Below are 115,343 nucleotides of genomic sequence, written 5' to 3'. Positions count from 1 at the left end.
GTGACGTAATTGGGAGAGCGTTCGATATAATCGGCCAAATCGGTCAGACGAATCGACTTGTCGCAATTATTGACGATATAGTTCTGGAGCTGGCTGATGAAATACTGCTTCTTGATGGAAGCGGAAGTGTGCTGAGGCTCTTCCGCGTTCTTGAGGATCAGCCCGATCAATTCCAGCAATATCCCCTGACAGATCATATGATGTCCGGGGGAAGGGTCGGACCATTGCTGCAACAGCATAGAGCAGCGTTGTTTGAAATAGTCGAAGTTGCGCATATGACATTTAAAATAATCGCTGGTGGAAAACAAGGCGGTCAGTGATTGATCCGGCTTTGCCTCAGAGCTGAAATGGACGGAATACTTCTGATGCTTATGCTGGCCGTTTACGTTGAATCCCACGGCTTCTCCTGAAGGAATGTACAGCACATCGCCTTTAATCAGGCTGATTTCCGTTCCGTTCAGCCAATAGGTTGCCAGGCCGCTTGTGACAAAGATCATCGTCTGATGCGGGGCTTCCTTCTTGGCAAGCTGCAAATGTTTGATTCGATCGTCATAGACAACAGATTTCAGCGTTAGCATACATTCGTGAATTGTTTCCAACAGAAGCCCTCCTATCAACTCATGTAGCCTTCACCAAGCCAGGCGCCTTGTACAACCAATTTTTTCTGCAACTCGCTCACATTGATCTGCCTTGAATAGATGCGATTCTCGTTGGCCATGCTGGCGGCAGTCCCGGCCGCTTGACCCATGGCGAAACAGTTGGGCATAACGCGAAGCGAGCTTTGTACGATTCGATCTGATGAAGCGGCACGGCCGGGCACCCAGAGATTCGTAATCCCCATCGGAAGAAGACAGCGGTAAGGAACGCCATGCGATTCACCGGCCGGAAGCTGCCTAATCGTCGTCTGATCTTGGCTTGTTGTCAAATGAATGTCGATAAAATAAGCATTGCGGGCAATATCATCCTCGAAGCTAGTCATATTCAAAAAATCACTCGCCAGCAGCACATAATCGCCTATAATTCTCCGGGTTTCACGTATCCCGATTTGCTCGCCTGAGCTGATCAAGTGTGCCTGCTCAAAACCGGGAACATATTTCCGCAAAAAAACAAGCTGCGTTTGCACCGTTTTTCTACCTTCAATCGCTCCACGCGTCAAATCTTCCGCTTTCGTACCGTCAATGCCGAATACATGACCGAAATTGAGGCCGGCAACGTGATTGGACAACCATGCGATTCCTGAAGCCTCCTTTCTTCCAGGTGGCAGATCCCCGCGTTCTTGTGCAAGTCTAACGGCTTTGTGCAACTGACCGGTATCCCCATGTTCCCGCAAGTACGTCTCAAATTTGGATTTATCCACATTGGCCACCAGGTAACACATCGTACCGGGCTGCAGTTCGCCTTGCTCGCCGCCTTTTTGAAACGGCGCACCTGCCATAAAGGCCACATCTGCGTCTCCTGTTGCATCGATCACATAACTGCAGGACACGATGGATCTTCCTGACTTGTTGACAATGACGATCCCTTCAATGCGGTCTTTTTCCTCGTTCATGATCACCTGACTGACGAAAGTATGGTAAATGATTCTGCAACCGCTTTCCAGAATAATATCATCATAGACCAATTTTAAAACCTCCGGATCGATAGGAACCCAGTCCAGCTGATCTTGGTACCATTCTCTATATTGCGTGCTGCATCGCTGCTTCATTTTCTCTAGAATTTCCATCCCGATACCACGTATGACCGGTTTCTTTTTATCCGTATACGGACAGAATGCGGGAACGAGTGAGACGGTAGCCATTCCGCCCATATATCCGCGCTGCTCCAGCAGCAATGTCTTCGCGCCATTCCGCGCCGCGGCAACAGCTGCTGCGACACCAGCGGCCCCGCCACCAACGACCACGACATCCACCACATAGGACACAGCTAGCGTCTCCTCAGGAAGTTTTTTTTGCTTCATTTTGCAACCCGCCCCTTTCAATATTCATTGACAGCTTTATTATAAACAACTTGACAACTTGCGTTTAGTTGTCATTTAATTGGCATTAAGAAGGAGTGACAACATGCGAAAAAAAAGGACAGTCACCATACAGGAGTTGGCTGAGCAATTGGGGCTGAGCCGTAATACCGTCTCTAAAGCGCTTCACGGGCAACCCGGCATGTCTTTGGAAACAAGGGAAGCCGTGCTGAAGCTGGCCGAAGAGAAGGGGTATCGTACGAGAGAGCAGAAAGAAAATGCGCTGCTGGACGGAACGGGATTGCTCCATAAGGGCATGCGCCGTTTTCTCTTTATCGTCGCTTCCGACAGGGGGTTCTTGGAGGAAACGCATCAGTTTGTTCTTCAAGGCATACATGATTGCTTTGATCCGCTTCAGTATCGGATCGATGTCGTATTTATCCCGGAACATAACAGGCCTGAATTGTTTTGGGAAGACTGGCTGGAGGAGCATGCGCTGCTGCATGCGGACGGAATATTCATTTCGCATATGATGCCGGAGGAGCTTGAAGCGAAGCTGCTGCAAATCAGTGTACCTAAAATTTTGATCAATTTTCCGCCGACCGGAGCCAAAGTCGACAGTGTAATATGGGATGTGCAGGATGCTGTCCGGCAAGCGGTCCGTTACTTGTTGAATCAAGGGCATCGGAATATCTTATATGTGGGAGATGCGCCTCATCACCTCGGCTATCGCGGGTATCGCTTGCGCTGGATTGCTTTCCAGGAAGAAATGGCGCAGGTCGGCATTGCTGTCGATAGCTCGCAGCATGTCACGAATAGTATGATGGATCGTGAGCGATGGCTGCAATCGTGGAAGAAATGCATCACGATGCAGAAGCCAACAGCCATTCTGAATACGATCGACTATGAGTTGGGGTGGATTTATTACGCATGCAGAGAGTTCGGGATCCGAATCCCGCAGGATTGCTCGCTTGTCAGCATTTTATATGAGGAAAACAGCTTTATTCCAGATGTTTCCCATCCGCTTCTTCCCGTACGTGCCACCGGCCATCGGGCCGCGGAGCGGATGATATGGCGCATTGCCAATCCAAATCACATCTATGAACATATTCGTCTGCAAATTCAATTCATAGAAGGTAAGACAGTCCATCCGATTATCAATTCACGCAAAGAGGGCTCTGTTAACACTTGATAACAGAGCCCCTTGGCCATACTGCTTGTTCCTTAGTCCACCGTTCCGCATCGCACTAACCAGCCTCGCAAAAAGTAAGTGTCGGCATGCCAGGTTGCCCCCTGGTTGTTTTGAGTCGCCAGGCGCTGATAGGCTGTCTCCGCCATTTCCTTGATCGGCTGTGCATAAGCGGTCATCTTGAAGTCCGCCATTTCCGCCATATAATCCACTGTAGCCAGCGGAATGTGGGCAAGATTGTGCGCCTGCAAATACCGCGCTGCCGTCAAGCCTACGCCGCCATTATTGCAGACGATCCCGACCGGCTCACCCTCTGCGAGTGCCAGTGAATCGAGCAGGCCGGCAATCTCGGCTTCGGCATCGCCCTGCCACTTGATCCGGCGGACGATGCCCCGCTCGCCGCAAGTATCGACAAACCCTTGCTCCCGCAGCCGCCCACTCGACAGCGTCAGACCATCGTAGCCGATATAAACGAGGTTGCCGGCAAATTGCTCCATCATATCCTCGCATAGCGTCTTTACCGCATGATAATGGTCCACGCATACAATATCGGCATGATCTGTTTCGAAGTATTGGTCAAAAAAGACAAAATTCATCCCGACTGTTTGCAGCCTGCCAAGCAGTGCGAAATCGATATCGTCCGTCTGCGGCCAAATGACGACATTGCGGATACCTTTCTGGATGAAGCGCAAAAACAGCCGTTCGGAGTGAAACGCCTTGCCTTCATAATCCTGCTTAAAAAGCATGAGCGACCCGTTTCTTTCCGCTGCCTGCTCAAAATGCTCCATAAACACAGCGAAAAAAGGATCGTGCACAGCGGCGACCAGCGCAATCAAATCCATGCTGCCGGCATAGCCGCCCTTGCGCGCCTTCACTACCGTTCCTTGGCGCGGCACGCCCTCCAGCAGCCCTTCCCGTTTCAGCTCGTCCAGCGCTTTTCTGACTGTGACCCGGCTCAGCCCTGTCTGCTCGCATAATTCCTGTTCCGTAGCCAGCACCCCGCCGATGGGATACTCGCCTTGGACGATTTTTTTGATGATGTCGTCTTTTAAGCTGTCATACAGGGACATGCCTATCACCTTTCCTACTAAAGTTCATGTCCCCATTAGAACATAGATCCGGCGTTCTTTTCAACCATTCAATGCCTCATGAGTGCAAGGGGGCAAGGCGTAAAAGTGAATGCCCCAGGCACAAGATGCTGTGCGTAAGACGCGCGCTGCAATTATCGCACACTCGGATCATGTTGAAAGAAATCGGGCGCCAGACGGGCAAATTTCTCTCTAGGTACTGCGCGCTGGCGATTCAGGCCCGGCAGATCGGAGCCTTTCATGATGTGGATCCAATCCTCATCATGGGGCGTCCGCCTTACATTCGTACCGGAGTAACGGATCGTCAATCCGATCCTCCAGCGATCGGAACGATTGGCCGGGGAGCCGTGAACCGCGTTGTCGTCGTGCAGCGAAATCTCGCCCGCCTTTAAGCAGAGAGACTTGGCTTGGGAGACGTCGAAAGTGCCTTCCTCCAATTCCAACGTCAGCACGGAATCGTCATTGCTCTTTTTGTGCCGGATCAGCCCGGCCCGGTGAGTACCCGGGATAACCTGCATCGCCCCATTCTCTTCATCCACATCTGTAAATGCCAGCCAAACCGTAACGGTATTATGCGGACGCAGCGGCCAGTAGTACGCATCCTGATGCCAGGCTACTGTATCACTGGAATATGGCTCCTTGCCGAAAAATTGTGTCCCCCACATAAAAAAGTCTGGTCCTAGTATATCTTCCACATACGCCAATATTTGTGGATGAGCGGCAATATCGTAGATCCATCTGCTCTCCATATGCCAATCGCGAATATGAATCATTTTCTCGTTTGGCTGCAGCAATTTTTCCAGCTCTCGCAATTCCTCACGTAATTCGGCGATCTCTTCTGTGGAAAAAACAGCCGGAATATTCAGTACATAGCCCTTCTCGCGATAACTTGTAATTTGCTCCTTAGTCAGCCGGTGCAACGTCATGACAACGCACTCCTTTGTTCATATTGTATTATAGATTAATACAATTAGATTCTATTGCAGCTTTTTTATACTGTCAACAGCTAATTTGCTGCGACAATCCGCCTGAAAATCATACAGGTTAACTGATAGGCCGCAACAGTTCCGTTCTTAGGGATCGATTCTGCAACGGCATCGGTGGTTGGCCACCCGCCGCTGTCGCTGGAAACGTACATTGTTGCCGCCATCGGACAACAGCTCTTGTTTATTTCAAGCCTATACATACGATCGCGAGCAGCCAGAGCTCATGCGTCTCCCGGTGTCGCAAAAGCTCGCGGGCTATTCCTTAACCGCGCCTATCACGATCCCTTTAACGAAATAGCGCTGCAGGAACGGATACACAAGCAGGATGGGCAGGGCGCCGATAAAAATTTGCGATGCGCGGACGGTGCGCTGCGACAGATTGGCCAGCATCTCCGGATCAAGCTTGGTCATGTCGGCCTGCACGATAATGGTCTGCATAAAGCTGGCCAGCGGCAATTTTTCGGCATCTTTAATGTAGATCAAGCCGTCAAAATAAGCATTCCAGTGGCCGACCATAATAAACAGCGAAATCGTGGCCAGAGCCGGCAGCGAGATCGGCAAATAAATGGTGGCGAACGTCCGGAAGTGGCCGGCGCCGTCGATGCTGGCGGCTTCCTCCAGTTCTTTCGGAATGGCGCGGAAGAAGTTGAGCAGCAATATTATGTTATAGACCGCCACCATGCCCGGAAGGATGAGCGCGAGCAGCGTATTCATTAATCCAAGCTTGAGTATGAGCAGATAGCCGGGAATCAAGCCGCCGGTGAAGAGCATCGTGATGACGAAATACCATAAGTAAATATTACGCGCCCGGAACGTCTGCGCTTCTTTGGATAAGGCATAGGCGGCAAGCGTATTGACAAGCAGCGCCAGCGCCGTCCCCAGAACCGTTCGTTCTACAGACACCCACAGCGAAGAGAGAAAATTGGTGTTGGCAAAAGTTTTGGTATAGGCTTCAAACGTAAAGCCGATCGGCCAAAAGGTGACAAGCCCGGCGTTAGCCGGGGCTGCTGCGCTGAGCGATACCATCAGCAGATGAAGCAGCGGCAGTAGACATAACACGGAAAGGATGGACAAGAGGACGTAATTAAAAACGCTGAAAATCCGGTATGGCACAGTTTTATGATACATCGTTGGTTGCCCCCTAACTAAAAGATCCGATAGCCGGCAAATCTGTAGGCCAGCCGGTACGAGATGATGATTAAAATCAGACTGATCATTGCTTTGAACAAACTGACGGCTGTGGCAAAGCTGAATTGGCCGCTAAGCAGCCCTTCCCGGTAAACGAACGTATCGATAATGTCGCCCTGCTGATAAATGAGCGGATTATACAGGTTGAACACCTGGTCGAAGTTGGCATTCAGCACATTGCCCAGCGCGAGGGTAGCTACGACAATCGTAATCGGAATGAGAGACGGAATCGTAATATGCATCGTTTGCTTCCAGCGACTGGCCCCGTCCACCTCAGCCGCTTCATAGAGTGCCGGGTTAATGGCGGCAAGCGCTGCGAGAAAAATAATCGTATTGAAGCCGAACTCTTTCCAGACGTCGCTAATAATGATCGTGAAGCGGAACCAATTGCCGTCGCCTAGGAAAAAGATGGGTTTTATTCCGAATATCTCTACAAGAAACTGATTAACCAGACCTGTTTGGGCCAGCAAGTCAATCAAAATGCCGGAAAGTGTTACCCAAGATAAAAAATGGGGCAAATAGACGAGTGTTTGAATCGAACGTTTAAAGCCCATATGGCGCACTTCATTTAGCAAAATAGCAAAAATGAACGGAATGACCAAATTCATAACGATTTTGGAGCAGGCAAAAAACAAGGTGTTCCATGTGATTTGCAAAAAGTACTCATTTTCAAACATGTACCGGAAATGCTTTAGACCAACCCACGGTGAGCCGGTAATGCCGAGTGCGGCTTTGTAATCCTGAAAGGCCATCACTATGCCGCCCATTGGCAAATAGGAAAAAATGAAGACTAAAATAACGGCCGGAAGCAGCATGAAATGCAAAATCCATGGTTGCTTGTAGCGTCTTTTTCCTTTTGCTTGTTCTGTTGTATATGCGCTCATCGCTCTCTCCCGTTCCATAACAATTTATTTGTACAGTCGAGTAATCTCTGTTATATATAGTATCAAGCGCCTTGCTCAGCAAACTATATGACAATGTTAGGATTGGATATGGTTTTGTTAGGGAGCATGCTTGGAAGGAAGGGACCGATGATGCTCAGCATAATCAAGACAGGCCTATTTCGCATCAAAGACAGAATCAACCGCAGATGGAGCTTGTTTGCCAAGTGGAACGGCTTGCTGCTGCTTTTGTTTATCCCGATTATGGCAACTTATTCATATTCGAATGACGTCGCTTTCAACGTAGTAAGCAAGGAACTGCAGCTGTCGAATGCGAAGCAGCTGGCCTTTTTGTCCAGCCAGATCGATTCGCGGATTACGGGGATGATGGATTTTGCCATCTCTTTTTCCAAGGATCCCAATGTGCAAAAGTTTAACGGACTGACCATTTGGGACGAACGTTACGACCGGATGCAGACCCGCTATATTGTGCAGGAGAAGATGGCGCTGCAATCGGGCATGATGAACATTTGGCCGGTTAAGTATGCGGTTTATTCTCAGCAAAATCGCGAGGTCATTACCAGCGCGAACGATCTGGTCGCTTATGAAGAAGCGTATTTGAAACGCAATGTTCGTGAAGGGTGGAACTACAGCAATAGCATCATGAGTGGCGGGCAAGGGAAAGCATTCCATTGGTTTTACACCGATTCGCTTGTCAGGCAAGGCGAGCTGAGCGGCAGCAATTTGGTCGTTGAAGCCAGCTTCAGCCCGGACAATATTAGAAATATGCTGGATTCGTACAAATCCGGAGGGAAGGGCGATCCTTTATTTTACCGCAAAGGGGAGCAGCCGATATTAAACAGCAGCGCGGATGAAAAGGTGACAGCGGAGCTGGTGGATTATTTAAATAAGCAAAGCCTTGCGGAGACGACGCAGCAGGTCGTTAAGCTGGGGAAAAAGGATTTTGTCGTCAGCTCGATCGTTTCGCCTCATCTGGGCTGGCATTTGGTGGACGTCATTCCGCTGGAAGAGGTGCTGGAGCCGATTTCGTTCAGCCGCAATTTGTTTTATCTTACGATGGTCTTGCTGTTTGCGGTCGGCATTTCCTTTTCGATCCTGCTTTACCGCAATGTACAGCGGCCGATTCGCCGGCTGATCGGCGGCTTGCAGCGTGTGCAGCGGGGGGATTATTCTGTCCGGATCGATTCGAACGGGCATAACGAATTTTCTTATCTGTTTTATCGTTTTAATGATATGTCCCGGCAAATTCAGGATTTGATTGAAAATGTGTTAAGCGAGAAGCTGCGGGCGCGCGAGGCGACGCTCAAACAGCTGCAGGCGCAAATTAATCCCCATTTTCTCTATAACTGTCTTGGCTTTATTATCAATATGGCGCAAATGAAGGATGAACAGGCCGTTGTCTCGATGGCGTACAATTTAAGCGCGTATTATCGCTATACGACACGGATGGAGCGGGAGACGGCGACCTTGCAGGAGGAGATCAAGCTGATCGTCAATTATTTGGATATCCAGAAGCTGCGCATTGGCCGGATTCATTATGAAATCCAGCTTCCAGAGGAAATGCTCGCTCAGCAAGTACCGCGTCTGCTGCTGCAGCCCGTTGTAGAAAATGCCGTAATTCACGGGGTTGGCCGCTCTTACACGTCCGGTGAAATCCGCATTGCAGGCGAGATTGCGGATGGTTATTGCAAGGTGTATATTGACGATGACGGCCCGGGGATGAGTCCGGAGCAGCTTGAAGCACTGAATCAGAAAATGCTGGAACCGCTGCAGGAGGAAATGGGCTGCGGGCTTTGGAATACCAATCAGCGGCTCTATCATCTATTTGGAGGCAAGTCCGCAATGCGCTTTACGCGTTCCCCGCTAGGAGGATTTCGTACGGAGATGACCTGGAGGATGGGCGTTTTTGATGAATCTTTGCGCGAAAATAAGAGGGAGTGAGCAAAGGGATGCAAATGATCGTTGTGGATGATGAGGCGCATTGGGTGGATAATCTGTCGATGAATAAACCTTGGTATAAGCTGGGGATCGAACAGGTGCATCGAGCGTATTCGGCCAGAGAGGCACTCCAAATTGTCGAGGCTTATCCGATCGACATTGTCATTTCGGATATTTTGATGCCGGAGATGACAGGACTGGAATTGATCGAACAAATCCGCAGCAGGGACAAAAAAATAAAATGTATTATTTTGTCCGGCCATTCCGATTTTGAGTTTGCCAAAAAGGCGGTTCAGCATCAGGCGGTAGATTATTTGCTGAAGCCGCCTTCAGATGAGGAGCTGTTTGCTGCTGTCGGGGCGGCAATTGCGCAGCTTCATGCGGATTGGGACAATATCAGCTCATTGGAGCGGACGCAGTATACGCTGCGGGAAAATTTGCCGCTCCTGCGCGGTCAATTGCTGCTTGAAGCTTTGCATGGACATCGTTTGTCTGAGGAGGAATGGACGCGGAGGCTCGGCAGCTGCGAGCTGCCGTTTCATGAAGGCGACAGCGCGCTGCTGCTTGTGCGAATGGAGGATGGTTTCGGAGAGTATGCGGGGAAAGATCAGCAGTTGCTCGAATATGCCATTATGAATATTGCCGAGGAGATCGCCTGCGATCATTTTTATGTATGGGGGGTAAAGGAGGAGCATGGCTATTTGGCTGTCCTGCTGCAGTCGAAGGGCGCTGCGGAAAAGCTGATTAAAACCGATCAAGAAGCGCTGGTCGAGAAGCTGGCCATGCAGTTGGAACATAAAGTGAAGCAATTTTTGAAAGGCTCGCTGTCAGTCGTTATGACGGAGCTGTTTCATTTTCCAGCAGAATTGCCGGCAAGCTATCAGCGGGCTGCCGCCTATTTTCGCCAAATTGTTGGGGATGAGCGGGAATTTGTGATGCGTGTAGGCGATCTTGAACAGCCCCATGGTTCACTTGAAATATTATATATGCCGCCGGCCCTCGGCAGCCTGTTGGAATCAGGGCGCTGGGAAGCGGCCGAAGAAAAAGTGGTGGCTGTATGCGCTGAGCTGGATCGCCATTGGTCGGAGTCATGGGAGCACTGTGCCGAGGCAGGCTTCATTTTTACCGCTGCTTTCACGCATCTGGCTCATCGCAACGGACATACATTGACGGCTATTTTGGGCGAGGATATGGAGCAGCTGCAGAGCGGGGACGCGCTGACCTCAATTGCCAAATTGCGTAAATGGTCGCTGACGGTTTTGGGCAAACTGAAAGAAAATATCTCCACAGAAGTGAAAGATATGCGTTCTTCCTACGTGAGCAAAATACAGGCTTATGCGGAGGCCAATCTGCACCAGGACGTTTCCTTGCGCGCATTGGCGGATCATGTCAATTTGCATCCTACCCATTTGTCCAAAATTTATAAGATCGAGACGGGCGAAGGCATCAGCGATTTTGTTTTCCGGCTGCGGATGGAGCGGGCGTCGCATTTGCTGAAAGCTACGGAAAAGAAAATCTATGAGATCAGCACGGAAATCGGCTATTTGGACCCGGCTTATTTTATTAAAGTGTTCAAACGGCAGTATGGCGTAACGCCGCAGGAATTCCGGGATCATCAGTGAATAGCATGACAGAGTCTTATCGAAACTAATAAAATCCTATAGATGATTCCCCTGATCAGTTGGTAAAGTAACCTTGTAAGCAATCATCTTCAGCAGGGGGAGAGAGTCAGTGATGAAAGGAAAACAAATGCTGCTCGCAATTGCAGCGCTGATGATCGTGGCGGCAGGATGCAGCGGTAAAGGGAGCGATAGCGGAAATAATATTGGCGGTGCTGCTGCGCCTCAGACGGATACGGCAGCGGCGAATGCGGCTGACGAAGCCTTTGCCAAAGGCAAATACGATCCGCCGATTGAAATAAGTACGGTGCTGATGCCGAAGAAATATACGAATGGAGACACGAAAGAAAACAACGTGCATGACCGCTGGATGCAGGAGCAATTCGGGATCAAATATAACGGTACCTGGTATCCGGCAAACGATAGCCAATATCATCAGAAACTCCAGCTTGCCATTACTTCGGGCGAGAAGCTGCCGGATTTCGTGCCTGTGCCGACAAACCCGGTGCTGACTAACCAATTGATCGATTCCGGACAATTTATGCCGATCGATGAGCTCTTCGATAAATACGCGAACAAAATTTTGAAAGATCACGCGGCCGAGCATCCGGAGCTGTGGTATCCGTTCACAAGAGACGGCAAAAAGTATAACTTGCCGGTTCTCGAATATACCGACAACGACGATACGCTGCTGTGGCTGCGGGAAGATTGGATGGAAAAGCTGAATTTGCAGGCTCCCAAGACGATTGCCGACCTTGAAGTGATTATGGACAAATTCAAAAATGAAAACCCGGACGGCTTGCCGCCGGAAAAAGTGTTCCCGCTGGCGATTTCTTTGAAAAACAATACGAACACATGGATGGGCTCACTGGACTGGCTGTTTGGCGCATACGGCACGATCCAGGAGCAATGGAATAAAGACGCGGACGGCAATCTGGAGTACGGATCGATTCATTCGGGCGCCAAAGCGGCGCTCGCCAAGCTGAATGAGTGGATGGATAAAGGTTATATTCATACAGATTCCGCACTTTGGGATGAAGGCAAATCGGCTGAGAGCTGGACGAAAGGGACGGCCGGTATTTTGCCTGGCGCGAACTGGGTTCCGGACTGGCCGGCGCCGGACTTGCTGAAAAATGTGAAAGGCGCAAAAATTAAAGCTTATCCTGTACCTGCCGGTCCGGACGGCCTGATGGGCACCAAATGGCAAAACTCCGGCGTCAACAGCAGTATTATGATCAACAAGGATGCGAAGCATCCGGAAGCGATTTTCATCTATTACAACTATATGCTGGACAATCTGGCGAACCCGGCAGCGGGCAGCAAATATGAATATGGCTTCGCTCAAGGCTATGACTGGGATATCATAGACGGAAAGCCGACCAGCGATAAAGATAAAATCAAAGATTTCAACAACAGCTTCCCATTCATTACCGGCCCGGCCCGCATTCCGGATCTGTACATGAAATCGCTGGTGAAGCTGGCTGACGGCCACAATCCGGAGACGCCTTATGAAAAGCAGATGGCCGAGTTCCGTAAGCCGGAAAACTGGGCGGCGGCGAAGGTTGTCATGTCGCAGATGGACATTCGCAAGCAAAACTATTTTACCGGAGCGGCGACGCCGACGATGATTTCGAAATGGAATTTGCTCCGCCAATCCGAGATGGAGACGTTCAACAAAATCATTTACGGCAAATTGCCGATCGATGCCTTTGACCAATTTGTAGCCAGCTGGAAATCCAACGGCGGCGACCAAATTACGAAAGAAGTCAATGATTGGTACAAGTCAGTATCGAAATAAAAAGATGTCTGTCCGCTAAGACCGGGCCAAGGTGCAAGATTTTGCTCCCTGGTCCGTTTTTTTGTGCTTGTTCTACTAAATTCCTATCGCATATCTACCGATAAATAAATTGGAGATGAAAATACACGAATTTATCCCTATGGACATTTGGATTAGAGGGTCGAAAGACGCGTTTGCAATGTCGAAAGAAATCGAAAAGAAAGAGGTGTCTCCATTTACCTGACAGCAACTGAAGATGAATACGACACATGGAGGATAAGACTATGAATTGGTACAGGAACTTGAAGACATCGGTAAAGTTAATTTCTGCATTTATCGTCATTGCGATTATTGTAGCACTTGTCGGGATTTATTCGATTATTAACTTAAGCATGGTAGACAATCTGAACAGCAATATGTATAACAACAATCTGTTATCGATCCAGCGGCTGGCGGACGGGCTGAACAGTTACCAAAATATGCGGGTAGCGATCCGGGACATTGGGCTTTCTACTACGAAGGCGGAGAAGGATAAGCTGGAGGCAGACATCAAAGTATATTTGAAGGAAGTACAGGATAAGGTTGATATGTACCGGGATATCGCATATACGCAGCCGGAAAAAGATGAGCTTAAGGTGTATGACTCGGTGCTGCCGCCTTATACGAAGCTGCTTGATCAAGCGCTGCTGTTAGCAAAACAGGATGATAAAGCAGCCTATTTTAATTTTCAAAAAAATGAGTTAGTTCCGGCAGGGAGCAAGGTAAGGGAGTCGTTAAGCAGACTGATTGATATAAATGTGAGCATCGCTGACCAGTCGAATAAAGAGTCGGAAGAGGCGTATGTGGACGGACGCAACACTACGATTGTCATTGTTGTGATTGCATTTGCTCTCAGCATTCTGCTGGGGTATGCCATCGCCCGTTCCATATCGAAACCGCTGACGAAGATGGTTGCATTAGTCGCCAAGGTGGCGAGCGGCGATCTGCGCGAGAAGGCGGAAGTTAACAGCAAGGACGAGATTGGGAAGCTGGCGTTAGCGATCAATCAGATGATTGAAAGTCTGCATCAAATGATCGGCGAGGTTGTCCTTTCCTCACAAAATGTGGCCTCGGCATCGGAGCAAATCTCGGCAAGCACAGAGGAAATTGCCGGCAGCAGCTCCAACCAGGCGCACGCGGCTCAGAATATAACGGAATTGTTTAAGGAACTGAGCATAGCAATCAATTCTGTCGCGATCAGTGCCGAGCAGGCTGCCGAACTGTCCAACTTGACCGTGAAAACCGCACATGAAGGCGAACAAGTGGTGCAAACATCTGTAGAAGGAATGGAAGCCGTCAACCGAATGATGGCCCGTCTGGAGGAGGATTCCTTAAAGATTGGCGACATCATCGAAGTGATTGGCGATATTGCGGATCAAACGAACCTGCTTGCGTTAAATGCTGCGATTGAAGCGGCCAGAGCAGGCGATCAGGGCAGGGGTTTTGCGGTCGTAGCTGATGAGGTGCGCAAACTTGCGGAGCGAAGCGGTGAGGCGACGAAGGAGATATCGGCAATTATAAAAGTGATACAAGCCAATACGAAACAAAGTGTAGATGCCGTCACTGATAGCGTAGCCCAATCGTCGCAAACCGGGGTGGCATTCCAAAACATCATTCGGATGGTCAATGATTCGGCCGGCAAAGTCAATGAAATCGCGGCGGCCTGCGAGGAGGAAGCGGCCCAAGCGGCAGAGGTGATGCAATCGGTAGAAGCGATATCCGCCTCGAGCGAGGAAGCGGCCGCCGCCTCGGAAGAAACGGCTGCAACCTCCCAGTCGCTCGCCCAGCTGGCTGACGGACTCCATTCTTCGGTCGCTACGTTCAAAATATAATATGGAAGTGATTCTATGGGGACATTACAGCAGGAGCAGTACATAGAAATGACGGTTGGCGAAGAATTGTATGCGGTCAGAATCGAAGAAATTCATGAAATTATAAAAATGCAGACCGTTACGGAAATCCCTCATTGCAAATCATATGTGAAGGGCGTCATTAACTTAAGAGGAAAGGTTGTTCCTGTTATCAGCTTTCGCCACATGTTTGGCCTGCCTGAGCAGCCGGACACGAAGGCGACGCGTATCGTCGTGGTGAAGCATCGGGAAGAGTCCGTCGGAATTATCGTCGATCAGGTGAATAAAGTGACGACCTTTCCGGATATTCAACCGCCGCCCGATCATGTTGGAGGCGTGAGCGGAGCGAATTTCACCGGGATCGGACTTCACGGACAAAAGCTGGTCGGGATTTTGAAGCTGGATGAAGTGCTGCTTCGCGACTAAGGGAGAGGCGGTTGCTTAATGGAAGATCTATCAGCCTACCGGGGAGCCTTTATCGAAGAATTGGTGGATCAGCTAGAGCGTATGGAGCAGGATTTGCTTCATTTGGAGAGGGATGCTTCGGAAGAAACGATTCAATCGATTTTTCGTTCGGCTCATACGATCAAAGGCTCTTCGGCTGTTATGGGATTTGATGAGATGAAAGGTTTGACGCATGAGGTCGAGCATTTGCTGGACATGGTAAGAAGCAACAAGCTGGAGGTAGGCTCGCCGCTGATCAACTTATTGTTCCAAGCATTGGATATGCTGAAAACATTGCGGGACGAATATATGAACAGCGCGCCCTATTCGGATATTTCCAATTTGCTGCATGAGCTGCAATATTATAAAAAAACGGCGAAGATGCCGGTGGCTATGAAAAGCTTGCCGGAGCCGTCTCTGGAGCAATCGCTGCGGTTAAAAGAAGCGGTGGAGACGGGGCTGCAGCTGATGAAGCTGCAGCTGAGGCTAAGCGACGACTGTTTGATGAAAGCCGCCCGTTTTCAATTAATCGTTCAAGAACTGGAAGCAAAATATGGCGTCATTATTATATCCGATCCGCCTGTCAGCTTTGAGCTGCGGGACGATGAAACGTACGCCGAACCGGTCTTTTTAATGAGCACTTCCCTCGAAATGAACGAGGTGCAGGAGCAAGCCGCACTTCTCACAGATGTCAAGAGCGCCCGCGCCGAGGCTTATAAGCCGCCCGTACAGGCTCCTGCGCGCAGTTCAAGCGAGAAAGGCTCAGCCGAAAAGCTGAAGCAAGGGCCGCAAACGATACGGGTCAGCGTGGAGCGTTTGGAGCATCTGATGAATCTGGTCGGTGAGCTGATTATCGACCAGACCTCGCTTGTGCAGTTGAAGCAGTCGGCCTCCCGGCATGACGTTCACGAGGAATTTCTCGAAAAACTGAGCGATATTGCCGATCATATGTCAACGATTGTGGATGAGCTGCAGGAAAGCGTGATGAAAGCGCGCATGCTGCCGATCGAGCATTTGTTCAACCGTTTCCCGCGGATGGTAAGAGATCTTTCGCAAAAGCTGAACAAAGAGATCGAGCTGGTGCTTGAGGGAATGGAGACAGAGCTTGACCGGACGATTATTGAAGAAGTCAGCGATCCGCTCATTCACTTGATCCGCAATGCGGTCGATCATGGCATTGAGCCGGCAGAGGTGCGGATCAGTCAAGGGAAAAGAGCGGCAGGCCGCGTCCGGTTAAATTCGTACCATGAGGATAATCAGGTTGTCATTACGGTCGAGGATGACGGGGCGGGAATTATACCCGATAAGATCAAGGCATCGGCCTTGCGCAAAGGAATCATTACAGAGGGCGAAGCGGAACGGCTGTCCGATACGAGCGCGATCTATTTAATTTTCCGGCCCGGTTTTTCCACTGCCGGAACGGTGAGCGAAGTATCCGGACGGGGCGTAGGCATGGATATTGTACGCAACCAGATCGAGGGGCTTAACGGGATGATCGACATCCAATCCTCTCCGGGCAAGGGCACCTGCTTTACAGTGCGCATTCCGTTGACGCTGGCCATTATTACCGGATTAATGGTCAAGGTAAGCGGCCGCGATTTTGTGATACCGATGAATAATGTCATTGAGATTGTGCGCGTTCCGGTTGAAGAAGTTCAGACCGTACATGGAGAGTCAGTTATTGTTATACGGGATAAGGTCATTCCGCTTGTCTGGCTGCACGATGTACTGCAATATGCCAGGGGGGATGGCGCTGGCAGGTTCATCCCGATCGTAGTCGTAGGCTCGGCGGAGAAGCGGCTGGCCTTGGCCGTAGACGAACTGCTGGGCAATCAGGAAATCGTCATCAAAACATTAGGCGCTTTCCTCGGAAAAACTCCTTTTATCGCGGGGGCTACCATTCTCGGCAGCGGGCGGGTCGCACTTATTTTGGAAATTGCCTACTTGATGCAGAAAATGAAAAAAGCTGCAATGTAAAGAAAATGAAGATCATGGAAACGGACAGCTTCTGCTTAAGCAGGGGCTGTTTGGTTTTTAAGAGAGTCGGTAAAGTCGTATTGCTTCGCTTTGTTATGAAGCATAATCCGTTTTGAATGTCAACAAGAATTTGTACTGCCCAATTAATCCCCATATATGGATAATCTTTGTTACAATTAGTTAACAATGTTTCGTTCTACAATAGAAGGGGATGAAAGCTATGCCGCACGAAGTGAATCGTACATCTGCCATACCGCCTTATATCGATTTGCGGGCGGAGTTTGCATTTCGATCGTTATTTGGTCAATTGGATTGCGAAAAGGTACTCGTTGGTTTTCTGAATGCATTGCTTGGATCGGGCGGAAGGGATATGGATAAAGCCGACCGTTCCGGGGCAATTACGAAGGTTATAATGTTGAATAGCGATATGGGACAGCCGTCTATGCATGAGCCGGGCCCGTTGCTGGAGGTGATGGCTGAGACAGAGGACGGCAAATTTGTGCAAATCGAGCTGCTGCTTGCCTTTGATCCTGACTTGGCCAGGCGCCGGCTTCATAATTGGAGCTTCAGGTATACGACACAAATCTTAAGGGGGCAGCTTGGCTCCGGATTGAAGCGAACGGTTCCGATTTTAATCACTTTTGCCGATTTGCTGCCAAGCATGAGGCGCTATCATAGTACGTTTGGGTTTTATGACCGTTCGGTGCAGGATGCGATGCCGGATCAGGTGGAAATTCATGTCTTCGAATTGGCGAAATTGCTGAAGCGGGCAGCAGCAGGTGAACTGGAGCGGTGGCTGGAACCGGAGTGCCGGTGGCTGCTGCTGCTCGGAGTCGTCCAGGGAGGGGCGGTGCAGACTGACCTATTGCAGCAATTGCGAGAGAACGCGGTGAGCAGAGAGGATGAGCTGCTCGATGCTTTTGAGCGGTGGGAGGATTTAAGCCGTGATCCGCAGATGTGGGAACAATATGAGCGTTGGCACGAGGCGATGATGGAGAATGCAGTCTACAAAGCTGAGGTAGAAAGTGTGCGGCGGGCGCAGGCGGCAAGCATGCCGGAAACGGAGAGTGGGCTCATCACCGCAACCCTGCAAAACGCCGAGCAGTGGCAAGCTGAGAACAAGCTGTTGAAGGAGCGGCTGCTGGCAACGGGGCACAAGCTGCTGGCAAGTGGCGTGATGTTGGATGAGGTTGTGGAGCTGACCGGAATCCCGGCTGAACGACTGAGCCGTTAGGGGGCGTACCTGAGCGAGCAGGTTGTGAAATAGAGAACCGCCAGGGGGGAGCAGACTGACCTGTTAAAAGAACTGGAGGAGATCGCGATGGAAAAGGATCCGGATTTGCTGAAAGCTTTCGAGCAATGGGAGAACATGAGCCGGGATCCGAAAGTGTGGGTAAAGTATTGGCACAAAGCGATGATGGATGACGCTGCATACAAGGCAGAAATGGAGAAGCTTCTGGCTGCAACAGCTGACCTGCAAACACAGAAGGTTACTCTGGAGAGAGAAATTACTGTACTAGAAACGCGAAAGGTTACTCTTGAGAAAGAAAACACTGCACTTGAGAAAGAAAAATCTGTGCTCGAGAAAGAAAAGTCAGTCCTTGAGAAAGACAAGGCTGCTATGGAAGACGGACTGCTTGAGTTAGGCCGCAAGCTGCTCACTGGTGGCATGGATATAGATGCAGTATTGGAGCTGATGGGACTGTCTGCGGAACAATTAAAAAAATGATTGGAGTATAGCGCCTCTCTTTGCATCCCTCGGTTTGGAACAACAAGGGCAAAGAGAGGTTGTTTTAGTTTTTTTTCTAAATATTGTTGCTTTTGTAATAAGGTCAGATTAATCAACTCTCGATTTAAAACAAAGTAGTCGAGACAAACTCAATCCCCAACGTGCTTGGCGAACATCGCAAAGGACAGAAAAATATACGCTTGAAAGCAAATAAACTAATAAATAAACAAAATATTAATATTTGAAGCGCTTACAACAATAGGTAGGATATAAGTATACAATCATTAGCCCACAAAAGAAGGCGGGAGGGCAGATGAAAAGAAAAGTAGTCGTGATCGATGATAAGTCAGCAGTCCGCAATATGATTGTCCGTACGTTGGATTGGGAGAAGCTGAATTGCGAGGTGGCGGGTCAGGCGAATAACGGCTCAGAGGGGCAGCGGATGATTACACATATTTCCCCAGATATTCTCATTACAGATATCCGTTTGCCCGGTCGAAACGGTTTTGAGCTGGCCGACTGGATGAAGAATCATCTCCCACGCGCGAAAACTATTCTTACGGCGGATTATCGCAATTTTGAATATGCACGGCAAGCGATCAGTCTTAAAGTGCATGCCTATGTGATCAAGCCGCTTCAAAAGGAAGAGCTGTATCAAGCTGTTCATAGCGCCATTAAAGAGCTGCAGCCATGCGAGAACCATGCAAGCCCGGAGGAATCATCCAAACCCGCGTGTGCAGTGAACGCACAAGCCGTATCCCCCCACGTGCAACTGGATGGCAATGGCCCCATCATGCAGGATTTGGAACGTTTTTCCCTTATTCTGGATTGTTCATCGGAAATGGATCTGCAGCAAAACCTCTCCAGCTTTTTGACCCGTCTTTATGAATACAGCAATGGATTTCCAGCCGTATGGCGGGGAATGGTCGGCAAGGCGGCGATTGCCGTTGTCGAGCATTATTACAAATCGACCCGTGATGAGTATGGATTAGGCCGTTCGATTTATCAGCTGCTTTGCGAGATCGATCAACTGAACGATTTGGAGGAAGCGGGAATATTTTTGACTCGGCTGATCAGCGATATGCAGCAAAAGCTGGCTAGTGACGGCAGGTCATACAGCCCGATCGTGAAGCAAATTATTGATTATATTAATGGGCAGTACAATCGCAATATTAATCTTGCTTCAGTCGCCGATTATTTTGGCGTTAGTCAGAGCTATGTCAGCCGTACGATTTACGCAGCGACAGGGGTGCATTTTACAGATTTGGTGTCGCGTACAAGGATCGAGGTAGCAAAGCAGCTGCTCAAAAATGCGAAATATAAGGTCAATGAAGTGGGAGATATGGTTGGGTTCTCGAATTATTCTTACTTTTATCAGGTGTTTAAGCGAGTAGAAGGGATTTCACCAAAGGAATTTAAAAACCAACAGGTATGAGCATAGGCCATCACTAGCGCATGGAAGGAGTCAAATGGAATGGCTAACGCCCAACTCGAAAAAAATGACATTGAACAATTGATCGAAAAAATTGTAGCGCGGATGAAGCACTTGGATATTGCGATAGAGGAGGATACGCCTGCCAGCATTATTTCGATGGATATTTGGGATTGGTCACAGGGGGTAGGATTATTCTCGCTCTATCAATACTACACGGAAAGCGGGCGCGAGGACATTCTCTCCTATATCGAAGAATGGTTTGAGAAGCAGTTTGCAAGGGGATTGCCGGGAAAAAATGTGAATACGATGTGTCCGCTGCTGACGCTCAGCTACCTTTATGAATTGAAAAATAATGCAGAATATTTGGCCATTTGCGAGGAATGGGCCAGCTATGCAGCGGCTGAAATGCCAAGAACTCCAGAATTTGGGATTACACATGTGACGGTTGATAATGACAACACAGGCGAACTGTGGTCGGATACGCTTTATATGACGGTTCTATTTTTAGGACGTATGGGCGTGCTGCTGCAGCGGGACGATTACGTGCAGGAGAGCATCCGGCAGCTGCTCGTTCATCTGAAATACTTGACTGATAAAGAAACAGGCTTGTTCTATCATGGGTGGACATTTCTGGAGCAGCACAATTTTGCCGGCGCCCTCTGGGGACGGGGCAACGCGTGGTACTTGGCGGGGCTGGTCGATTATTTGGATATCGTCAAATTGCCGTTAGGTGTAGAGATGTTCCTGCTTTCATCCTTGGAGCGTCAGGTGCAGAAGCTGTCGGTGCTGCAGGCGGAGAGCGGAATGTGGAACACGCTGCTGGACGACCCGAGCTCCTATGAGGAAACGTCGGCGACGGCAGGGATTGGATACGGGATTTTAAAGGCCGTACGCAAAGGCTACTTGAGCGAGGATTATGCCGAGGTAGGGTTAAAGGCGCTTCATGCCGTAATGGGGAAAATCGATGAGACGGGTGCGGTGCATGGCGTATCGTACGGAACGCGGATGGGGAGGACGCTGGAATTTTATAAAAATATTCCGCAATGCCCTATGCCGTACGGGCAATCGATGGCCTTATTGTTTCTAGTAGAAAGCTTGCATCTATTTCCTGCCAGTACAGTTGTCACCAGCTAGGCAGTGACCGGTTAAACGGCAATATCGCTTGCATCTTTACAAGAAAGTAGTGGTGAAATGGAAGCATACCCAGTGACGACAGTGCCGGATGAGGCGCCCGCTTCAGCCCCGGCTCCGAAGCGTAAACGTCCTTTGTGGCGCGAGCTGCGCAAAAACTACGACCTTTATTTATACCTTGTCCCCGGATTTTTTTACTTTGTCATTTTTTGCTACATTCCGATGTTTGGCATCATCATTGCCTTCAAACAGTACAATATTTTTCAAGGCATCTTGGAAAGTCCCTGGAACGGGCTGGAAAACTTTTATGAAGCTTTTCGGATGCCGGCTTTTTCCAACATGATAAAAAATACGTTAGTGCTCAATATTCTCGGCTTGCTGATCGGGTTTCCGGCTCCCATTATTTTGGCGATCATGCTGAACGAGTTGCGGGCTAAAGTGTTCAAGCGCATTAGTCAGTCGCTGTTATATTTGCCGCACTTTATGTCCTGGATCGTGCTTGGCGGCATTGTGTATCAAATTTTATCGCCGAAATATGGCATTGTGAATGAGATCTTGCAATGGTTTGGCCTGCCTAGTGTTTATTTTATGATCGATAAAGGCTGGTGGATTGCTGTTTATGTGTTATCCGGCATCTGGCAGGGAGCAGGCTGGGGCACCATTTTGTATTTAGCTACGATGACGACGATTGATCCGGCATTGTATGAGGCTGCCGTTATTGACGGCGCAGGCCGCTGGAAGCGGATCAAGCATATTACGATTCCCGGCATCATGCCGACGATGGCGGTGTTGCTCATTTTTGCGATTGGCGGCATGGTGTCGATCGGCTTTGAGCATCCGTTCGCGCTGGCAAACCCGGTCGTTAATGATGTGTCTACTGTGCTAAGTATTGGGATTTACGAGCTTGGCATTATGCGGGGCGCTTATTCGATTACGACAGCGATCGGTCTGGCCCAATCTCTCGTAAACTTGGTCCTGCTGCTTAGTGCGAACTACGCCGTGAGGAAGATGGGGCATGACGGTCTCTGGTAAGCGATACGAAATGATCAGGAGGAAGCGCAATGCAGGGAAAACAATTGAAAAAGTCTTCAGGCCGTTTGTTCGGAATGATGTCCGGCTGGGACATTGCCTTTCATATAACGAACTATACCTTAATCGCCCTGTTTACATTCGTCTGCTTATTCCCATTTCTGAACGCTGTGGCGAATGCATTCAGCAGCAATGAAGCGATCCAGATGGGGAAAGTCGTGCTGTGGCCGGTCGGCTTTCAATGGGATGCGGCTATAGCGGTAATCAATGATGCGGCCATTATTCGCTCGTTATGGGTTACGGTCTATATTACTGTCGTCGGAACCGCGCTAAATATGTTGTTTACGATTATGACCGCCTATCCGTTGTCGCGGACCGATCTGTGGGGACGCAAATATTTTATGAATTTTATGATTATTACGATGCTGTTTAGCGGCGGGATGGTGCCGGGATACCTGCTGGTAAGAGAGCTGGGCTTGATCAACTCTCTATGGGCGCTGATGCTGCCGGGCTTGATTAGCGCCTTTAATGTCATCATTATGAAGACGTTTTTTCAAAATATTCCGTCCGAGCTGCGGGATGCAGCAATTATTGACGGCTGCGGCAATACGCGCTACGTGCTGAAGATTGCGCTGCCGCTGTCAACGGCTTCGCTAGCTACATTAAGCTTGTTTTATGCAGTTGGACATTGGAACACCTATATGTCGGCGATTCTCTACTTGAATGATCCGGCGCTCTACACGCTGCAGGTGAAGCTGCGCAACATTTTGCTGCTGTCCCAAATGGATACTTCACTCGAGACGATGCAGTTCACCCATAAATTAAATGTCGTTGAGGAATCGTTGAAATCGGCGGTTATCGTTTTCGCAACGCTGCCCATTCTGCTCGTTTACCCGTTTTTGCAGCGTTATTTTGTCAAAGGCGCGCTGCTTGGGTCGGTTAAAGGTTAGTCTTCACTTAGGCAAGCAGGAAAAGCGCAAATAAAGATAGGGTCGCTTTGCGCCGGACCAATTTATATAAGAGGAGATGAAAGGGAATGCGAGTATTGCGTTCAGGGCTTATGGGGGTAATAGCGGTCATACTGGTGACGTCCTTGTTCCTTGCTGCTTGTTCCAGCTCCAATAGCGGCGATGGCCAGAAGCCGCCGGCAGACACAAACAACGGAAAGAAGAAGGAAGAGGGCGCGCCGCCCAAAGAAGAGGACAAAACAGAGCCGGCAGAAATAACGAAAATTCGCGTTACTTTATGGGATCGGGGCATTACACCGCCTGATGCTGCCCCGATGAAGGACAATGTCATCTTGAAATACATTAATGAACAAATGGCGCCATTAGGTGTAGAAGTAGAGTTCGCGCAAATTCCCCGGGCGGAGGAGTCCGAGAAGCTGCAAGTTTGGATGGCATCAGGTGACGCGCCTGACATTATCCTCACCTACGATATTGGTATTATGAACCGGTTTGCCGAGCAAGGCGGCCTGCGCGAGCTTGACGATCTGCTTGACAAGTTTGGCCCGGACATCAAAAAGAATAATGCTATAGCATTAGAGCAGGCTGGTACGTATAAAGGAGTCCGCTATGCCATTCCGGCTCTGCGCGGTAATCCGTATACCGGATCGAATATGTCCATTCGCAAAGACTGGCTGGATAAATTAAACATGAAAGTGCCGACTACGCTTGATGAGCTGACAGAGGTTTTGCGAGCTTTTAAAGAAAAGGATCCGGGCGGTATAGGAAAAAATAATGTTGTACCGTTCGGCTTGCCGGCATTGACCGGTTCGGGGCAGTCTGCTTTCCTGTATGGAACGATGGCGGGAATGGGCATTTATTCTCAAGGGCCGTTCACAGAATCCAACTACTGGCAGGCGGGCAATTATGTCGATGGCAAGTTTACACCGTCTGTCCTCATGCCTGAGGGCAAGGAATATTTCCGTTGGATGAATCAGCTGTTCAAGGAAGGATTAATTTCGCCAGAGTTTGCTACGGATGCGAATTCGCAACGGTTTAAACAGGATTTCAGCAATGGCTACATCGGGTTCTTCGATGCGAACAATCCGCCGGCTGCGCAAAATCTCGAAGCGCGCAAAGGAGCGCCGCAAGTAACGTACGTAACGGTTGATCCATTCATTGATCAGCATGGCAAGCAGTTTTTCAACAAGGTTGCCGATTACGGCATGATGATTATGATTCCGAAGTTCACATCGGACAAAAAAGCGGAAGCGGCTATAAAATATTTGAACTGGATGGTACAGCCAGATGTGCTGATAACATTGAACAGAGGCATTGAAGGACTGCATTGGGAGAATAAGGATGGCGTCGCTTCCTTGCTGGATAAGGATGTAAGAGCGAAGGATTTGTGGATTTTGGGCTATGGTGATCTGGAAATTATGCAGCAAGGGCTGAAGGTGACGGAAGATCTTGAAAAAATTAAACAGGAAAATGCATCGCATCCTGATCTGCAGACACCTGAGAAGCTGCAAGAACATGCAGAATTGACAGTGGCCTTCTATGACATGGTCCGGAAATACGGCAAGGTAGGGCCGACCTTCACTGTGCCGCGCCCGGTCAATGATCGGCTTGGCGCTAATCTTGGCAAATTCCTCGGTGAGGCTGTATCGAAAGTGATCATTGCCGATGACTTCGAAAAAGCATATGATCAGCTTCTTTCCGGCTGGAAGGGCAATGGCGGCGATGAGTGGCTCGAAGAGGCGAATAAGGTGCTGCAGGAAATGGGCTATACACCGGCAAGCTTTTAAGCAAGTCAGCATAGGCAGGTTGGAGGAGTTAGCGACTCCTCGCCTGCCTATTTTTTTATTTCTTATTGACAAGAATATTGTATTAGTCACATAATACAGTTGTGGATCGGAAGGTGACGGAGCAGTGTTGAATTTTCAAGAATTGCGGCTGAATACGAGAGACCCTGTCTATATACAGATTGTCCAGTTTGTGAAGCGTCAGATCTTATTAAAGATCGTGAGGTCGGGCGACAGGATGCCATCTCGCAGGGAGATTGCCGCACAGCTGAACATTAACCCGAATACCGCCCAGAAAGCATTCAAGCTCATGGAGGATGAAGGGTTTGTGCATACGGCAGGCACGCAGGGCAGTGCCGTATATGTAGATGAGGCCATTCTGGCACGGATCGAGGAAGAGCTGACCCGCGAGATGGTGACAGCCTTTATCCATTCTGCGAAGGATGTCAATCTGTCATTCAAAAGAGTAGTCGATCTGATCAGTGAGCTTTGGGATCAGTAGTAGTCGAATGTACTAAGGGGATCATACAATGGAGGCGGGGCTATGAAGCGGTTATATCAATTATTGCAGGTTGAGTTCTCATCCTGGGCACTGGCGGTGCTGCTGCTGTCCTGCGGCGTAATCATGACACCGTGCCTATTTGTTTATACGGCGCTGCGGGATTATAACGAATTTACGATTCATCAGCGGTTTGAGGATTTATTTCTTTCCGCCGGCGGGAGTGCAGTTTTTATTTTGTATTTGCTGGTGCTGCTCTTATTTTTCGCTAAAACGGTCTACGGCGATTATTGGGGGAGCAAAGGCGTGTATACCTTACTTACGCTGCCAATCAAGCGGATGTATGTGTATACCAGTAAGTTGATTGCACTATGCATCAGTATGCTGGTGCTGATTGCTGCCCAACTGCTGGGTATTGCCCTCAGCTATTCCGTCTATGCCTCGAAAGTAGCCAGCTACGGCGATGGACGATTCGTTACAGAGAACGGATTGTTTCTGGCGTTTGTCCGCTCCAGATTTTTCCGTTTGCTTCTGCCGCCGACCTGGCCGGAGTGGCTGTTTTCACTCACATTGCTGGTGGTATTAGCGAGCGGCTGTTATTATGTTGTGCTCTGTGAGCGTGCCAAGCGTTTCTGGGCGATCGTGCCTTTTATTGCCGCGATCTGGCTGATGATCCGCGCTATTAATGCGCGTTTGGATATTCCTTATGGCGATTCGCTTGCTGCGCAGTATTGGCATGTAAGCTTGCTGCTGGGCTGTACGGTGTGGTTTATCGGCTATGGCATAAGATTAGTGAAGCGCGGAGCTATTGTGTAAATGCAGGCGCACAGCGTTAAAGGAGGAGGGAAAGCATGCGGACGGGATGGAGGAAGCTGCTGCCGGCGGCTGCGGCCTTGGCGGCGGTACTTACAATTAGCATTATGAGCTGGCAGGTATATGGAGCGAAGGAACAGGGGCGGTTCGAGTTGAAGGATGTAAGCGGAGACCGTGCGGCCTTGAACGATGTCATTATACGGGGATTAGTTGGGGACAGCTATTACCGGACTGTTTTTCAGATCGAGCGGGGGGAAGTGACGACGGCAAGTGAAATTTATGCCCGGCCTTCCCTTTTAGCTGGAAGCAGTATTATTCCCGGCGGAGAAAAACGGATCGGTTCGCGCTATTATTCGATCTTCGGACATGGCAGCTTTGAAGTTCGTTACAATGAGAGGAAGCAGGGAATGATTACAGGCTCCGGCAAGCTGGATGTTATGTTCCCGGAGCTTATTTATCCTGAAGGTGAAGGAGAGGGCAGCCTGTCATCCGGTTCGCCGACTGCATCAGGCGGCGGTCAGGCGGATGCCACGGAATTTCATGCCACCTATACCAATGGGCTGGAGTACGGGCTGGCAGAAATCGGAGATAAACTGTATTTCACCGTACCGACGACAAAGGAGTACAAGGGTGAAAATAGCATCTACGCCCTTTCATTCGATGGAGGGGCGAGCAAGCGTCTGGTGGCGATTGATTTGTCCGGGGGACAAACCGAGGTGCTGGGGCTCGAGGCTGTCGGCAATCGGCTGGTGCTTATTCGTACAGAAGGAACACAATTGCTCGTAAGCGCTTATGATCCTGCCAGCGGCAAGCGTGTAGGGGAAGCGGCGGTGCCGGATTTCTTAGCGGGCCGTGATGCGGATAGCAGGACGGATGCTGGGACGAAGGGCGGCAATCATTCTGAAAACTATGAAGCCTTCGCAGATGACGAGCGGATGACGCTGGAACTCAGCTTTCGTCGCAGCGGCGATGACAATGTGAAGAACGGTCATGTGCCAAGGACAATCATTAGCCTGGATCTTAGCGATGGCGTGCAGCTGGACGGCGATTTGCGGGTCACTTTCCGGGATGGGGAGCAAAGCCCGACATTTGACTCTTCTTATATGACGCATAAGGATGACCGGCTGTATATTGTGCGTATCGTGCGGAGTGTCGAAAATGACGAAAGATCTTATGATCTCACCTGGCCACGGCATTTCTGGATTGATGTTTACCAGGCGGGAAAGTCCGTGTATCGCGGCGAGCTGCTGACGGATGTAAATGATGATTTAATCGGAGCCATTAATTATGAAATGACGCACAGCGGCTTTACCTATGATGAACGGGTCATTCGCACCTTTCGGGAATTGAGCATCAAGCTGCGCAACAATTAAAGAGGAGGGGTCGGCGATGATAGAACTGCAATATGTAGAAAAGCGTTATCGCCCTGCTAATCGGGTGGCGCTGTATATCGATCATTTAACGATTCCGACAGGCGAGATCGTAGGTGTGCTGGGCAGCAACGGCAGCGGCAAGACGACTTTGCTGAAGGCGATAATGGGCATCGGCGAATTGTCTAACGGTACAGTGCTGATCGATGGGCGTGCGGTGGGCGAGCAGTATGAGCGGCTGGCGTTTATGACCGAAGAGGGCAGCTACTGGCCAAGTATGACAGCAGAGGAATACTGCAAATTTTTAGCGGATTTTTTCCCGCGATTTAATACAGAGCGTTACGAACGCTTGCTGCGCTTTTGGTCGCTTCCCTCCAAACGTAAAATAAGGAGCTTCTCAAGAGGCGAAAAAGCAAAGCTGGAGCTTTGTGCCGGCTATGCCAAATGTGCCGATTATATGCTGCTGGATGAGCCGTTTTTGGGCAAGGATAAATTTGCTCGCCTTGATTTTTTGAAATTGCTTGTCGGCAGTATGGAGGGGAAGGAAACCATTTTGCTGTCTACCCATATCATCGATGAGATCGACAATGTGATCGATCGGGCGATTATTTTGCATGAAGGCCGTCTTAAGGACGATATTTATATTGATGATCTGCGCAGCCAAGGGAAGGACTTGACAGAGCTTATGGCGCAAGCAATCGGTTACAATGCGGGCGGGTATAGACAAGTGCTTGATTAAAGGCGTAATATAGAGGGCATCGCACAGCTTTATAAGGAGTTGCCCGGATGAAATCATTATCGAAATTGCAAACTGTACTGCTGATCGGTTTTCTTGTCCTTGTATGGGGAATCAATTGGCCGTTGTCCAAATATGCCCTCACTTATGTGCCGCCAATCTTATTCTCAGGCATCCGTACACTGCTTGGCGCGCTGCTGCTGCTTATTGTCGCGCTGCCCCGCATTCGACAATTGCGCTGGCGGCAAAGCTGGCCCGTATATGCCGTGACGGCAGCGGTCAATATTACATTGTATTACGGCTTGCAAACAATCGGTCTCGGATACTTGCCATCAGGATTATTTTCGGCGATCGTATTTATTCAGCCGGTGCTGGTCGGGATTTTCTCCTGGCTATGGCTGGGCGAATCGATGAATGCTTTGAAGATAACGGGACTGCTGCTCGGCTTTGCCGGTGTCGGAACGATCTGTGTCGGTTCCAGCGGAATGACAGGGCATATTTCGGTGACAGGCATTTTGCTGGCGCTGGGTTCAGCTCTGAGCTGGGCGGCGGGGACGGTCTATGTGAAGAAAAAAGCGCAGCATGTCGATCCAATCTGGATGGTCACCATGCAATTGCTGTTGGGCGGTATCTTCATGTCCGGGGCAGGCTCGTTGATGGAGCGCTGGTCGGAAATTGACTGGGAGCCGGCCTTTATTGGCTCGCTGCTGTTTATATCCATCTTCGTCATCGCTATCGGCTGGCTTGTATTTTACAAGTTGATTGATTCCGGTGAAGCGAGCAAGGTAGCGTCTTACACCTTTATGATTCCGATCGTTGCAATTATTTCCGGAACGCTGTTTTTGCATGAACAGCTTACTTATTCGCTACTCATCGGCATTGCGCTAATTGTAATCAGCATCTATTTTGTCAACCGGCAGCCACGCCGCCGGGCGGCAGCTGGCAACTAATCACACCTTGATAAGGCGCTCCCAGTTCAGTACTGTGAAGCGCCTTTGTTCTTACGATTTCAACCCCTCGATATACCATTCCCCAAGCAGCTCATGCATCGTATAGCTGTCTGCTGCAAGCTGCTGTCGAACCTGCTCGGCGGCTTGCTCCGGTGTCCAGTCATACAAAACCTCGATCTCCTTGGCAAACAACCGCTTCTCCTGCTTGAGCACCGCGGCCAGCGGCGGTACTGGCTTGGCTGCCGGCTTTGAGTCGCCAACAATTTGCGATAACGCAGCAACATAAGTATCCAGCGATCTGGCGCCAACGATCTTCACGCCTTTATTTTCTTCATTGACCATGATGACGGTCGGGAATCCGCGGACGCCGAGGGAGCGGGCAAGGTCAAAGTCTTCCTCCAGCAGCTGCCGGGCATGAGTCATCTCGGCTTCCTGCACGATCGCTGCGCCGTTGAGTCCGATTTCATCAACGAGCTGTGTTAGCACCGCCGGATCGGCAATATTGGCATTGAAGGCGAAAACAGCTTCTCTTGCCCGGCGCAAAAAGATCGCAGCGCCACTGTCGCTTTGCTGCTGAATCACTTTGAACACGCGGGATGGCGGATAGGAAGAGGCGATCGGATTGTCCAGCCAGAGCGAGCCGTCAATCGGCATCCGCGAATGCTCGCCGACCTCGCGCCAATGGGCGGCAACATCGGCCGGCTTGCCAATCCCATTGCTTACATCGGCAAAGCCATCCCAGTTGGGCAGCAGTCCGCCCATGATCGTGCGAAGCTGAATGTAATCGCCATACTGCTCGGTAAAGCGGCGCAGCACCGGCTCTAGCGCCCAGCAATGGGAACAGATTGGATCTGTCGTGTAATACAGTGTTACTTTTTTCGCTGGCGCGCTAAGATCGATAAATTCCATCGCATTACTCCCGGCTTCGCCGCATACCCCTGTCTCCAAATCGCACATCATATTGTTCAAATTGTTTTTCGCCATGTTGCTATTCTCTCCTTTATTGTTCATATGCCTTGCACTCGTGACGATACTTGCGCGCCCATTGCTGGACGGGACCGAGCGCTTCGGTCAAGGCGCGGCCTTTCTCTGTCAAGCGATAGCATATATCTACCGATGGCTGGGTGCTGACGAGCTTCTCAATCATCTGACACTCGCCTAATTCGGTTAGTTTAAGTGAAAGCGCACGCGGGGTAATGGCAGGTAAATCCCGTCTAATCTCCGAGAAGCGGGCTGTCTGCTCTGGACAGAGCGACAAATAATGAATAAGCAGTCCATTCCATTTCTTCCCCAAAATTTGAAAGGCAAATTGTAAATCCGGACAAACCTCCATGACGCCAGCCTCCTTCTTGAACATAAGTATACCGAATATAAAAAATATATCAAGTATAAATTTTATATCGCATAAAAATGACGGACGAGTTGAACACTCCCCGGGCCGATTTACAAACACATCACACTGCTCTGACATTCCATTCACATAACGGGCTTACAATAGCCGTGAAGCAAATGAATCAAATGACAAAAAATGAAGTGTTTACGACAAGCAATAATGAGGAGGAGAGCGAGTGGGTTTGAAGTTTGTATGGTTTGACCTTGGGTATACGCTCGTTGACCGGGACAAGGGGCGGCTCTACCACGACATACTTAGGAAGGAGTTTCAGATCGAGAAGCCGCTGGCAGAGGTGCGGCTCGCCTTTCATCAGACAGACAAGCTGTTTATGCGGGAATATCCCGGGGTGCTCGGGCAGCATCCGGCAACTTATTTTCCCTGGTATATCGGCATCGTCAATTACGAGCTCAAGCTGGCGCTTGATTTATCGAAGGTGATCGGTTGCTTTCGTAATGAGCATTATTTTACGGCCGATATTTGGAAGGCATACCCGCGATCGCGCGAAACGCTGAAGCAGCTCAAACAGGCGGGCTACGGGGTAGGGCTAATCTCGAACTGGGATTTGTCGGCCCGTCAGGTGCTGAAGGACAATCGGCTCGATGAACTGCTGGATGAGGTTATCGTATCGGCAGAGGTCGGAATCGAGAAGCCTGATCCGCAAATTTTTCAGCTGGCATTGGAAAAGCAGCGCCTTCGGCCGGAGGAATGCCTGTATGTCGGCGACAACTATTACGATGACGTGGTCGGGTCAGGCAAGGTCGGGATGGATTGCCTGTTAATCAACCGGTTCGGCAGGACCGGGATCGAGGAACTGAAATACCCGTCCATCATTGCGGATGTATCCGATGTGACTGTATGGTGCAAGCAGCATCGCGGTACGGCAGTCATTTAGCAGATACCGGTTCGGGAGGCGGCAGGGCTGAAAATCCAGGGAAAAATCGAAACTCATTTTCATACATTAAGCGCTGCGCAAAAGCAGGCCGCCCATTATATTTCCACAAATTTAATGGAAATTGCCATGATGCCGGCCAAAAAGCTGGCCGAGCTGGCGGCTGTCAGTGAAGCGACGATTCATCGGCTGGTGCAAGCGCTGGAATATAGCAGCTACAAAGAAATGCAGCTGGCGATCAAGGAGTCGCTGTTCAAGCAGCGGGCCATCTCGCGGCTGGAGGCGACGAGCGCCTTTCCGGAGCAGTCGTTATGGATTCATGAGCATTATTCGGCCGAGATGCGCAATATTGAAGCAACGCGGATGCTCAATGCGGTCGAGGATGTGCGGCAAGCTGCGGGCATGCTGCTGCAGGCAAGGCATATTTGGGTAGGCGGCTGGCGGATGGGCCTGTCGGTGACGGCGTTTGCCGGATTTATTCTCAAATATTTGCTGGGCAATGCCGAGCTGATTCCGCAAGGACAAACGGCGGAATATGCCACCTATTTGCAGGCGGAGGATGTGCTGCTCGTCAGCGGCTTTCCAAGATATTGCCACCGGACGTTAAAGCTGGTGGAAATTGCGAAGCAGCGCGGGCTCATGATTATCGTGCTGACGGATTCGCATATGTCGCCGTTCGCCAAATACGGCAATGTCAATTTGTTCGCACCGACGAAATCGATTAGCTTTCTTGATTCTTACACCGCGCCCCTGGCTTTGTTCAATGCGGTGCTGCGGGAGATGGCGCTGCAGGATCAAGCGCGCATCCAGTCGGGCATGCGGACGATGGAGCAGATGTTTGAAGTATTTGAGGAGCAATTCAACTGGTCGGCCATTAATAAACCTTGAGAAGAAGGAAGGAACAAGACATGAACTTGAGAAAAGGCAGCAAAGCAGTCACTTTATTACTCAGCGTTCTTATTGTTTTGGTAGCAATGACAACGGCATGCGGTCAGGCGAACAAGGCGCCGGACAAAACGAATAACGGCGGCAATGCGGCCGGCGGGCAATCGGCGGGTACAGCGGGCGGCAATAAGCCGTCGGATGCGGATAACAAACCGTCCACAGAGCCGGTCAGCGGCGGCACAGTGCGGCTGCCGATCGCGACAGAGCCGGATAATCTCGATCCTTTTCTTTCCTCCGCTACCGATACGGCTTCGATGATGGACAATGTATTTGACGGCTTGCTGACGAATGACGAGACAGGCAAGCTGCTGCCCGGTATAGCCGAATCCTACGAAATTTCCGCTGACGGGCTGGCGTATACGTTCAAGCTGCGCCCGAATGTCAAGTTTCACAACGGCGAGCTGCTGACCGCTGAGGACGTCAAATATTCGTATGAACTGCTTGCCGGTATTGGCCAGGAAAAGCCGCTTTCCTCAAAATTTGAAATGGTTGCCGGAATTGAGACCCCGGATGCCGCGACCGCTGTCATTCAGCTGAAGCAGAAGGACGCTTCGTTCATTACGCGGACGACAGTAGCGATTTTACCACATGATTACAAAGAGCAAAGCAAGCAGCCGATCGGCGCGGGGCCGTTCAAATTTGTGTCCTACAGCCCGGGGCAATCGCTTGTATTGGAGCGTTTTGCCGATTTCTACGATCCGGAAAACGCCGCCAAAATCGACCGCGTCGAGTTCAAATTTATGAACGATGCCAGCGCAACGCTGCTGGCGCTGCAGGCCGGTACGCTCGACATGCTGCCATCGGTAACGGTACAGGGCGAGCAGCAGCTCGGCGACAGCTTCACTTATGTAGAAGGTCTGCAAAATATGGTGCAGCTGCTGGCGCTGAACAATAAAGTAAAGCCGCTTGACGATGCCAGAGTGCGGCAGGCTATCTACTATGCTGTCGATGTCGATGAACTGATTGCCACCATTGTAGAAGGCAAAGGAACGAAGCTCGGTTCCAATATGAGTCCGGCGATGGAGCAGTTCTATGAGCCGGGTCTGGAAAGCACCTATGACGTTAATGTAGAAAAAGCAAAGTCGCTACTGAATGAAGCAGGTCTTGCAAATGGCTTTGAGCTGGAAATTACAGTACCGTCCAACTATCAAACACATGTTGATACAGCCCAGGTGATTGCCGAGCAGCTGAAAAAAGTCGGCATTACAGTGAAAATCAAGCAAATTGAGTGGAGCAACTGGCTGGAAGATGTGTACACGAACCGCAAATATACTGCTACTGTCATCGGCTTTACCGGCAAGCTTGATCCTTATGACGTGCTCATTCGTTATGAGACGAATTATCCGCGCAACTTTATTAATTTCTCGGATGCCGCTTACGACGAGCTGATGAAGCAGGGAACGCTGGAGGCTGATATTGCCAAACGCGCGGAAATTTATAAGAAGGCGCAGCACATTTTGACTGAGCAAGCCGCTTCGGTCTTCATTATGGATTTCAAACAAACGGCAGCGCTGAAAAAAGGGCTTGAGGGCTTCAAAATTTACGCGAATCAGCTGCTCAATATGGCTGATCTGTACTATACGAACTAATGAATACTGCAGTCCGCAAGATTTTGTCGCTCATTACAACGGTTGTCGTTGTCTCAGTCATTACATTTTTCGTCTTTCAAATTTTGCCGGGCAATCCGGTACAAATAATCCTTGGCGTCGATGCCGATGAGCGGCAGATGGAAGCATTGGAGGAGCAGATGGGGCTGGATAAACCAGCCGCCGTCCGCTACCTCGAATGGGTCGGATCGGCAGTTAAAGGCGATCTTGGGACATCGATCCGCTATCAGCTGCCTGTCGCCGAGCTGATTGGGGATCGTCTGCCGGTTACGATGTCGCTGGCCGTAATGTCGCTCATCCTGACGCTTGCCGCCGGTGTCCCGCTAGGCATCTATATTGCCAGCCGCAACGGCAAAGTCATCTCCTATCTGTTGTCTCTGCTGACACAGCTGGGCATTGCGATTCCGTCGTTTTGGCTCGGCATTCTGTTAATCTTCGTTTTTTCCGTCATCCTGAAGTGGTTTCCCGCCGGTCAATATGTCAGCTGGAGTGACAACCCGTGGGAGGCGTTCAAGTCGCTGCTGCTGCCGTCGATTGCGATCGCCATTTCCAATACGGCGGTGCTCATCCGCTATATTCGCAACACGGTGCTGGATCAATTGAAGCTCGATTATGTCCGGACGGCGAGAAGCAAAGGGCTCGGCCAGGCTGCCATCCTGTACAAACACGTGATTCGCAATGCTTCGATTCCCGTGCTGACCGTGCTTGGGATGATCGTAGCTGACACGCTCGGCGGGAGCATTATCGTTGAGAATGTATTCAGCCTGCCGGGGCTGGGCAATTTGCTTGTAAGCTCGATCAATAGCCGGGATTTGCCGATGGTGCAGGCTATGGTGCTCTACATCGGGGTGACGGTTATAATGATCAATTTTTTGGTCGATTTGCTGTACAAGGTCGTCGATCCGCGGATCGGCAGGAGGGGGTAGCTGGAATCTGATGAACTGGAAAAAAGCTGTTCGCAATGTGCCGCTGCTGATCGGCGCTTCCCTGTTCACAGTGCTATTTGTTTTGTTTGCCATCGGTCTTGTCTACACGCCCTATTCGACAGAGGCGATGAACACGGCGATGCGCCTGCATCAGCCGAACGCCGCCCACTGGTTCGGCACGGACAATTTCGGCCGCGACCTGCTTAGCCGGATCATGGAAGGGGCGCAGACGGCTTTTTATGTCGGCAGCCTGTCGGTTGTGATCGGTATTGCCGGCGGCCTCGTCGTTGGCTCGCTCGCCGGTTACTTCGGCGGATGGCTGGATGAAATCATTATGCGGGTGATGGATGGCGTGATGGCTTTTCCGGGCATTCTGTTCGCGCTGATGCTGGTCACTGTTTTTGGCCCTGGGGTGAACAATACGATTTTGGCGCTAGGGCTGATGAGCATTCCCGGCTTTACCCGGATTATCCGTTCAGGCGTGATTCAATATAAGGAATTTGAGTTTGTAAAAGCAGCCAAAGTGCGCGGCGCGGGCTCGCTGCGCATTATCGCAAGCCACATCCTACCGAATATGATTTCGCCGCTCGTCGTTGCTGCTGCACTTGCGGGTGCCGGCTCGGTACTGGCGGAAGCGGGCCTCAGCTATCTGGGCCTCGGTGTGCAGCCGCCGCTGGCCAGCTGGGGGAGAATGCTCAATGAGGCGCAGCCTTATGTGCTGTCCGCGCCATGGTATACGATTAGTACTGGCTGCTTTATTACAGCGATGGTGCTCAGTCTCAACTTTATAGCGGATGGTTTGCGGGATGCGGCCGATAAGCGGAAATAACAAAGGAGCGTCACGATGGAAATGATGAAGAAAGAACTGCTGCAAGTCGAGCGGATGAATATTCGTTTTCATACGGAGCGCGGTACGTTTCGGGCGGTTAAGGATGTTTCCTTTACGCTAAAGCGCAATGAGATTGTCGGTCTGGTCGGCGAATCGGGCTGTGGCAAAAGCGTCACCTCGCAGGCGCTGATCGGCCTGCTGCCCAGCAATGCGGAATGTACAGCCGAACGCCTGCAATTTGAAGAGGCGCCTCTCGGCGAGTTCGATGAGCGGGCCTGGCTTGACTTGCGCGGCAACCGGATGGCGATGATCTTTCAGGAGCCGCTGACGACGCTGAACCCGCTGCTGACCGTAGGCAGGCAAATATCGGAGGGGCTGATCCGCCACCAGAGGCTGACGAAGAAGCAGGCGAAGGAGCGGGCGCTGCAGGTAATGCGCCAGGTCGAGCTGCCGCGTCCAGAGCAATTGTATGACGAATATCCCCATCAGCTTTCCGGCGGGATGCGCCAGCGGATCGTCATTGCGATGGCACTCGTCTGCAATCCGCAGCTGCTGATCGCCGATGAGCCGACTACGGCGCTGGATGTAACGGTCCAGGCGAACATCATCGCTTTGCTCAAAGAAATTCATGCCAAGCAGCAGACGTCGATTTTATTTATTTCACACGATTTGGCAGTTATCTTCGATCTGTGCCAGCGCATTATCGTCATGTATGCCGGCTATATCGTAGAAGAAGCGGACAAATCGAGCCTGCAGCGGCTGCAGCGCCATCCTTACACGAAAGCGCTGATCGGCTCGCTGCCGAGCGCCGCCAAGCGGGGACAGCCGCTGCAGGCGATTCCGGGCTCGGTGCCGTCAATTCAGGAGGAACTGCTGGGCTGTCCGTTCGCTCCGCGCTGCAGTAAAGCCGATGAGCGCTGCCGCAATGAACTGCCTGAGCTGGTCGAGATCTGTCCGGGACATTTCGTACGTTGTCATTATGCTGACCGGGAGGCGATCCAATGAGCGAACCATTGCTGCAAGTGAAAGGATTATATAAGCATTACCCCGTTCCGCGTAAATCGCTGCTGGCCAAGCGGTCTTACGTGAAGGCGGTAAATGATGTCACCTTCGAAATTGAGAAGGGGGAAATTTTTGGGCTTGTCGGCGAAAGCGGATGCGGCAAATCGACGCTGGGCCAGCTGCTTGTACAGCTTCATCCGTTGACGGGCGGCTCGCTGACCTTTCAAGGGCAGGACATTACGCATGTGAAGGGGAAAGAGCAGAAGGCGCTGCGGCGGAGCATCCAGATGATTTTTCAAGACCCGTTCTCGTCGCTTAATCCGAAGAAAAAAATTCGCGCGATTTTGGAGGAGCCCCTGCTAATTCACGGCATAGGCGATAAAGCGGATCGGCTAGCGGCCGTGAAGGAGATGCTGAGCCATGTCGGGCTGAACGACAGCTATCTTGAGCGCTACCCGCATGAACTGAGCGGCGGCCAGCGCCAGCGGATCGGCATCGCTTGCGCGCTTATTTTGCGGCCGGAATTTATCGTGGCCGATGAGGCGCTGTCGGCGCTGGACGTTTCGGTGCAGGCGCAAATTTTAAATCTCCTTGTCGAGCTGCAGCAAAAGTTTCAATTAACGATGCTGTTCATTTCACATGATCTGAACGTGGTGCAATATATTAGCAGCCGGGTTGGGGTGATGTATTTGGGCGAACTGATGGAAATCGCCGCTGCGGAGCAGTTTGGCGAAAAGCCGCTGCATCCTTATTCGCAGGCGCTGCTGTATTCCGCTCCTGATATGGAGCGCCAGGAGCGGGCCAATCCGTATTTGATTCGCGGCGAAGTGCCAAGCCCGGTCGATTTGCCGTCAGGCTGTGCATTTCATAACCGTTGTCCGTTCGCGACCGCGCTGTGCAAAAAGGTAAAGCCTTTGCTGCAGCAGGTGGCCGATAATCATTTTGTCCGTTGCCATCAAGCATTTTAAGAGGGGGAAGCCGCTAATGAAAGCTGCTGTGATTTCTGATCTGCATGTAGATATGAACGAAGGCCATCCGGTTATTGCCGCACTGTGCGAAGCGGTAAAACGGCAGGAGATCGAGCTGCTGATTGTTGCGGGAGATTTGGCGAACCATTATGAGCAGTCGCTTGCCGCGATTCGGGACATTCGGGAAGGATCGGGCGCGCAAGTGCTGTTCGTGCCGGGCAATCATGACTATTGGTCGATTGATGATCCGCAGCATGATACTTGGGCGACCTACCGGCATTTTCAGCAAACGGAGGGCTGCTTAAGCGGAGGTGCGTATGCGCCGAATGAAGATTGGATCATTATCGGCGATTCGGGCTGGTACGATTACTCGTTCGGCACAGCGGATTACACGGAAGCTGAATATGACGCGATGAAGCTCGGGGAGCGGACGTGGAAGGACAGTCTGTTTGTGAATTGGGGGAGAAGCAACAAGGAGATACACCGCTATTTTTATGAAAAAATGGCGGCCGAGCTGGCGTTGCACCAAGGAAAGAAGGTCATACTTGTGACGCATATGCTGACCGATGCCCGTTTTACCGTGCCAGTGGAGCGTAAGCCTTGGGATTATTTCAACGCTTTTCTTGGCAGCGAGCAGTATGGAGAGCTTTATGCCCGGTATGATGTGCGGTACAGCATTATGGGGCATGTGCATTATCGGAGGACGGTTACAGCCGGCGCCACACAGCTGATCTGTCCATGTCTCGGCTATAATCATGAATGGCATAACGGCGGCGAAGCGAGGCAAGAGGTGGAGCATGCGCTGCAGGTGGTGGAGCTCGATTAATGCTTTTGCAAGCTGATTCAGCCGAATGCCGGGGCGGTGTCAGGCTTCGGTCCGCTCCGCTCCTGCTGGGACGCGCTGGAAAAAAACATCTTGACAGATTGAAAGGGGGACTGCTAAAATTACGTCAACTATTGATCAATGTAGAAGTGGAATCGCATATCGACCAGACAACTGGAGATTTACGACCGCTTTCGATAACGCAGACGCAATGTCTGTGTTGTCCGAGGCAGACGGAAGTCTCTTTTTATTTTGGCTTAAAACCAAGTAAATCGGTGTGTTTTATTGTATTTATAATTGGAGGCGGACATATGCTGGTCATTGAGGGAGTGCATAAGTCATTTATCGTTCCTGCAGGAGAAGTGGTTGCATTGCGGGACATACAGCTTCAGGTCGAGAAGGGAGAGCTCGTCACCTTCCTCGGCCCGAGCGGCTGCGGCAAGAGCACCCTGCTCAAAATCGTCGCGGGGCTGGACACATCCTATGAAGGAACGGTCCGGCTGAACGGCCGGGTAATAGCGGGTCCCGGCATCGAGAAAGGATTTATATTCCAGGAGCCCCGACTGTTTCCCTGGCTGACGGTCGAGAAAAATATCGCTGCCAACTATTCGCTGCGGGATCCGCAAGTACGGCGGCAGGTGGATGAACTGGTTGAGCTGGTCCGCCTGAAAGGCTTTGAGAAAGCCTATCCGCGCGAGCTTTCGGGCGGCATGGCCCAGCGGGCAGCCATCGCAAGAGCGCTGCTCCGCAAACCGGAGGTGCTGCTGCTGGATGAACCGTTCGGAGCGCTCGATGCTTTCACCCGCTCGCATATGCAGGAGGTGCTGCTCGACATTTGGGAGAACAACCGGACGACGATGCTTTTCGTGACGCATGATCTGGATGAGGCGGTGTTTCTGGGGCAGAAGGTTGTTATAATGGACCCCCGGCCGGGCCATATCCGCAAAGTAATCCGAATTGATCTTCCTTATCCGCGGAAAAGGGCAGGGACAGCCTTTCAGGAAATGAGAAGCCGCGTGCTAGGAGAATTCGAGAAAGTGGAAGAACCGGCATTTGACGTAGGTGCAGGAATCTAGCCGGACAAAGCTGGTGTTTGCCGGAAATTATACACTTCGAAGGGGATAGTGCGATGAAGAGAGGCATAACTTGGTTGACAACAATATTGGCATTGCTGCTTATTCTAAGTGGCTGCGGCAATGCGGCGAAGGAAGAGGGCGGCAAGCAGCCGGCGGATAATCCGGATCAGGCGAACCGGGGGAGCGGCAAGCCCGTGTACGAAAATTTAACCGTCCGCCTGGGTGTACAAGGGAAAGGCGGCTTGTTCGGCAAGGCGCGGGAGGAAAAATGGTACGAAGATGCCTTTGGCGATCTGGGCGTCAAGGTGGAATGGATTGAGTTCCAGAGCGGTCCGCCGATGGTGGAAGCGATGGCGTCAAACCATCTGGATTTTGCTGGAATGGGCAATATGCCGCCAATTGCGGCCCAGGCCGCAGGCGTTGATTTCAAAATCATCTCGCAGATGCTGGAGGGCAAAAACAATGTCGCGATTATTGTGCCGAAAGAGAGCGCGATTCACTCTGTATCTGAGCTGAAGGGCAAGAAAGTTGCAGTAACGAAAGGCAGCAATGCTTACAACTTCCTGTACCGCGTACTCGGCAAGGAAGGGGTGAAGGATTCCGATCTTGAGATTATCCAGCTACAACCCGACGAAACACAGCCTTCCTTCGAAGGCGGCAAAGTGGATGCGTGGGCGGTATGGGATCCCTATATTTCATTAAATGTACTGTCGGGCAAAGCAAGAGTGCTTACGGACGGCGCAGACTCCGGGGTACTGTCTCCTTCGTTTCAGCTCGTGAGGGGTGATTTTGCCAAGAACTATCCGAAACTGGTCGTTTTGTATTTGAAGGTGCTGGAGAAGTCCCGCTTGTGGGAAGCCAATCATCAGGAAGAGGCCTTCCAGCGTTATGCCGATGAGCGCAATATTCCGCTCGAGCTTGTAAAAGGCATGCAGGAGCGCAGCTCTTACATTAACATCCCGATCAGCGACGATATTATCGCCCGTCAGCAACAGACGGCCGACTTCCAATTCTCGCTCGGGACGATCCGCAAAGAGATCGATGTGTCCCAGGTGTTTGATAACCAATATATCGTAGAAGCGTTGAAGCAGACGGAGCAGGAGAGCAAAAAGTGAGGTGAACGCGGGTGCAAACCAGGAAGAGCAAGCTTTCGATCGGCACTGCCAACATATTTGTCGGCTTGCTTGTACCCTTGTCATTGCTGGCTGCATGGCAATATGCCTCAGTCACGGGAATGGTCAATGAGGTTCTTGTGCCTCCTCCGGCATCGATCGCGGACGAATTCGTCAGCATGATTGTATCGGGCGAGCTGCAGCATAATCTCGGAATTTCGGCATTGCGCGCCATGCTGGGATTTCTGCTCGGCGGCGGGCTTGGGCTGACTGCAGGTTTATGGGTGGGATTCTCTCTGCGGACGGAACGGCTGCTCGATCCTTCGATGCAACTGCTGCGCACATTGCCGCATCTGGCAGTAGCCCCTTTATTCATTTTATGGTTCGGGTTCGGGGAGACGTCGAAAATATTGCTGATCGCAAAGGGAGCCTTTTTCCCGCTGTATGTGAACGCATTTCTTGGCGTCCGCACTGTAGAGGGGAATCTGTTCGATGTCGCCAAAGTGCTCGAATTTTCGCGATGGGAGACGATAACGAAGCTGATTCTTCCGGCTTCGCTGCCCTCGATCTTTCTCGGAATCCGGTTATCGATCGGCGTAAGCTGGCTGGGGCTGGTCGTAGCGGAGCTGATGGGTTCCAGCTCCGGGATCGGCTATATCATTAACGATGCGCGCTCTTTTTCGCAAACTTCCGTCATATTTGTCGGAATTATCGTTTTTGCCGCAGTCGGTAAACTGACGGATTCACTGGTGAAAGGGCTTGAACGGTATCTGCTGAGGTGGCGGGAAAATCTGAAAGGAGATGGCTGATCATGAATGACATCGCATTGGATTCCAAGGCGGAGACAAAGCGGGCAGGGGAGGCAGAAATCGGAGCGGAGCGAACATGCGCAGCGGCGTCTGCCGGCAAGCCTACAGCCGGTACCAAGATCCGGCTGCCCGTCTGGCTGCATGGCTGGCTGGTGCCTTGTACCATTCTTGTCATTTGGGAAGCGGCTTCCGCCTTGGGCCTTGTATCCCAATCGATGCTGCCCGCACCATCCCGGATTGCCGCTGCCTTTTCCGGGCTGATGGCAAACGGAGAGCTGCTGGATCATCTGGGTTCAAGTTTGCTGAGAGCTTCAGGCGGCTTTCTGCTGGGCAGCAGTACGGGCCTTCTACTAGGCATTTTTGCTGGTTTGGGCAAATGGGTGGAGCGAACGCTGGATCCGACGCTGCAGATGATGCGCACGATACCGCTGCTGGCGGTCATCCCGCTCTTTATTCTATGGTTCGGCGTAGGGGAATTATCGAAGATGCTGCTTATTTCATTGGGCGCTTTCTTCCCGGTATATTTTCATACCTTTCTGGGCGTCCGCAGTGCGGATCGCAAGCTGTATGACGTCACGCGCATTCTGGATTTTTCCCGGCTGCAGCTTTTGAAGAAGCTAATCCTTCCGGCGGCGCTGCCAAACATTTTGCTGGGCATCCGGCTGTCGGTCGGGGTGTCCTGGCTGCTGCTGGCGGTCGCGGAGATGATGGGCGCAAGCTCGGGCGTCGGCTACATGATTCAGGATGCGCGGGTATATGGACAGACGGATATCGTATTTGTCGGCATCATTCTTTTTGCGCTGACAGGCAAATTGTCCGATTCTGCAGTGCGCCTGCTGGAAAACAGATGGCTTAGCTGGCGGAGCACATATAAAGGCTAGGCGGCCATTTTCCGCTTACCCGGTTTGATCGGAACGATACAGGACATGAAAGGCAGGGAGTTAGCTTATGAGTGAACGGCGGCAAGAACAGCTTCATTTGGGCGCATTTCTATATTTTACAGGTCATCATCATGCGGGGTGGAGACATCCGGATTCCGGCGTGGAGCAAATGTTTGATATTGAAAATTATAAGCGGATGGCCCGGACGGCAGAGCGGGGCAAGTTCGATATGATCTTTTTCGCGGACCTGCTGCACCTGATCTATCCGAGCCATGCGGCAGCGGGCATGCTTGATCCGATAGCGCTGCTTTCTGCGCTCTCGGTCGTGACATCGAAGATCGGATTGGCCGCAACGTTGTCTACAACGTATAACGAGCCGTACAATGCGGCCCGCAAATTTGCCACCCTCGATATATTGAGCGGAGGCAGGGCCGGCTGGAACATCGTCACATCCCAGACGGATGCCGAAGCGCTCAATTTCGGCAGGGATAAGCACCCCGAGCATGCCTTGCGTTATGAGATGGCCCAGGAGTTCGTGGACGTGGTGACCGGCCTTTGGGACAGCTGGGACGACGATGCGCTTGTAATGGACCGGGAATCCGGCGTATTCGCAGACAGCTCGAAGCTGCGGACGAACGACGATAAAGGAAGATGGTATTCGGCCAAAGGACCGCTTAATGTGCCGCGCCCTCCGCAGGGTTATCCGGTGCTCATTCAGGCCGGCTCCTCGGAGCCGGGGCAGCAATTTGCGGCCCGGGTCGGCGAAGTGATTTTTACAGCGCAGCAAAATCTGGCTGACGCCCAAACTTTTTATAAGCGCGTGAAAGCGAAGCTTGCGGATTATGGAAGGGAGCGGGACAGTATGAAAATTATGCCTGGACTGTCTCCCATTATCGGTTCTACAGAAGAGGAAGCGGCCCGCCGTGAACGGGAATTGCTTGATCTGATCAGACCGGAAGAAGCGAAAGGCTTTCTGTCGGGTCTGCTCCACTATGATTTGTCTGGGTATCCTGTAGATCAGCCTTTGCCCGACATACCGGACCCGGTGGAGGCTTCCAACGGCATGAAAAGCCGGGTTCAGCTCATTATGGACATGGCACGCAAAGAGAAGCTGTCTATTTTGGAATTGGGCCGCAAGCTGCTGGGAGCCAGGGGCCATCTGCAATTTGTCGGAACGCCGGAACAACTTGCCGATCTGATGGAGCGCTGGTTCACCGGGTACGGCTGCGACGGCTTCAACATTATGCCCCCCGTTCTTCCGGGAGACCTGGACCTTTTTGTCGATGAGGTAGTGCCGGTCTTGCAGCGGCGAGGCTTGTTCCGCCGGGAGTATGAGGGGGCGACGTTAAGAGAGCATCTCGGTCTCAAGCGCCCGCCGGTCGGACATTTCGGCAAAAAAACCGCTGCAGCCGGCTCGTGAACGGGCGTGTCTGGAGCAGGCACAGGCTGGCCTGCCGAGCGCCGGATAAGCTAGTCGCTCGCTAGGCAAGCATCGTATTTAAGGAATGGCAATAATGTGGCAGATTTGATAAAATTATCGAGGGGTCCGCACGCATAGCAGATACGATTTCATGACATGCCAACGATAAGGTGTCGGAGGGATGAGGAAATGTGGATGTTAATTCGGTCGCTATCGATTGCCGTGGCCATGATTCTCGGCTTGAAGCCGCTATTCGACGGGCACTTTGGAGCCGATGATTTTATATTTCCTGTTTTCGCTATTTTAGCAACCGTTGCTCAAATTCAGCTAAACAAACAGCAAACGAAAAGATGAACGGCGTCCAACCGGACGCTATTTCAGTTTTTAAAAAATAGCAAAAGATTGTTTGACGTTTTTGTGAAATTTATGGAAAACCTCCGAGTTTCGTTCTAGAATGGTCACTTACTTATTATATTTGGAGGTTTGATCATGAAAAAAAGACTCGTTGTAATCGTATCTGCAGCCGCGTTATCTGTTGGTCTCGTCGCGGGTGCGGCTGCCGGCCCTACGCTGGAGAAAATCACCGCGAGTTTAAATTGGGGTTTGAAGTTCAAGGTTGATGGCAAGGATTGGAACGCCCAGGATGCAAAGGGCACTAAGCTGGCGCCAATTACGTACAATAACACCACCTATCTGCCGGTAAGGGCTGTATCTGAATTGGTAGGGACAGCTGTTGACTATAACAGTGCTGCCCAGACGATTACGATCGGCGAGAAGACGTCCTCAGTTCCGATTACGAAGGAAAAGATCGATACAGGCTTAAGCAGCCAGGTTATGTCCACTGTGGACAAACAATTTACGATGCAAAATGGCGTTGACTATAAGAGCGGTGTTGTTGTGAATAATATCAATGCTGCTCAAAAGGGCTTCAAGCTGCAGCCTGGCGGCAAATATCAAAAGCTTGAGCTCCAATTTTTTGGTATGGAGTTCGAGCAGGAAGTAGAAATTAAAATTTTCAATGCGGATAATGTGCTTCTCAAAATGGAGACGCTGACCGTAGACAAGAAGAACGCGACCGTAGATCTGGACATTGGCGCACTGAAGGAAGTAAAGGTGGAGCTGAAAGGAACGCCAGGCGGGTCAGGTGTTGTTTTTACAACCGGCAGCTATCGTTAACGGCCAAAGATAAGGATAAGATGAGGATACATGGAGAGCTGTTCGTAAAGAACAGCTCTTTTTGTAACAATAAAAGTTTTTAAGTTTACGTTATAACAAAGTCTGATAAGCTTGTCACACAATAAGAGACAACAGAACTCCTGATATGATATGATGTTGATAAATGTATATAAGGGGGAGCATAATGGAGCAGGAAGAACAGGCCAAAAAGGAAGAGAAGGATAGGAAAAATAAAGAAGCCCCGTACTTTATGATACAATCTGTCGACCGGACGTTGAATATTTTACAAAGCTTTATCGAAGAACGCCGCCCGATGGGAGTCACCGAGGTTGCAAAGAAGCTGGGACTGCACAAGAGCGTTGTGCATCGGCTGATGCTAACCTTGCAGGCGCACGGGTATTTGCAGCAGGTGGCCGATACGGACAAATACATGATTGGCGCCAAAGCATTCGAGCTGGGTGCTGTGTACAGCAGCTCCACTAATTTGCTGGATGAGGGCAAGCAGGTGCTGATGCAGGCAGTGGAAGAAATTGGGCTGACCGCCCATCTCGCCATTTTGGATCAAGGTTCTGTTCTTTATCTGGTTAATGTGGAACCGGAGCACTATAAATATTTGTTCGGGGCGGTCGGGCAGCGGGCACAGGTTTACCATACCTCACTTGGCAAAAGCTTGACCGCATGGCTGCCTGATGATGATGTGAGAGAAATTTTGGCGGGCTGTTCGTTCAAAAAGCTGACTGACTATACGATAACCTCTGCTGATGCTTTTATGCTGGAGCTGGAAGAGGTGAGGCAGCGCGGCTTTGCCATCGACAATGAAGAGGCCGGCTTTGGCATGCGATGCCTGTCCGCGCCCGTGCGGGATAAAAGCGGCAGCGTCATCGCCGCCATCAGTGTGAGCGGCTATAATGTACCGGATGATCAGCTTACGCCAATCGGCTTGAAAATGAAGGGTTTTGCTGCGCAGCTGTCACGCAGAATGGGATATTTCGGAAATCAGTAGACGACGTCTCTCCCAAATCGTTTTCGGTCAGGTCATACGAACATAACTGGTTAAGCCCTTATTGGTGTACAAAGTGCGAATAAGGGCTTGCATGCTTTTATGCCGCATTTTCAACCGCGACGAACGCGAAAAATAAGATTATTTTAAAAAGAGCAATATTTCGTAACCTTGCGCGCCTCTTAACGTCATAATCTATATGAGCCGCCAATCCATCAATGATCAGGAGGGGCACGGGCATGCTGCATACTTTAATTGTAGAAAGACAATTGCAACAGCGAAAAAGATTAAACAAGCTGGTCCAGAAAATGGGGCATATCGTCGTAGGCGAGGTGCAAAACCGCGATGAGGCGCTGGCCTTGATGGAACAGGGATGGCCGACCGTACTGCTGGCCGATATGCTGCAGCCTGAAGATGAAGGGCTGATGCTGGTGCGCCAGGTCTATGAACAGCGAATCCCTATTGTTGCGATTATGATGGGAGAGAGCAGGAAATTTGACGACGCCCGTCTGGCGATGCAGGCCGGTGCGATCGACTATTTGCCCAAGCCTGTCAAGGAAGCTGAGCTGGCACAGGTCTTATCGCGAGCAGAAGAACGGGTCGTCTATTTTCATGCCGCTCATCGGGCTTTTGTCCGGGCGCAGCAGTTTTTCGATTCGTTGCAGACGCTGCGTCCGTATGAAATCATTCAGGAACAGGCCGATATCATTCGGCGCCTGCAAAGCTTCGAAGAAGGGCGACAGGGGGAACGGCTGGGCCTGCTTCGCATGTTCAGCGCCAAATGGCATGATGTGCTGCGGAGGAATGGAATAGGGTTCGAAGAGCCTGGCGCCGGCATGCAGGAGGAGGCGATGATAGCTCATTTGCACCAAATGAGCAGCTTTTGGCTGGAGCATACGGCAGCATCGGCCGCGGGTAGTACCAAGCGCAAGCGTGATGTGCGGCTAAGTGTCAAGCTGGCCGGCGAATACATAAAAGAGCATTATATGGAGCGCTTGACTCCGGAGGAGATTAGCAAAAAGTTTGGCATGAGCCCTTCATATTTTCGTATGCAAATTAAAAGCTATACCGGTTACTCTTTTGTCGGTTATATCAATTACTTGCGGGTTGAGAAGGCGAAGGAACTGCTGCTGCAGCCGAATTTGAAGGTCTATGAAATTGCGAGAGAGGTTGGTTACGAGACACTGCAGTACTTTAACAGGGTGTTCAAAAAAACGCTCCAAATGTCGCCCATTGAGTACCGCAAGAAGCTCGGCATCTATTGACTTCGGAAGCAGTGGCGATGGCGGGGGCCGCGGCGGACATCAGCTCCCGGAAAACGAAACCGCCCCGGTCCGATGAGGACGGGGCGGTTTCATTGCCTTGTTTCTTACAGGTCGAACGATTGGTTCGCAAAAGGTTTATTCAACCGTAATCGTCCTTGTTTTTCCTTCCCAATTGACCTTCAGACCCAATTGTTGGGATATGAACCGAATGGGAACCAAGATGCGGCCATTGCGGGAAATCGGCGCCACTTCGGATTGACTCTTTTTGCCGTTCAAAATGTAGTCTTTGCTGCCAAGCTGCATTTCCAGCAAATTGCTGCCGCGGAGCACGGTCACCCGCTTGTGCGCCTGTTCCCAGTCAACCTGGGCGCCCATCGCTTCCGTAACAAAGCGCAGCGGGAGATACGTCGTGCCGTTCAGCGCGATCGGCGCGGCATCCAGCGTATAAGGCTGTCCGCCGACCTGGGCGGATTTGGAACCGAGCGTCAGCAAAATCTTTTGCCGGACAGGTTCCGGAACTCCGACCGCGTACTGGAAGCCGATATTGTCGAACGCTACCGAGCCCGCCAGCGCACGCTCGTCCTGTCCTTCCTCGATGGACACGACATAGAGCCGCTTCAGCGTAATCGGGTAGGCCATTTTGTCTGCAGGCAGATCGATTTTTAGCGTTTTCCAAGTCGAACTGTTCCACGTCAATTTGTCAGCGAGCGTCACCAGATGGGCTTTGCCGTTATTGTCGATGAACTCGGCGCGCAGCCAGTTCAGACTTTCGTCGCCGAGCACGTCGATGGTCATCGCCGTCGGTTTTCCTTCCACTTTGCGGCCAGAACCGTTCAGCACGGCGTAAGCCGCTTTTGTGCCAGAAGCGTTCGTAAAGTCGTAATTGAGCCGAAGCGCCTGAGATTTTTCCCGTCCTGGCAATCCTTTCGCCAGTTTGGCAGTCCCTGTTACAAGATTTGTGCTTTGGAACGAGATGGGGTAGGCCGGCTTCTCAAAGTCTTCAAACATTTTGGCCGCTCCCGTTCCCAGCACGACGGCCGCAGCGAAGCCGTCGTAACGCGCAATCGCGTAGCCGGCCTTCGCATCCGCCGGCACTTTGCTGATCGTCAGTGTTCCGTCCTGCACCGAGCCGGTAAAGCCGCGCATTTCCCATTGGAGCGACGATGCCGGCATCGTCAGCTTGCGGCCGTCTTTCAACGTCGCTTTCGCCGATACAGCAGTGGACTTGCCCGCTTCCAGCACCGGCGACGCAGCTTCGACCGTCATCTCGGAGATCTGGTCGCCGCCGATCACTTCGACGTCAAGCTTGTCGCTGATTTTGCCCGCTGTGACTGTAATCGTTGTTTTGCCTGCTTTTGTGGGGACGAACGTATTGCCGTTAAACGTGCCCGCGCCGCCTTTCACGCTCCATACCGGTGTCAGGGAACCGGGATCGACCGGGTTGTAGTACGTGTCATAGCCTTTCATCTGATAAGTTGCCGGCTGGCCGACGAACAGCGTCGTGCTTCCGCTGGCCTTGATGCCGCGCAATTCGCCTTTCGGCGCGGTTGTATAGACGCCGACGCCGTTGGCGACCGAACGCTGGGAGCTGTTCTCGATCGGATGGGCCAGCCCGGTCTCGGTCTCGCCGAGCGGACGGGAGATCATCGTCGTCGAGCCGCCGCCGTCAAGGTTGAGGCCGCGCCATACGCCGAGCTTGACCATCATTTTTTGCAGCTCGGCGAGCGTCATGCCTTGGCTGCTGCCGACGTCCTCGACCGTAATCATCAGCACTTTGCTGTTGTCCTGCGTAAAGCCGATCGCCGTGCGGGACCGTTCGGAAGAGCCGCTGATGGGGTTCGTGTCTCGGGAGAACGCCGTCGTCTTGCCCTGATCGACGAGAATGGTATAGCCGCCGACAAGCATCTGCAGTTGCGACGGGCCGTATTGTTGCCCTGACGTTTGGGCTTTCAGGTTGTAATTGAGCGTCACCGAAGCTCCGACCGGCAAATGATCGCGAACGAACTTTGCTGCCGTACCCTGCGCGAGCAAAATGTATCCGTTCGCCGGCGGATTGCCGGGAATCGTGCCGTTCTCGGCCACTTGCTGCACGACGTCATCGACGACCAGCACCTCGGTCAGCGTCGCGCTCGGGCGCTCGACCGTCCAGGCGCTCGTATATACTTGCATCGCATTCGCGTGGCTGTAGCCATTGTCCGGCTCCGTCCGGTAGGCCGGTTTGTTCACGCCCGCAAGCGGGAATGTAGCGCCGTCGCCGGCTTGAAGCTGGCTGCCATCGAAGCTGAACAAGTCGATGACGGGCTTGCGGTCGCTCGTCACGGCGAACGCGTACATGCCGGTCAAGCGGGAGGGGCTGACGACAAGCCCGCCGTTCGTTACCTGAGGCCCAAGCGTTGCGTGATCGCCGGCAGGATTGAAAAAGTCGGCGTTCACCCCGGCGACCGCGCCGCTGTTTTTCACCATATTGCCAACCGTGCCAAGCCCCGTTACCGAGCCGGATTTGCCGCTCATGACGTCCAGTTTTACATATGGATTGGCCAGATCGACCTCAATGACATGAACGTTGGAGTACTTGCCGTTGCTCTTGGTCCAAACATAGTCGATTCGTTTGGCGCCGGACGTAATAATTTCTTCCCCTTGTTTGGTTAACGTTTGCTCAACGGCCGATTGCGCGGCGGCTGCGATGTCCATCGGTACAATCAGGCTGACCGGCTGCACCAGCAGCGCGGTGCCAAGCGCGACTACCAGCAGCTTCTTGCTTGTCCCTGTCTTGTTCTCGATACGCTGCGTCTTCGTCCGCTTGTTTCTCTCATTCTGCATATTCTAGCAACTCTCCCATCTCGAATCTATTCCTTATAGATAGACTCAAATTAACCGGGAAAGTTACGTGCTATAGAAGACTCCTATCAACAAAATTCGACTGAAAAGAAAAGGCTATCTTTGTAGATTCCCTGCCAAACATGTTAAAATTAACCTTGTATAGGTTATAAACGAAGTGAAGGAGAAAAAAATGAAACTTAACAGCAAAAAGCTGATGCTTGTTCTGGCCCTGGCGGCCGTAGTCGTTGTAGCCGGGGGCTGTTCGTTCCTGCAGCGGAATGACACGGTCCAGCCGTCTCCCGGTTTGAACGGCAGCAAGAGCACAATCGCATCCGAAACGGACAACTATCTGGCGGACATCCCGACAGAGCAAACGGATATCGTCCTGATCGGCAGCGAGCTGGAAGGGCTCTACCTGGCCCGCGCCGCTGCAGACGAAGGATTGAAGGTCAAAATATTGGATCCGCGCAGTGCGTTCGGCGGCCAAGTGTTGCAGGGAGAGATGCTGTTCCTGGACGAAACCCGCGACGATCGGAAGCGGCTGCTGGTGCAAGGCCGGGCGAAGGAGCTGTTCAGCGGCTTCCGCAATGGCAAAATCCGCAAACTGAAGGAGTTCGAGCAATATTTTGACAAGCTGAAACAAGATATTCCCGTCGAGCATGGGATCAGGATCGAAAGTGTTGAGCAGAAGCCCGGTCAATTCGGCGGGCAGGCGGTAAACGGCGTCGTCTACACGACCAGAGACGGTCAGAAGAAACGGATTGCCGCCGATTATTGGGTGGAAAACACTGATCACGCCGCGATGGTCAGCCAGCTTCAGGCGACCCGGATGCCGGGCCTGGAGAAGTTTTACGGGCAAAAGGACATCGAGTATATGAGCTCCGGCATGATGATGAAGTTCAAAAACGTCGATTGGGCGAAGTTCCAGCAAAGCTTCAACAATACGTCGAAGAAAGAGCGCAGAGCCAAATACGGCTGGGGATCGGTGAATGAAAGCTTCGCTATCAGCCTCATCGGCATGACGAACAAGTACAAGGCGGTGAGCGATCGCGTGCTTCTGCGCGGGCTGAATGCGGTGAACCAGCGGGACGGCGAAGTCATCATCAACGCCTTGCTAATCTACACGGTCGATCCTTCGGACGATCAATCGGTAGCCGATGCGCTAGAGATCGGGAAGAAGGAAACGCCTCTGATCCTGGATCATTTCCGTAAAAGCTTGCCCGGCTGGGAGAAAGTGGAGCTAAACGGGTTTCCGAATTACCTGTACATCCGTGAATACAATCACTACGAGACGGATTACGTCTTGAAGCCATCGGACATGCTCGGGGCGAAAATGTTCTGGGACAACGTGAGCATCGGCGGCTACCCGCTTGATCTGCAGGGCACCAGCGCCACAAAATGGGGCATCGAGATGGGACGCCCAGACAAATACGGGATGCCGCTCCGCAGCTTCCTACTCAAAAATTACGACAACGTCATTATGGCCGGCAAGAACGTCGGTGCCTCCGCCATCGCTTACGGCAGCGCGCGCATTCAGCCGAATACGAGCCTTGCGGCCGAATCGATCGGCGTCATTCTCGGGCAAATTAAAGGCAAGAAGCAGCTTCGCGAGTTGAAGGAAGCTGACGTGACGCAGCTTCATCAGTATCTGGCCGAAAAATACAACATCAAGCTGACCGGCGTAACAGGCAACAATAAGCTGGAAGGCTGGTCAGCGGACGAAATCGCCCAGCTTGACGCCGGCAAAATTGTTTATCCGGTTTATGTGGAAACGCGCCAAAAATAACAGTAATCGGAGCGCAGACTGTGCCAACAGGCAGTCCTCGCTCTTTTTTTAATTTATTGTTAATTAGCGAAATGGTTCATAAATCATAGAATTGTTTCATTACTTTTTTTTCTCTTCATATTATACTGAGACCGGTTGTTCAGACCAGACAGAGCAGGATGGGGAGGAAAACAAAAATTATGAATCACAAGAAGCGTATGGCTCTATGGCTCAACATTTTGATTGTGCTGTCGCTCGTAGCTCCGTCGGGACAAGCAGCGGCAGCAGCTGGAGCGGATTCGGAATTTGCCCGGGTGTTGGATACGCGGCAAATGGAGATCGGCCCTGGCGCCAAATATGTGTGGCAGGATTTGCAACTGAAGCAAGGCTTGGAGAAGGTTCATTCCGTTGAGTTTGATCCGAAAAACCCTGCGCTTGATTTGCAGCCGGGCATGACTAATGGCAAGGTTTACGGCATGGAAGGCCTGAGCAAGATGGCTGCGGACGCGGATGCGGCCGGCAATCGTGTAATCGCAGCGGTCAATGGCGATTTCTACGATATGTCAACAGGTGTTCCGCTTGGACTTTTTATGGGAGACGGCGAAATGTTGACCAGCCCTCCTGAAAAATGGAGCTGGCTGGCATTCGGCCTGAAAAATGACGGCAGCACGATTTACGGCTTAAGCCCGGATCTTAAGCGCACGATTCAGATCGGGGATAAAACGATCCCGATTTCTCACATCAACCGCATGCGGGAAAATACGGAAGCGCTGATGCTGTACACTGCTTCCTTCCATTCGTCGACGATGACGAACGATCTGGGCGATGAAGTCGTGCTGGATATACTTGAAGGCGAAGTGAAGAGCGGACAAACGATGAAGCTGAAGGTCAGCAAAATTTTGTATGATAAAGGCAACACACCGCTCAATAAGGGGCAGGTCGTGCTTTCAGCGTCGGGAAAATTCCGCCAGGAGCTGGCTAATTTGAAGGTCGGCGACGAAATTACAGCCAGCTTTGAGCTTGAGGATGAGTGGAAGGATGTCAAGATGGCAATGGGCGGCGTCTTTATGCTCGTTAAGGACGGCGTGGCGCAAACCCATGAAGACAAGGCGCTTTATCCACGCGTAGGCATCGGTACAAAAGCTGACGGAACGGTTATTATGGTGGAAATCGACGGCCGTGCCCCGGGCTTTAGTGAAGGTGTCTCATATGACGACCTGGGTATCATTATGCGCGATATGGGTGCTGTGAACGCGCTTTGTCTTGACGGCGGCGGTTCCGCCACATTTATTGCCAGACTTCCGGGCAATGTCGAGCGCAAAGTTTTGAATCGCCCGTCTGACGGCAATGAGCGCAAAACAGCTAACGGTCTGTTGCTGGTAAACAAAGCGCCGGAAGGGAAGGCAACGGAGCTTGTCGTACAGCCAAACCTTGAGCGCGTGCTTGCGGGATCAGCAGTATCGTTCAAAGCTGCGGCAGTAGATGCAAGCAGACATCCGGCAGCTATGGAGGGCGCGCCTGCATGGAAGGTAACGGAAGGCTACGGCACCATAAACAGCGAAGGCCAGTTCACTGCATCCGATAAAGCGGGAATGGCCGATATTACAGCTACTGCAGGCGGCTTGACAGGCAAAGGGCAAGTAGAGGTCGTCGACGAATTGACCGAGCTCGTATTCCCGGGTGCCGTCAAAACTTTCGCATCGGGGAAATCCGAGAAATTGACCGTTCAGGCCATTCGCAACGGTCAGGTCATTCAGGCGGACAACAGCAAATTTGAGTGGCGCGTTGAAGGGCCAATCGGTTCCATTAGTGAAGACGGTGTTTTCCAGGCAACCGATGCTACAGAACAAAAAGGTAGAATAATTGTTTCCTATAAAACTGTAGAGACCTCGATGGGCGTCGAAGTCGGCCTGCCGCCAGTCATTTTGGAAAACTTTGAAAATGGTACAGGCAATTACAAAACACAGTCGGGTGCGCGTTACAAATCCGTCTATTTTGGCGAAGAAACGAATGAGGATTTTGTTCGCACCGGCAGCAAGTCGGCCAAGCTGGAGTATGATTTTACAGATGAGCTTGGCACATCAGGCGCTTATATGGAAGCGAAGGATTTGGAGAGCAACATACAAGTTCCAGGCTATCCCGAGAAGATTGGGATTTGGGTCTATGGCGACGGCAAAAAGCACTGGCTGCGCGGACAGCTGCGGGATGCTAAAGGTGCGGCGATCGGTATTGACTATGTGGATCAATCAGTCGGCGTTGATTTTGTAGGCTGGCGTTATTTGGAAGCCGAGGTGCCAAAAGGGCGCGATCTTCCGCTTAGAATGGATCAGCCGATCCGTTACATGGAAACAAAAAATGATAACAAAAATGCAGGCGTTCTCTATATCGACTCCATCCGGGCGGTCTACGGCCCTACAAATGATGATATGGACCCGCCGGTACTGAAGGATCTGATGCCGGCAGAAGGAAGTGTCGTCAAGACAAATACGCCAAAGATTGAGGCAATTGGCGAAGATTACGGCTATGATCCTGTTAAGCACCCGGGAACAACGCTGATCGATCCGGACAAGATCCGTTTCTACGTAGACGGTGTGCTGGTGCAGCATACATTGTATCCGCCGAAGGGACAAATTCATTACACGCCTAGCGTACCGCTGGCTGATGGCGTCCATGCTGCGAAGATCAAAATTAGAGACCTGTCCGGCAACATGACGGAGAAGGAGTGGACCTTTACGGTCGATACAGGCTCGTCCAAGATTGTGTACGATGCTCCTTCCGAAGTCTATGCAGGCAGCAGATACACGCTGGATATTCAAGCGATCAAAGCAGCGGCTATCAATAACAGCCATGTTGAACTCAGCTTTGATCCCGCGGTAATAGACAGTTTGGAGGTTATCCCGAGCGCGAAATTGAGCAAGGAGCAAGTAATCAGTGCAGTGGATGGGCAATCCGGAGCTGTCAAACTGGAGTTCCAGCAGATTTATACGGCCGAATTGGCGGATAACGATTTGCTTGCGCAAATCCGCTACCGCATCAAGCCGCAGGCCGCCGGTGCAGCGAACATTACTTTCAAGTCCGGTGCGATGACCTTCAAGGACACAGGCGAGACCAGCTTTACCTTCTTTGGCCAGCCGGTTCGTGCCGCGATCAAGCATCAGCTGGTGCTGAGCTGGGATGAGCATGGCGTAGTAGAAGGCATGAAAACGACATTGAAGGTTACGGATGAAGCCGGGGCTCCAGTAGAAGGTGTGGCTGTTACTGTCATCGGCGGATCAGAGCTGGGCGTGACCAATGCGGAAGGGGTTCTGATAACAGATGCTTTGACGGCAGAAGTGAAGGAATACCAGCTGCAGGCTGTCAAGGACAGCTCATACAGCGCCATTATGAAGTTCAAAGTATCCAAGCTGACCGGGCAGCCGGTTCCAAGCAATGTCAGCATCACGATGGGGGCTGATACGACAACCTCCCGCGCTTTCACCTGGCACACGAACCCGGCAACGGAAGGTACAGTGGTCGAGGTTGCGAGGCGAGAGGAGTTCACCGATTTTAATGCGCCGAATGTATTGAAATTTACCGGTGACAGCTATTTGTTCAATACAACCGATACAGGAACGGTCCGTGTCCATAAAGCAGCGGCCATTGACCTTGAACCGGGCACACATTATGTGTTCCGCGTTGGCGATGGCAGCAGCTACAGTGAGCAGGGCTCCTTCCAGACGGCGGCAGCCTCTGATGAACGGACGAAATTTATTTTCCTCGGCGATTCCCAAGCGACTAATGAGGGCGGATTTAAGCTGTGGGGAGACATTTTGAGCAAGGCGATAGCCGATCATCCGGACACGGAATTCGTCGTTCAAGGCGGCGACCTTGTCGAGGACGGCTATAAAGAAAATGAATGGAATATGTGGTTCAATGCTGCCAAAGGCAACTTGATGAATACGACGATCGTGCCGGTGGTCGGCAACCATGAAGTAACGGGAAGCCGAAAAACGGAGGAGTACCTGGCGCATTTCAATCATCCGCAGAATGGTATTGATACGCTGAAAGGAAGCAATTTCTCCTTCGATTACAAAAATGCCCATTTCATCGTCCTTAACAGCGAGTATGACTTTGAAGAGCAGCGTGAATGGATGCGCAGAGACTTGGCGGCTACCAACAAGAAGTGGAAAATCGTCGCCTTCCATCGCGGACCGTTCGGCAGCCAGTATGATTCCGAACACATTCGTAATGCCTGGACGCCAGTGTTTGATGAATTCCAGGTTGACCTTGTGCTCAACGGCCACGACCACGTATACGTGCGTACGTATCCGATGAAAGACAAGAAGCCGGTTGCGGACGGAGAAGGAACAACGTATATTGTCGGCGGTTCGTCAGGACCAAAATTTTATCCGGTATGGTCACGGGAGTGGCAGCGTGTGACCGACGGCGAAAATACGCAGATGTATGTTGCTGCCGAAATCGATGGGGATGAGATGAAATTCGTCGTCAAGACAATTAATGACCGTGTCGTGGATGAATTCAAACTGGTTAAGATTCCGGCAGAATCTGTCGTCATCGATCATCCGCAAGCGAATCTGGCTGTAGGCGAAAGCATCCAGCTCAAGGCCGACGTCTTGCCGGCGAATGCCAGCAACAAAACGGTGACCTGGTCTGTCTACGACTCCACTCCAGACAATGTCGTGCAAATATCGGCAGACGGTCTGGTGACGGCAAAAGGCTTGGGCAAGGCTACAGTCCGAGCGCAAAGCATTTGGGGAAATGTTTATGCGGACAGTGAAATTACGGTAGATAAGTATCCGGATTTCCAAGTTGACGAAGTGAAGCTCGATCAATATGAAGGTACATTGAAGGCCGGGGAAGAGCTGAAGCTGAACGCAACGGTCTTACCGGAAAATATACCGAATCGGGGAGTTATTTGGATGATCCCCGAGGAAGCGGAGAAGTCGGTTGCCTCTGTGTCCGAAGACGGCACAATAAAGGCGCTCGCCGTTGGAACCGCGACGATTCGGGCATTGAGCGCAGCCGATGAAACCAAATTTGCCGATTTTAAACTAACGGTAGAAGAAGCGGATCAGCCGACTGATCCAGCGGTGACTGAGGTTCGGTTGAATAAAGAAGCGACTGCATTAAAGGTAGGCGAAACGCTGCAATTGCATGCAACGGTCCTTCCTGAAAATGTAACCGACAAATCTGTACTGTGGTCGGTAGAAGGTGAAGGCTCCGAAGGTGTTGCACGTGTAACGGAAGATGGTCTCGTTACCGCGTTGAACCCAGGAACGGCCATTATTCGCGCTGTCAGCAAAAAGGATCCGACCAAGTATGCCCAGATGTTCCTTACTGTCAAGCCGAACGATACCGATAATGGCGGCTCCGACGGTTCGGGCGGCTGGGTCAACCCGGGCAACCCGGGCGGCACTGACAATAACGGCGGCAATTCGGCAACGGTAGGCAAGGGCAGCATCTCGCTCGAAGCTAAAGTAGCAGGAACGACGGCCACGGCAACGATTTTACCGGCCGATCTGGAACTTGCTTTGAAAGATGCGGGCAAAGACAACAAAGGCGCCAAGGTTGTAAAAGTAGAATTGAAAGGTGCCGGTCTTGCGAGTCATGTAGATATTGAACTGCCTAAGCTGGCTGTAACGAAAGCAGCGCGGGAGTATGTTTTTGAAATTGCGACTCCTTATGGCGTTGTAAGTATACCGGCTAATTTCTTGAAAGACAGCGGTGCAGCAGAAAAAGATATGATCTCGCTCGTAATCAGTCAGGCGGACCGTGCTTCCTTCAGCAGCGAAGTGCAGGCGCAAACCGGCAGCCGTCCGGTGATTAGTCTGGCGGTCAAAGAAAACGGGGCGCACCGTTCATGGAATAACCCGGATGCGGTTGTAAAAGTGGCGATTCCATACGAGCCGACTGCAGCGGAACTGCGCAAGCCGGGCAATCTCGTCGTATGGCACATCGATGACAAACGCCGGGCAGCTGCGCTGCCGAGCGGAAAATATGACCGGACAACAGGCACTGTCCGTTTTGAGGTGCATCATTTCGGCAGCTATGCCGTAGCATTTGTGAACAAAACCTTTGCAGATATCGGCAAGCATCCGTGGGCGCAAGAAGCAATCGAAGCATTGGCAGCCCGTGAAATCATTCAGGGCGTCAACAGCAGTTCATTTGCGCCGGCACAGAATATTACGAGAGCGGATTTTGTCGTGCTGCTCGTGCGGACGCTGGAGCTTGAAGGCAGCGGCGCTAGTGAAAACTTCAAAGATGTGAACAGCGGCGATTACTATTATGAAGCGCTGGCGATCGCCAAGCAGCTCCATATGATCCAGGGAACAGGAGCAGGTCGCTTCCGCCCGCAGGAAAAGATCTCTCGCCAAGATATGTTCACGATCGCAGCAAGAGCGCTGAAGATTGCCAGAGATCTGTCAATCAGCGGCAGCGCAGATTCGTTGACAGCCTTTAAGGATCATGGCAAGGTTGCCGCTTATGCGGCAGAAAGCCTGGCCGGCCTGGTGCAGGAAGGAATCGTCCAGGGCAGCGGGCAAACGCTGAACCCTGCAGGGACTGCCACAAGGGCAGAAGCGGCTGTATTCATTCAGCGCATTTTGAACCGGATTTATGAGTAGCATCTAAATAGATATCAGTCCTAGAGCCCAGTTATGCGCCGATACGGTGCGTAGCTGGGCATTTTTGTATTTACAGCCTATCGGATTGCGGGTATAATTTCAATTAATAGAGTCGATTGTCTCATAATAAGGTACAAAGAATTTATATGCGGTACTACAACTCGAATGATGTGGAGGTGCAAATGAGCGATGTCTGAACAAAACAAGCCGCTTCGTCTGGCTATGCTAGGTATGGTGGATGGCAATGGCCATCCGTATTCATGGAGTGCGATCTTTAACGGCTATAATTCTGAAGTAATGTCAGAATGTCCGTATGCTGCCATTCCAGTCTATCTGGATAAGGAGCCGAAGGAGCGGTTGCAGATCGAGGGGGCTGTGGTCACTCATATTTGGACGGATGCTCCAGAAGATGCGGAACATGTGGCGAGGGCTTCGCTTGTGCCGAATATTGTAGCACGCCCGGAAGATGTGATCGGCGAAGTGGATGCGGTGTTAATTGCGACAGATCGCGGCGAGGAGCATGTGGAACGCTGCAGGCCGTTCGTTGAGGCTGGCATCCCGAGCTTTGTCGATAAACCGCTTACAGATAATGAAGCGGATTTGAAAGTATTTAATGGTTGGGTGCAGGCAGGAGCCAAAATGATGTCGTCCAGCAGTATGAGATATTGCAAGGAGTTTATTCCGTTTCGGGCATCGACTAACAACTTGGGCAAGATTCGCTTCGCTACAGTGACGACACCCAAGAGCTGGGAACGCTACGGTATTCATGCACTGGAAGCGATCTATCCGATATTGGGGCCGGGATTTATAAGTGTCCGCAATACAGGAACAGCTGAACAGAATATCGTACATTGCCGGCATCGGAGCGGCGCGGATGTTGTCATCGCGGCAACGGCTGACATGTATGGCTCATTTGGCGTCTTGCAGCTATGTGGCACGATTGGGCATGCAACAGCCGCGATGCAAGATACGTTCTATGCGTTCAAAGCGCAATTGCAAGCTTTCACGGATTATGTGCGGACAGGAGTAAGACCATTTCCTTTTGCCGAGACGGTGGAATTGATGAAGCTGGTCATTGGCGGCATCCGCAGCCGGAATGAAGGCGGCCGCGAGGTGCTGCTGGAGGAAATTCGGGAGAGCTAATCGAGGGGGAGAACAAGGATGAGCGGTCAGTATTATGGCATGCGGCCAAGCCGGGTTTTGCGGAAGATGAGGGCAGGCGGGACGGCGGTCTCGATTAAATTGAATTTGGCCGATGCACGGGTGGCGGAAATCGCCGCGCGCTCCGGCTTCGATTGTATTTGGACCGACATGGAGCATGTGCCGAATGACTGGTCGGCAATCGAGAAGCAAATTTTGGCGGCCAAGGCGTATGATGTCGATGTCGTGGTACGGGTGGCACGGGGAAGCTACAGTGACTATATTCGTCCGCTGGAGATGGATGCGACCGGCATTATGGTGCCGCATATTATGAGCGTTGACGATGCCAAGACGGTAATACGCAACACGAAGTTTCATCCGGTCGGCTTGCGCCCGCTCGATGGCGGCAATGCCGACGGCGCTTACTGCGGGCTGGAGCTGCTGCCCTACTTGGAGCAGGCGAACGACCAGCGGTTTAACATTTTTCAGATCGAAGATCCTGAGCCGCTGGGGCAGCTGGACGAAATATTGGCACTGCCGGGGCTGGACATGATATTCTTCGGGCCTGGCGACTTTACGCAGGCGATTGGCGAGCCGGGCAATTTTGCCCATCCGCTTGTGGCGGAGACGAGAAAGCGGATCGCGGAGCGGGCGGCTTTTCACGGGAAGTTTGCCGGTACGGTCGGCAGCCTAGATAATTTTACGGAGCTTGCCGGACTTGGTTATCAGTTTATTAGTGTAGGTGCAGACGTTGTGGCGCTGCAGCAATATTTCCAGCACATTACTTCAGAACTGTCGAACAAACAGGCTGCATTGACAAAAAGCATCTATGGAGGCTAAGGCGATGAAGACAAGCGTACTCTCGACTTTTTCACTGGAAGGCAAAGTGGCGCTCGTGACTGGCGGCGGCGGACTATACGGTACGCAAATTGCGCTCGCGCTCGCGGAAGCTGGAGCGATTACTTATGTAACGACTCGCGATGAGGCCAAACTTGCTGAGCTGGAACAGATGTATCATGAGCTGGGCTGTACAGTGAAAGCGGCGGTGCTGGATCAGAGCAGCGAGGCATCGATGCTGCGATTGCGGGACCGGATGATGGCGGAAGCAGGCCGGGTCGATATTTTGGTGAACAATGCAGTGGAGCGGGTAGGTGTAGAGTGGGATTCGCCGGCAGAGCTGTTTGCCAAAAGCATGGAAGTGAATGCGACAGGGCTGTTCCTGATGACGCGTACGTTTGGCGATGTGATGAAGGAGCAGGGCGGCGGCTCGATTGTTAATATCGGTTCCATACAAGGCGTGATCGGCCCGGATGCCAGCTTGTATGAAGGGCTGAGCTTTCATGGGTTTGCTCCGGACTATTTCTTCCATAAAGGCGGGATGCTGAACTTTACCCGCTTCACGGCTTCCTATTACGGCCCGTATCATGTGCGCTGCAATTGTATTGATGCCGGCGGGGTCAAGTCGGAGCGGACGCCGGATGTATTTGTCGAACGATACAGTGCCAGGACGTTCCTTGGGCGGATGGCGAATGCCGAAGATTTAAAAGGCGCAATCGTCTTTCTGGCCTCCGATGCCTCTGCTTATGTGACAGGAGCGAACCTTGCCGTCGACGGAGGATATACAGCCAAATGAGCCAAAACTTACAGCAGTTGTTTTCACTGGAAGGATGCGTCGCCATTGTCACAGGAGGAGCTGGATACTTGGGGTCAGCGATTGTAGAAGGCATGCTCGCCTATGGCGCGAAAGTTGCCGTCGCCGATATCAGTGCAGCGAACACGCAAGTGAATGAGCGGCAGCTTCATGTGCAATGCGATGTATCCAGTACGGCGTCGATTCGCGAGATGATGTCAAGTGTGGAGAAGGCATTCGGCGGAATCCATGTCTTAATTAACTGTGCAACCTTTGGAGCCGGATATGGCAAGGAAGCGGACATCGTCAGCATGTCGGACGAAAATTGGCTGAAAGGGCTGGATGGCGCAGCCGGTACAGCGTTCCGCTGTATACGCGAAGTCATTCCGTATATGGAGCGGGCAGGCGGCGGGGCAATCGTCAATTTTGGCTCGATGTACGGGATCGTTGCGCCCGATCCGGCCGTTTACGGCGATAATGGCTATAACAATCCGCCGAATTACGGCGCCGGCAAGGCTGCAGTGCTGCAATTGACGCGGTATTGCGCCGCTAATCTCGCCGGACGCAATATTCGGGTTAACAGCATTACCCCGGGACCATTCCCGAACGGGGCAGTGATGCAGGATGCCGCATTTATTAAAAACTTGAGTGCCAAAACAATGCTTGGCAGGGTCGGCAAGCGTGAGGAGATGATCGGTGCGGCGGTGTTTCTTGCTTCCGGCGCGGCTAGCTATATAACCGGTTCGAACATCGTCGTGGACGGCGGCTGGACGGCCTGGTAGAACAGCGATTAGGGGGAAACGACACATGCAGGAGCAGCAATTCGGCAATCTGAAGATATCAGGCATGACGCTGGGGACAGTACAATTAGGAATGACATACGGCATTGCGAACAAGAGCGGGATTCCGGATGAAAGCGCCAGCTCGGCCATGCTCCAGGCAGCGCTTGACCATGGGATTACATGTTTTGATACGGCAAGCGCATACGGAGAATCGGAGAAAGTATTGGGCAGTTTTTTTGCCAGGAAATCCTCTCCTCCGGTCATTGTGTCGAAAATAAGACTGGAGGTGGGTGCCGATACATCGGCGGCTGAGGTAGAAGCGCAAATGCGGCGATTCGCCGAAGGTTCGCTAAGCCAGCTGCAAGTGAAGCAAGTGCCGATCATGATGCTGCATAACCCGGATGTTATAAGGTTTCATGCCAATACGGTTATGCGTGTGCTGGAAAGCCTGATCGCGGAAGGCGTGATCGGCAAAGCGGGCGTCTCGCTCGGAGCGAATATTGATGAGCATATGCGCGATTTGTGGCCCATTGTCGAGCATGATTTGTTTGAGGCTATCCAAATCCCGATCAATATATTGGATCATCGCCTGCTATATAATGAAGGCTTGGCAAAATTGCAGCAGCAGGGCAAAATTGTCTTTGCCCGCAGTGTATTCCTGCAAGGGCTGCTGTTTATGGAGGACGATGAGCTGCCGCTGTATTTGCAGGAAGCAAAGGAGCCGCTGGCAATCTTACGCAAATTGTCGCAAACGTACGATATGTCAATCGCGCAGATGGCGTTCTCCTTCGTTCGCGATATGCCGGAAATTCATTCGCTCGTTGTCGGAGCGGAGACGGTTGGCCAGCTTGAGGAAAATGTATCGTTGATGCAGGGCCCGGCGCTGAGCGAGGAACTGCGGATGGATATTTTGCAAGCTTTGCGGCATACGCCGGAGCAAGTGGTCAATACGGTGCTGTGGGGTTAGGTGTTGACATCCGAATCTGGTAGTGATATAAAAAAGAGAGTTAGCACTCGGTCGAGGTGAGTGCTAAACTCTCTTTTATTGTTAAACCGAATACATAACAATAGGCAGCGTCTACTTTTGAAAGGGGAGAATGAAATGGAAAAGAAGCAGTTTCAGGCAGAGTCCAAGCGTCTGTTGGAAATGATGATCAACTCCATTTACACTCAGCGCGAAATCTTTTTGCGGGAGCTGATTTCGAACGCTAGCGATGCGATCGATAAAATTTACTATTTGGCCCTAACAGATGACAAATTGGTGTTCGACAAGGATAATTATTTCATTAAAATTACTGCCGATAAGGACAAACGGACATTGACGATTCAGGATACCGGGATCGGGATGACGCCGGAAGAGCTGGAAAACAATCTCGGCGTTATTGCCAAGAGCGGCTCGCTGGCGTTCAAGAAGGAGAATGAGTCGAAGGACGGCCACGACATTATCGGGCAATTCGGCGTTGGCTTCTATTCGGCCTTTATGGTAGCCGATGTGGTTACTGTTATAAGTAAAGCGATTGGCAGCGACAAAGCATACAAGTGGGAATCGACAGGTGCTGACGGCTATACTATCGAAGAGGCGGAGAAGGACTCGGTCGGCACAGAAATTACGCTGAAAATTAAAGAGAACACCGAAGAAGACAACTATGACGAGTTTTTGGAGCAATATCGCCTGAAAGCAATCATAAAGAAATATTCGGACTTCATTCGCTATCCGATCAAGATGGACATGACCGGCAAGCGTCCGAAAGAAGGAAGCGAGAACGAGTTTGAAGATTATGTCGAAGAGCAGCGTGTCAACAGCATGGTGCCAATCTGGCGCAAAAACCGCAATGAATTGACAGCGGAAGACTATGAAAATTTCTATCATGAAAAGCATTACGGCTTTGACAAGCCGCTGAAGCATATTCATATCAGTGCAGACGGCGCAGTCGTTTATCAGGCGATTTTGTACATTCCGGAAAATATTCCGTTTGATTACTATTCCAAAGAGTTTGAAAAAGGGCTGGAGCTGTATTCGAATGGCGTATTGATTATGAATAAATGCGCAGACCTGCTTCCGGACTATTTCAGCTTTGTAAAAGGGATGGTAGACTCCGAGAGCCTTTCCCTCAATATTTCCAGGGAAATGCTGCAGCACGACCGTCAGTTGAAGCTGATTGCCAAAAATATTAACAACAAAATTAAAAGCGCCCTGCAAAGCATGCTGAAGGATGAACGCGATCAGTATGAGAAGTTCTACGGTTCTTTTGGCCGTCAACTGAAGTACGGCATCTATAGCGATTACGGTGCGCATAAAGAAACGCTGCAGGATTTGCTCATGTTCTACTCTTCCAAAGAGAAGAAGCTGGTTACGCTTGATGAGTACGTATCCCGCATGCCGGAAGATCAGAAGTATATTTACTATGCAGCCGGCGAATCCAATGAGCGGATCGAGAAGCTGCCGCAGACGGAGCTTGTAGCGGACAAAGGCTACGAAATTCTTTACTTCACAGAGGATATCGACGAGTTCGCGATCAAGATGATCATGAAGTATAAGGAGAAAGAATTCAAATCGGTTTCCAGCGGCGATCTTGGCATCGAAGCGGATGACAACGCAGAGAAGGATGAAGCGGCGAACAACGAGAACAAAGAGCTGTTTGATTACATGAAAGAGCAGCTTACGGGCAAAGTGTCCAGCGTCAAAGCTTCCAAGCGGCTGAAATCGCATCCGGTCTGCCTCTCTACGGAGGGCGAAGTGACGATCGAGATGGAGAAGATTTTGAAGGCAATGCCGAACAGCGGCGATGTCAAAGCCGAGAAGGTGCTGGAAATCAATGTGAACCACCCGGTCTTCCAATCGCTGAAAGCAGCCTACGAGCAGGATAAGGAAAAAGTGAACCTGTATACCGCGCTGCTGTACAATCAGGCGATGCTGATTGAAGGTTTACCGCTGCAGGATCCGGTTGAATTTACGAATGATATTTGCAAAATAATGGTTTGACGATATAGGTTAACGTTACAAGCAAAGGTTTGGACAAGTAAAAGCCGAGCAAGTGAGCTGTGCTGCCGCACAGACTCCTTGACTCGGCTTATTTTTTCCACATTTTATCCTCCCTATGTTGACGATTAGGGCTAACGAACTTGAGACACGCTATTGGCCTGAAAATCGGCTTGCTCCGCGTGTAACGAACCTGAGACACGCTATTGATGGAAAAATGGCGGGGAAGCAGCCGATTTTCGGTGAATAACGATCGGTAGATTCGTTACAGCCCACAAGGCCCCATTTTTAGCCGAATAAGGGGTGTCAGGTTCGTTAGCGGCCATTCATCAAGGGATACCTGATGAACGAGCGCTAACGGACGCCACAGCCGCTATTATCAAAAATTCGACCGATTTGAAATTGTAACGGAACTGTACGCCTTTATCTGCTGATGATGCGCACGATTTCGCCCAAAAACGTCCCATTAAGATCGCCCACATCCGTTAGATTTCAAAAGGGAGGGTTATTGGCGAATTAACGTCTGTAGCTTCCGTTAGATGAACCCGCTTTGCAGCTTACCCTCCTTAAGGGCTTTAGCCCTCTAACTCCGACTATGCATGGCATGCTATTAGAAGAAGAAACTTGGCGATAGTACGAAGGATGGCGTCAGCCGTTTCTTCTCACATGAATACTTAGCGGCATGATGAAATACATATAATTGTTAAGGGATTTACAAACAAGGCATCCAGAGTTTAGCGGAAAGGAGGGGTTCGAATGGAACGAATGAACCAAAAAGAGATGCAAATACCGCAACCGATCAGGGAAAGCGACGGCGCAGGGGCGACAGACTTCGGGCCGCGCGACATTTTGCGCGATATGGAGAATCCGGACATGTTGGTGCCTCCGGTAACGGATGCAGGACTGCTGCCCAATTTGAAGTTTTCTTTCTCAGATACACATATGCAGCTCAATCAGGGAGGATGGTCGCGGGAAATAACGGTGCGAGACCTGCCCATTGCCACAACGCTGGCCGGTGTGAACATGCGGTTGACGCCGGGAGGCGTACGGGAGCTTCATTGGCACCAGCAAGCGGAATGGGCTTTTATGATTATGGGCAGGGCCCGGGTGACGGCTGTTGATCAGCAGGGGCGAAATTTCATCGCCGATGTGGACAAGGGCGACTTGTGGTACTTTCCGCCGGGCATCCCCCATTCTATTCAGGGCCTTGCGGAGGGCTGCGAATTTCTGCTCGTCTTCGACGACGGCAACTTTTCCGACCTGAATACACTTTCTATTTCCGACTGGTTCGCACATACCCCCAAGGAGGTGCTGTCGGCCAATTTCGGCGTTCCCGTTTCGGCATTTGAGAGTGTGCCGGACGGGCAAATCTATATTTTTCAGGACGAGGTACCCGGTCCGATTGAAAGTCAAGCGGTACCTGCCCCGGAGGGAAGCGTGCCGAACAGCTTTGTCCATCGGCTGCTTCAGCAGCCGCCGCTCGTTACGCCGGGCGGTTCGGTACGAATTGTAGATTCTTCGAATTTTCCGGCATCGGTCACCGTAGCAGCCGCCCTGGTGGAAATTCATCCTGGCGCAATGCGGGAGCTCCACTGGCATCCGAACAACGATGAATGGCAGTACTATATTAGCGGCCAGGGGCGGATGACTGTCTTCGCAGGGAACGGGACGGCGCGCACATTCAATTACAGGGCTGGAGATGTCGGCTATGTTCCTTTCGCGTTTGGTCATTACATCCAGAATACGGGGACAGAAACGTTATGGTTTTTGGAGATGTTCAAAAGCGACCGGTTTGAGGACGTATCGTTAAATCAATGGATGGCCCTTACTCCTAAGCAGCTGGTAAGCGATAATGTATACGCATCACCCGAATTAATGCATGCGCTGCGCAAGACGAAATGGCCTGTTGTGAAGTATCCGGGAATACCCCCGGTTATTGAGTAAAGGTTTAATAAGTGCAATAAACAATGATCCCCTGAACCGGATGTCTCTCGAAGTCCGGTCTAGGGGATCATTTTTTTGTGACAAATTCCAAAAATATTAGACCAAATCAAAAAAGAATGCGCGTTGTTGCCTGGCACATTGAATTCTATAATGAATGAAGTGAACAAGCAATTTATCATCTTACATCCTGGGGGGATTTCAATGAGCAAGAAGTATTGGTCAACCGCTCTGTCTGCACTGTTTATCTGCAGTCTGCTGCTGCTGAGCGCCTGTGGCGGCAATAGCGGCAATGGGGGCGAGCCCGGCAATAAAAGCTCCGGCGGCGACTCCGGCGCCAATGCCGGCAATAGCGGCGACAGAGGCAAAGACAAGTCGAATAGCGAACGGGTCGTCATTCGCACCACACTGTACGATACTGAGCTATCGTCCGAAATGATGGCTGAATTTGAAAAAGAGCATCCGAATATAAAAATCGAGCGTGTCGAAGCCGATTACAATAAACTGATGGCGATGATGGCGGCAGGCAATGCGCCGGATATTATCCGGGCTGCCGGCGTGACGGAGGTGCCAGGCTTTGTGCTGAAAGATATGGCGCTCGACCTGACGAAATATTTTGAAGCGAGCACAGTGTTCAAGCAGGATGATTTCCTGCCGATCGTCAACCAGTTCCGCTTCGATAAAACGACCGGCGAGCATGGCAAAGGCCCTATCTACGGTTTTCCGAAGGACTGGTCGCCGGACTTTACCCTCTACTTCAACAAAAAAATGTTTGAAGAAGCCGGCATCCCGCTGCCGAGCAGCACGGAACCGATGAAATGGAAACAATTGATTGAGCTTGCGCAGAAACTGACGAAGAAAAACGGCGAAAAAGTAACACAATACGGCTTGACCTACTACAACGGCAATATTGCGGCACAGCAAGATTTGATGAACTTCCAGCTTGCGCAAATTGACAAGAGCATGTTTAGCGCTGATATGAGCAGTGCGGATTTGAATACTCCGGAACTGCAGAGCCTGCTGAACTTTTGGGCAGACACGGTTAAACTAGGTATCGGCCCGAGCCCGCTGCATCAGGAAACCGACTGGGGAGGTCAGCTGTTTATCGATAATAAAGCAGCGATCATTATTGCGGGCTACTGGTTTTCCGGTTTTCTCAAAGACAATCAATTGACCAAGGACAGGCTGGATGATTTCGGAGTAGCGCCTGCGCCGGTCATGGAGAATGGCGAACGCATTTCACCGAATGCATCCGGTACAGGAGCGATTATTTCCAGCAAAACTAAGCATCCTGATGAAGCTTGGGAAGTATTCGAATGGTTTTTCGGCGGAAAGCCGGCAGAAGAACGCGCTAAAATAGGCTACGGTTTGCCTGCAAGCGCAGAGTTGATGAAGCTGCTGCCACAAGGTACGCCTTTCGATAAAATGGGTTATGATTTTGTGCAAAACGAGCTGAAATATACGGAAGGCTTCTTGAGCTACAATCCTTATCTCAATTATCAGGCCGTCAACGCCATCTTCGACAAATACTTCACACCTGTTTACTTCGACAAAGAAACGGTTGAGGGCGCAGGGAAGAAAATGACGGATGAGCTGAATACGCTCATCACAGAAGGCAAACAGCTGACCGGCGCGAAATAATCCAGGTACAAACTTTTGATGGTTGCCGGAGTGCTGCTGCTGATGCTCCGGCAACTTTTTTCTAAAATGAAACGGGAAGAGGACATCTATGAGCAGGAGATCGATCAAAGCTGCCCTGGAATTTTATGCATTTATCTCTCCATGGTTTATTGTGTTTGTGTTGCTTGGTTTGCTCCCGCTGTTCTACGGGCTTTACTTAAGCTTTACGAATTATGCGGGTTTTAATATGGACAATTTGAAATTTATCGGCCTGGATAATTATGTGAAGGTGTTCACCGATAACGATGCGATGTACGCGCTGGGGCGTACGCTGCTCATTACCTTGATCAACGTCCCGCTAAGTACTGCGATTGGGCTGCTGCTTGCGATGTTGTTGAACCAAAATGTGCGCTATATCGGCATTTACCGGACACTGTTCTTTATTCCCTCCATTATCCCGGTTGTCGCAGTCGGTACGATGTGGCGCTCGCTATTTACGAAGGATGGGGTCATTAACGATTATCTGATCCAAATGGGGCTGCAGCCGGTAGATTGGCTTGGCTACGATTATGCCATGCTGCCTTTGTTCATTATGCTGCTGTGGGGTGTCGGCGGCGGGATTTTGATCTATTTGGCGGGATTGAAGGCGGTGTCCAAAGATTTATATGAAGCGGCGGCCATCGACGGCGCCACAACGTTTCAACGGTTTGTGAAAATTACGATACCGCTCGTAACGCCGGTTTTGTTCTTTCAATTCATTATGAATATCATCGGTTCGCTGCAAATTTTCGTACAGCCTGTACTACTCGCGGCTAATTCGAACAGCTTGCTGTCGACGCCGATACGGCCGAATTATGTATATTCGGTTCATGCGTTTCAGCAAATTTTCGCCTACAACCGGTTCGGCTACGGCCTGGCCCTGCTGTGGGTACTGTTCCTGATGATTCTGCTGTTGACGATCGTGATTTTTACGACGAGCAAACTTTGGGTGTTTTACGAAGTGGATCAGGAGGGAAAGTAGCATGGTAGGCCAAAGCACCGGAAACTGGTTAGGAAGAACGTCCATTTACAGTTTGCTTGTTCTGTTGTCGATCTTGTTTGTTCTGCCTTTGTATTGGCTCGTCACCAATTCCTTGCAGCTAGTGGGCTCATCGTCGAGCTTTTTGCCCGGCGGGCTGCATTTTGAAAACTATCGTTATGCGGTGACATTGATCGATTATTGGAAATTTGCCAAAAGTTCCATCATAATTTCCGGCATTGCAGTCATAGTGCCGACGCTCACCAGCGCGATGGTCGGCTTCGGCTTTGCGCGGCTGCGCGGACCGGGCAAGGGCATCCTGTTCTTGTTGATGCTTTCTACGATGATGCTGCCCGGCATTGTAACGCAAATCCCAACTTATGTCATCTTCTTCAAAATCGGCTTTATTAATACGTATTGGCCCTGGTTTTTCTGGGCACTCGGCGGCAGCGCCTTCAGCATCTTCCTGTATCGCCAATTTTTCGCCGCCTTCCCCAAAGATTTGGAGGAAGCTGCGCGAATTGACGGATGTTCAACGTTCAGGATTTTCTGGAATATCTTTCTGCCGATCTCTTTGCCGGTTGTTGCAACGGTGTCCATTTTAGCTTTTAATGGTTCATGGGGGGGCGATTATTTGACGCCTTTCATGTTCCTTCAAGATGACAAGTATCCGCTGGCGACGGCGCTGTTCTCGGTAGGCTATTCATTCCCTGGCAATCAGAGGATTGAAATGACGCAGGTGCTTAATGCCGGGCTCGTCATTTTCGTCTTGCCGATTATCGTCGTGTTTTTTATCGGACAGCGTTACCTCGTTGAAGGAGTCGTATCCTCTGCTATTAAAGGATGATGAACGATGACAACAGGACAAGAGAAACGGTTCACCATGCTCATTGTAGATGATGAGCATGAAATTCGGGAAGGCTTGAAGAAAGTAGACTACGGTTCATTCCGGATTGAAGTTGTCGCAGTTTGCGATAACGGCATCGAAGCTTTGAAAGCGATGGCGCAGACGCCGGTCGATATTTTGCTGACCGATATCAAGATGCCGCTCATGGATGGTCTCGAACTGATTAGCAAAGTGTCAAACCTGTACCCGTACACAAAAAAAATTGTATTGTCGGGCTACGGTGATTTTGAATATGCGAAAAAGGGAATTGAGTTCGGGGTGCTGGACTATTTGCTTAAGCCCCTTGATTTCGAAGAGTATTTTCAGCTTCTGCACAAAACGACGGCAATGCTTGGCCAGGAGCGTGAGCTGCAGCTCAGGCAGGCAAGTCTGGAGCGCAAGGCGAAGCTGACGGCACATTTGTTACGCACGAAATTTTTAGCCGAGTTGCTGCAGCGTTCCTTGACGGAAGAAATGATTGAGCTTGATAGCGCGGCTGCAGAGGTGCTGCTGGAAGCAAAAGCTTCTTACGCTGTTTGTGCGCTGCGTTTTCAGTCCTACCCCAAACGGCCAAAGCCTGCGTCCGATCAGGAATGGCAGCTGGTTGTGTTTGCACTGGACAATTTGCTGCACGATTATTGGGATGAGCCGGGGTTCGGTTACCACTATGTCGATCCGGTAACAGGCCAGTGTTCATTGATTGTCACTGAAGCAACCATGCTGCCGCCGGATCAGATAGCAGCAGAAAAGGCGATCAAGTCAGAGCTGGAGCGGATTTTGAAGGCGCTTAAACGTTTCCGCGGCTTGTTTCAGTCTCACCTGCAATACCGGATCGGGCCTGTCGTCGACAGGGCGACAGAGATTCGCCATTCCTGTCTGATGGCCGAAGCCCAGTTTGCATCCGCTGAATCGTCTGCGGCTCTTGCCTCGCCGGCAACCGCTGCCGGACTCGAACAATCCGGCGACGATGCAGAGGCAGGCCGGGCAAACGGCAAGCGTTTGGTGCAAGAAGCTAAGGTTTTTATCGCCAATCATTACGACCGCACAATTACGCTGGATGACGTGGCGCAGCATGTCCATTTGAATGCCAGCTATCTCAGCCATTTGTTTAAAGAAATAACCGGGATGAAATATATCGATTATTTAACGGAGTTCCGTATGGAGAAGGCCAAGAGCTTGCTGGCCGGGACGAACTGGAAAGTCTATGAAGTCGGCGAAATGGTCGGTTATGAAAACCCGCGTTATTTCACGCTTATTTTTAAGAAATATACCGGACAATCGCCGGCGGAATATCGGAATGCCCACTACAATACAGCTTTAAAGGACGGATAACATGAAATTTCGCAGCTTGCGCAATCGCCTGATATTCATCTCTTTTCTGTTGTCCGTTCTGTCGGAGGGCATTCTCATTGCCATCAGCTACTGGAATACAAGCGGTGTTGGCATCGATATTCGTCAAGCCGCCCGGCAAAATGTAACCAAGCATGTCGAGAGCCAGTTGATGACCAAGTTAAACGACATTAGCTCCCTGGCAACCCAGCTCGATTCTATGGATTTCATAAATTACTCCCGGGAATATTACAATCTTCGTCCTCCTGATGAAGCTGAACGGCTGCGTACGGTACTGAATGAACGGCTGAACAAGCTGCATTTGCAGCCTTCATTGGTGGAACGGGCTTATTTCATTGGCGAAAATGAAAATCAGAAAAATTTGGGCAAACAATTCAGCCAGTCCTCGCTTATTCCCGAGGAGCAGATTCCGTGGATCGATGAATTGCGCGATACGGGCATGATCGAATCGTTTACGCGTTTTTATGATATGCCGACCTATATTCCGCCCGGAACATTTACGATCCCGCTAAAGACGATGACGCATTTTCCGGAAGATAAACGAAAACGGCTGCAAGCTTTTTTTGAAAGCATCGAAGGTCATATGATCATTAACAACGGGGTTAATTTCCTGAATGTGCTGACCGTCGTTGTGCTGGACGACCATATGCTGTCCATGGCTTTGCCTGGAGAAGACAGCTGGGATGGCTATATTACACTGCTTGATAATAATGATCATGTTTTATGGTCCAATTTATCCAATGAACAAGCCATCCGCGCGGCGGTGGGGAAGGTCAGGCAGGGTGAGACCCAGTGGGTTCAGGAATGGGACGACGCATATGAAGTAAGAGCCAAAACAATTGCGCCATACGGCATTCAGCTGTTGTTTTTTGAACGTAAAGCAAGCAATGCGATTTGGGATGCCTCGCTGCTGCAAATTAGCGTGCTGCTGTTCGGGGCGACACTGTTAATCAGCTTGCTGGTTTCGATCAGGCTCTCTAACCGCATTATGTATCCGTTCAACGTGTTGGCCCGCATTTCTTGGAGAAAAGAGAGCAATGTCGATTTTGGGCATATTCCGGAAGATCGTTTTGCCCGTTTGCCTTTGTCCAAGTTTTCGATCCGCAATAAAATTTTGCTGCTGCTGTTCACTTCGGTCATGATTCCGTTCATTGCCGCTGTTGCGCTGCATGTTGCCTTGACTTATCACTCGATGTTCAATAAGCTGGTCGACTCTACCGTCCAGTCCGCGAATCAGATCGTTAAAGAAACGCGCAACCGGATGGACAGCTATGAAAGCTTGACGAACAGCGTGGCTACCGACACCCGCCTGACGAATCTGTTTATGCCCTACAATCCGGCTCCCGGCGTAGATGAAAAGTTTCCGATTTCCAGCTATCCGGGGCTTGTAGACGTTTCTTATTTTATTCTCTATAACAGCCAGGGGTTGGCCCGTTACTCGTCGACGTTTATTAATAACATCGGATTGTTCCGTCTGACGACCTCCGAAATGACGACGCTGGAAAAGCTGGAGCCGGAACAAATCGTCTGGGTGGCCGGCAAGAAGGATGTTTATGATCATCCGGCAATCATGCTGATCAAAAAGCTGTCATTGCCAACATCGGACGGCACCATGACAAATGCCTATCTGCAAATGGTGCTCAAGGAGGATACGTTCCAGTCGGTAGCTTCGGACCGCCGCGAAACAATCGTACTATTGGACGAAGCAACGGATAAAAAGTTTTATTCCAGCGCTCCGGAGCAGGGCTTTGCCGAAATGGCTGTACGGGAGCGGGCAGCAGGCACGTTCAAACAAGAAGAGTCGCAAATTAGAAAAGTGGGTTCGAGCAATCAAGTCATGATGCAGCGCTCCATCCCGAACTCGCGATGGACGGCCATGCTTTTCTTTACGATCGACGATATTTATTTGAAAATCAATGAAATGCTCTATCGCTATTTGCTGCTGATCGTCTTGATTTTTGCGGCCATTCTGGCGGTTGTCTGGTATCTCTCCATGCTGCTGGTGAAGCCGATCGAGCGGCTGACGCAGGCGCTAGAAGCAGGGGAGGCGCTTGACGGGATGGTGACCGAAGAGTTGAACAGGCGGGATGAAATCGGTCTGCTCGTTTTGAGTTTCAATAATATGATCACAAAGATTAATGATTTGATGGAAGAAAACATCAAAAAACAGGTTCGTGAGAAAGATCTCGTCACTTCCAAAATGAAAGCCGAGCTCGGGATGCTGCAGCAGCAGATCAATCCTCATTTTCTGTACAATACGCTGGAAGCGATCAATATGCGGGCCAGACAATATGGCGCGGTGGAAGTTAGCGCGATGGTCAACTCGCTGGCGAAAATATTCCGATTTACGATCAACACCGGAAGCGAGGTTGTGCCGCTAGCGGAAGAAATTGAGCATGTGCGCAATTATTTGACGATTCAGGAGCTGCGTTTCAAGGATGCGTTCATTGTACAATGGGAAATTAATGTGCCGGACTCACTGCCGATTCTGAAATTTATTTTGCAGCCGATTGTGGAAAACGCCCTGCAGCACGGCATTGAAGAATTGTATGAGCAGGGGGTTATCTGCATTGCGATTCATCCGGCTGAAGGCGGACTGCAAATTGAAATCCGCGACAATGGGTTAGGCATGGATGAGGAGGTTCTCAGGCAGCTGCGCCGTTCATTGTCAGACGATTACGCGGGCAGCGAATCAGGGGACGGAGGCGAAGAGGAACCGCGGAAGCGTTCCACCGGAGTCGGGCTGCGCAATGTGTACCACCGGTTGCGTATTTATTATGGCGAAGCGTTCGCCATGCACATCGAAAGTCAGGAATTTAGCGGAACGACGATTACCCTGTACATTCCGCTTCATCAGGAAAGCCATGAATCGTAAGAGGAGGCTACTTTCATTATGAAATCGGTTATTCGGCTTCTTGCGGTTGCCCTGCTGCTGCAACTGGTGTTCGGCTGCAGCGATGCGCCGGCGCAGCCAGGCAGCGTAACAGCTTACGCCGCACCGGCGGATTTGCCGGTCCATTTGCGGGCAGAGGAATTTGCCGTCACAGCGGGCGGCAAGCAAATTGATTTGTATAACGGCGGCATGAACAGCTGGAATCATCCGGTCATATTCGGCTCATTCGATATGACCGGCGGTCCGGTAACGGTTACGATTACGCCCCGCGACAGCTTCAAAACTTACAAGCTGCTGCCGCGCTCGCTGGAGCTTGTGAGCAAGCAGGAAGAGAAAACGATTACTTTCACTTTGCAGGAAGCAGCGAATGTAACACTGGTACTGGATGACGATTTCCAGGGCACGGTACTGCATCTGTTCGCCCAGAAGGAAGAGAGCGATATTCCGGATCCGTCAGATCCAAAAGTCGTCTACTTTGGCCCAGGCTATCACGATCTCGGCGGTTATGACGGCAAGCCGATCATACTGGAATCAGGGCAGACGCTCTATATTGCGGGCGGTGCGGTCGTCCGGGGACGCGTCAGAGCGACCCAGGTTTCCGATGTGACCATTCGGGGACGGGGTATTCTGTACAATGACTTCATAACCAAAGACGAATACGGAGATATAACGCTGCTGCTCAGCTTTGCTACCAATTCCAAGGTGCAGGATATTATTGTCAATAACGATACTACAATCTGGACTTCGGCCATGCATGGAAGCAGCTTCGTCGAGGTGCTGAATTATAAAGGGGTCAGCCCGCGCTTTGCCAGCAGTGACGGCTTCAATATTAACAGCAGTCATGATATTACTTTCGACGGTACCTTTATCCATTCCGGCGACGATGCGGTGTCCATCAAGGGCCTGTCTGATGAGAAGGAAGCGGCGAAGGCGCTGCCGGTCTACAACATTACGTACCAAAATGCGCAGCTATGGTCGGATGCCAACAACGGGATGACCATTGGCGCGGAAACAGTAGCCGCCTATTTTAAAAACATTACCTTCCGCAACATCGATGTACTCTATAATTTTGATGACCGCAACAATCCGGATGTGCTGCCCGACCGTTCCGCCATTAATATTTTTTCTTTGAATGCGACGCATTTCAGCGACATTACATTTGAAGATATCCGGGTGGAAAAAGCGAAACGGCTCATTAATATTCAGATGGATACCACCTTCTATTTCGGCGCGTTGCTAGGCAGCTGGGTAGAGGACGGCTCAATGCGCAACATTACGTATTCAAATATTACGTCCTATTCGGATGGAACGAATGAAATTAAAGTAGCCGGCTGGGATGAAAACCATCTCATTTCGGATGTGACATTCAAAAATATCAATATTAATGGCAATAAAGTGAAAGATTTGAAAGACCCACATTTCACAGTGAACAAGTACACAGCGAACTTAAACGTCCGATAGAGGAGAGCGAGTCATGATGATAAAAAAGCTGATGTTGACGCTGCTGATTGCAGCGCTTGTTATGCCGGTGATTGGATTCGGTTCAGAAGGAACGGTTCATGCAACAGGAAGTGTCACGGCCTACCCCGCCCCGGCTAACTTGCCGGCTGCATACAAGTCGGAGGATTTTGCTGTAACCGCGCAAGGGAGCCAGGTGGCGGTGTACAGTGCCGGCGGCAACAGCTGGGGCAATAAGGTCAGTTATGGCAGTTTTGAAATGACAGGCAGCGTAAGCGTATCCATTACACCGAATTTCAATTTTTCATCCTATCGGCTCGCTCCCCGCTCTTTGGGGCTGAATGCGACGAGAAGCGGCAACACGATTACGTTCACGCTGGATCAACCGTCTCATGTCACGCTAATTCTGGACGACAATTATCAGGGCAAGGTGCTTCATCTGTTTGCCGACGGACCGGATACGAACATCCCTAGCGCGACCGATCCGAATGTGATCTACTATGGCCCCGGCTATTATGATTTGACCGGAAGCGGTGCATCGCCGATTATTTTGTCCTCCAACAAAACGCTGTACATCGCGCCAGGCGCTGTGGTACGCGGTCGGGTCCGGGCTAACGAAGCGTCAAATGTGACGATTCGCGGGCGGGGAATTTTGCTCAATGATACGATGCCGAACGATGCGCACGGCAACATTACGATGGCGCTCAATTTCGTCAACCAAGCGACAATCAAAGACATTATCGTCAACAACAATACGACGAGCTGGACTTCGGCCGTTCACGGGAGTGGGTTTGTCAATGTGACGAACTATAAAGGCGTCAGCCCGAAATTTGCCAGCAGCGACGGCTTCGATATTAACAGCAGCCACGATATTACCTTTAACGGGAACTTCATTCGTTCGGCCGATGATTCGATTGCGGTCAAAGGCTTGTCAGATGAGACGGAGCCGGCCAAAGCGCTGCCGATCTATAACATTGCGATTTACAATACGCAGCTTTGGTCCGATGCTAACAACGCGATTGGCATAGGCGCGGAAACGGTAGCCTCCTATGTGAAAAACATCCGTTTTCAGAACATGGATATTTTACACAATTTCGATGACCGCGATCATCCCGATATTTTGCCGGACCGTTCGGCCATTAATATTTTTGCGCTCGAAGCTACTCATTTCAGCGATATTACGTTTGAAGATATTCGGGTGGAAAAGGCGAAGCGGCTTATTAACGTGCAGATGGATACCTCGTTCTATTTCGGCGCCTTGCACGGCAACTGGTCCTGGCCGGGAGAAATGAAGAACATCACGTACAAAAATATAACGTCTTACTCCGACGGAACGAATGAAATCAAGCTGGCCGGCTGGGACAGCCAGCACCAGATTTCCGATGTCGTATTTGACAACATTAACATCGGCGGCACCGTCGTGCAGGATTTTAACGATCCTCATTTTAACATTAACAGCTATGCCAATCGCATTGAAGTAAAGGCGCCGGGAGGCGTGCCGGCAAAGAGCCGCTTCCAGGCGGCTGATGACTATGCAACCGTTCAAGGCAATCAGGGCTGGCGCTACCGGGTACTGACGGGCGGCGGGGAGGCCGCCGATATGAGCTGGAATCCGGACGGCAGTAATCATTGGCGCGGCACAAGCAGCTATGATGCAATTTGGAGCGATAACGGCAACTTCTATCTGCATCCGGACAATAACAATCAGGTTGCGGTTGAATGGCAGGCCACAAGGCCGGGGACGGTACGTTTGACCGGCACGGCGAAGAAGCTGGCTGCAGCCGGCGGCGACGGTGTGAAGGTGAGCATTTGGAAAAATGGGACGATGATCTGGCCGGCGAATGGGCAGTGGCAGACGATCGCCTATAACGATACGACAGGCGTAACGCATCAAGTGTCTGCTGCAGTTGCGGCAGGCGACAAAATTTCCTTCCGCGTCGATCAGAACGGGAACAGCGCCTATGACAGCACGTCATGGAATCCGGAAATCAACTACGAATTCAACAATGTCTTTAATGCCGCGTGGGATATGATTCATCTGCAGGGCAATCGCGGATGGTATTACCGCGTCTGGCGCAGCGGGATCGGCACAACTAATATGAATTGGAGCCTGGACGGCTCCAATCATTGGCGCGGACCAGGAGCGTATGATGCGATCTGGAACGGCTGGGGCAGCATGTACCTGCATCCGGACAACAGCCAGGCGATGCTGGAATGGCAAGCGCCGAAAGCTGGCACTGTGCGGGTAACTGGCCAGGTCAGGAAAGCGGATTTGGGCGGCGGCGATGGCGTCAATGTGAGCATCTGGAAGAACGGCACGATGGTGTGGCCGGCCAGCGGCCAGTGGCAGACGATCGGCGCGCAAGACGGAACAGGTGTGGGGCATGATTTCACTCTGCAGGTGGCGCAAGGCGACATGCTCTCCTTTCGCGTGGATCAGCGGGCCAATCCCGCTTATGATTCCACAGCGTGGAACCCGGTGATCCGCTATTAAGCTGGTCAGCCGCTGATAGGTGTTTCTAAAGCAACTAGAGGAGGAAAAATCATGCAGCAAACGGCGGATATTCAAATTCGCGATCCGTTCATTTTACCGATTGCGGATGAACGCATCTATTATATGTACGGAACGACAGATAAACAGCCCTGGGGCGGGAAGGCTAGCGGATTTGATGCCTATCGCAGCCGGGATTTGCAGCAGTGGGAGGGACCGTTCCCGGTCTTTCGTCCGGAGGCAGACTTTTGGGCAGACGAAAATTTTTGGGCGCCTGAGGTTCATCTCTACGAGGGGCGTTACTATATGCTCGCCAGTTTTAAGGCGGAAGGGCGGTGCCGGGCGACGCAGCTGCTTGTAGCGGACCATCCGCTTGGACCGTTCCAGCCACTGACGGATGAGCCGATCACGCCGCATCAGTGGGAATGTCTGGATGGAACGCTTTACCGGGATGAGCAGGGTGCGCCCTGGATCGTTTATTGCCGGGAATGGCTGCAAACGACCGATGGGGAGATGTATGCCCAACGCTTGCAGCCGGATTTGAAGGCTGCGGCCGGCGAGCCGATCAAGCTATTTTCGGCTACTGAAGCGCCTTGGGTATGTATCACCGAATTTAATGGCAGCCGCGGCTATGTGACGGACGGTCCCTACTTGTTCCGCTCGCCGCAGGATGAGCTGTGGATGCTATGGTCAAGCCATGGCAAGGATGGCTACGCTATTGGACTGGCCAAATCGGCTTCCGGCAGCATTCAGGGGCCGTGGGTGCAGGAGAACGAGCCGTTCTTCCGCAAAGATGGCGGGCATGGCATGCTGTTTCAAACCTTCGAAGGAGAGTGGAGGCTAAGTCTTCACCAGCCGAATACAAGCCCGCAGGAGCGGGCGGCGTTTTTGCACGCCGCATGGATCAATGATCGATTGCTATTGGAGGTAAAGAAAGATGACTAATTTATATACCATTCATAATGTGACGCTGCGTATTTTTCCGGCACCGCCGGAAATCGGCTACGCTGCCGATGAGGCAAGGCTGGCAGAGCAGGGCAATGATGCTTTTGGCGCCGATCCGGATGGGCTTGTGCTGTCGCGGGACTGGCTTTTGTCGGCAGGCGGACAGGAGATACCGGTCTATGCCGCACCAGTGACGAGCGGCGGGCCGCTGTCTTTTGCTTCATTCGAGTATGTGGAGGGGACGGAAGCGATTGTCCTGCAGGCGATAAGCGCAAAGCCCGTGCATAGCGTGCAGATTCGCCCGGCGTCCTTGCAAGTGACGGCTGAAGCAGAGGGACAGACGGTGCGGATTCCGATTAGCGGCCCTGGCAAATATATCGTGGAGACGAATGGCGATCTGGAGCGTCCGCTCTTCATTATGGTGCATGCGCCGGAGCGGGATGTGCCGGCAGCGGATGACGGGAGCGTCATCTATTTCGGCCCTGGCCTACATACTGTAAGTACAGTGGAGCTGCAAACCGGGCAGACCGTATACATCGCCGGAGGAGCGGTGCTGCGGGTAACGGTACCGGAAGGAGAAGTGCCGGACGTCGAGAGCGACTGGGCAGGCAAGAAGCTGTACCGGGATACATTTGTCGCCCGCCATGCGAGCGATATCGCCATCCGCGGCCGGGGCATCATCGACCTGTCCATGCTTGACTGGCATGCCCGCAAGGCGGCATTGATCCAAAATTGCGAGCGGGTGCGTATCGAAGGCATTACTTGTGTCGGCACGTCGCACTGGACGATTCATCTATCCCAATCGAAGGATTGCCTCATTCGCGACCTGCTGCTGATCGGCTACCGGGAAAACAGCGATGGAATCGATATTGTCAACAGTGAGCACGTGCGTGTGGACAATTGTCTTATTCGTACCGGCGACGATGCGGTCGTCGTGAAGGCGATGGCCGCCCCGCCGGCGCTTGGCGGCAAAGATATTCGCGTGCGCGGCTGCACCGTGTGGAATGATAAGGTTCGCTGCTTCGGCATTACAGGCGAGACGCGTACAGACATTGCCGATGTCATATTTGAAGATTGCGATATCGTGCATAGCCGGGCTGTCTGGACGGAAGAGCTGGGTTCGCTTTGCATCATCGTCGGCGACTCGGGAACGATTGAAAATATCCGCTTCGAAAATATGCGGATCGAGGATGAGCAGCGCTATGCGATGGCTTGCCTCATCTTCAAGGATCGTTGGTCGGTCGACCAAGCAGCAGGCCGGATCCGCAATATTGTATTCCGCAATATACAAATTCCGGCTGGCGTACCGTCGCTGTTTCATGGCTTTGATGAGCAGCATACGGTCGAGCAGGTGACTATAGAAGGACTGTTCGCAGACGGACAGCCAGTCGGGAAGATTGAGCAGGCGAACTTCAGGATGAATGATTTTGTGAAAAATATTAGCTTTTCAACGGGTGAGTAAGGATTCGATGAACAAGGCTTGAGCAAGAATGAAGAGGGCGTCCGGATTTCGGACGCCCTCTTCATCGGTCAAACCTCCAAACCGCCCCAGCCCAAGGTCCGATGTACGAGTATAACGCGCTCAAATGTTGCAGATTGGAACTGCTGCCCAACTGCAGAGCCGGATCATCAGAAGGGGGGATCGTGATCTGGATCTGGATGCTCTCCATTTCATCCTCCCTATGTTGACGATTAGGGCTAACGAACCAGAGACACGCTATTGGCCGAAAAATCGGCTTGCTTAGCGTGTAACGAACCTGAGACACGCTATTGATGGTAAAAAGGCGGGAAAGCGGCCGATTTTCAGTGAATAACGATTGGTAGATTCGTTACAGTCCACAAGGCCCCATTTTGAGTCGAATAAGGGTTGTCAGGTTCGTTAGCGGCTCTTCAAATCAAATCTGCCAAGTAAACAGGCAAAACAGAATTATAAGATGAATATAGTAGCAATTCCAACAGAAGGAAAAGGAAGCACAGCCGGGGAGGAAAAATAATTTTTGAAACCGGTTTACAGGAATAAAAGGGTGTGATATATTGTACGCGTCATGAACAAATCAACCAAAAATGAGCAAATGTCCAAAAATGAGTTTTTGGAAAAGGTCGCACGGCTGTATTACATTTTGGAGCTAAGCCAACAGGAAATCTCAGAACAATTGAATATCGGCCGCTCTTCGGTGGCACGATTTCTGAATGAAGCAAAAGAGAGGGGGATTATTCATTTTCAAATTCATTCAGACTGGGATCGTTGGCGGTCGCCATCGCTGGAACGAACATTATTAAAGCGGTACAAGCTGAAAGACTGCGTTGTTTTGCGCAGCGAGAATCAATCAGGCAATTCCTTCGAAGCGCTGGTCAGCAAATATTTAAATACAGTTCTTCCTATGGAGGGATCAGTCGGGCTTGGCTGGGGGAAGACGATCCATGCGATCGGAACGCAAATTTACTTGTGCGACCCGCGTCCAAAGCTGAAGATTGTTCAGCTTACCGGAGGTTCCGGCGCTAAAGAAGAACTGATGCCTACGACCTCTTCGGTTCAGCTGTGGGCACAATCGCTGCAAAGCAAATCATGTTTGCTGCCGGCGCCGGCGATTGCACGCAATGCGGAAAGCAGGAATAGCTTTTTGGAGGATTACAGCATTAAGGAAGTGGCCGAGCAGATAAAAAAAGTATCAGTCGGCATTGTAAGCATAGGGCATACAGGAGAAGATTCTACAATCTTATCCGCGAAGTTGGCTCCTGATTTGACCAGCGAAATGTTGTCAGCCCGGAGTGTCGGCGACGTCATTTTTCACTTTTTTAACGAAAAGGGCGAGTTCTCGTACCCCAGCTTGTCAGAGCGCGTAGTCGGTTGTACAACGGAGCAATTTCGAAATATCCCTATACGTATTGGTATTGCTTACGGAATGAATAAAGTGAGAGCGATTTCAGGAGCATTAAAAGGTAATATTTTCCACGTTTTGATTACTAATGACGAGACCGCAAGAATGCTGATTGGCAAGTAAGCGGACTTCCCTTGCTTGCCTCTCCCCTTCTCGGTGCCGGCAGGAATAATAAAATAGGAGGATACTAAATGAAAGCGGTTACTAATGCGCAATCTGTAAGCGGGAAGTTAGGCATACCTTCATCCTTGAAGTGGGGATACCTCGGAGTTCTCTTTTTTATGATCGGTGATGGTCTTGAAATGGGCTGGTTATCCCCTTATCTTATTGACAACGGCTTGACGATCCAGCAATCGGCTTTACTGTTTACTGTGTATGGGATCATGCTGACCATTTCCTCGTGGTTCTCAGGAGTTTCTGTAGAAATGTGGGGGCCGAAAAAAACGATGACATTTGGTTTTTTGGCTTTTTTGGCGGGAACGGTCATGTTTTTACTATTCGGGATAGCCGAAAATAACTATTCGGTTATGCTTCCGACATATGCGATGCGCGGGTTTGGTTATCCGCTTTTTGCGTATTCCTTTCTAGTTTGGGTCACTTACCGCAGCCCCCAGGACAAGCTTGGCACTGCTGTCGGATGGTTTTGGTTCGTGTTTACCGCAGGACTAAATGTCGTTGGCGCCTATTATTCCAGTTTCATCATTCCCAGAATTGGCGAACTGAATACATTATGGACTTCCCTTATCTTCATTGCTATAGGCGGTCTATTGGCACTTGTCATTAATCGCGACCGTTTCGAAAGAAAACGGGACCCTCATGAAGAAGGGGGATTCAAGAAACTGTGGAGCGGCATTACGATTGTTTTTGAGTATCCCAAGGTCGGCATGGGGGGCATCGTGCGGATGATCAATACGACTGCTGTCTTTGGTTTTGTCGTGTTCCTTCCCACCTATATGATTGATCGCATCGGCTTCACGCAGAGTGTATGGTTGCAAATTTATGGAACGTTGTTTTTAAGCAACATTATTTTCAACCTGATCTTTGGCGTAGTTGGCGATAAGCTGGGCTGGCGCAACACTGTCATGTGGTTTGGCGGAGTCGGCTGCGGATTAATGACGTTGGCTTTGTATTATGTTCCGCTTTGGGTGGGGCCGGACTATTGGATTATGACAGGAGTTGCGGTTATTTTCGGCGCGTTGCTGGCTGCATACGTTCCGCTTTCGGCCTTGATTCCGTCGCTGGCTCCAGATAAGAAAGGACCCACAATGGGGATACTGAATTTGGGAGCGGGACTCAGTGCGTTTGTAGGACCGGCTTTGGTCGGCGCGTTTATCAATATTCTTCATGCCGGCGGTTTGATGTGGTTGTTTGCCATTCTATACTTTATCAGCGCCTTTATTACAAAGTTTATTACACTGCCGAAGACCGAAGAAACGGCGGGAACTGAACGGGCGGTCTCGAACAGCCATCAGCAGCTTGATACGATTCATTCCTAATAATAAGGCTCGTTTACAAAAAAGGTTGACTTTGTTCATATAACAATTTGATTTGCAGAAAGGTTGAATACAAGATGAAAATTTTAATTACTGCCCCTTATTCCGTCCAAGCCAGAGAAATGCTTAAGCCTTATGCGGAAATTGAATACCGTGACTGGAAAGACAAAGGTACGGTCAGCCAGCCGGATGAAGTGATCCAATTGCTGAAGGAAACCGGAGCCGACGCTTTGATAACCGAGCATGACAGGGTTGATGATTCTGTACTCAAGGCTGTCGATCTTAAATTCGTTGGTGTGTGCAGAGGAACTCCTTCCAATGTAGATCTGGAAGCGGCTAACCGGCACGGGGTGCCGATATTCCATACGCCGGCCAGAAATGCGCAAGCTGTGGCTGAGCTCGTAATCGGGAAACTGATTGTCATGCTCCGGAATGTACAGGCAGCGAACGCGTGGTTAAAAAGCGGGCAGTGGACTGAAGGCGCCTATGATTCCTATTTGCAATTCCGGGGCAACGAGCTTGCGGGGAAGACTGTCGGCATGGTAGGTTTCGGTGCAGTCGCTCAAACGACAGCTCGTTTATTGAAAGTTTTCCCGTGTCCGATACAGTATTATGATCCGTATCTTTCCGAGTCCCCTGATTCCCATTTTGTAGCGATGAACAGCATCGAGGAACTTATGGCGACCAGCGACATTGTATCGATCCATCTGCCAGCCAATAAGCATACCGAAGGCATGATCACGTTGGACATGCTGGCCAGGATGAAAAAAGATGCGCTGTTCGTGAATAGCTCGCGGGCGTCCGTTGTAGACCAAAATGCTTTATATACCGTGCTGAAAGAACGGAAAATCGCCGGCGCCATTTTAGATGTATTCTACAGCGAACCGCCGGGCGAACTGGATAACGAAATGATCCGCATGCCTCATGTTCTGGCAACGCCTCATATTGCCGGCGCTACTCATGAAGTCGACAATCATCATACAGATATCATGAACAGGGCCCTTATTCAATGGTTTAACGACCCGGCGGCACGGGTCAAGGAATTGGTTAATCCGCAATTCGTTCAACAGAAGCAAAGTTAAGCTGCGGGAGAGTGAAGGAACTATGAAACAAGGTTACATCGTTTTTGATTTCGGAACCGGTAATATGAGAGTCGCTGTAATCGAAACGAACGGGACGATTTTGGCTATCGAGAGGGAAGACATCCATTATCAATCCAATCCGGAATTTGCGCAGTCGCTGTATTTCGATCCCGAACAGATTTGGTCGCGGCTTGTAACGCTTGCCCGCAATGCGCTGGCCCGGTCGGGAGATGTGCGGATTATCGGCGCTACATCGACAAGCCAGCGTCAGGGAATCGTCTTGATCGATCGGAACGGGAGACCGTTTCTCGGTCTGCCGAATATCGATTTCAGGGGCGAAGATTATTCTAAACAGATGCCCAACCGCCAGGCGATTTATGAAAAAACGGCGCGCTGGCCGACCGGGCTGTTCTCGGGCATGTCGCTAGCTTTTATCAGAACGTATGAACCAGAAGTATGGGAGCGGATCGATAAGTTTTGCAGTATTAGCGATTGGATGGTTTACATGCTGAGCGGCAAGCTTGGTTATGAGCCGTCGCAGGCTACAGAGACACTATTGTATGACGTTCGGCTGAACGAATGGAGCGAAGCGCTGGCACAGGAAATGAATCTGACAACCTCGATTCTTCCGCCGATTCACCCTTCCGGCACGGTATTAGGAAATCTGCTTCCGGAAATGTCCGCATTGTTTGGTCTCGAACAGGATGTAAAGGTAATTGTCGGGGGAGCGGATACCCAGGTTGCCGTTAAGCATGTGACATCGTCCGTCGGAGATGCCATTATTGTCTCCGGAACGACCACCCCTATCGTTAAAATTGTCGATCGGTTTTTGTACGATTCCCATGCCCGAACGTGGACCAACTCGCATATTGAGCCTGGCAAATGGCTGATCGAAGGGAATTGCGGAGTATCGGGGCTGAATTATCAAAAAATCAAAGCGATTTTTTATCCGAATGAAAGCTATGAAACGATGGAGGAAGAGATGAGCCGGGTAAATCACTATGACTGCTTTGCCTGCCTCAGTACCAGCCCTATCGATGGTGTTCAGCCGCAGCACGGAGGATTTGTCTTTCCAATTCCGACACCCCAGCATTTGACGCGCGCTCATTTTGCCTGGGCTGCTTTGTTCGATATCGCTTGCGCGATTAAAACAATCTGGGGTCAAGTAGAAGATATTGTCCGGGATACAGGCTTTATTTGGGGCTGTGGAGGAGGGTTCCAAAGCGCGACTTTATCGGGGATGCTCGCTGATATGTTGGATGCCGAGATCCGTGTGAAGCGAAACGGCCAACATTCCTCCGTCTTGGGCTCGGTGCTGATCTGTAATGAAACGTTAGGCATTCCGGGCGGAACGGACTTCAACGATTATGAATCTGTGCTGCCGGACAAAAAAACGGATTATCAACAACTATATGAAGACTGGTTGCAATGCAGAAAAATTATCGACCAAAAAACCTATATCAAAGGAGCTAGCAATGACTAAAATAGAGCAGCTTGTATATTTCAGTAAAAAGCTATATTCGTTGGGACTTGTATCCGGAACAAGCGGAAATATCAGTTTCAGAGACGCTGAGAAAGCGACGATGTGGATTACGCCCTCGGCATTGCCTTACGATGTGATGACGGTTGAGGATTTGGTGGAAATCGATCTGGCCACAGGGGAAACGGTGACGGGACACCGCAAGCCATCCTCCGAGAAGCCTATGCACCAATCCATCTATAACCGCCGGGAAAATATTGGGGCTATCGTGCACACCCATTCAACGTATGCGACGATGTTTGCTTGTGCAGGCATGGAAATCCCACCGGTGCATTATCTGCTTGCAGATATTGGCGATTCTGTGCCGATTGCTCCTTATGCCACCTATGGTTCCGAGGAACTTGCGCAATATGCTGTCGAAGCAATGGACAATGCCAACGGCACATTGTTGCAAAATCACGGCGTCATTGCCGTCGGCTCTGATTTGCTTTCTGCTTTCCAGCGTGCGGAAATTATCGAGAATATGGCGCAACTGGCCTGGGGAGCCAGCGCGCTGGGATCGTTAAAACTGTTGAGCGACAAGCAGATGGCGGAAGCGAGAACAGGATTCAGCACTTATTTCCCCAAATAAAACGGTTGATGGGCAGACAGGAAGGGGGAAGAAATGAACAGACAACAAGTTCCAATCTATCTGGGCGTAGACATCGGGACACAAGGCGTGCGTATTGTTGCTTTGGATGATTGTGGAGAGATCGTATCTTCCCGGAGCCATACGTTTCTCATCGGATTATCGAGAGAGGAACAGGACCCGGCCCGGTGGTGGCAGTCTGTCACAGCCTGCCTGCAGGACATCGCGTCTGAATTGAAGCGGCAAGGCCGCTTGGGGGCTGTGCGTTCTATGTCCGTTACCTCCACATCGGGAACCGTGATTGCACTGGATTCGCACTATGAACCTTTGAGTCCCGCCCTTATGTACAGCGACCCGCGTTCCCGCGAGGAAGCGGAGCTGTGCAAACGAATAGCGGAGCGGAATGCAGTTCAGGGCTATAAAGCGTTTAATCCTTCCGCAGGCCTGCCTAAAATCGTTTGGTTTGTACGCCAACACCCGGGAATAGCGGAGCGGATAAAGCTATGGGCCCATGCGGCCGACTATATTCTCGGCAAGCTAAGCGGCGTGTGGGGAGTGACCGATTACACGAACGCACTGAAAACCGGTTATGACCTGCACCGCTTAAGCTGGCCGGAATACCTCGGGAAAGAGCTCAGTTTACCGGGGAGCTGGTTTCCGGAAGTCGTCTCTCCCGGAACTGTTATCGGAAGACTTGATCCTGCAATAGCGGAAGCGACCGGCTTGCCTTCGACAGTGGATGTCGTCACCGGCATGACGGACGGCTGCGCGTCCCAGATCTCGGCCGGCTCGATCCGGCCGGGAGAATGGAATACGACTATCGGGACGACGATGGTCGTCAAGGGCGTCACCCGCAAGCCGCTTGAAGACCGGCTCGGCATATTTTACAATCACCGGCATCCGGATGGATTCTGGATGCCCGGCGGGGCGAGCAATACAGGCGCCGACTGGGTATCCAGCGATTATGCGGGAGCCGATCTGGACGAGTTGAATGAGGCCGCCGGCCGCTTAATCCCGACCGCGTGGCTCTCGTATCCGCTAAAGCGGCAAGGCGAACGTTTTCCTTTTTACTCGGAAGCGGCGGTTGGTTTCGATCCGCCGGGGATCAGTGCGATTGAACGTTATGCAGCCCGTATGGAGGGCGTCGCGTATATGGAAAAATTGTCTTACGATATTGTCGAGCGCCTATCTGGAGAGAAGGTGTCCTGCGTACAAACGTCGGGCGGGGCCAGCAACAGTCAGGTATGGTTGAAAATCCGCGCCCATGTGCTGCAAAAACCGGTGGTGAAGATGACCCATACGGAGGGAGCGGCAGGAGCGGCCGTTCTTGCAGCCGTGCCTTGCTACCACAGTCTTTCGCAAGCAGCGGAACAATTGATCCGGCCAGAACGGATTGTGGAACCGGACGATCGGTCCATGACCCGCAAATACGAAGACGGATATGCCCGGTTTGTCGAGAAGCTTGTGAAGCTTGGATATTATCAAGAGGAAAGCGTGAGTGACAAGTCATGACGGTATTTTATATACTTCGGCATGGAGAATCCGAGTGGAATGCGGATGAGGACCGTTACTGCGGAAAAAGCGATATTATCCTGTCTGCAGAGGGAAAACGGCAGGCGGAGCAAGCGGCTAAATACTTGCAGTCCATTCCGTTTGCTGCAATCTATTCTTCTCCGCAACAGCGTGCGCTGGAAACCGTTCGGCCAATTGCCGAACGGCAAGGGCTGCCTGTAATAATCGACGAGCGGTTGCGCGAAATCGATTTTGGCCGCTGGGAAGGACTGAACCGGAAGGAAATCCAACAAAATTTCCCTGATTCATGGAAAAAATGGAATGAAAACCCTGGCGAGTTTTCTGCAGGCGAGACTGGAGAAAATGCGGACGAGGTGTATGAAAGAGCCAACAATTTTTATATGGAGAAAATGCGAGAGCACGAAGGCGATACAGTACTTGTGCTGGGGCACAATACGCTTAATCGGCTTTTTATCGCCGGTTCGCTCTCCATTCCGTTCCACAAGTATCGTTCTCTGGCGCAGAGCAATACAGGAGTTTCGATTGTTGAGCTGACGCCTGGATACTTGAAATGGCTGCAGTTAAACGGGACGGAACACTTGACATCATTGTAGTTGGCTGGCTGCATAAGGGCAGCGAATAATGCGGCAGGCTGTATAGCCGGAGCGGTGCATCGGTTAAAATAAGATGAAAAAAGTCCCACGTTCCAATTGGCGCCGGTGTATGTGCACTGGCAATTGGCGGGGGACTTTTTTTCTCCTGTCCGTGTAGCTTTTCCTACTCCTTCACCGACCCCAATACAATCCCCTTCACAAAATACCGCTGCAAAAACGGGTATACGAGCAGGATCGGCAGGGCGCCAATAAAAATTTGCGCTGCTTTAACCGTCTGGTTCGATATATTTTCCATATCCCGCCCGGAGGACAATTGCGTCGCGTCGATCTGAATAAGAATCGTATGCAAAAAAGTAGAGAGCGGGTACTTGCTCGAATCGGTAATATAAATCAAGCCGTCAAACCAGGAATTCCAGTGGAAGACCATCATGAAAAGCGATAAGGTCGCGACGGCCGGCATCGAGATCGGCAAGAAGATCATGAACAATATACGCGGCTGGCTGGCTCCGTCCATTAGCGCCGCTTCCTCCAGTTCCTTCGGCACATTGCGGAAAAAATTGAGCATGAGCACAAGTAGCCAGACACTGACGGAAACCGGCAATATCAACGCCCAAATGGAGTTCATCAGCCCTAGCTTTTGGACGACAATGTAGTTCGGGACAAGTCCGCCGTTAAACAGCATCGTCATAATAAAAAACCAGGAGTAGACGGAGCGGCTTTTGAAGACAAGATTGCTTTTGGATAACGGGTAAGCCGCGAGAAAAATCATCAGCATGCCGCTTGCTGTGCCGATCAAGGTACGTAGCAGAGAAATGCGGATCGAATGCAGGAAATTCGGATTATTGAACGTTTTTTTATAAGCGTCGAACGTAAAGTCGACCGGCCAAAGTCCGACCAGATTGGCGTTGGCAGGTGCGCGGCCGCTAAACGACAGCGCAAGCGTATGAATCAGCGGCAGCAGGCACAGAAAGGCCAGCAGAGCGAGAAACAGATAATTGCATGAACTGAACAGCCTGTAAGCTTTCGTTTTGTAGTACATCGGGAGTCCTCCTAAAAAATGCGGTAATTCGCGTATTTGTAAGAGATGCGATAGGCTGCCACGACGAGCGCGAAGCTGATGACCGATTTGAATAGTCCGACAGCGGTGGCAAAGCTCATCTGTTGATTCAAAATCCCGACGCGATAGACGAACGTATCGATAACATCTCCTTTTTCATAAACAAGCGGATTGTACAGGTTGAAGATCTGATCGAAGCCGGCATTCAAAATATTGCTGAGTTCTAACGTGGTGCAGACGACAATGATCGGCACGAGCGCAGGCAGCGTTATATGCAGCGTCTGCTTCCAGCGATTGGCGCCGTCGACCTCGGCCGCTTCGTATAAGCTGGGGTTAACGCCGGCGAGCGCGGCCAAATAAATAATCGTGCCGAAGCCGAATTCTTTCCATATATGCGAAGCGACAGCAGTAAAGCGGAACCAATCGCCATCGCCGAGAAAGAAGACCGGATCAAAGCCAAGCCATGTAATGACTTGATTGACAAAGCCGCTCTCCGGCGACAAAATATCGATCAGGATTGCGCCAAGGATGACCCAGGATAAAAAATGCGGCAAGTAGACGAAGGTTTGCACCGTTCGTTTGAAGAAAGAAAGCCGTACCTCATTAAGCAGCAAGGCGAAGATAACAGGTACTATTATGATGAACATAATTTTGAAAAATGAAATGATGAAGGTGTTCCATATGACTTGCTTGCTGTCGCTCCGGGAAAACATGTCGTCGAAATGCATCCAGCCGACCCAGGGCGAGTCAAGTATGCCCAGCCAAGGCTTGAATTCCTTGAACGCGAGCACGATGCCAGCCATCGGCAAATATTGAAACAGCAATGTGACGAGAACAGCCGGCAGCAGCATGAGATGGAACGACCAGAGCGGTCTCCGTTTGGGACGTGTCTGCAATGTCATGGCAGCCGCCTCCTCCGTATTTGCTGCTATAGGTTGTGGTTGATTTGATTTCATGCGCGCACCTCCGCTAGGCTTGTCGAGATTATATGGATCATTCTAGCATGAGGAACTTCCGATCTATATGACGCATCATTAACACCGCATATGTTTTTCTTAGCCTGATGTAAAGGAAATGATAAGGAAGACTCCCCAGCTTAAAAAAAGTACATGGACAGTTAACAAACCATTATTTCAATTGTCTCAGGCTGCCGTTACTATTAGAATAGGTTCAGCTGATACTGTGCATATGCAAGCTCGGGAGAGTGCAGACTCTTACCTTCACTTCAGTCAGGGGGATTAGCAACGATATGTTAGCGAAAAAGGGACAACTGATGCTGCTGCTCGCAGCCTGTGTCTCCATCGCTGGCTGCTCCGGCAGCAATGGAGACGCAAGCGGCAACGGCAACAACAGCAAAAATGCGAATACCGGGGATCAAGGCAAAAAACAGGAAGAAGAGGCAGCACTGCCAATGATTAACGGCAAATATGATCCTCCTGTGACGATTACGACGGTCAAAAAAATTGCTACCCCTACAACGTTCAAAAATGGTGAAACCGCGGATGACAACGTGCATTACAAATGGGCAGAAGAAAAGCTTGGCATCAAAATTGAAAATCTGTGGTCTGTCGTAAATACAAGCGATGCCTACAATACGAAGCTGAAGCTGATGCTATCCTCTAATGAGAAGCTGCCCGATGTCGTCTTTGCAGCTGGAGAGGTGGCGCAAATGCTGATCGATTCCGGCAAGTTCCGCGAAGTCGGTCCGCTGTTTGACCAATATGCCAGCGAATCATGGAAGCAGGCGATGAATGAAGCGCCGACGGCCTGGTATGAGTTCACGCGCGACGGCAAGCGGTACGGCATTCCGAATCTGGATTATGATTACAACAATGATCCGGTACTATGGGTGCGCAAGGATTGGATGGAGAAGCTCGGTCTTCCCGAACCGGTCACGATCGATGATTATGAGAAAATGCTGGATGCTTTCAAAAACAACGATCCCGACGGCAACGGCAAAGCCGACACTTACGGGACGGCCGTCGGACTAAAAGATTCCTATGGCAATATGTTCTCCTTAAGCTGGGTGTTCGGCGCTTATGGCAGCCTGCCGGAGATGTGGCTTGAGCAAGCGGACGGCAAACTCGGCTACGGTTCCGTCCAGCCGCAAATCAAGGAAGGGCTGGCGAAGCTGAAGGATTGGGTACAAAAAGGCTATATTCCGATGGAAGCCGGCATCTGGGATCAAGGCAAAGCCGGTTCCTTCATGTCCGCAGGCAAGGCGGGCAGCTTCACCGGTCCTTTCTGGTCGGAAGCATGGCCGATGGGCGATATGAATGTGAACAATCCGCAAGCCGAACTGACGACGTTCAAGCTGCCGACAGGTCCAGACGGGAAGACGATGCATTACGGATCGCATCCTTATACGGGCGCGCTGCTGATTAATAAAGATATGGAGCATCCGGAAATTTTCTTTACGTATGCCAATTATCTGTTCGATCATGTAGTAAACCCGGAAGCGGGCAGCGAATACGAGCATGGCTGGGCGGAAGGCTATGACTGGGCGAAGGTTGACGGGGAAGTGACGTATGACCTGAACAAGGTGCCGGGCGGAGGCGTCCGAGTGTTTTTCTACAGTCTGCTGGACGGCGGTCCGCGCATTCCTTCACTTAATGTCAGCGCGCTTGTTAAGGTGGCCGCGAACGGCAAAGCTGAGACGCCTTATGAGAAAATTTGGTCGGGCTTCGTGCCGCCAATCGAGCTGGAGTCGGCTACCGACGTCTGGAATCAGCGGGATACGCGGTTCAAAAATGCCTATACAGGCGGCAGCACGGAGACGATGAAGCTAAAGTGGGATTACTTGCGGAAGCTGGAGCTGAAAACTTTTAGCGATATTATTTTTGGCGACAAGCCGGTCGATTCGTTCGACGACTTTGTCACAGAATGGAAGTCGCAGGGCGGGGATCGCATTACGGAAGAAGTAAATGAATGGTATACATCGGTAGCCGGAAAGTAGCATGTTAACAAATAATGATCGCCTCCCTTAGCCTGTCTATGATATGGTGAAACTAAAAACAGGGAGCGCGGACATGCGTATGGAGAGACGAGTCACTATTTTCACAAAAATCGTCGTTATTATTCTCGGGCTGCTCATTCCGGTTATGATCTTGTTCTACTTTTACAATGAAAATTCCGTACAAGTCATCAAGCAGGAAGTGACGACGTTAAACGAGAACAAGCTGACTTTTTTCTATAAGCAGCTGAATGAGAAGGTCAATCAAATCGCGTTAAATTCGATTACGCTGTCCAACAGCCCGGTAATCGAGGAGCTGGAATATCAGCAAATTTCCGGAAAGCTGCGCGAAAAGCAGGAGTGGGAGAAGCTTGTTCTTGACGATATGAACCAGCGTTCGGGCGTTACCGGCTGGAATACGAGCATTACGCTGTACTCGCGCGTCATCCAGGAGGTAATATCGACCTCGCCCCGGGTAATCGACTATGACGATGAGGCGCTGCTGGCTGAAATTAAAGAAGGCTGGCAGTACCGCCAGGGCGGGAGAGCGGAATATGCAGAGCCGCATTTTGTCTGGTTTACCGTTTCGCCTTCGCTTGCCTACGACCAGCCGGAGAAGGCGGAGATGGTCGTCAAAACGAGCTTTTCCATCGGTTATTTGCAGGATTTGCTTGACCAGTACAAGACGGATGGACAAGGCGAGCCCCTGCTGTATAATGCGCAGCATGGCTTGATCGGCAACCGCTCCCTGGACGCAGACAAGGCTGTGCTTATTAACGAGTATTTTCGGGAGGCGGCGCTAAACGATTCATCGCGGATGAGCTTTTCGGTCGAACTCGCCGACCGGCAATACTTGGCCAGCTATATTCGCTTGCAAACGCTGGACTGGTACGTTGTCGATTTTATACCGATGGAGGAAATTTTGGCGCCGATGCTTACCTCGCGCCAATGGTTCTACGTCACGACTTCCCTATTACTAGTGCTTGGCATCGCCGCCGCTTATGTGCTTTATCGCAATGTGCAGGTGCCGGTTCGGGCTCTGGTGCGGCATGTGCAGCGGATGCGGCTCGGCGATTATTCCAGCCGGATTGCGATGAATGGCGGCAGCGAGTTTTCCTTCCTGTTTCAGCGGTTCAACGATATGACAGAACAGGTGCAGTCTTTGCTTGAAAAAGTGTACGAGGAACGCTTGCGCTCCAAAGAAGCGGTGCTAAAGCAGCTGCAATCGCAAATCAACCCGCATTTTTTGTATAATTGTCTATTCTACATAAAAAATATGGCGCGGTTGGGCGATGAAGAGACCGTCGTGGCCATGGCGCTTAATCTGGGCGAATATTTCCGATATACGATCCGTCTTGGGGAGCAGACAGCCAAGCTGCAGGAAGAGATGGACGTTATCCACAACTATTTGCAAATTCAAAATATGCGGATGAAGCGCATTACGTATGAGACGATGATTCCGGAGGAGATGAACCGGCTCATTATTCCGCGCCTATTGCTGCAGCCGATCGTCGAAAATGCGGTTATCCACGGCATTGAGCCGAAGGAAGGCGCCGGCATAATTGCGATCAAGGGGATCGTGCTGGAGCGGGAATACCGGATCGTCATTGAGGATGACGGTGTAGGGCTGGATGAAGCCGCCATGCGGGAGCTGAATGAATCGCTTGATTACCGCGAGGAGCAGGTGCGGCGATCGATGGGGCTATGGAATGTGAATCAGCGTCTGAAGCTGACGTACGGCAAGCATTCCGGTCTCTTTCTGTACCGGGTGCCGGGCGGCGGCGTGCGGGCAGAGCTTATCATTGCGCGGCAAGAGGGGGAAGAACTTTGTTTCAGCTATTGATCGTTGATGACGAGCCGTCTGTTGTGGATGCCATCGCGCATACGATGCCGTGGGAGCAGCTGCGAATCGATGAGGTGTACTGTGCCTACAGCGCCAGAGAAGCACTCAAAATTGCCGATCAGCATCATATCGATATTGTCATTACAGATATTCGCATGCCGGGCATGAGCGGGATTGAACTGATCGAACAGATTCGCAAAAAATCGGGCGATATTGAATATATTATGCTCACCGGGTATGCGGAATTCGATTATGCGAAGCAGGCTTTGTCGCTGCAGGTGGCGGAATACTTGCTCAAGCCGGTCAGCGACGAGAAGTTGATCGCCGCGATTACGCAAATTTCCGACAAGCTGCAGCACAAATGGGAGACGATCAGCTCACATCAAAATACGCTTAACATCGTACGCCATCATTTGCCGACGATCAAAAGCGAGTTGCTGCGCAATACACTTGAAGGCCGGGTCGGCATGGACGATCTGGGCAGCAAGCTGGAGATGCTCGAGCTGCCGTATGCTGCCGACGACGAGGTATGGCCGATCCTGATTCGGCTGGAGGGCGCCTTCAATCATTACAATCAGCATGATTTGCTGCTGATGGAATATACGGTGACGAATATTGCTGAAGAAATTTTCGGGCCTTATTTCCACTGCTGGACATGCAAGGACGCCCACCATTATATCGTACTGGTCATTAAGCAGAAGTCAGAAGCGGCTGCAGGGACGCGAATTTGGGACAAGGAATTCGTCTCCCGGCTCGCCTCGCGCCTCTATCAAAATACGTACTATTTTATTAATGGCAGCGTATCGGTTGTCGTCGGGAATCGCGGCCGCATCGAGACCGAATTGAGCGAGCAATACCGGGCGGCGGTCACGACGATGCGCCGGCGCATCGGCAACGATATCGGGCTGGTCATGAATGTCCAGCAGGATGAGCCTGGCCAGGAAGAGATCGCACCTATTCACCATTTGCATGATCCGCCATCGTTTATCCATCTGTTCGAAGCGGGGATGTGGCGGGAGGCGGAGGATAAGCTGCTGCGTTTTTTCGAAGAATTAAGCGACAAGCAGGCCCATTCGCCTGAATGGCTCGCCGAGCTGTACCATACGCTGGCGGCAGCCTGCTATCACTTTGCCCATGCCAGCGGCACGTCGCTGCGGCAATTGCTCCGCGGCTTCGATGCGAGCGGTGAGCTGCCGTCGCTTACCCGCTTAATGTCCATCCCGGCGATGAAGGATTGGGCGCTGGCGCTATGCCGTTATTTTTCCAGCGAAAATCAGGAAGAAATGACCAGCGACCGCCGGATGACAATCAAGCGCGTGCAGGAATATATTCACGTTCATCTTGATAAGGACGTGACGCTGGCGACACTGGCTGATCATGTCCACCTGCATCCGGTTTATCTGTCGAAAATTTTCAAGCTGGAGACCGGAGAAGGGCTGAAGGAATATTTGCACAAAGTGCGCATGGACAGAGCGATCTATTTGCTTAAAAACAGCGAGCTGAAAATATTCGAGATCACGTCACAGGTAGGCTATTTGAATACCGCCTATTTTATTAAGATTTTTAAAAAGCAGTTCGGGATGACCCCGCAGGAATATCGCGACGAGCATAAGATATCATCTTCTGGAGGTTGAGGTTCAATGTCAGATATCATCATTCGCTGCAATGAGCGGACAGGAGCAGTGAAAAAAATACATGGCGTCAACAATGGGCCGGTCTGTTACGGCGCTTTGGTCGACGTAACCAAATATTATAAAAAGGTGGACATCCCGCTTGTGCGCCTGCACGATCCGAATTGGCCGCATCCGCGCGAGGTCGATATTCATACGGTATTTCCCGATTTCTCCAAGGATCCGGCCGATCCGGCGAGCTACGATTTTTCCACAACGGACGAATACATCCGGACAGTCGTCAATACCGGAGCGGAGATTGTCTACCGGTTGGGCGAAAGCATCGAGCATACGGCGAAAAAATATTTTGTCCACCCCCCGGAAAATGATGAAAAATGGGCGCAAATCTGCATCGGCATTATTCGCCATTATAATGAAGGCTGGGCGGACGGCTTCCATTACGGCATTCGTTACTGGGAAATATGGAATGAGCCGGATAATCCGCCGGCGATGTGGTCAAGTACACCGGAGCGGTATTATCAGCTGTACGAAACGGCCTCCCTTTCGATTAAAAGCTATAACCCGGAGCTGAAAGTCGGCGGGCCTGCAGTAGCCGGTTCTTATCAGACGGCATTTATGGCCGGATTTTTAAAGTATGCACAGGAGCGCCGGCTTCCGCTGGACTTTTTCTCGTGGCATACGTATACCTCCGATCCGAAGATGATCGCCCGCAATGCCGCCCATGTCAGGGAGCAGCTTGATTTGCACGGCTATGAGCAGGCGGAGAGCCACTTTAATGAATGGAACTATTTTGAGCCGAACTTCCGCGTCATCTGGCAGGAGCACAGCGAGTTTATTCGCCGCCGCACCTTCGAACGCGCCAAAGGACCGGTAGGCGCCTCGTTCGTCGCTGCCGTCCTGTCTATTTTGCAGCAGGCGCCGGTCGATGCAGCCAACTATTACGACGGCCAGCCGACCGCAGTATTTTGCGGCTTGTTTGACTATTATGGCGCACCGCGCACCGCATACCGGTCATTCGAAGCTTTCTATGAGCTGACCAAACTGCCGCAATTGTTGGCAGTCGAGATTGCCGAGACAGCGGCTGAAATTTATTGCTGCGCCACGACGGATGAAGCCGGCCACTTGGCGATTATGATCAGCAATTATGAAGGGAAAACCCGCAGTTACAGCTTGGAGTTGACGGGACTGGCTTCAGAGCAGCTGGCAGGACTTCGTATGCAGCGCTTTGTAATCGATGAGGATCATGAGCTGGATTTGGCAGAAGAGCGGCAGCTGGGGTCAGAGCAGCTGGATTTGTGGCTGCCGCAGCATTCGGTCACATTGATCAAACTGAATTTCAACTGAAATCCGAAAGGAGGAGCATTCATGTTGAAGAAGTGGCTTGTTCGCGGAATAGCGAGTATTTCTGCAGCGTCTTTGCTTGTTACTGGTGCTCTCGGGGCGGGAGCTGCAGACGGAGCTGCGGCGGCATCGCCGGAATTGACCGGCTTGCCTGCGGCTGCAGGGCAAACAATTGCCGGGGTATCGCGGGCAGATCCGGGTTTCACCTATGGACCTGCTGCGCGGGATTGGGTAGAAACGGCGGATTACTATTACATCGAGAATGAACACGTAAAATTTACGGTTGGAACGGTCCGTTTGTGTACGAAGAACCCTACAGACTACAGTCCGGATGCTTCCGGAAATGACAGATGGGGGTCATTGACGAAGGGAAGTATGATGGATGCGGCTCCAAAGCCCAGCATGCGGGACAATCTTGATTATACTGAATTTGTGCTTCGCGAGCAGCTGCACCGGACGTGGTGGTACCCGACTGAAAAGCTGGAAATGGGCGACATCAATATCGCCGGCGATACAATTACCGCCAGCGGCGGCTGGGACAAGGATGCCAGCATTAAATCATCAGTCGTCTACTCCATCGTAGAGAATACGCCGCTCATCAAGATGGAGCTGACGCTCACGAACGAGAGTGGCAAGGATTTCAGCGGTTACTTCGGCTATTTTATCGATTCGGATGAGGCAGGCGAGCAGCATAGTTATGTACCTGGATGGGGCTGGCGCACGGCGCAGGCGAATCAATGGATTACGACAGGCTGGAATAAAAACTATATTTTCAATGGCGTGAAGGATAAGTTTACAGGGAATCCGGCTCATGCCGTCATTTGGCCGGAAGGTAACCAGCCGGCAGCACTGGTGCCGGAAGGCTATATTCAAGGCGTATGGTTTGATGCGGCTATGGCAGCAGGTGACAGTAAGACATTAGTTTTCTATCATTTGCCGCATATTGCGGGACCGGCGGCAGCGCCGTATCAAATGGCGGAATTTTGGGCGGATGTTGTAAAGAAGGGCATTGATCCTGCCGAGATCGTGCATATTTCGGGTACTGTAACCGATGAAACGGGCCAACCGTCTTCTGGCGTCGAGTTGATTGTTACCGAGTCTGACAACAACGCATACACAGCGACCACTACAGACGCTAAAGGCTTTTACAGCTTATATGTACAGCGAAGTAAAGCCGCCGCTCTGAGTGCCGACAATGGAGCCCACCGTCAGGAACGGGAATTATCGGGACTGATTGCCGGCTCTGCTGCGACGGTTGATTTTCAATTATCAGCGCCTGTTCCGAGAGAGATCACCGGCGGTGTGACCAAGGATGATCCCGGCTTTACTTATGAAGGAACGTCACGAGATTGGTGGCCAGCCAACGATTATTACTATTTGGATAGCCCGGAAATTAAATTTACGGTCGGAACGGTGCGAACAGCAAGCAAGGACCCTGTAGATTGGAGCAATGATGCCTCTGGCAACAACAAATGGGGCTCGCTGACGCCAGGACATATGATGGATGCCGTTCCAAAATTGACGATGCAGGAAAATCTAGACTACACCGAATTTGTTCTTAGTGATGATCTTGGCGAAACCCCGCAGGATGAAGCAAACGGTAAATATATGGAGTGGTCGTGGTTCCATCCGTTGACCAAGCTGCAGATGCCGGATATTCATTTGGCGCAAAATACGATCATTGCCAACGGCGATTGGGATAACAATGCGAAGATGAAAGCGTCTGTCCGCTACTCGATTGTGGAAGGGACGCCGTTAATCAAGATGGAGATCACCTTGAATAATCAGACAGGTACTGATTTCGACGGAGATTTCGGCTATATCATTGACCCAGATCAGCCAGGCGAGCAGCAGAGCTATTTACCGGGATGGGATTGGGTGTACAGTCAGGAAAAGCGCATCATTAAAAGCGGCTGGACAGACAATTATCTGTTTAATGGAATTAATAACGCCTTTTCCGGGAAGACCGCACATGCGATCATCTGGCCGGAAGAGCAGCAGCCGTCCAGAATTATGCATGAAGGCATATTCATGGGAACATGGTTTAAGGCTGACATTCCGAATGGCCAGCAAAAACAATTTACGATATACCACCTGCCGCATATTGCGGGCCCGGCTGACAAACCGTACGCTGCAGCGGAATTCTGGGCAAAGTTTATCCGCGATCAGGAGGATGCAGCCAATTATGGCAGCATCTCCGGCAAGGTTACAGACGAGGCTGGCAACCCGCTTGCCTTTACCGATGTGCTTTGCAAGGATACGGAAGGAAATCTGTGCGGTAAGACGGTAACCAATAGCGAGGGCAATTATCAGATGTTTGTCCGGAACGGCCATTATGAAATTGCTCCAGACCATAAAGCTTACTCTGTGGAGAGCTTGCAGGTTGAAGTAGGTGCTGTCAAGCGAGTACAGGCCAGCTTTGTCCTGAAAAAGTATGCTGAGCTTGACGTACACGTACCAGCAGGCTTGAAGGCAGGCGTCCCTTTTGATATGACGGTTAAGGTGCGCAATGTGACGGATGAGCCGTTGGAGCAGCTGAAGGTTGCTGTGGAGGTGCCTTACTTTGTACAGCTGCTGGAAGAAGGCCAGCTGGACATTCCACAGCTTGCCGCCAAGGGAGAGGTTGAATTCAAGATTAAGGCGATCCCGCTGGAAGGCGGACGGTCATTCGTGAAGGGGGATGTCCGGTCGGGCTTGTTTCAAGTGACGAAAAAAAGCAGCTTTGATGTTCAGGGCGCAGGCTATTATGCAGGCGACAATCACTCGCATACGAAACATAGCGACGGCGTTCATTCCGTGGCGGAAAACTCCGATAGCGTCTATAACAAAAGATTGCTGTCATGGGTATGGAACATGGATCATAATACCGTCTCCCAGAAGCAGGATGCGGATGCGGTGACGCAAAGCTACTCAGAGCATTTCCTTAGCTTGACAGGTACAGAGATTACGACGTCAGCCGGGCATGCGCTTGCTTACGGGCTCGGCACCGTTCCAAGATATGATGTGAATAATCCGGCAACCGAATATACCTGGCAGGATAGCATTAACGAAGTGGCAGGCCAGAACGGTCTTTTCTATATCGCGCATCCGTTCATCCCGACTTTTGCCTTCCAGACGCCGTATGTATGGCGCAATTTTACAGGGGTGGAAGTATGGAACGGCTCCTATCATGCATTGGATAACGGAATTAATGAACGGGCCTTCAAGTTTTGGGATGAAATAAACATCCGTGGGGACAAAAAGTATTACGGCATCACCAACTCTGACGGCCATACGAAGGATAAAGTAGGCGACCCGTATATTAAGGGACGGCTGGACAGCTTAACGGAAGCAAATGTACTGCAGCTGCTGCGTACAGGCGAATACTATGGAACCAATGGTCCTGAGCTGCGCTTTAGCATTGGCGGAATTGGCATGGGCGGGACTGTGAAGCTGAAGAATGCGGAAACTGTGCCCTTTACCATTCAGGCCTATGATCCTAATTCCAACCTGACACATATCCGTGTGCTCAAATATTCAGTTACCGGAAATATGGATGACTACAAAAACCAAGAAATTGTATTCGAACAGGACCTGACTGGGCAAGCGGCCCATTCGTTCGTTACTGAGCTTGAGCTGCCTGTGGCAGACAAGGAATTTTACCGGCTGGAGGTACGCAGCGAGCGGGCAAGCGAGAATAGCTCTGGCATCGGTCCGCTTGCAGGTACCGGCTTTGCTTACTCCAATCCGATATGGATTGAGGAAGCTGCAGCATCCAATTTGTCTGTGATCTCCAATATGAAATATAAAGGAAAATCGTTAACGCCGTTGAAGACATTTGGCGTAACGACACTGGAAATTGCGGATAGCGTGTTCGACCCGAAGAAGCTGAAAGCAAAAGTAAGCAGTGGAAGCAATGGAGCTATTGTGAGTGGCGTCAAATACACGCCGTTTGCAGATGAGAATCAACAGGGAAATCCGGCCTCCAGGCATGCAGCAGGCTTGGTGGAACTTACGGTAATGGCAAAGGATCAGTCGGAGCACACCTATCGTTACCTGATCCGGTTAACAGGCGCAAAAGGCCAAGCTGGCGGTGATGGAGATCAAGATGACCATTTTGACGATCAAGGCAGCGGCGACAATTGAATGAACGCAAAAAAGCTAACTCCAGATTTGGGGTTGGCTTTTTTGCATGATCCGCATCTCTTTACATCTTCCACCGAAACCATCGTCCGTGCCCGTCAGTCTCCGCCAGCGTTTCTTGGTACTCCTTGCCGTCAAGACAGTAATCAAGATGAAGCTGTCCCCAATCCCACATATTGTTGTACAAATGAAAGATGTCCCGCTGCTTGCCGATGCTTTGAATGTGTGCTGTCAGCTCATGCTTTGCTGCAAGCGGAAATTGATTGGCGACATGGGTGTGAAAAACACAAAGTACACAATCCTCTGCGATTTGCGAGGAAAGCTTAGGAAGCAGTTGAATGCCGTCGCCCTCAATCAAAGTCAAGTTTTGCTGCTTCAAACATTGAGCCGCTTGTTCGAAGACTGCGATCCGTTCTGTATGCTCAGGCCAAATTAATGCCTTCAACCACAGCAAGTCTTCGGAATTGTGCATGTCATTAACATGTAGATCTACTCCGATTTTGGTGGTTACCTGGGGGCTTTCCCGAAGCAGAAAAGGGCGGTGTTCTCCCTTTATCTCTGTTCGTATGTGCACCTTCGAGGCTGCTCTTCCATACCCATCTCCATGCTCATAGTTATTTCCGTGGTCATCAGCATCGTAGAAATAACAATATTGATCCCAAAGAAGCTGAAGGCCTGCGCTCGTTCCAATTTCGATCAATGCCAGAGGGCGTTTTGCCCGCTCATGAATGTAACAAAATGCGGGATACAAATACGCGCATCGCCTCACTTCATTGGTCTGTACAAGCTTCTGCTGCAATAGTGGGAGGATATCGTCCCTATGCTGCTGGCAAAAATCGCGAAAATAAGGAAATGCTTCCGCAGCCTCTCTAGGACGGGGCGTAACGCTTCTATAAAATGTCTTCAATTCATGCTCGTACCCTTGAAGCAGCAAGTAGTGAACGGCTCCAAACAAGAGATTCGGGACAGGCTGCCCTTTTTGGGTGAAGGAAGCCAAGCTGAGCAGCTCATGATCGCCAGCGATGTTTTCTGACAGATGTTCATAAAGCGGGCTTGATCCTTTGCATTCCCTGGCTGCAAATGCCGCAAAACGATTTCCCATGCTTGCTCCACTCCTTCTTCGCTCATTCCCTAATTAATGGTATTGTATCATGCTGTTTCTCTGATCCCTACATCATTATTTTTGTCGAAGGTATAAAAAAGTCTGATAGGGGACGTCCGCAGCGGGCGTCCTTTTTTGTAGAATTTAGTAGAAAAGAAGGGGAGAGAGGAAAAATGTTGAAGTAACCTCATAGAATATAAAATGAAGGGGTTAGTAGTATGAAAAAAACATTATCTATTCTGCTGATGGCGGCAATCATCATGACTGTTGCAGTACCGCTCGGAGCGGCGAAACCGTCGGCAATGAGCTTGCTGCAAGCATGCAAAATTACAGTGGACAAACAAGTTCTGTTCATAAAGGAAGACGACAAGGCAAGAACGGCGACGATCAAGCTGGCTTGCGATGCAAAAAAAGTGAAATATGATGATATTAAAATCAGTGAAATTGGCAGCCAAGTGACTGCCGCACAAGATGGACGTGTCATTACAGTAACAGCGAAGGCAGGTGGAGCGGATTTCGTCCTGCTCGAGCACAATGAGTATATCGGAGTCAAAGTGAGATTCCGCGTGTTTTCAACCTTTGATAAAGAAACTGTTGAGCAGCGGGTAAAGCCGGAGCTATCGAACAAGGAGAAAGCCCTGATTGCTGAGTTTGATTCGTATATGGTCAGGCTTATAAAAATTCTCGAGTAATCAATTGAGGTTTACGATGCCTTCGATGAACGGCTGCTCACAACTACATCTGTCAATAAGACTATCTATACCATTTTGGATAAGGAAGTCATTCCAAAACTAAATCAAGTCAATTATCAACTGAAATTGTTGAAGCCTAAAACAGCGGAATTACAGGCTGTTCATAAAAATGTATTGCAATTTTCTGATCTTGAGCTTGATGGCTTCACCTTACAGAAGAAGTCTTACGCAGGAGGGAAATCCAACCGTAAGTTATACAATCAAGGCAAAACCAAGCTTGACAAGGCTGAGTCGTATTTCCAAAAAGCAATAGAACAATTACAAGGAATAAAAACGAAAGTATTTTCCTTAATCGAAGAGATCTAGTTCGATCAGACTAATTTTAAAGAAAACTTTAGGAAAAAAAGAAGGGGTTAGAGGAAATATGTAGAAATATGAGAGAACAGGTCGTATTTTGCCCTGTACGACTGGCGGCCAATATTTCATGGCCAAATGATCATGACAGAAGGAGACAGACAGAATGAAAAAGGTAGTATCATTTCTGCTGACGGCAGCAATTATGCTGGTTGTCGCAGTACCATTTGCCGCGGCGAAGCCGTCGGCGATGAGCTTGCTGCAAGCGTGCAAAATTACAGTGGATAAGCAAGTGCTGTTCATTAAGGAAGACGATGAGGCCAGAACAGCTACAATCAAATTGGCTTGCGATCCGAATAAAGTAGATTACAGCGATATTTCGTACAGCCTAGTCGGCGGCCAGGTGGACGCAGATGCGGAAGGCCGTGAAATTAAAGTAACCGCTGTTAAAGGCGGAGCTGGTTTTGTTAAAATCGAACATGACGAATACATTGCGGTGAAGATAAGATTCCGCGTATTCTCTACATTTGACAAAGAAACGCCAGAACAACGGGTAAAGCCTGAGCTGTCAAATAAACAGAAGGCACTAATTGCCGACTACAAATCATATATGATTCAAGTTTCCAACGCTTCCGAGCATGAAAGCCGCGCGCTTGATGCGTACAACAACAACCGGTACGTGGATAGCAGCAATAAAAGCGCAGTATACGCGGTATTCAACAAACAAGTTGTTCCGAACTACTCTAAATTCCTGTACAGCTTGAAGCTGATCAAGCCCAAAACAGCAGAATTGACCGCCATTCATAAAAACGTATTGCAGCATGCTCAGCTGCGTTTTGACGGTTTTTCGATGATGAAGCAATCAATGGCCGGTGCAAAATTAAATTCGAAAATGTATGATCAAGGATATGCCAAAGTGAATCAGGGAACCACTTATTCTGACAAAGCAGTTGATCAGCTCGATAAATTGTCTGATAAACTGTTATCGTTAGAAGAAGAGCTTTAACAATTTTTAGGGCAAAGAGAAGCCCCTTATCCTCCCTGCTCCATTGGGGAAGATAAGGGGCAGATTTTGTTGTGAACGGGTGCGCGATTCGTGTGAACTTGTCGCTTTACAATTTTCTTCCTATATATCCAATGGAGGGCAGCAAAAAGGCGATGAAGGTCAGCCATCCATTGTCCGTCAACCAATAGGCGCCCAGCGCTAGTGCAGCAGACAAGATTGCCAAAACCCAAATCAAGATTTTTTGCCGCTTTTTCGATCGTGAAGATCGTCGGCGGGGTCCGAGCCCCTTATCCTCTTTTTTTGCCTTCTCCGTTACCTTTGATATTGGCGGTTTGGGGGGGGACGCCGGAAAGTCTTTCGCCCCGCTGTCATTTACTTGCGTGCCGCCCCGCGGCAGATGCTCGCCGCCCAAGATGTAGCTGTCCATTTGCTGCTGTTGCGAAGCAAACCATGAATTGCCCGGGTCGTGCCAAAGCTGCAGGCATGATTCGATGGCCTCCAAATATTCAAGCGGTTCCTCGTAAAAGCTGAAAAACTGTGACAGCTCCAATAAAATAACTGGCGACTCGTAGCTGTCGGTATGCGTAAGCAGCGTCTCATGCCAAGCCGACATATAAGATGCCAGCATCGGAAAATGTTCAATTATCGGCGGCACACACCGCTGCATTTGCGCTGAGCCCTCTTTCCATGAAATGCTCCAATCCAGAGCCTTATAAAAAGCAGCTGCCTCCGGCAATTCCTCCGCATTGTCCTGATCTATTTTCGATTTATACGCTTCCCAGGATGTTAGCAGCCGACTGCGGTATTGTTGATATTGTTCCTCGCTCATTAAAGAAAACCATAACGGTGCAATAAAATTATTAGTCTCAAATGCGACATCATCATAAGAGGATTGAACAGATCCCGCATTTTGTACACTTAAGTATGTCCGGTTACCCACTACTGCTGTTCCCTCCCTCACTATACTATCATACGGAATTATGAGGGATGGTCAAGGGACTAATTGGCGGCATTACGAAGGAGAAAGCGATATATAGCGCTGAAATGGCGTTTATAAACCAAAAGAACTACTACTATAAACCTAAAAAGTCTAAACATTTGTAAAGTTATGGTGTAATATGGAATTGTGCAAATGTTCCAATATTTGCTGTTCTGATTAGCATCGGAGGTGTTTTAATGAGCTGCATCGCTCACGTGCGTGAAAACGATGGCAAGCACCAACTGGTAGAAGAGCATTTACGCGGTGTACAGACGTTGGCTGAAGCGTATGGGGATAAAATTGGCGTCAAACATATTGCGGGCCTTGCGGGCGTACTGCATGACATGGGCAAGTCAACCAAACAATTTCAAACGTACTTGTTTGAAGCTATCAATAATCCCAGTGAAGCCCCAAAGAGAGGAAGCGTCGATCATTCGACGGCCGGCGGAAAGCTGCTCTACGAAATGTTTCACACTGGAGCGCCATCCAGATTAAATTGGCTGTTGGCCGAGGTGGTAGGCAATGCAATTATTTCGCATCATTCGTATCTGCACGATTTTTTGAATCCGGATCTGGAATCCAGATATTTGGACCGTGTACGAGACAAGGAGATCCAAGAATTCAACCAAGCAAAACGTTATTTTTTTGACAACGTTATGAATATGGCGGAGTTTGAAGCTTATGTCTCTAAGGCGTGCACGGAATTGGAGGCTTATTTGGCTAAGCCTTTCTCAGGGACTTATGAGAACAGATTGATGTTTCTTACGAAGTATGTTTTTAGCGCGTTAATTGATGCAGACCGCACCGACACGAGACGATTTGAAGAAAATGTACCCGATGAGCCGGCTGTTGATGAGCAGATGTTGTTTATGGATTATTATGACAAGCTGATGGTCAAGCTCAATACTCTCGCAACAAGTAAGAAGGCTGCTGAGGAGATTAATCGGTTAAGGCAGGAACTGTCGGAGAAATGCGAACAATTCGCCCAGTGGCCGTCAGGCATTTATACGTTATCGATTCCTACAGGAGGCGGCAAAACGATGGCGAGCTTGCGGTATGCGCTGCGGCATGCCCGGCTCTATAAGAAGCAGCGCATTATTTATGTCGTTCCATATACAACGATTATTGAACAAAATGCGGACGAAGTACGCCGTATATTGAAAGATGAACGACATATATTGGAGCACCATGCTAATGTTATTTTCGATGTAGACGACGATGATGAGCGGCAGGACGGTTTCATCAGTACAGCTCACAAACTGAAGCTGGCGAGAGATAACTGGGACTCTCCGATTATTTTCACGACCATGGTGCAGTTTTTAAATATTTTTTACGCCAAGGGGAACAGAAATATTCGCAGACTGCATAATTTAAGCGAAGCGATCATTATTTTTGATGAAGTACAGAAAGTGCCTGTACATTGTGTTTCTTTATTCAATTACGCCCTTAATTTCTTGACGGTATATGGCAACTGTAGTCTTGTTTTATGTACAGCGACACAGCCAGCCTTGAATTTTGTAGAGCAGCCGCTAGCGATCGGAAAAAACGCCGAGATGATAGACAATTTGGAGCATGTGGCAGAAAGCTTCAAAAGAGTAGAGATTATCGATCGTGCAAGTAATGAAACATTCGACCATGAGCGGTTGGCTCAATTGATCAGTGAGAAAATAGACGAAGTGCAAAGCGTCCTTGTCATATTGAATACGAAAGCAGTTGTCAAACAGCTCTATTTGTTGCTCCGTGATAGCGAAATTCCGGTCTACCATTTGAGTACGGCCATGTGTGCGGCTCATCGCAATCATATATTGGAACAAGTGAGCGGCCATCTTGACAGGGAAGAAAAAGTGATTTGCATCAGTACGCAATTGATTGAAGCCGGGGTGGACATCAGCTTTGCATGCGTCGTCCGTTCATTGGCTGGACTGGATTCGATTGCCCAGGCGGCAGGTAGATGCAACCGTCACGGAAAAAGGGACACAGGGTATGTCTATGTGATCGATCACGGAGGGGAGAATCTTGATCATCTGCCAAAAATTAAAGCAGGGAAGCAGATTGCAAGACAAATTTTCATTGATTTGAAACGAAATTCGGGCAGCTATAGGGGCAGTATACTGTCTGCTCGGGCCATGACCCGATATTTTGAAGAGTTTTATACCAGATTCAGATCTAGTCTTAATTACTTTATTAACACACTTGGCAAGGATATGACGGAATTGCTGGCCGGTGAGAGGAAAGAGAATACTTACGATCAAGCCTATACAGTAGAAAAACGGGAAAGCTTGCCGCTTTTTATCAGGAACAGCTATCGGACGGCAGCTGAACATTTTCGGGTTATTGCAGATGAGAACACTGCCGTAATCGCGCCATATGGTGACGTGGGGAAAAAAATTATCGCCAGCTTGAACGGGGATAAGACGATTGAGGATTTGTCAGCATTGCTGCGCAGAGCTCAGAAATATACAGTGAACATATTCCCCTTCGAACGGGAGCGCCTGATTGAAAACGATGGACTGTGCGCTTACCAAGAAAGGAAAATATTAGCTTTGAAGGAAAGCGCCTATAACGAGGAGTTTGGACTTGATCCTGAGAATGACAGCGAGTTCGAGTTTCGGATGTTTTAAGAAACCTATCTTATACGAGATAGGTTTCTAGAATTAAATACTATATCTTTCAATCCACGCTTTATCAGCGACGCATTTATTCTATCATAGTTTAAAGTTGATATAAACATTTCATATAATATTTTATTCTATTGAAATTCAAATATGAATATTGTATGATTCAATTATCAGAAAAATCAAAATTATAAGATGTGAAATGTATCAGAAAGGGAGGAAAGAGGAGGCTTTATCAAGTATGGCGATTATTAGAAATAGGGATGCCTCTAAATTAAAAACAAAGCTTATATTGGAAATGATAGAGGAGAATGAATCTATTTCCTATCTTGCATCCCGACACGGTATTAATGACATCATTCTTGATCAATGGAAGAAGAAGATATTTCAAAACCTTTTGCAGTTGATTGATGTTGATTCCAAAATTAACATGAAAATGAAAAATGATTATGAAAAGAAAATTAGTGTGCTTTATGCTGAAATCGGGAAATTGACTACTCAAATATCGTTACTCAAAAAGAAAGTTAACCACTAATTTTTGGAGGAATAACAGACAGGGGATCAGTTTTGATTCGAGACGTGAACTGGTCTCTTCTGTGATAAAAACATCATGTGATGAAGTTATTGTAATAAGCAATTAGAATTTTAAGGTTTCTCCAAATCATTGAAATAATTTTGGAGGTGAGGTAATGAGAAATGGGATAGAGTTCATAGTTTACGGGGACTATGCGTTATTTACTGATCCTTTAACCAAACTAGGCGGCGAGAAGCTATCCTACCAGGTGCCTACTTATCAAGCTTTGAAAGGGGTTGCAGAGTCCATATATTGGAAACCTACCTTGCTTATGATTGTTGATGAGGTGCGGGTCATGAATCCGATTCGCATGGAGTCCAAAGGCATCCGGCCACTCGATTATGGCGGGGGCAATACACTTGCGAACTATACATATTTGAAGTCTCCTTGCTATCAAGTGAGAGCGCATTTCGAGTTTAATATGAACCGTCCTGATATGGCCTATGACCGTAACGAGAACAAGCATCATAACATTTTGAAACGTTCACTCCAGGCAGGAGGCCGCAGAGATATTTTTCTTGGAGCGAGAGAATGTCAGGCTTATGTCGAACCTTGTGTATTCGGGGAAGGGGAGAGCTTCTACAGCAATTATGGCGATATTCATCTCGGCACGATGGTTCATGGGATCAATTACCCGGATGAGACAGGACGGGATCAGTTCGAGGTGCGGCTTTGGAATCCGGTTATGAAAGATGGAGTTATTAAGTTTATCCGACCTGAGCAATGTACCGAGGTTCGGGAAATAGCTGATATGAAGCCGAAATGGTTTAACGAATCGAATGTTGAATCGGCTGATGAACTGCTCGCGCAACTGGAAGTGGAGGGGAATCCATGAGCTGGCTGCTGAATTTGTATGCAACCTATGAATCCAATCTTGATCGTGTGGGAGAAATCGTTAAAAATCATCACAATCAGGAGTATACGCTGCTGCCTGTCTCCCATACGACACAAAATGCTCATATCGAAGTGACGATTACAGAGGACGGTCAGTTTCATTCTGCTGAAGTATTGAGTAAGAGCGATACGAGCACGTTAATTCCTTGTACGGAGGACTCGGCGAGCCGCGCGGGCTCCAAGATTGCTCCTTATCCGCTTCATGACAAATTGAGTTACGTTGCCGGAGATTTCGTGAAATTCGGAGGCAAGGTGAAGAAGGAGGAGCCTTTTGCGGCATATATTAAACAATTGGAAAGCTGGAGCAGCTCTCCTTATGCAGTGCCCAAGGTGAACAGTATTTATCGTTATTTAAGTAAAGGACGACTGATAGAAGATCTGGTTAATGAGCAAGTGCTGGCTCTTGATGGAGCCGGCAAGCTGATCGAGAAATGGGACGACAACAAGAAGTACAATGAACTGCACAGCGGCAAACCGGCCATTTTCTCCGTCGTTGCAGGCGAACAGGAAAGCGCGTTCGTTCGGTTCAATGTTCGTTCAGAGCATGATTTGACCAAAGTATGGCATGATCCGCAAATGTACGACTCTTTTATTCGCTTCTATAGTGAGCAGTTGGGCGCTCAGGAAGTATGCTATGTCACCGGCAAGCTGCTGCCAAGTACGGACAAGCACGCCAATAAAATACGGCATGCAGCGGATAAGGCCAAGCTTATATCTGCGAATGATACGAGCGGGTTCACCTTCCGCGGTCGGTTCAAAACTGCCGGCGAAACAGCAAGTATCAGCTATGAAGTGTCCCAAAAAGCGCATAATGCGTTGAAATGGCTCATTAATCGCCAAGGGAAAATGATTGACCAGCGTGTATTCCTAATCTGGTCAAACGAAGAGCTTAATACCCCTGATGCTAACGAGGATTTGTATGCGATTGCTCCGGAGGCAGCGATCGTTAAGGAGCGAAAGTCGTTCACCAATCAGGAACTGGCTGGAGAAGTAGCCAAGGCGTTGGACGGGTACAAAAACCGGCTGTCCATAGCCGAGGATCCCTCACTTGTTCATATTTTAATTTTGGATTCGGCCACAACCGGGCGAATGGCGGTTCTGTATTATCGAAGTATGAATAAAGAGCTTTATTTTGCAAGACTTGTGAAATGGCATTCGACCTGTACATGGTTGCATCGTTACCGGAAGAATGATGATGGTGAGTTTATACAGTTTTACGGAGCGCCCGCCACGAAAGATATTGCTTTCGCCGCATATGGACCAAGGGCTGGAGACAAGGTTGTCAAAGGCTTGATGGAGCGTATGCTATCATGCATCATTGATGATGCTGAACAAAAAATACCGCTCGATATTGTGATGAGCGCCTATCATCGGGCATCGAATCCGGTGTCGATGGACAAATGGGAATGGGAAAAGACGTTAAGCATTACTTGCGCCTTAATTAACAAGCGGGAGGGATACGCAGTGGCATTAGATAATGATAATAACAATCGGGACTACTTGTTTGGCCGCTTGCTCGCTGTTGCGGATGTATTGGAAAGACGCGCGCTCTCGGATGAGACGCGGGCAAGCAATGCGATTCGCTATATGAATTCATTTGCCAAGCATCCGGCCAGAACATGGCAAATCATTCAAGCCAGTTTACAGCCCTATCAGGCCAAGCTGGGAACAAAAGGGACTTATTATTCCAAAATTATTGATGAAATTGGCGCCCGCATGCCGATTGATCAGTTTACCAACAAACCGTTGTCCGGTCTATATTTGCTCGGCTTTTACAGTCAACGGCATGAACTCTATCAGAAGAAAGAAGTTCTGGACGTGAAATCGGAAGAAGTTAATTAATTTATCAAACAGGGAGAGATGAGAAATGACAGTTTTGGATCATAAAATCGACTTTGCTGTAGTGCTGTCTGTCACGAAAGCTAATCCCAATGGAGACCCGTTGAATGGCAATCGTCCACGGCAAAACTATGATGGGTATGGGGAGATTTCCGATGTCGCGCTGAAACGGAAAATTCGCAACCGGCTGCAAGATATGGGTGAGCCCATTTTTGTCCAGTCCAACGATCGAAAGACGGATTCTTACAGCAGCTTGAGAGAACGCGCAGATGCAAATGCTGAGCTGGAAAAGATTTTGAAATCCAAAACCGGCTCAAGTGACGAGTTTGCAGCTATTGCTTGCCAGGAATGGATCGATGTGCGCAGCTTTGGCCAGGTTTTTGCTTTCAAGGCTGACAAGGGTGCTGGCGTTTCGGTCGGTGTAAGAGGCCCAGTATCGATCCATCCGGCAATAAGTCTTGATCCGATAGATATTACGAGCATGCAAATTACTAAAAGCGTCAATTCGGAGCCGGGCAAAGAAAGAGGATCGGATACGATGGGAATGAAGCATCGTGTTGATGGCGGCGTTTACATTTTTTATGGCAGCATTAATACACAATTGGCAGAGAAGACCGGGTTTACGAATCAAGATGCTGAAAAGGTGAAACAGGCTTTAGTATCGCTATTCGAAAATGACGCATCGTCCGCGAGACCAGAAGGCAGCATGGAGGTTCATGCCGTATACTGGTGGGAGCATCAATCAAAGCTTGGCCAATATTCTTCAGCCAAAGTTCATCGGTCGCTTACGGTCAAGCGGCTTGTTGAAGAACCTTCGGAATATACAGATTATGAATTTACATTGCAACCGCTGGAAGGGCTTAACGTTGAGGTCATCGATGGAAGATAGGGAAGAAGATCACTATCTCATGCTATCCGGCATACAGCATTTCCAGTTTTGCAAACGGCAATAGGCAATGATTCATATTGAGCAGCAATGGCAGGAAAATGTCAAAACGATTGAGGGTCAGCACTTGCACCGCAAGGCTGACCAGCCGTTTTTACGCGAGAAACGCGGAGATAAGTTAATCGTCCGGGCAATGCCTGTAAAATCGGAAGCGTTGCAAATGACCGGCATTTGCGATGTCGTTGAATTTACACAAGATGAGTGCGGTATTGAAATAAATCATGCAGATGGAAAATACCGAGCTAGTCCTGTAGAGTACAAGCGCGGCAAGCCGAAAAAAGGCGACGAGGATGTCGTGCAACTGGCTGCTCAGGCCATTTGTCTGGAGGAAACGTTGCTATGCGATATTGATGCCGGTTACTTGTATTACGAAGAAATCAAGCGCAGAGTCGAGGTGCCGTTAACCGCTGAGCTCAAACATCAGGTGCGGACGATTGCGGCCGAAATGCAGGATTATTATCGCAGGCGTCATACGCCAAAAGTCAAGACAGGCCCGCATTGCCAAAGCTGCTCTTTGCAGCATGTTTGCATGTCTGAGTTGTTGAGTAAACGAAGTGTGAAAAGCTATATCGAAGGGAAAATCAAGGAATGAAAGGCTGCTCAACACATTATATATCACACAGCCCGATGTGTACCTCTCACTTGACGGCTTGGCAGAAAAAAACAGGAGAAAGTAAATTCTGTGTTTGAATGTGTTGTGGACGCTACCGAGTTTACAATGTTAAAATTGAAATTAATAGATATCGTAGATCAAGAGCAGGATAGTCTACGTTTCTATCAATTGGGAAACAACTATAAAAGGCAAAGTCGAACATGTCGGAGTCAAGGAGTCTTTAGATATAGAAGGACCGTTAATTTTATAGGTGCGAATGTGAAGTGAACATGATTTTCCCGGGACATTCGCACCGAAAAATCTATCAAATTTTTCTAAAAACGTTCTAGTGTATTCTTGAAAAGTCAAAAAATGTGTGATTATGTGCAAAAAGGAAATCATTTGGGATCATTTTTGCGCAAATCCGCCGTCGTATCCTACGCGGATGCGTGGATTGAAATTTGGGGACTTGTACCTCATGTGCAATCGATGCGTCGCATCCTACGCAGATGCGTGGATTGAAATTTACAGCAAGTCGTTGAAAACTCCGATTCCATCGTCGGATCGTGCACGGATGCGTGGATTGAAATAGGGTTGAGCAGGATGTCCTGAATTTCTTTCGCGTCGCATTCTTCTACAAATACTTAGATTGAAATAAAAGCTGGCTCAATCTCTAAATCAGTGACTGACGGTTACTAACAGAGCCTGTACAGATGAACTCTGGTAACCTTCTCAAGGTAAAATCAAGATTTTTGAACCGCTAACAAATGTCTATAATGTCAGTAACGTTATTTTCCTGAAATCCGCCTTATTTTATCCTTTTTTCATGACATTGCCATGGCTGAGTTTCTTAATTGCTTGACACCCATCCGTTTTGGATTAATCATCCTACAGAGGCTGTCAATTTAATGTAGACAACGATTTTCGATCACGCTGACTTGTTAATGGAGATGGATAATGAGTAGCCAACCAAAAGGCATGCGGACCTACGATCCGCTATTTGCCCGAAAAAAGGTGATTGGAAGCTTTGGCGGACAGCGAATCCGTTAGTTATGGATTTTGCCGGATTTTCGGGGTGATTTGAGGCTAATAACGGAACTGGGGTCCGCCGCTCTGCTGTCTTGGCATGTTTGTGAATATTTCGATGAAATAGAGCCGTCATTCCGGTTGTGTGTGAGCCAGTGCTCCGGGAAAAATGAGCCACCTCTCCGGGGGAGGGAGCCACCCGTACAGCGGTAGCTCCCGAGCGTTTAATTGATA

The 115,343-nt window shown here is 50.4% G+C and carries 87 protein-coding genes and 2 pseudogenes (1 of these 89 running past the window's edge); 76 read left to right on the top strand and 13 right to left on the bottom strand.

What is annotated here, in order from left to right:
• Positions 1–599 carry the 5' portion of a helix-turn-helix domain-containing protein gene (locus ACFQ0N_RS20265; protein ID WP_379329518.1) on the bottom strand. 238 nt of this gene lie to the left of the window's left edge, so only the first 599 of its 837 coding nucleotides appear in the window; it begins with the start codon at positions 597–599; its stop codon lies off the left edge, out of view.
• Between the two features lie 14 nt (positions 600–613).
• Positions 614–1,957 (bottom strand): FAD-dependent oxidoreductase, encoded by a 1,344-nt coding sequence (locus ACFQ0N_RS20260; protein WP_379329516.1) that lies wholly within the window; start codon positions 1,955–1,957, stop codon positions 614–616.
• A 103-nt stretch (positions 1,958–2,060) separates the two neighbouring features.
• On the opposite strand from ACFQ0N_RS20260, the gene ACFQ0N_RS20255 reads away from it, so the two are divergent.
• The gene (locus tag ACFQ0N_RS20255; protein ID WP_379329514.1) at positions 2,061–3,146 is read left to right on the top strand and encodes a LacI family DNA-binding transcriptional regulator; all 1,086 of its coding nucleotides are present in this window, start codon (positions 2,061–2,063) and stop codon (positions 3,144–3,146) included.
• Positions 3,147–3,178: 32 nt separating this feature from the next.
• Here ACFQ0N_RS20255 and ACFQ0N_RS20250 read toward each other — a convergent pair whose 3' ends face one another.
• From ACFQ0N_RS20250 to ACFQ0N_RS20235, 4 genes are all read right to left on the bottom strand, one after another.
• A complete protein-coding gene (locus ACFQ0N_RS20250; protein ID WP_379329512.1) occupies positions 3,179–4,213 on the bottom strand; it encodes a GntR family transcriptional regulator in 1,035 nt (344 codons plus the stop codon).
• Positions 4,214–4,365: 152 nt separating this feature from the next.
• On the bottom strand, positions 4,366–5,157 hold the full coding sequence (locus ACFQ0N_RS20245; RefSeq protein WP_379329510.1) for a phytanoyl-CoA dioxygenase family protein: 792 nt from the start codon (positions 5,155–5,157) through the stop codon (positions 4,366–4,368).
• 315 nt (positions 5,158–5,472) lie between these two features.
• Positions 5,473–6,345 (bottom strand): carbohydrate ABC transporter permease, encoded by an 873-nt coding sequence (locus ACFQ0N_RS20240; RefSeq protein WP_379329508.1) that lies wholly within the window; start codon positions 6,343–6,345, stop codon positions 5,473–5,475.
• A 17-nt stretch (positions 6,346–6,362) separates the two neighbouring features.
• A complete protein-coding gene (locus tag ACFQ0N_RS20235) occupies positions 6,363–7,289 on the bottom strand; it encodes an ABC transporter permease (RefSeq protein WP_379329506.1) in 927 nt (308 codons plus the stop codon).
• Positions 7,290–7,436: 147 nt separating this feature from the next.
• On the opposite strand from ACFQ0N_RS20235, the gene ACFQ0N_RS20230 reads away from it, so the two are divergent.
• From ACFQ0N_RS20230 to ACFQ0N_RS20145, 18 genes are all read left to right on the top strand, one after another.
• Complete coding sequence (locus tag ACFQ0N_RS20230) at positions 7,437–9,248, top strand: sensor histidine kinase (RefSeq protein ID WP_379329504.1); 1,812 nt, start codon at positions 7,437–7,439, stop codon at positions 9,246–9,248.
• Between the two features lie 8 nt (positions 9,249–9,256).
• Positions 9,257–10,867, top strand: coding sequence for a response regulator transcription factor (locus ACFQ0N_RS20225; protein ID WP_379329502.1), 1,611 nt, complete (start codon positions 9,257–9,259; stop codon positions 10,865–10,867).
• Between the two features lie 112 nt (positions 10,868–10,979).
• Positions 10,980–12,662 (top strand): type 2 periplasmic-binding domain-containing protein, encoded by a 1,683-nt coding sequence (locus ACFQ0N_RS20220; RefSeq protein WP_379329500.1) that lies wholly within the window; start codon positions 10,980–10,982, stop codon positions 12,660–12,662.
• A 263-nt stretch (positions 12,663–12,925) separates the two neighbouring features.
• Positions 12,926–14,512 carry a methyl-accepting chemotaxis protein gene (locus ACFQ0N_RS20215; protein ID WP_379329498.1) on the top strand — a complete coding sequence of 529 codons (1,587 nt, stop codon included), beginning with the start codon at positions 12,926–12,928 and terminating at the stop codon, positions 14,510–14,512.
• A 15-nt stretch (positions 14,513–14,527) separates the two neighbouring features.
• Positions 14,528–14,956, top strand: coding sequence for a chemotaxis protein CheW (locus ACFQ0N_RS20210; protein ID WP_379329496.1), 429 nt, complete (start codon positions 14,528–14,530; stop codon positions 14,954–14,956).
• Positions 14,957–14,974: 18 nt separating this feature from the next.
• Complete coding sequence (locus ACFQ0N_RS20205) at positions 14,975–16,951, top strand: chemotaxis protein CheA (RefSeq protein WP_379329494.1); 1,977 nt, start codon at positions 14,975–14,977, stop codon at positions 16,949–16,951.
• Positions 16,952–17,171: 220 nt separating this feature from the next.
• Complete coding sequence (locus tag ACFQ0N_RS20200; RefSeq protein ID WP_379329492.1) at positions 17,172–18,185, top strand: PD-(D/E)XK nuclease family transposase; 1,014 nt, start codon at positions 17,172–17,174, stop codon at positions 18,183–18,185.
• A gap of 87 nt (positions 18,186–18,272) precedes the next feature.
• Complete coding sequence (locus ACFQ0N_RS20195) at positions 18,273–18,680, top strand: hypothetical protein (protein WP_379329490.1); 408 nt, start codon at positions 18,273–18,275, stop codon at positions 18,678–18,680.
• Between the two features lie 313 nt (positions 18,681–18,993).
• Positions 18,994–20,115: a response regulator transcription factor gene (locus ACFQ0N_RS20190; protein ID WP_379329487.1), complete on the top strand. Its 1,122-nt coding sequence runs from the start codon at positions 18,994–18,996 to the stop codon at positions 20,113–20,115.
• Positions 20,116–20,154: 39 nt separating this feature from the next.
• Positions 20,155–21,249, top strand: a complete 1,095-nt coding sequence (gene bglB / locus ACFQ0N_RS20185; protein ID WP_379329485.1) for a beta-galactosidase BglB — start codon at positions 20,155–20,157, stop codon at positions 21,247–21,249.
• 57 nt (positions 21,250–21,306) lie between these two features.
• The gene (locus tag ACFQ0N_RS20180; protein WP_379329483.1) at positions 21,307–22,278 is read left to right on the top strand and encodes an ABC transporter permease; all 972 of its coding nucleotides are present in this window, start codon (positions 21,307–21,309) and stop codon (positions 22,276–22,278) included.
• A 29-nt stretch (positions 22,279–22,307) separates the two neighbouring features.
• On the top strand, positions 22,308–23,225 hold the full coding sequence (locus ACFQ0N_RS20175; protein ID WP_379329481.1) for a carbohydrate ABC transporter permease: 918 nt from the start codon (positions 22,308–22,310) through the stop codon (positions 23,223–23,225).
• 86 nt (positions 23,226–23,311) lie between these two features.
• Positions 23,312–25,027, top strand: coding sequence for an extracellular solute-binding protein (locus ACFQ0N_RS20170; protein ID WP_379329479.1), 1,716 nt, complete (start codon positions 23,312–23,314; stop codon positions 25,025–25,027).
• Positions 25,028–25,151: 124 nt separating this feature from the next.
• Entirely contained in the window at positions 25,152–25,526 is a 375-nt protein-coding gene (locus ACFQ0N_RS20165; RefSeq protein WP_379329477.1) for a GntR family transcriptional regulator, read from the top strand.
• Positions 25,527–25,568: 42 nt separating this feature from the next.
• Complete coding sequence (locus ACFQ0N_RS20160) at positions 25,569–26,339, top strand: hypothetical protein (RefSeq protein WP_379329475.1); 771 nt, start codon at positions 25,569–25,571, stop codon at positions 26,337–26,339.
• Between the two features lie 35 nt (positions 26,340–26,374).
• Complete coding sequence (locus ACFQ0N_RS20155) at positions 26,375–27,709, top strand: hypothetical protein (protein WP_379329473.1); 1,335 nt, start codon at positions 26,375–26,377, stop codon at positions 27,707–27,709.
• Between the two features lie 16 nt (positions 27,710–27,725).
• A complete protein-coding gene (locus tag ACFQ0N_RS20150) occupies positions 27,726–28,445 on the top strand; it encodes an ATP-binding cassette domain-containing protein (protein ID WP_379329471.1) in 720 nt (239 codons plus the stop codon).
• Between the two features lie 47 nt (positions 28,446–28,492).
• Positions 28,493–29,392, top strand: coding sequence for a DMT family transporter (locus ACFQ0N_RS20145; protein WP_379329469.1), 900 nt, complete (start codon positions 28,493–28,495; stop codon positions 29,390–29,392).
• Positions 29,393–29,443: 51 nt separating this feature from the next.
• Here ACFQ0N_RS20145 and ACFQ0N_RS20140 read toward each other — a convergent pair whose 3' ends face one another.
• Complete coding sequence (locus ACFQ0N_RS20140; RefSeq protein WP_379329467.1) at positions 29,444–30,376, bottom strand: DsbA family oxidoreductase; 933 nt, start codon at positions 30,374–30,376, stop codon at positions 29,444–29,446.
• 16 nt (positions 30,377–30,392) lie between these two features.
• A complete protein-coding gene (locus ACFQ0N_RS20135) occupies positions 30,393–30,725 on the bottom strand; it encodes a winged helix-turn-helix transcriptional regulator (RefSeq protein ID WP_379329465.1) in 333 nt (110 codons plus the stop codon).
• A 235-nt stretch (positions 30,726–30,960) separates the two neighbouring features.
• Here ACFQ0N_RS20135 and ACFQ0N_RS20130 point away from each other — a divergent pair, with 235 nt between their 5' ends.
• From ACFQ0N_RS20130 to ACFQ0N_RS20050, 17 genes are all read left to right on the top strand, one after another.
• Positions 30,961–31,677 carry an HAD family hydrolase gene (locus ACFQ0N_RS20130; RefSeq protein ID WP_379329463.1) on the top strand — a complete coding sequence of 239 codons (717 nt, stop codon included), beginning with the start codon at positions 30,961–30,963 and terminating at the stop codon, positions 31,675–31,677.
• A 3-nt stretch (positions 31,678–31,680) separates the two neighbouring features.
• Positions 31,681–32,562 (top strand): MurR/RpiR family transcriptional regulator, encoded by an 882-nt coding sequence (locus ACFQ0N_RS20125; RefSeq protein ID WP_379329787.1) that lies wholly within the window; start codon positions 31,681–31,683, stop codon positions 32,560–32,562.
• A gap of 20 nt (positions 32,563–32,582) precedes the next feature.
• Complete coding sequence (locus tag ACFQ0N_RS20120; RefSeq protein ID WP_379329461.1) at positions 32,583–34,208, top strand: ABC transporter substrate-binding protein; 1,626 nt, start codon at positions 32,583–32,585, stop codon at positions 34,206–34,208.
• Positions 34,208–35,152 carry an ABC transporter permease gene (locus ACFQ0N_RS20115; RefSeq protein ID WP_379329459.1) on the top strand — a complete coding sequence of 315 codons (945 nt, stop codon included), beginning with the start codon at positions 34,208–34,210 and terminating at the stop codon, positions 35,150–35,152. Before ACFQ0N_RS20120 ends, ACFQ0N_RS20115 begins: the two co-directional genes overlap by 1 nt.
• Before the next feature lie 10 nt (positions 35,153–35,162).
• Positions 35,163–35,981, top strand: a complete 819-nt coding sequence (locus ACFQ0N_RS20110; RefSeq protein WP_379329457.1) for an ABC transporter permease — start codon at positions 35,163–35,165, stop codon at positions 35,979–35,981.
• A 15-nt stretch (positions 35,982–35,996) separates the two neighbouring features.
• Positions 35,997–36,986: an ABC transporter ATP-binding protein gene (locus ACFQ0N_RS20105; RefSeq protein WP_379329455.1), complete on the top strand. Its 990-nt coding sequence runs from the start codon at positions 35,997–35,999 to the stop codon at positions 36,984–36,986.
• Positions 36,983–37,951 (top strand): ABC transporter ATP-binding protein, encoded by a 969-nt coding sequence (locus ACFQ0N_RS20100; RefSeq protein ID WP_379329453.1) that lies wholly within the window; start codon positions 36,983–36,985, stop codon positions 37,949–37,951. The genes ACFQ0N_RS20105 and ACFQ0N_RS20100 overlap by 4 nt, the downstream gene beginning before the upstream one ends.
• A 16-nt stretch (positions 37,952–37,967) precedes the next feature.
• Positions 37,968–38,777, top strand: a complete 810-nt coding sequence (locus tag ACFQ0N_RS20095) for a metallophosphoesterase (protein WP_379329451.1) — start codon at positions 37,968–37,970, stop codon at positions 38,775–38,777.
• A 308-nt stretch (positions 38,778–39,085) separates the two neighbouring features.
• On the top strand, positions 39,086–39,850 hold the full coding sequence (locus tag ACFQ0N_RS20090) for an ABC transporter ATP-binding protein (protein WP_379329449.1): 765 nt from the start codon (positions 39,086–39,088) through the stop codon (positions 39,848–39,850).
• A 53-nt stretch (positions 39,851–39,903) separates the two neighbouring features.
• A complete protein-coding gene (locus tag ACFQ0N_RS20085; RefSeq protein WP_379329447.1) occupies positions 39,904–40,965 on the top strand; it encodes an aliphatic sulfonate ABC transporter substrate-binding protein in 1,062 nt (353 codons plus the stop codon).
• Between the two features lie 11 nt (positions 40,966–40,976).
• Positions 40,977–41,771, top strand: a complete 795-nt coding sequence (locus ACFQ0N_RS20080) for an ABC transporter permease (protein WP_379329445.1) — start codon at positions 40,977–40,979, stop codon at positions 41,769–41,771.
• A 2-nt stretch (positions 41,772–41,773) separates the two neighbouring features.
• Entirely contained in the window at positions 41,774–42,652 is an 879-nt protein-coding gene (locus ACFQ0N_RS20075; protein ID WP_379329443.1) for an ABC transporter permease, read from the top strand.
• A gap of 67 nt (positions 42,653–42,719) precedes the next feature.
• Entirely contained in the window at positions 42,720–44,072 is a 1,353-nt protein-coding gene (locus tag ACFQ0N_RS20070; RefSeq protein WP_379329441.1) for an LLM class flavin-dependent oxidoreductase, read from the top strand.
• A gap of 189 nt (positions 44,073–44,261) precedes the next feature.
• Positions 44,262–44,426 carry a hypothetical protein gene (locus ACFQ0N_RS20065; RefSeq protein WP_379329438.1) on the top strand — a complete coding sequence of 55 codons (165 nt, stop codon included), beginning with the start codon at positions 44,262–44,264 and terminating at the stop codon, positions 44,424–44,426.
• A 135-nt stretch (positions 44,427–44,561) separates the two neighbouring features.
• Positions 44,562–45,248, top strand: coding sequence for a stalk domain-containing protein (locus tag ACFQ0N_RS20060; RefSeq protein ID WP_379329436.1), 687 nt, complete (start codon positions 44,562–44,564; stop codon positions 45,246–45,248).
• A 184-nt stretch (positions 45,249–45,432) separates the two neighbouring features.
• Positions 45,433–46,251: an IclR family transcriptional regulator gene (locus ACFQ0N_RS20055; RefSeq protein ID WP_379329434.1), complete on the top strand. Its 819-nt coding sequence runs from the start codon at positions 45,433–45,435 to the stop codon at positions 46,249–46,251.
• Between the two features lie 236 nt (positions 46,252–46,487).
• Positions 46,488–47,513 (top strand): helix-turn-helix domain-containing protein, encoded by a 1,026-nt coding sequence (locus tag ACFQ0N_RS20050; protein ID WP_379329432.1) that lies wholly within the window; start codon positions 46,488–46,490, stop codon positions 47,511–47,513.
• 135 nt (positions 47,514–47,648) lie between these two features.
• On the opposite strand, the gene ACFQ0N_RS20045 is transcribed toward ACFQ0N_RS20050, so the two are convergent.
• Positions 47,649–50,333 carry a stalk domain-containing protein gene (locus tag ACFQ0N_RS20045; RefSeq protein ID WP_379329430.1) on the bottom strand — a complete coding sequence of 895 codons (2,685 nt, stop codon included), beginning with the start codon at positions 50,331–50,333 and terminating at the stop codon, positions 47,649–47,651.
• 190 nt (positions 50,334–50,523) lie between these two features.
• Here ACFQ0N_RS20045 and ACFQ0N_RS20040 point away from each other — a divergent pair, with 190 nt between their 5' ends.
• The 25 genes from ACFQ0N_RS20040 (at position 50,524) to ACFQ0N_RS19920 (ending at position 89,543) form a co-directional block, all read left to right on the top strand.
• On the top strand, positions 50,524–52,119 hold the full coding sequence (locus tag ACFQ0N_RS20040) for an FAD-dependent oxidoreductase (protein ID WP_379329428.1): 1,596 nt from the start codon (positions 50,524–50,526) through the stop codon (positions 52,117–52,119).
• Between the two features lie 179 nt (positions 52,120–52,298).
• Positions 52,299–58,721, top strand: coding sequence for a phosphodiester glycosidase family protein (locus ACFQ0N_RS20035; protein ID WP_379329426.1), 6,423 nt, complete (start codon positions 52,299–52,301; stop codon positions 58,719–58,721).
• A gap of 189 nt (positions 58,722–58,910) precedes the next feature.
• On the top strand, positions 58,911–59,864 hold the full coding sequence (locus ACFQ0N_RS20030; RefSeq protein ID WP_379329424.1) for a Gfo/Idh/MocA family oxidoreductase: 954 nt from the start codon (positions 58,911–58,913) through the stop codon (positions 59,862–59,864).
• Positions 59,865–59,882: 18 nt separating this feature from the next.
• A complete protein-coding gene (locus ACFQ0N_RS20025) occupies positions 59,883–60,701 on the top strand; it encodes an HpcH/HpaI aldolase family protein (protein WP_379329422.1) in 819 nt (272 codons plus the stop codon).
• 4 nt (positions 60,702–60,705) lie between these two features.
• Entirely contained in the window at positions 60,706–61,494 is a 789-nt protein-coding gene (locus tag ACFQ0N_RS20020; protein WP_379329420.1) for an SDR family oxidoreductase, read from the top strand.
• Positions 61,491–62,273 (top strand): SDR family oxidoreductase, encoded by a 783-nt coding sequence (locus tag ACFQ0N_RS20015; protein WP_379329418.1) that lies wholly within the window; start codon positions 61,491–61,493, stop codon positions 62,271–62,273. The genes ACFQ0N_RS20020 and ACFQ0N_RS20015 overlap by 4 nt, the downstream gene beginning before the upstream one ends.
• 25 nt (positions 62,274–62,298) lie before the next feature.
• Entirely contained in the window at positions 62,299–63,240 is a 942-nt protein-coding gene (locus tag ACFQ0N_RS20010) for an aldo/keto reductase (protein WP_379329416.1), read from the top strand.
• 135 nt (positions 63,241–63,375) lie between these two features.
• Positions 63,376–65,256 carry a molecular chaperone HtpG gene (gene htpG / locus ACFQ0N_RS20005; RefSeq protein WP_379329414.1) on the top strand — a complete coding sequence of 627 codons (1,881 nt, stop codon included), beginning with the start codon at positions 63,376–63,378 and terminating at the stop codon, positions 65,254–65,256.
• Positions 65,257–66,009: 753 nt separating this feature from the next.
• Complete coding sequence (locus tag ACFQ0N_RS20000; RefSeq protein WP_379329412.1) at positions 66,010–67,197, top strand: oxalate decarboxylase family bicupin; 1,188 nt, start codon at positions 66,010–66,012, stop codon at positions 67,195–67,197.
• 201 nt (positions 67,198–67,398) lie between these two features.
• On the top strand, positions 67,399–68,835 hold the full coding sequence (locus ACFQ0N_RS19995) for an ABC transporter substrate-binding protein (RefSeq protein ID WP_379329410.1): 1,437 nt from the start codon (positions 67,399–67,401) through the stop codon (positions 68,833–68,835).
• An 88-nt stretch (positions 68,836–68,923) separates the two neighbouring features.
• Entirely contained in the window at positions 68,924–69,835 is a 912-nt protein-coding gene (locus ACFQ0N_RS19990; RefSeq protein WP_379329408.1) for a carbohydrate ABC transporter permease, read from the top strand.
• A gap of 1 nt (position 69,836) precedes the next feature.
• Positions 69,837–70,679 carry a carbohydrate ABC transporter permease gene (locus ACFQ0N_RS19985; protein WP_379329406.1) on the top strand — a complete coding sequence of 281 codons (843 nt, stop codon included), beginning with the start codon at positions 69,837–69,839 and terminating at the stop codon, positions 70,677–70,679.
• A gap of 6 nt (positions 70,680–70,685) precedes the next feature.
• The gene (locus ACFQ0N_RS19980; RefSeq protein WP_379329404.1) at positions 70,686–72,050 is read left to right on the top strand and encodes a response regulator transcription factor; all 1,365 of its coding nucleotides are present in this window, start codon (positions 70,686–70,688) and stop codon (positions 72,048–72,050) included.
• A 1-nt stretch (position 72,051) separates the two neighbouring features.
• The gene (locus ACFQ0N_RS19975) at positions 72,052–74,943 is read left to right on the top strand and encodes a sensor histidine kinase (RefSeq protein ID WP_379329402.1); all 2,892 of its coding nucleotides are present in this window, start codon (positions 72,052–72,054) and stop codon (positions 74,941–74,943) included.
• A gap of 18 nt (positions 74,944–74,961) precedes the next feature.
• Positions 74,962–76,422, top strand: coding sequence for a glycosyl hydrolase family 28 protein (locus tag ACFQ0N_RS19970; protein WP_379329400.1), 1,461 nt, complete (start codon positions 74,962–74,964; stop codon positions 76,420–76,422).
• Positions 76,423–76,435: 13 nt separating this feature from the next.
• Positions 76,436–78,913, top strand: coding sequence for a glycosyl hydrolase family 28 protein (locus ACFQ0N_RS19965; protein ID WP_379329398.1), 2,478 nt, complete (start codon positions 76,436–76,438; stop codon positions 78,911–78,913).
• Positions 78,914–78,964: 51 nt separating this feature from the next.
• Positions 78,965–79,855, top strand: a complete 891-nt coding sequence (locus ACFQ0N_RS19960) for a glycoside hydrolase family 43 protein (protein WP_379329396.1) — start codon at positions 78,965–78,967, stop codon at positions 79,853–79,855.
• Positions 79,848–81,317: a glycosyl hydrolase family 28 protein gene (locus ACFQ0N_RS19955; protein ID WP_379329394.1), complete on the top strand. Its 1,470-nt coding sequence runs from the start codon at positions 79,848–79,850 to the stop codon at positions 81,315–81,317. The genes ACFQ0N_RS19960 and ACFQ0N_RS19955 overlap by 8 nt, the downstream gene beginning before the upstream one ends.
• 583 nt (positions 81,318–81,900) lie before the next feature.
• On the top strand, positions 81,901–82,857 hold the full coding sequence (locus ACFQ0N_RS19950) for a sugar-binding transcriptional regulator (RefSeq protein WP_379329392.1): 957 nt from the start codon (positions 81,901–81,903) through the stop codon (positions 82,855–82,857).
• Positions 82,858–82,925: 68 nt separating this feature from the next.
• Positions 82,926–84,230: an MFS transporter gene (locus tag ACFQ0N_RS19945; protein ID WP_379329390.1), complete on the top strand. Its 1,305-nt coding sequence runs from the start codon at positions 82,926–82,928 to the stop codon at positions 84,228–84,230.
• A 74-nt stretch (positions 84,231–84,304) separates the two neighbouring features.
• Positions 84,305–85,309 (top strand): NAD(P)-dependent oxidoreductase, encoded by a 1,005-nt coding sequence (locus tag ACFQ0N_RS19940; protein ID WP_379329388.1) that lies wholly within the window; start codon positions 84,305–84,307, stop codon positions 85,307–85,309.
• 22 nt (positions 85,310–85,331) lie between these two features.
• Positions 85,332–86,792 carry an FGGY-family carbohydrate kinase gene (locus tag ACFQ0N_RS19935; RefSeq protein WP_379329386.1) on the top strand — a complete coding sequence of 487 codons (1,461 nt, stop codon included), beginning with the start codon at positions 85,332–85,334 and terminating at the stop codon, positions 86,790–86,792.
• Complete coding sequence (locus ACFQ0N_RS19930; RefSeq protein ID WP_379329384.1) at positions 86,785–87,420, top strand: class II aldolase/adducin family protein; 636 nt, start codon at positions 86,785–86,787, stop codon at positions 87,418–87,420. The genes ACFQ0N_RS19935 and ACFQ0N_RS19930 overlap by 8 nt, the downstream gene beginning before the upstream one ends.
• A 33-nt stretch (positions 87,421–87,453) precedes the next feature.
• Positions 87,454–88,929, top strand: coding sequence for an FGGY-family carbohydrate kinase (locus ACFQ0N_RS19925; RefSeq protein ID WP_379329382.1), 1,476 nt, complete (start codon positions 87,454–87,456; stop codon positions 88,927–88,929).
• A complete protein-coding gene (locus ACFQ0N_RS19920) occupies positions 88,926–89,543 on the top strand; it encodes a histidine phosphatase family protein (protein WP_379329380.1) in 618 nt (205 codons plus the stop codon). Before ACFQ0N_RS19925 ends, ACFQ0N_RS19920 begins: the two co-directional genes overlap by 4 nt.
• Before the next feature lie 163 nt (positions 89,544–89,706).
• Here ACFQ0N_RS19920 and ACFQ0N_RS19915 read toward each other — a convergent pair whose 3' ends face one another.
• Positions 89,707–90,582, bottom strand: a complete 876-nt coding sequence (locus ACFQ0N_RS19915) for a carbohydrate ABC transporter permease (protein WP_379329378.1) — start codon at positions 90,580–90,582, stop codon at positions 89,707–89,709.
• An 11-nt stretch (positions 90,583–90,593) separates the two neighbouring features.
• Entirely contained in the window at positions 90,594–91,502 is a 909-nt protein-coding gene (locus ACFQ0N_RS19910; RefSeq protein ID WP_379329785.1) for an ABC transporter permease, read from the bottom strand.
• A 347-nt stretch (positions 91,503–91,849) separates the two neighbouring features.
• On the opposite strand from ACFQ0N_RS19910, the gene ACFQ0N_RS19905 reads away from it, so the two are divergent.
• The 5 genes from ACFQ0N_RS19905 (at position 91,850) to ACFQ0N_RS19885 (ending at position 102,493) form a co-directional block, all read left to right on the top strand.
• Positions 91,850–93,556, top strand: coding sequence for an extracellular solute-binding protein (locus tag ACFQ0N_RS19905; protein ID WP_379329376.1), 1,707 nt, complete (start codon positions 91,850–91,852; stop codon positions 93,554–93,556).
• A gap of 79 nt (positions 93,557–93,635) precedes the next feature.
• Positions 93,636–95,396, top strand: coding sequence for a cache domain-containing sensor histidine kinase (locus ACFQ0N_RS19900; RefSeq protein WP_379329374.1), 1,761 nt, complete (start codon positions 93,636–93,638; stop codon positions 95,394–95,396).
• Complete coding sequence (locus tag ACFQ0N_RS19895; protein WP_379329372.1) at positions 95,381–97,030, top strand: response regulator; 1,650 nt, start codon at positions 95,381–95,383, stop codon at positions 97,028–97,030. Before ACFQ0N_RS19900 ends, ACFQ0N_RS19895 begins: the two co-directional genes overlap by 16 nt.
• A gap of 6 nt (positions 97,031–97,036) precedes the next feature.
• Positions 97,037–98,371: a GH39 family glycosyl hydrolase gene (locus ACFQ0N_RS19890; RefSeq protein WP_379329370.1), complete on the top strand. Its 1,335-nt coding sequence runs from the start codon at positions 97,037–97,039 to the stop codon at positions 98,369–98,371.
• Between the two features lie 21 nt (positions 98,372–98,392).
• Positions 98,393–102,493, top strand: coding sequence for a CehA/McbA family metallohydrolase (locus ACFQ0N_RS19885; RefSeq protein ID WP_379329368.1), 4,101 nt, complete (start codon positions 98,393–98,395; stop codon positions 102,491–102,493).
• Positions 102,494–102,554: 61 nt separating this feature from the next.
• Here the strand turns inward: ACFQ0N_RS19885 and ACFQ0N_RS19880 are convergent, their stop codons facing one another.
• Positions 102,555–103,592, bottom strand: coding sequence for a DUF2332 domain-containing protein (locus ACFQ0N_RS19880; protein WP_379329366.1), 1,038 nt, complete (start codon positions 103,590–103,592; stop codon positions 102,555–102,557).
• Positions 103,593–103,810: 218 nt separating this feature from the next.
• Between ACFQ0N_RS19880 and ACFQ0N_RS19875 the strand changes: the two genes are divergently transcribed.
• From ACFQ0N_RS19875 to ACFQ0N_RS19865, 3 genes are all read left to right on the top strand, one after another.
• On the top strand, positions 103,811–104,284 hold the full coding sequence (locus tag ACFQ0N_RS19875; protein WP_379329364.1) for a hypothetical protein: 474 nt from the start codon (positions 103,811–103,813) through the stop codon (positions 104,282–104,284).
• Positions 104,285–104,359: 75 nt separating this feature from the next.
• Positions 104,360–104,650: a hypothetical protein gene (locus ACFQ0N_RS19870; protein WP_379329362.1), complete on the top strand. Its 291-nt coding sequence runs from the start codon at positions 104,360–104,362 to the stop codon at positions 104,648–104,650.
• 154 nt (positions 104,651–104,804) lie between these two features.
• Positions 104,805–105,644: a hypothetical protein gene (locus ACFQ0N_RS19865; protein WP_379329360.1), complete on the top strand. Its 840-nt coding sequence runs from the start codon at positions 104,805–104,807 to the stop codon at positions 105,642–105,644.
• Positions 105,645–105,750: 106 nt separating this feature from the next.
• Here ACFQ0N_RS19865 and ACFQ0N_RS19860 read toward each other — a convergent pair whose 3' ends face one another.
• Entirely contained in the window at positions 105,751–106,584 is an 834-nt protein-coding gene (locus tag ACFQ0N_RS19860) for a hypothetical protein (RefSeq protein ID WP_379329358.1), read from the bottom strand.
• 236 nt (positions 106,585–106,820) lie between these two features.
• On the opposite strand from ACFQ0N_RS19860, the gene cas3 reads away from it, so the two are divergent.
• The 7 genes and pseudogenes from cas3 to ACFQ0N_RS19825 all read left to right on the top strand — a co-directional run bounded on the left by cas3 (position 106,821) and on the right by ACFQ0N_RS19825 (position 114,354).
• A complete protein-coding gene (gene cas3 / locus ACFQ0N_RS19855) occupies positions 106,821–109,244 on the top strand; it encodes a CRISPR-associated helicase Cas3' (protein ID WP_379329356.1) in 2,424 nt (807 codons plus the stop codon).
• A gap of 235 nt (positions 109,245–109,479) precedes the next feature.
• Complete coding sequence (locus ACFQ0N_RS19850) at positions 109,480–109,773, top strand: transposase (protein ID WP_379329354.1); 294 nt, start codon at positions 109,480–109,482, stop codon at positions 109,771–109,773.
• A gap of 154 nt (positions 109,774–109,927) precedes the next feature.
• Positions 109,928–110,647: a type I-C CRISPR-associated protein Cas5c gene (gene cas5c, locus ACFQ0N_RS19845; RefSeq protein ID WP_379329352.1), complete on the top strand. Its 720-nt coding sequence runs from the start codon at positions 109,928–109,930 to the stop codon at positions 110,645–110,647.
• Positions 110,644–112,548: a type I-C CRISPR-associated protein Cas8c/Csd1 gene (gene cas8c / locus ACFQ0N_RS19840; RefSeq protein ID WP_379329350.1), complete on the top strand. Its 1,905-nt coding sequence runs from the start codon at positions 110,644–110,646 to the stop codon at positions 112,546–112,548. The genes cas5c and cas8c overlap by 4 nt, the downstream gene beginning before the upstream one ends.
• A 25-nt stretch (positions 112,549–112,573) precedes the next feature.
• Positions 112,574–113,434 carry a type I-C CRISPR-associated protein Cas7/Csd2 gene (gene cas7c, locus ACFQ0N_RS19835; protein WP_379329348.1) on the top strand — a complete coding sequence of 287 codons (861 nt, stop codon included), beginning with the start codon at positions 112,574–112,576 and terminating at the stop codon, positions 113,432–113,434.
• Positions 113,424–114,083: pseudogene (gene cas4 / locus ACFQ0N_RS19830) on the top strand (CRISPR-associated protein Cas4). Before cas7c ends, cas4 begins: the two are co-directional and overlap by 11 nt.
• Before the next feature lie 90 nt (positions 114,084–114,173).
• A pseudogene (locus ACFQ0N_RS19825) lies at positions 114,174–114,354 on the top strand (CRISPR-associated endonuclease Cas2).
• Positions 114,355–115,343 lie beyond the last annotated feature (989 nt).

The organism is Paenibacillus sp. GCM10027626 (genome assembly GCF_042676285.1).
GTDB lineage: Bacteria > Bacillota > Bacilli > Paenibacillales > Paenibacillaceae > Paenibacillus_Z.
This window is presented reverse-complemented; position numbering and strand designations above follow the sequence as displayed.

Bases quoted from the DNA above. Each gene is read 5' to 3' on its own strand.
- ACFQ0N_RS20035 (WP_379329426.1), top strand. From the start codon at position 52,299: ATGAATCACAAGAAGCGTATGGCTCTATGGCTCAACATTTTGATTGTG.
- ACFQ0N_RS19975 (WP_379329402.1), top strand. From the start codon at position 72,052: ATGAAATTTCGCAGCTTGCGCAATCGCCTGATATTCATCTCTTTTCTG.
- ACFQ0N_RS19970 (WP_379329400.1), top strand. From the start codon at position 74,962: ATGAAATCGGTTATTCGGCTTCTTGCGGTTGCCCTGCTGCTGCAACTG.
- bglB (WP_379329485.1), top strand. From the start codon at position 20,155: ATGGCTAACGCCCAACTCGAAAAAAATGACATTGAACAATTGATCGAA.
- ACFQ0N_RS20155 (WP_379329473.1), top strand. From the start codon at position 26,375: ATGCGGACGGGATGGAGGAAGCTGCTGCCGGCGGCTGCGGCCTTGGCG.
- ACFQ0N_RS20260 (WP_379329516.1), bottom strand. From the start codon at position 1,957: ATGAAGCAAAAAAAACTTCCTGAGGAGACGCTAGCTGTGTCCTATGTG.
- ACFQ0N_RS20090 (WP_379329449.1), top strand. From the start codon at position 39,086: ATGCTGGTCATTGAGGGAGTGCATAAGTCATTTATCGTTCCTGCAGGA.
- ACFQ0N_RS19985 (WP_379329406.1), top strand. From the start codon at position 69,837: ATGGTAGGCCAAAGCACCGGAAACTGGTTAGGAAGAACGTCCATTTAC.
- ACFQ0N_RS20120 (WP_379329461.1), top strand. From the start codon at position 32,583: ATGAACTTGAGAAAAGGCAGCAAAGCAGTCACTTTATTACTCAGCGTT.
- ACFQ0N_RS20055 (WP_379329434.1), top strand. From the start codon at position 45,433: ATGGAGCAGGAAGAACAGGCCAAAAAGGAAGAGAAGGATAGGAAAAAT.
- ACFQ0N_RS20020 (WP_379329420.1), top strand. From the start codon at position 60,706: ATGAAGACAAGCGTACTCTCGACTTTTTCACTGGAAGGCAAAGTGGCG.
- ACFQ0N_RS20245 (WP_379329510.1), bottom strand. From the start codon at position 5,157: ATGACGTTGCACCGGCTGACTAAGGAGCAAATTACAAGTTATCGCGAG.
- ACFQ0N_RS20105 (WP_379329455.1), top strand. From the start codon at position 35,997: ATGGAAATGATGAAGAAAGAACTGCTGCAAGTCGAGCGGATGAATATT.
- ACFQ0N_RS19890 (WP_379329370.1), top strand. From the start codon at position 97,037: ATGTCAGATATCATCATTCGCTGCAATGAGCGGACAGGAGCAGTGAAA.
- ACFQ0N_RS20180 (WP_379329483.1), top strand. From the start codon at position 21,307: ATGGAAGCATACCCAGTGACGACAGTGCCGGATGAGGCGCCCGCTTCA.
- ACFQ0N_RS20010 (WP_379329416.1), top strand. From the start codon at position 62,299: ATGCAGGAGCAGCAATTCGGCAATCTGAAGATATCAGGCATGACGCTG.
- ACFQ0N_RS20190 (WP_379329487.1), top strand. From the start codon at position 18,994: ATGAAAAGAAAAGTAGTCGTGATCGATGATAAGTCAGCAGTCCGCAAT.
- ACFQ0N_RS20195 (WP_379329490.1), top strand. From the start codon at position 18,273: ATGGAAAAGGATCCGGATTTGCTGAAAGCTTTCGAGCAATGGGAGAAC.
- ACFQ0N_RS20215 (WP_379329498.1), top strand. From the start codon at position 12,926: ATGAATTGGTACAGGAACTTGAAGACATCGGTAAAGTTAATTTCTGCA.
- ACFQ0N_RS19885 (WP_379329368.1), top strand. From the start codon at position 98,393: ATGTTGAAGAAGTGGCTTGTTCGCGGAATAGCGAGTATTTCTGCAGCG.
- ACFQ0N_RS20150 (WP_379329471.1), top strand. From the start codon at position 27,726: ATGATAGAACTGCAATATGTAGAAAAGCGTTATCGCCCTGCTAATCGG.
- cas3 (WP_379329356.1), top strand. From the start codon at position 106,821: ATGAGCTGCATCGCTCACGTGCGTGAAAACGATGGCAAGCACCAACTG.
- ACFQ0N_RS20135 (WP_379329465.1), bottom strand. From the start codon at position 30,725: ATGGAGGTTTGTCCGGATTTACAATTTGCCTTTCAAATTTTGGGGAAG.
- ACFQ0N_RS19915 (WP_379329378.1), bottom strand. From the start codon at position 90,582: ATGTACTACAAAACGAAAGCTTACAGGCTGTTCAGTTCATGCAATTAT.
- ACFQ0N_RS19850 (WP_379329354.1), top strand. From the start codon at position 109,480: ATGGCGATTATTAGAAATAGGGATGCCTCTAAATTAAAAACAAAGCTT.
- ACFQ0N_RS19935 (WP_379329386.1), top strand. From the start codon at position 85,332: ATGAAACAAGGTTACATCGTTTTTGATTTCGGAACCGGTAATATGAGA.
- cas7c (WP_379329348.1), top strand. From the start codon at position 112,574: ATGACAGTTTTGGATCATAAAATCGACTTTGCTGTAGTGCTGTCTGTC.
- ACFQ0N_RS20250 (WP_379329512.1), bottom strand. From the start codon at position 4,213: ATGTCCCTGTATGACAGCTTAAAAGACGACATCATCAAAAAAATCGTC.
- ACFQ0N_RS19990 (WP_379329408.1), top strand. From the start codon at position 68,924: ATGAGCAGGAGATCGATCAAAGCTGCCCTGGAATTTTATGCATTTATC.
- ACFQ0N_RS20040 (WP_379329428.1), top strand. From the start codon at position 50,524: ATGAAACTTAACAGCAAAAAGCTGATGCTTGTTCTGGCCCTGGCGGCC.
- ACFQ0N_RS19955 (WP_379329394.1), top strand. From the start codon at position 79,848: ATGACTAATTTATATACCATTCATAATGTGACGCTGCGTATTTTTCCG.
- ACFQ0N_RS20140 (WP_379329467.1), bottom strand. From the start codon at position 30,376: ATGGCGAAAAACAATTTGAACAATATGATGTGCGATTTGGAGACAGGG.
- ACFQ0N_RS19925 (WP_379329382.1), top strand. From the start codon at position 87,454: ATGAACAGACAACAAGTTCCAATCTATCTGGGCGTAGACATCGGGACA.
- ACFQ0N_RS20235 (WP_379329506.1), bottom strand. From the start codon at position 7,289: ATGAGCGCATATACAACAGAACAAGCAAAAGGAAAAAGACGCTACAAG.
- ACFQ0N_RS20070 (WP_379329441.1), top strand. From the start codon at position 42,720: ATGAGTGAACGGCGGCAAGAACAGCTTCATTTGGGCGCATTTCTATAT.
- ACFQ0N_RS19900 (WP_379329374.1), top strand. From the start codon at position 93,636: ATGGAGAGACGAGTCACTATTTTCACAAAAATCGTCGTTATTATTCTC.
- ACFQ0N_RS19950 (WP_379329392.1), top strand. From the start codon at position 81,901: ATGAACAAATCAACCAAAAATGAGCAAATGTCCAAAAATGAGTTTTTG.
- cas5c (WP_379329352.1), top strand. From the start codon at position 109,928: ATGAGAAATGGGATAGAGTTCATAGTTTACGGGGACTATGCGTTATTT.
- ACFQ0N_RS20085 (WP_379329447.1), top strand. From the start codon at position 39,904: ATGAAGAGAGGCATAACTTGGTTGACAACAATATTGGCATTGCTGCTT.
- ACFQ0N_RS20225 (WP_379329502.1), top strand. From the start codon at position 9,257: ATGCAAATGATCGTTGTGGATGATGAGGCGCATTGGGTGGATAATCTG.
- ACFQ0N_RS20075 (WP_379329443.1), top strand. From the start codon at position 41,774: ATGAATGACATCGCATTGGATTCCAAGGCGGAGACAAAGCGGGCAGGG.
- ACFQ0N_RS19920 (WP_379329380.1), top strand. From the start codon at position 88,926: ATGACGGTATTTTATATACTTCGGCATGGAGAATCCGAGTGGAATGCG.
- ACFQ0N_RS20200 (WP_379329492.1), top strand. From the start codon at position 17,172: ATGCCGCACGAAGTGAATCGTACATCTGCCATACCGCCTTATATCGAT.
- ACFQ0N_RS20170 (WP_379329479.1), top strand. From the start codon at position 23,312: ATGCGAGTATTGCGTTCAGGGCTTATGGGGGTAATAGCGGTCATACTG.
- ACFQ0N_RS20060 (WP_379329436.1), top strand. From the start codon at position 44,562: ATGAAAAAAAGACTCGTTGTAATCGTATCTGCAGCCGCGTTATCTGTT.
- ACFQ0N_RS20230 (WP_379329504.1), top strand. From the start codon at position 7,437: ATGATGCTCAGCATAATCAAGACAGGCCTATTTCGCATCAAAGACAGA.
- ACFQ0N_RS20145 (WP_379329469.1), top strand. From the start codon at position 28,493: ATGAAATCATTATCGAAATTGCAAACTGTACTGCTGATCGGTTTTCTT.
- htpG (WP_379329414.1), top strand. From the start codon at position 63,376: ATGGAAAAGAAGCAGTTTCAGGCAGAGTCCAAGCGTCTGTTGGAAATG.
- ACFQ0N_RS20015 (WP_379329418.1), top strand. From the start codon at position 61,491: ATGAGCCAAAACTTACAGCAGTTGTTTTCACTGGAAGGATGCGTCGCC.
- ACFQ0N_RS20240 (WP_379329508.1), bottom strand. From the start codon at position 6,345: ATGTATCATAAAACTGTGCCATACCGGATTTTCAGCGTTTTTAATTAC.
- ACFQ0N_RS19905 (WP_379329376.1), top strand. From the start codon at position 91,850: ATGTTAGCGAAAAAGGGACAACTGATGCTGCTGCTCGCAGCCTGTGTC.
- ACFQ0N_RS20000 (WP_379329412.1), top strand. From the start codon at position 66,010: ATGGAACGAATGAACCAAAAAGAGATGCAAATACCGCAACCGATCAGG.
- ACFQ0N_RS20220 (WP_379329500.1), top strand. From the start codon at position 10,980: ATGAAAGGAAAACAAATGCTGCTCGCAATTGCAGCGCTGATGATCGTG.
- ACFQ0N_RS19865 (WP_379329360.1), top strand. From the start codon at position 104,805: ATGAAAAAGGTAGTATCATTTCTGCTGACGGCAGCAATTATGCTGGTT.
- ACFQ0N_RS20030 (WP_379329424.1), top strand. From the start codon at position 58,911: ATGTCTGAACAAAACAAGCCGCTTCGTCTGGCTATGCTAGGTATGGTG.
- ACFQ0N_RS19875 (WP_379329364.1), top strand. From the start codon at position 103,811: ATGAAAAAAACATTATCTATTCTGCTGATGGCGGCAATCATCATGACT.
- ACFQ0N_RS20255 (WP_379329514.1), top strand. From the start codon at position 2,061: ATGCGAAAAAAAAGGACAGTCACCATACAGGAGTTGGCTGAGCAATTG.
- ACFQ0N_RS19930 (WP_379329384.1), top strand. From the start codon at position 86,785: ATGACTAAAATAGAGCAGCTTGTATATTTCAGTAAAAAGCTATATTCG.
- ACFQ0N_RS20210 (WP_379329496.1), top strand. From the start codon at position 14,528: ATGGGGACATTACAGCAGGAGCAGTACATAGAAATGACGGTTGGCGAA.
- ACFQ0N_RS19995 (WP_379329410.1), top strand. From the start codon at position 67,399: ATGAGCAAGAAGTATTGGTCAACCGCTCTGTCTGCACTGTTTATCTGC.
- ACFQ0N_RS20205 (WP_379329494.1), top strand. From the start codon at position 14,975: ATGGAAGATCTATCAGCCTACCGGGGAGCCTTTATCGAAGAATTGGTG.
- ACFQ0N_RS20175 (WP_379329481.1), top strand. From the start codon at position 22,308: ATGCAGGGAAAACAATTGAAAAAGTCTTCAGGCCGTTTGTTCGGAATG.
- ACFQ0N_RS20050 (WP_379329432.1), top strand. From the start codon at position 46,488: ATGCTGCATACTTTAATTGTAGAAAGACAATTGCAACAGCGAAAAAGA.
- ACFQ0N_RS19960 (WP_379329396.1), top strand. From the start codon at position 78,965: ATGCAGCAAACGGCGGATATTCAAATTCGCGATCCGTTCATTTTACCG.
- ACFQ0N_RS20095 (WP_379329451.1), top strand. From the start codon at position 37,968: ATGAAAGCTGCTGTGATTTCTGATCTGCATGTAGATATGAACGAAGGC.
- ACFQ0N_RS20045 (WP_379329430.1), bottom strand. From the start codon at position 50,333: ATGCAGAATGAGAGAAACAAGCGGACGAAGACGCAGCGTATCGAGAAC.
- ACFQ0N_RS20025 (WP_379329422.1), top strand. From the start codon at position 59,883: ATGAGCGGTCAGTATTATGGCATGCGGCCAAGCCGGGTTTTGCGGAAG.
- ACFQ0N_RS19910 (WP_379329785.1), bottom strand. From the start codon at position 91,502: ATGACATTGCAGACACGTCCCAAACGGAGACCGCTCTGGTCGTTCCAT.
- ACFQ0N_RS20065 (WP_379329438.1), top strand. From the start codon at position 44,262: ATGTGGATGTTAATTCGGTCGCTATCGATTGCCGTGGCCATGATTCTC.
- cas8c (WP_379329350.1), top strand. From the start codon at position 110,644: ATGAGCTGGCTGCTGAATTTGTATGCAACCTATGAATCCAATCTTGAT.
- ACFQ0N_RS19880 (WP_379329366.1), bottom strand. From the start codon at position 103,592: ATGGGAAATCGTTTTGCGGCATTTGCAGCCAGGGAATGCAAAGGATCA.
- ACFQ0N_RS20115 (WP_379329459.1), top strand. From the start codon at position 34,208: ATGAATACTGCAGTCCGCAAGATTTTGTCGCTCATTACAACGGTTGTC.
- ACFQ0N_RS20100 (WP_379329453.1), top strand. From the start codon at position 36,983: ATGAGCGAACCATTGCTGCAAGTGAAAGGATTATATAAGCATTACCCC.
- ACFQ0N_RS20160 (WP_379329475.1), top strand. From the start codon at position 25,569: ATGAAGCGGTTATATCAATTATTGCAGGTTGAGTTCTCATCCTGGGCA.
- ACFQ0N_RS19980 (WP_379329404.1), top strand. From the start codon at position 70,686: ATGACAACAGGACAAGAGAAACGGTTCACCATGCTCATTGTAGATGAT.
- ACFQ0N_RS19945 (WP_379329390.1), top strand. From the start codon at position 82,926: ATGAAAGCGGTTACTAATGCGCAATCTGTAAGCGGGAAGTTAGGCATA.
- ACFQ0N_RS19965 (WP_379329398.1), top strand. From the start codon at position 76,436: ATGATGATAAAAAAGCTGATGTTGACGCTGCTGATTGCAGCGCTTGTT.
- ACFQ0N_RS20110 (WP_379329457.1), top strand. From the start codon at position 35,163: ATGAACTGGAAAAAAGCTGTTCGCAATGTGCCGCTGCTGATCGGCGCT.
- ACFQ0N_RS19940 (WP_379329388.1), top strand. From the start codon at position 84,305: ATGAAAATTTTAATTACTGCCCCTTATTCCGTCCAAGCCAGAGAAATG.